We start from the raw sequence: 81,284 nt of genomic DNA on the forward strand, positions 1-81,284 counted from the left end.
TCGACGGGGTGTGCGATGCGGCGGCTCGGCGGTACGTCCGCCATCGGCCCGGAGGGACGCGGGCCTGGCTCAGCCTGCAACCGCCTCCGCACCGCCCTCCAACCCCGAGCGGCGGTCTCGAAGTCCTGCCGCGGCTGGTCGTCGACGCCCGCATTCCGCGCAGATTCTCCGGTGCTGAGCACACGTAGAATACGCTTTGCCTGCGCTTGAGGTGGCTTTACCAAGTCGCTAATGGGTCGCCGACTCCGGTCATGCGGTCGCGATGATCCTAAGAGTCGTAGCTCGCTGCACACCGGTTTCGCCCAGCAGCTCAACCAACGCCGCGTTGAAATTCTCAAGCCCGTCAGCCTCCAAGTGGGCGATGATCTCCCCTGGGGTGATCTTGTTCGCCAACACCTTGCAACCACCAAGGCTGTGATGCGTCAGGCGCTCGAGCGCGACGTCATCGCCAGCCGGCTCCACCTCAAACAGAACATACGCGCGTGCCACCATTTCCCGTCGCCTCACTTCGTTCCCGATGACTCGTTCGCCACATGGAGAAAATCGAAATTTCTGGGCAAATTAGCACTGTCGTTCTCCGGATTCCGTGAGGCGCGGTCGTGTCGCAGAGCGGTCGGGATCTGCATTCCGGCGTGCCCGTGCCGAAGCGGCGTGCTGCGGTGGGAGCAGAAGGCTCCGCTCACCCGCCTGCCCAGCCAGCATCGGCTGGCCTCATTGGTGTCGAGGCTCTCCGACAACAGGTACGGCGGCTGCGCGCGCCTGGAAGGCGGCGACCGCCAAGCCCGCGCTTGATGCCAAGGCTCGCCCGGCGGGACTGACAGTTCCGTGCCTACGCCCAGTATCCATCTCGACCCGCGCCAGGTTGGGGTTCACCGACGACGCCCGGATCCGCGACATCATCCAGGATCAGTCGCCGAAGTTGGCGGACCGTCTCTTCACGTCGGCGCTGCCGGTGCAGCCGAAGACCAATGAGGTCGGCCCTGAGTCCTTCTGCCATCCCGGCTTTCTCCTCATTCCCGCCCGGCGATGTTCCAGGGCGAGAAGGCGTTCTTCACTCCGGCCAGCGAGGTCCGTAGATCCGGGTGGTGCCGCAGCAGTACGGTCCCCATGGTGTTTTCGTCGATCCAGCGCAGTCCAGCCTTCGAGTAGACCTCGGGCGTGTAGTACTCGGTGAAGAACCGATCGCTGTTGAGCCGGCGCGAGGCCATGAGGATGAAGATGCGGAACGCGGTGTCGCTGAAGGCGAATCCGGCGGGGAGTTTCTCCGCGTACAGGCCTACGGTCAGGTCCACCTTCTCGATGTCGCCCCCGTAGACCCGCTTGATCTGCTCGGCCCAATCCCGGTTTTCGGTGAGCTCCTCGAAACTCGCGGCGGGCTTCAGGCGCAGCAGCCGGCGGAACTCGTTGTAGCGGGGGACACCGAGTTCCCTGCTGCGCAGGATGTCCGTGGCCGCGAGGTCCTGCAGGTGACCGTCCGGCCGCTCGAACTCTTGCAGGAACTTCGGGAAGTTGTGCAGGGTGACCAGGCCCGGGTGCAATGTGCCGAAGCTGTAGAGCAGGTCACGCATGGGGACGGTGTCCATGACTTTCAGGGCCTCGGCACCGGCGAGCTCGCGGAAGGTGGCCTCCCGCAGCGTCGAGTCGTCGGCCGCGGCCCGCAGATCCCAGTCGTCGCGGACCAGCGGGTGCATGCGGTAGACGGCGACGAACTCCTCGGTGAGCGTGTACGGAACGCCGTAGTGGTCGGTCTCGGCACCGGGGATGCCGCTGATCACCTCGGAGTTGCTGAGCCGTCCGAAGAGGTTGTGCACGCGCTCACCGGCGAGTCCCCACCAGTTGGTGCGCAGCGCGGTGACCGTGGTCGGGTGACTGATGACTGCCGGGGTCCACTCCACTGTGTGGATCTTGGCGAGGAGAGCGGCGTTGACCAGCCGGGCGCGCTGGAAGAGTTCCTCGTCGTCCCAGCCGGGGTACTGTGCATGGAGGTGGTCACAGATGGCGTTGTGCTCCTTGGTGAACAGCGTCTGCATCATCGCGAGCCCCAGCCAGAAGCCGGGCACCCGGGAGGGGTCGCGGTCCGGGTCGGACGGGAAGGGTGTCCCGTCGTCGCCCCACAGCCGCAGCTTGCCGTTTTCCCCGGTGCGCAGGACACGCTGCTCCTCCTCGCTCGACCCGTAGAGCTGGGAGGCGTCCCACCAGTGCGAGGAGACGTTGACGCGCGTGTCGGGGGTGCCGGCCGGGGCATGAGGGTCGCGTGTGGGGTCGTCGGGGGTGCGCATGATCTGCATGGGGCGCTCGGGCCAGGGGTCGTCGTCGCGCAGAGGGACGGTCCACGGCCGGTCCGCGGGGCTCGTGCCATGGCTGAACCAGTCGCGCACCATGAACTGCAGCCAAGCCGCCACGAGGGAGTTCACCGTCTCGGCGGGGATGAACTCTCCCCGGGTGAGCAGTTCGCGGCTGACCACGCGCGGGTTGGGTGAGGAGAGCACGTCTGCGGCTGAGACCGGCGGGATCTGCTTCAGCGGGATGTTGCGGCCGAAGCGGGTGCCGGCCATGCCCATGTGCGGCTGGTCGAGGTCGTTGTAACTGCCGTCGATCGTCCGGTTGACCAGGTATGCATTGCCGTTCTGTGGTGCCGGCTCAGGAACGTTCACCGCGGGGATCCGGTTGGTGTCGTACAGGTTCCCCTGCCGCAGCTTCACCCGAAGCCCGAGCAGGGTACCGAGTCCGAGCGGGACGGGCAGTTTGTCCCAGCCGATCCTGCGGTCCAGGACCTCGGCGACACCGGTGACGACGCGCCAGGGCAGTGTGCGTCGGTAGCCGGACCTCGCGTCCTCGGCGGACGGTCGCTGGTCAGTCATCGGATCCTCCTGGCGGATGGTTCGACGGTGGTCGGTTCGTTGGCTGGCATGGCTTCGGCGAGGATCACGTCACTGGCCTTCTCGCTGATCATGTAGATCGGAGTGGCGACGAAGAATCCGGGAATTCGGGGGAAGATGGAGGCGTCCACGACACGCAACCGCTGCACGCCGCAGACTCGGAACCGGTTGTCGACCACGGCGGCGGGATCGTCGGGGCGCCCCATCGGGCAGGTGCAGGACGCGTGGTGGCCCCAGGCCTCGTCCTGCACCCAGCGGCGGATCTGCTCACGGGTGCGGACACCCTCGCCGGGCCACAGCTCCTTCTTGATCACGTCTCCGGCGCGCCGGTTCATGCCGCGCACGAATTCGACGGCGTCGACCATCGCTTCGAGGTCCGCGCCGTCCTTGTCGGTGCCCTCCGTGAAGTAGTGGAAGTTCACCTGTGGCGTGTCCCGGGGATCAGCCGACCTCAGGCGCACCCGCCCTCCTGTGTTCCGTGTCCCGGCCTTGAGGGCCGCCCAGGTGAAACGGTCCTTGCGCAGCAGCCCCTCCTGGGAGTAGCCGGGGTAGTAGCCGCGGAAGTCGGCGGGCAGCCCGAAGACGAACAGGTCTGGTGCGTCCAGATCGGCACGAGACTTGCGGGTGATGCCGACGACGGCTCCGTTCGTGGTGTAGAGCCCCTTGCCGCGCTGCCAGTCGCGATAGCAGCGGTCGAGTGGTGTGCCGGGCTCGGGCGCGTGGAAGGAGCAGCCTTGGATGATCGGGAACTCCCGGGCCATCTCGCTGACCACGCCGACCTCGTAACGGTCCTGGAGGTTCCGGCCGACGCCCGGCCGGTCGACGCGCACCGTGATGCCATGCCGCTCCAGCTCGTCGCGCGGGCCGATCCCGGACAGCATCAGCAGCTGCGGTGTGTTGAAGGCACCAGCGGCCAAGATCACCTCCCGCCGGGCCAGCACCAGCTGCGGGGACGCGGGGTGGGGGTTCCCGTCGGCCGCGGGATCGGCTCGGTAGGCGTGCTTGCGGGCGAGGTACTCGACGCCGACCGCCGCCTGGTTCTCATCCAGCACGACTCGGGTCACCAGCACGTGCGGCCGTACGACGAGCCGGTCGGGGTACCTCTCGCGTACGGCTGCGACCCGCTCGCGTACGGCACTGCGCCGCCCGTCGGCAGTGATGGACATGGGAATCTGCCACAGGCCTTCGAGCGCATCGGTCTGCACGCGCCAGTCATTGGGGTCAACCAGCGCGCCCAGACCCTCCAGAGGCGACAGCGGCCGGCCGAGGAAGTCGGCGAGCTCGCCCTCCGCCGCGTTCAGTACGACCTTCAGCAGCTGCTTGTCCTGGATGATCAGCCCGGGGTCGGCGAGCCGTGTGGGCAGCCAGCCGTCGAAGCCGTGCCGCGACCTGTTGACGTACCGGCCTGAGACGAACGGCAACGCCCGCAGCAGCGCTGCCAGCAGCCGGTTGGACGGCAAAGTCCTGGGGCGCGGCCGGTACTCGCAACGCTCGAGCCGCTCGAAGTAGGCACGCATGGACGCGCTGCCCCAGGAGTCGTCGCCGGTCGCCCGGGCGATCCGGTCCCAGTCCGCGTTGTACGGGTAGACGGTGATCAGCGCGTGGTGGGCGGTGCAGCCACCGATCGCCCCGGCCCGCGGGTAGAGGATTCCCTTGTCGGGGACCGCCTTGGTGTCGCGTTGGTGCTGTGCCTCGTCCGCGTAGTGGCGCACGAAGTAGTCCCAGCGCTGTACGGGGTCCTCGGTGGCGTCGGGGTGGAAGGGGGGCACGAGGTAGTTGTCGTTGGTGTGTTCGCCACCCGCGTCGAGGAGCAGGACCCGCATGCCGGCCTCGGCGAGGCGGGCGGCGAGCGGGCCGCCGCCGGCCCCCGCCCCCACTACGACGTAGTCGAATCCTTCCGCGGCGGTCGCATTCACGTCTTCTCCTGGCCGCCGGTCAGGGCCCTGACGGCCAGCGCGGTGTTGACGGCGGAGATCAGGGTGGTCAGGGCGGCGGTGCGGGGCGCCAGATGGCCGCGCACGCCAAGCACTGCCGCAGTCACCGTGTCGCTGCCATGGATGAGCACACCCTCCCGCAGGTCCTGCCTGAGGCGCTCGCCGCGGCTGGTGAGCAGGTCGAGGCCGAGCAGGACGGTGCGGATACCGAAGAGCCTGAAGGCGTAGACGGCGGCGGGGTTGGGCTCGGAGTCCCGGTCGAGTCTGTTGATGAGGAGCGTGGGTGCGAGCAGGCCGGCGGCCCCGTTGAAGAGCCGGATGCCGGCCAGCCCGAGAACCGCCGCCGAGCGACCTCCGGCAACACGCTTTCCTATCATGGTGTCCTCCTTGAAAGGGACTGCGAGGCGGCGCAGCTCACCCAGGTAGTTGTCCCTGCCGGACGCGTCTCGACCCCCGCCACCCGCGAGAACCACCCGCTCGGCCCTCGGAGCGGCAACACGAAGTGACGCCGCTACGGATGGTTCGTTAAGGTCATCGGACAGGGCCCGGGCTGCGCCCTCCTGTAGGCCCAGTGCCCGAAGGAAGGCATCCGGCTATTCGGCCCGTTACGGCGCCTCCCCGCCCGGCTTCATCGTTGAGCGTGCGGCGGAGCGCGGGATGACGTCGCTCGCCCTGACCGACCGGGACACCTTCGCCGACGCCGTCCGCGTTCGTCGTACTGTGCGCTGAGAAGCGCGACGCACTCCGCGATGGAACCTGTCATGTGACGCGGGAAGAGCGGTGGGAGAGGGTGGGACGGGGATCCAGGAAGCGGCCGGAGGCGGAGAATGCGGCTGCGTTGAAGCCCTCTTCTCGCAATTCAACCGCCGGGAACTCCTTACAGGCGGTCTGCGGCTGGGCCGTGGACTCGCCGAACCGGCAGGCGACGCCGGTGAGCCTGATAGTGATGAAGTCCGCGATCTGCGATCCGAACTCGATGGGCCTCCCGCCGATGGTGATGTCCCCGACGGCAAAGCCCTTGTCCGCGGGCACCGCGTACACCGCGCGGACACGGTGCTCCGAGTCGCCTCTCAAGTACGTCCAGTATCCCTTGGGATCGGAGCCGTCCGGAGTCTCCCAGCCGTCCGTGGACAGGTCGTCGAAGTACAGACCCACTGGGTCGGCGAGGGTGATGTCGGCCTTCTGGCGGGCCAGGGCGTTGACTCCCGCACCGATGTGCGGATCGCTGTTGCGCTCCGCGGCACCGTACTTGCTGCAGGCAATGAGCTCCTGCTCGGTGGTCAGTTCCTCACCGTTGATGACGCGCCGGATGGTGGCCGCCGCGGCCAGTTCGATTTCCGCGCCCAAGGTGTTGTTCGGCTGAATCAAGTGCATGGCGCCGTGGCTCGTGGAGTTGTTCCACTTATTGCGCGGCTGGTATCGACCGCTGGGCGAGAACAGGTCCTCCTTGCGTACGTCCGGACTGATGAACTTTTGGTAGATCTCAACCGTCTTGTCCGGGTTCGTCTGCGCCAGGATCTCCCAGTACTCGGGGCCTTCACAGGTGAACGTGACCTTGTTGATCTTTCCTGTGCCGTCGCGGGAGACGCTCCACTCGCAGTACTCGTCCTGCACGTCACGGCTGGCGTCGGCGCGCTGCCATCGCTGGAGGTCGGAAATGGAGGTGATCTTGATGATGCGGGGGAACGCGGTCCATCTGATGGGGGCGCGCTGGAGGTCCGGGGCCGTGTCCGTGGCGGTCAGGTTGTAGAACTGCGGTCTTGGGCTGTCGTTCAGTACCTGATGCGGATCGGGGCCTTGAATGGCCTCGTCGACCGTGTCAGAGATGAACGTGTTCCAGGCCTTGCAACCGAAGTCGTCCAGATCGTCGAGGTTGCCGGGAGGTCCGTAGGCTTCCAGTTTGGCCATGGCGTTCTCCTAGTACGTGAGGGCGGAGCGGGAACGAACCGGTCGGCAGCGCCGCTGAGGGTGATGCCGGGGAGACGGGTGAGGGGCCGGGTCAGGTCAGCTTCGCGACGGTGGCGTCCTCACGCATCGCCAACGGCGGGGCGTCAGGGGGAATATTGGTGACCGGCAGGGTGAGTTCGAACTCGTTGAGCTTCATGCGGCGGAACTGCCGACGGCGCGACTCGGCCAGGTGGACATAGTCGTCGAAGCCGGATTCGGTGCGGATGCGCTCGGTGACCCGGCGCAGATATGCGTCCACCCGGTGTCCGAACACTGTCCGCCAGGCGTCGTCGGGTGCCTGCCAGTGCTCGGCGAAGCGGCCCTCGGGGCTGTCGGCGGGCAGGGTGCCCGCGGCGTCCAAGATGGCTTGGGCGACTTTGTCGCACAACTCCACCACCTTGGTCGGTGTGGTCGGCACGTACCGCATGAGGCGGCTGCGGGCAGGGCTGAAGACCGGATTCGGGAAGTCCACCATCAGCACACAGGCTGCGAACTTTGCCGGTACAAGCGCGTTGCGGACCATCTGCCGAACCACCTCGTTGTCCTCGTGGGCGGCCTCGGGCACAACGAACGCGAAGAACGTGTCGCCTGGCTGCGAGAACCCGCTGAACTTCTCCTCCAGCCGGAAGCCGAACCGGGTGAGGCCGGCCAGGTATCGGGCGGCCGGCGCTCCGGGCGGGGCGGCCTGTGTGGACAGGCGAAGGTCGTTGAACAGGACATCCTGGTTCAGCCAGAAACCCGTGGGCAGCGTCAGGTCGGGACTGTCCGCCGAGATGTTGCTGCTCTGTCTGTCGGTGCTGGCGAGGTTGACCGTGGTGCTGGTGAACAGATGGCGCAGCAGCCGATCGGGGTGGTCCACAACGCCGTTCGCGGTGACAGCGGCCAGGCGGGCGCCTGTCCACCGGGTGATGAGGGACCTGACAGTCAGTTCCAGCTGCTGGGCTCCGATGACCTGTTGGAACAGCTGGTCATGGTGCAGCGGGTCATCCTCGGCGAGCCGGATCGTGGCCCGCTCGGACTGCCAGTTGATCCAGGGAATCCTCAGCTCCTTCATCACGGCGCTGCCGTTGACGTGGCTGTCGAAGCAGCCCTTGCCACGCGAGTCGGGTTCCAGTGCGTCCCAGGAGTTGCCCGCCCAGACCCAGTTGGAGTCGAACCGAGCATAGAAGTTGAAGACCCTCGCTTCGGGATCCCATCCCGCGACCTGAAGGAATCCCTCCTGGGGGTCGCCACCAGCCTGGGTGCTGACCAGAAGGTCAACCTGACTGCCTCCCGCGGCAACCGTGATCGCGAACCGCATGTCGCGCCCGCCGATGGCATCCGGCCGGATCTGCCCGGCCTCGCTGACCAGATACACCTTCCGTGAGGCGGCGGCCGTCGCGGGGAGTCGGGACAGCAGGTCCTGCACGGTGGTGGGAAATACGCCGACGCGGAAGAACTCCGTCGCCATCGGGTCACCCAGCGACGTCAGTTCCTCTTCGCTGACGGGCCGTGCCCGGTCATCCCTCCCGCTGACCCTGCGGTACAGCCGCCCGGGTTCCAGCGCGGTGGAGCCGGGTCCGCAGCCGTCGACAGCGAGGTCATGGTCCGACGGGGGGTGGCCGGATGGCTCGTTCAAGGCACCCACGTCGCGGGCGGCGTCAACTTCCTCGACGGCAGTCGCTCTTGTCCAGGCGGTCGCACGCCGCAGCTGCGTGTGGTCTGGCATGACTACTCTGCTCCTAAAAAATGAGCATTCATCAGATTACGTAAAATATCCCTGTCTACAGGGATACCCGGTCACGAAAACCCATTTCAGGCGCGGTCGCGGATCCACTCCGATGGCCCACCTGCCTCAGCGCCGCTGTCTTCGGAGCTCCAATCACATTCCTCGGGAATGGCCTGCCTCTTCCCTCGTGGTGACGGGCCAAAGGGATGTTCAGCCGGCGAGGGCGACCGGCCTTGGAGCGGCTGCCGGCTGCGACGATTTCGCGGGCACCCCACCGTGGACGTGATCACCAGCTTGCTCAGGCCCACGTGTGTCCTGTGCGACCCCGCAGGCCACCTGGCCTTGCGCTCGTAGTGGCGGCGCAGGCGACGGCATCCGGCCAGCCAGGACATGTCCTTGCGGGCGATGCGGACGTGCCACACAGCTTTGACCATGTCACGGTGACAGAGCGATCGGCGGGCGCCTACCCGTATGTCTCCAGAAGAGCGCGTCTTCAACAGCCCGGCCTTCTGTTTCCAGGCGATGCCGGAATTCGCTGTCGCGCCCTACAGGAAGTACATCAGCCAGATCTGCCCGTCCGGGCCGAAGGAGAACTCGACCTCTCCTGCTCCTTGTGCAGGCTCGAGATTGACGAAGTTGACGACTTCATCCATGGTCGAGAAGGAGAGCGCGTGCCAGGTTTTCACATCGGACCTGAGCGCGTTCTTGAGCGCCTTGGCGTCAGCGGTGGTGACGGTCATGGAACTCCCTTTCCAGGTACAGTCTGGCGGCTTCGATTACGAGTATCAGCCGTAGTGATGGTCTTTGCGACTTCACCTTCGCTAAATGGCTCACGATGGTTGCCCATTTCAAGGACTCAGCTGTGGCGCTCGCTTCGTGTTCTGGAGTTGGACTCCTGAGATCGGTGGAGAGGCTTCGGGCTGAAGCCTTCATGCACGCGGCACACCGGGACCAGCCGTAGCTGCCTGCCGTACCGGGCGCCGGCCAAGGGACGCCGACGCACACGCGAGGCGAGTTCGATGTCGGCCGTCCCGAGCAGGCGCGGGCCAGGCCACAGCGCGACCGCTCCGACAGAGTCGACTACCAGGCCCTCTGCGTCAGCGCCTCAGCGCATGCCGGGTCCAGTGATTGAGCCGACCAGTATGCCGCCCGCGTGGTGCAGGTCGAAGGTCTGACCATCAGTCCCAGCCTGCAGAGGGTTGCCGCACGGCGAGCATCCGCCGACGCCCCGTCGTGCGGCTGCAGTGCGTCCTAGCGGTGCGGTCTGGGACTCGACGCGTGTCCCGTCGCTGTCGCGGGGCGATGGCGGGTAGGCAAAGGTGGAGGGAGCAGTGCAGGTTGCGAGCTGGGAGAAGGCGGTGGACATGTCGGTTCGTGTCATTGTCAAGCTTGTCCAGGACAGGGACTGGTCAGCTGTCGCCGATGGCCTGGAGGCAGTAGGAGCCGAGCGGGTGCAGGCTCCGCGTGAGTCGCTGCCAGACCGGGCGGTGGCGCTTTTTCCGGATGAGATGGGCGTATCGGAAGCCTTAGAGAGCGCTCGTGGCGTCGAGGGTGTCGCTGAGGCCGAGCCCGATGTGATGCGCTACACCAATGGTCCGGGCATGTGAAGAGCGGCTCGGGGCGGGATCGGCAACCGGTGGGAGGTTACCCACCGAGGTCGGCGCCTCGGCGGGCAGTTGAAGGCAGTGGTGTGGTTCCGGGGGCGGCGATCACACCAGGGCGAGCGCCGAATCGGCGTCGACGAGGCCGAAACCGAAATCGTCATTGGGTACTGGGTCGTTGGGACGTCGACGCAGTGGCTTTGCGGTGGTGCGAAGAATCTGGCGGACGTCCCGGGCGCTCAGCCCCGGACCGAGAGAGAGCAGCAGAGCCGCGACTCCGGCCACGTGTGGGCAGGCCATCGAAGTGCCGTCCGATGGGGAGAACGTGTCGTCCAGGAAGGTGCTGAGGATGTTGACCCCGGGCGCCGACACATCGATGTGTGGACCCGTGTTCGAGAAGCTCGCCTTGCGGTCCAGTGGGTCGGTCGCGCCCACGGCGACGACGTCGTCGAAGGCTGCCGGAAAGCTCTGTGTCCGTCGGCCGTCGTTGCCCATCGCAGCCACGACGACCACGTCATGGTTGATGGCGTGCGCGATGGCATCACGCTCGACCTCGGTCGCTTGAGGGCCGCCGAGGCTGAGATTGAGCACCCGGGCGCCATGGTCGACCGCCCACCGGATGCCTTCCGCGATGTCGGCCGCGCTGCCGGCGCCGCTGACGACGTTGTCGCTGAGCCGACGGATACGGGCCAGCACCCGTACCGGCATCAGGCGGCACTCCCACGTGACACCGGTCACTCCTTCACGATTGTTGGAGCGGCAGGCTATGGTTCCGGCGACGTGCGTGCCGTGCCCGACCTCGTCCTGCGGGAAATCGTCGGCTCCCAGGAAGTCGCCCTCGAAGACCCAGCCCGGCTCTGCGATCGGATTTGGCCCGAGATCGACGAAGTCCTTGCCTTGTTTCAGGAGCGGCGCCAGCTCGGGATGGTTCAGGTCGACTCCGGTGTCGATGATGGCGACGGTGACCGAGTCGCTGCCCCTGCTCCTGTCCCATGCCTCGGGGCACTTGATCCTCTTCAGTCCCCATTGCTGTGCGAAGAGCGGGTCGTTGGGAATCACGGATGCCTGCTCCCGCCAGCGGTTGGGCTCGGCGACAGAGACCTCCTCCAGGGCGTCGAGGCGCCGGACGGCACGGGAGACGTCCTGTGCCGGGTCGAAGCGAACGCGGTAGGCGACACTGAGTTCGGTCTGCTCCGCGACGGCCGTGATCCCGGCCGGGATGGGCGCAGGTGGTGGGTGCAAGCGAGTCACGGACCGGACTCCTATGTCCGTGAAGACTTGGTCAATCGGTTCGAGCCCCAGATGCGTGGCCGCAGCGAACGCCCCGCGCACAGGACCGGTCGGCACAGCTGCAGAGATCCCTTTCGCCGCCTCGGGTTGCACCTTGATGAGCACTTCGCCGGGTACCTGGTTGTCCTGATCGGGAGCGAAAACGCTTGAGCGCTCTTCGGTGCCTTCCGTATCCGGGTACTGGTCTTTGTCGGGCATGGTGCCTCCTTCAAGGGAAAAGCACTTGAAGTTGAGGTAGTCCCCTCTGACCACTATCACCCGATTGGCTCCATGGTGCACTTCAGTCACTGCTTTCGCAGCAACCACCACCTCGGCGGCGCGTGGAGGCGGTGCTCATCTGCTTGTTCCTCGTGCACGAAGTGGGGCGGCACTTGCAGCGACTCAGGTGAGCCGGGGGTTTCTGGCTGCGTCGGAAATGAAGTCCACCCGTGCAGTAGCGGGTCAGTCGATCTGCGAGCATGTGACCAGCGCCTCGCGCGCCTGTTCAACCCGCCATCGCTCGCCCGTACCCAGTGACCGACGAGCGAGTTGATGAAACGCGTAGAGCACGAAGCGGCCCACGGCGGCCTCGCATCCCGCGGCCACTCCCGGGAGGCCCCCGGGCCCGCCCGTCCGCGGTCACCCCACCCAGCCGTCCGTGATCTCCAGGGCGCTGAGCGCGAGTGCAAGCAACGCCGCCGGGGCTTCCCGGATGACCTGTTCGGTGTCGCTGGACGCTGGTGGGAACATGTTGTCGCACTCGATCGTGTAGCAGAGCACCTTCGTGGCGGCCGGGTTGGTGAAGTGGCGGCTGTGCGTAGTCGACGCTCGTCCGCGAGGCGGGTACAGAGCGTATGCCGCCTCAATCACGTAGTTGCCGTCGCGTGCCGCGTTGTCCAGCTGCTCCGCCAGTTCAAGCGCGATCTTCGGGCCGCATTCTGGAATGAACTCGCCGATGCCGTCGTCCGGCCGACTCAGCACCCGTCGAGATCAGGGTTGCGGAAATTGTCGCTTGGGGGAGTGGACTGATTCCGGTCGGATCCCCAGTTGTGCAGGATCACCGCAACCGCACTGTGGACGTCGACCATCCGCAGGATCCACGGGTTGCTGCCGAGCGCCCAGACAACGTTCCGGGTCCCCGACCAGGCAATGGCCGACCCGGTGAACCTGAAACCACGCCCCCGTCCTGACCAGCCAGTCAACCACTCCCACACAGCCGGCCGGGGGGAATCTCGCGGCATGCGCCGCCTGGACACGTGTGCTACGACTTAGCAAAACGCTGTACGACACGGGAACATGGGAGGATCAACATGGCAGATGCAGCTTTCGCCAAGCTTTTGTTCTTGGAGGCGAAAAGGGTTCAGGACCCGGATGGTGCGGACGAGGTGCTCGTCAGTAGAGGTGACGGCGGTACCTTTGAAAAGGTGCGAATGCGAGAAGGGGACGTGTTTGAGTTCGACGAGCGGTTCGTGCCGTTCGTCAACCAAGCGCCGATTGACGTTGTTCTGCACGAAGTGAATGAGGTGACTGACAAGGTCAGCTTCATTGGAGGGGCGAAGATCATCGCCTCCGAGGTAGGCCTTGGAGAACGAACGCAGGCAATCGGCGCGCTGTCCTTGTCACTGTACGAGCTGACATACAAAGTCCTTTGACGACCCGCCATCGGTCATTGCGCCTTTGCCATCCTCGGCTCGAGCAGGCCAGATGCAGGTGAGTACGGCCTGGACGAGCTTGGTGATCCAGGTGGTGGAGCAGCGCAGCTTGCGAAACGAGCCGCCAGGACTTGAGGGTGGCCACTGCCTGCTCGACGAGTGCACGGATCTTCACGTGGGATGGGTTGAACGCCCTCTCGCATGCTGGCCGATGCCCGTTCCAGGCCGGGGAAGATGCCGGTGAACTGGGCTCGTAAGCGATTGGTCGTCCGGGCGCTGTCGGCGGCAAGGTCCATGTGCCGACCCGCGAGATCTTGAGGTCGGTGACGGTGTCGTCGGCGTCGCGTAAGGGGTGCAGGTCGCGGCGGACGCGGGTCTGGTCGGCGAAGACGGCGTGGTCCTTGGCATCGGTTTCACCCTCGCCGCGGTAGCTCTCGGGGGCGCGGTGGATGGTCCGGCCCGAGATGCGTGGGGAGAAGCTCAGGGCCACAGTTGTGACGGCCGTCAGTTCGGCAGTCGGCAGCCTCGCCGATCAATGAACAGCGTCACCGTGCAGTTCCGCGGCCAGTCGCCGGGCTGCTGCAGATTGAAGTCGATCGCTTTCCGTCGGGGTCGACTTTCACTGATGAAGTGTCAAGCCACATGGCGGACAGATGCACTTCATTGCTGGCGCCCTGCAAGAAATCATCGGTTGACTCGTTCTCGTGGAATCCACGCAGTCGAAACTGAAGACGCAAGGGAATGTTGGTTTCAGTCTTGGCATATCTTTGTCCCTGCCGGAGGCGAGACGTCACACAGAGGCTCCCGTACATCGGGACCAGCAGCCGCCCGGCGCTCGCCCCGTCCTGGACGAGACCAAAGGAAATGCATGGCCCACGAGACGGACGTATGCTGAATGCGGCTGGGGGAACACGCTGCGAGGCGATCAGATCATACTGGAAGTTGAACCAGATACATTCTCTGGCATGTCCAACCCGCGAGGGCCTTGTCGCGAGACCAAGAGGGGGAGCTGACAGGCCGCCTCGAGGCGGATACGGGCCAACTGTCACCCGTTTTCCCCTCATAAGCCCTGAGACCGGGCCATCCCGGATTCATCATGTGCCGAGTTCCGGGGCGCGTGTCCGCACAGCCAGGCCGGGATGGTCTGTGGCCCACTGGCTCCTTGAAACAACGGCCAGCCGCATGGGTATCGATGGCGAACGGCTCGTGGTCGCCACGGAGAACCCTCCCTCCTGCCATCGCGAAAGCTGGCCGCTTCCGTGACGGTCGACGATCTTCGGGTGACCTCCACACCAGTCCGCGCTTCTACCGGGTCACCGCTTCAAGATCGACGCACGCCGACAGGAGACGGGAACGCAAATGACTGATGTAGTCAACTATCGGAGCGACGCGATCGTCGAGCTCATGCACATGCCCGCCGAGGAGCACGACGAGCGTTGGCTGAAGCAGGCGCTGCAGCAGGCCATCATGCTGGAGCTTGCCACGCTTCCCCCCTATTTGTGCGGGCTCTGGTCGATCGAGGAATCGGACCAGAATTCGGAAGTCTTTCAAACGCTCCACGCGATCATCTTCGATGAGATGTCGCACATGGGTCTGGCGTGCAACATGCTCACCACCATTGGTGGGGAACCGCGCATCGCCGACGAAAGCGTCGTTCCGAAGTATCCAGGCCCACTGCCCGGTGGTGTGCAGCCCGAGTTGTCGGTTTCGCTCATGCAGTTGAGCAAGCAGTCGCTCGACATGTACTCCTGCATCGAGAGGCCCGATGACCCCGTGGTTGAGGACATGGAAGTGCACACGTCCATCGGCGCCTTCTACACGGCGATCCTCGAAGCCTTCCGCTCACAACCAGAGTTGATCAAGGGCACGCGGCAACTCATCAAGGACATGTCGTCGTCGCACGGCGAGGGGAACGACATTGTCGCTCTCAACTCGCTCGATGATGTCGAGGCGGCCGTGAAGATTATCAAGGAGCAAGGCGAGGGAACTGCCGCGGCGCCAGACAACCCATTCCCCGGCGAGACCGGGGAACTGGCCCACTTCTACTCGTTCCGGGAGTTCTTCCACGGACGTGGGCTGGTCCGTGTTTCGGACGAACCGCCACTGTTCGACTTCCAGGGTGACGAGATTCCCATGCCCCGGACCTTCCCCATGGGCACGGTTCCGGCGGGCGGTTGGGCTCAAAGCGGGGTACCAGTGTCCAGTGACGTGCTCACGGAGCTCGACACCTTCAACCGTCACTACAGCTCAATGCTCCGGTTCCTGGAGCGTGCATGGAAGGCGGAGCAGCCGAGCACAGCCAAGCAGATGCTGAGCAAAGCGATCGTGCAGATGGTGCAGTTGCAGGAACCCGCTCAGAACCTCATGCGAACGCCATTGCCCGACGGGACCGGCAAGACCTACGGGCCGGAGTTCCGATACGTTCCGGACGAGCCGTGAGGTGACACAGCGCGTCGGCCCGCATGACCGTCAGGTGCCGTGTGTGTTGCGCCGGATGCCGGCAGAAATGGGAACGTGTGCGGGAGATGTTCACGGCGGTCTGGGCGGACGGTGGGGGCGCGGGCATCAAGGGTCGGCGGGTCGATGTCCACTGCACGAAGGCTTCCGTGACTGCGGCTGCTTCTACTGGGCGGCTTCGAAACCGGACGCCACCAGCAGCGCGGACGGCGCCGTACCGGAAGTCAATTTCCTACGCCGAGACCGGCGTACCCCACCCCCCCGATCTCCCCACCGACGACCGGGGCCAGCGTCGTGACCAGGAACTCACCTCCCCGGAGCTGACCAGCGACTGGAACGTCCTGCCCGTGGTCCTGGGCGACCGCGAACAGGCGGAGCCGAGTACCGCACTGCCGGTGCCGCTGCCCGCCACCGCGCCCAAGGACCTCATGAGCCCCGAGGAAGTCGCCGATGAGCTGACCACCCTGGCCGGGGTGGAACATGCGCTGTGTGTGGAATACCTGTAAGCGCACTACTCGCTGAACGCACCCCTGAGGCTGGCTCTCGGCGCGGACGAACTCACCCGGCGGACGTTCGCTGCAGGACAGGAGATCTTTTCCGTCGCGGTCGACGAGATGCGTCACCTGCGCCGGGTCAACGAAGCACTCGGCATGCTGGGCCGGCCACCCGTCCTCACCCGCACCAAGGTCATCAGGCGGCGTACCGATCACGAGGTACGGCTGGAGCGGCTCACCCCGGAGCGGCTGCAATGGTTCGTCGACGTGGAGGCCCGAGCCAGAGATCCGGCGCGAACCCGAACGACCCCGACCCCACCACCATCGACGGCACGTACGTTCAGTTGCACGCGTCCGTCGTCAACCAACCCGACCAGTTCCCCGAAGGCGACCGGCTCGCGCATCTGATCAAGCTCATCATCGACGAGGGAGGGGACCACTACCGCCGCTTCCGGGCGTCCAAAAGCACCTGGCGGGCCTAACCCAGGAGCAATACCTGCGTCCGCTGGACCGCAAACCCGACCCGCAGGACACGCAGTTGTTCGACCTCAGCGATCAGTACTACGCGATGTCATCGGCGCGCTCCAGACATCTTTGGAACGGCAGGACAAGGCCGACGGTGTGCTCATGGGACGGGCCCGGCAACTGGTGACCAGCATGCACGAGATCAACCACGTGCTCGCCAGCCGTGGGGTGGGTCCGCGCTTCACCCTGCCGCGCTCGGTCGAACGCGCCGAGGGCGTCGGCCGTGCGACGGCAGTCGCCAACGGGCAGCTGGTCCGCGAGGCCGGTGCGGCGGCCTCCCGGACCAGCGAAGCCATCGGCTCGCTCGGCAAACCGGCGGTGCGGTCGATGGTCATCCGGCATCAGGCTCAGGCCGCGGACCTGCTGGCTGCGCTCGGCTCACCGGCACGCCGACGGGCGGGCAGGGCGGCGGGTGAGCCTGGTCCGGATCGCCGGATCGCCGGATCGCCGGATCGCGGCTGGCGGAGCTGACCTGCCCCCGGCTGCTGGCCGCCCTCGGGCACCGGATCCAGCTGCCCCCAGCCCCCGCGGACACGGATTCCCGGCCACTGCTGCTGGCCGGGCCGGCCCTCGAACTGCTCGACTCGCTCTGGGGTGAGGAACTCCTCGCCGGCAGCTGGCCGTTGAGTCGTCGTCAAGTGCGATGGGGGACCGGGTCCCGGCCCATGCGGTTCGCGCAGCGGGCACGGCGGTGGATGGTGCCCAGCTGACCATCCGGATGCGGGAACGGCTGGCAACCCGCGGCCGGTCCACCGACACGCCAACATGGATAGTGACCGCGGCCGCCGTTGATGGCGCGGCCAGGTACCGGTAGGCCGGGCGACGTCGGCTGCTGACCGGCACCGCTCCGCTGCGGCGGGAGCACGGCGGGACCACCGCACGGTTGGACTGCACGGAGCCGGGCCGGCTCCACTTCACACCGCTCGGCCACGGCGACTGTCTGGTACAGGCCATGGTCCCGGGGCCGGCCGACGACCCGGCCGGACCGCTGGCGAAGATGCTGGCCCAGTGCCCCCTTGGATCCCGGCTGCGTCGCCCTCCGCGCACCGTCGTGGCCCTGCCGGCCGCGCCCAGAGTCCACCTCGCCCCGGCCGTACCTCCCATGGCGGGCGGCGGGCGTCTCACCGTCGGGACGGGTGCGCTGCGCTGTGACCCGCTCACCGGCACCGGCACCGCGCAGGCGCTCCGTACGGCGATTCTGGCCGCAGTGGTAGTCGACGCCCCGGCGGCCGGCACCTCGGCGGAGGCCCTGTGCGACCACTACACCAACCGCCTTCGCGTCGTTCTCCTCCAGCACCCGCGCACGTGCCTGGAGTTCTACGAACGAGCCTTCACGACGATCGCCTGGCGGGAAGAGATCGACGCGACGCAGCACGTGATGCGCGCGACGACACTGCCCCGCGCAGGGCGGGAGCGCGTCACAGCCTGATTGCCGACACGGTGCCGGCGAAGAGATTGGTCACGTACAAGGTGTGCCACGTACACCCGGTCCCCGTCGGGGCTCGCCGCAACGCTGTGCGGGCTCTGGCCAACCGGGATGGGTGGTGGCCCCTTCCGCGACCGGGCGTGACGTTGTCTGCTGCGGGACGGACGCGCGGCGATTACAGGCTGCGCAGGAACGGCAGAGAGGGCATGAAGAAGTACTCGCCACCCTTCATGGTCACGGCCTGCACAGGAGCGGGGACTTCCTGAGTCTCGTCGTTTCCCCAGGCCTTCGGCCATGTCTGCGGGGGCCGGTCGCCCTGACCGATCACCGCGTCTAGGCCGGGCTGGGGGGCGGCGCCGTGGTTGGGGAATCCAGAGTTGTTGGCCCACATCCGCTGCATGAACTCAAACTGCTGACCCAGCTCGGAGTTGAAGGCCATGAACAGCAGACCGACGCCGCTCTCGGGCTCGTCGCCCTCGGTGCGCTCTCCGTAGGTTTGCCCACGCCGCGCCAGCAGGTGCAGCCTCTCCTCATCCGGTGTTTCGAAGCCGCCGGACCCGCGGGGGTTGGTCTTGCGGATGTGCGCCTGGAACGGGCACTTATGGGCGACGGTGTCGCTGGCGTAGGTGAAGTCGTTCATCACCGGCTTGTCCGCTCCGGCCTCGGCCTGGAGGGTGAGCGGGGTTCCGTCCCGGAACCGGCCGACGAGCATGGCACCTGCGCGCTCGCGGTCGTTGTTGTCGAGCTTCAGCGCAGTGGCGAGCGCTTCCTCGGCTGCTTTGAAGGCGCGTACGTTCTGCTCCAGCTTGCGCAGCACGAAGTAGCTGCCGAAGTCCGTGCCGGGGTTGGGGGCAGCCAGGTCTGCGACCAGCAACCGTCCCAGCGGCAGGAACGGATTCCATACGGAGGTTCCGTCCAGCGTGTCACGCTCGGCTTCCAGGTCCTCGGTGAGGAACAGCGGCAGGCTCCGCCCGTCGACATAGCCGAAGTGCTCGATCGCGCGGCCTGCGGCGTCGTGCTGGGTCTTGCCGGTCTCTCTGGCGAGCACGGTGATCGAACCGGTCAGCAGCGCCTCGACCTCGGCGAGCCGGGCGTCGGCAGGAGGTGAGTCGGCGTCGCCGACCAGGACGACGGCGTGGATTTCCTGCTGGTAACCGGTCTCCCATTGTGTGGGATCAGGGTCTTTGAGACTGGTCACGGAATCGGGGTGTCGCATTCCCCGCTGGAAGACAGGGTCGGAGGGCACCGCACTCGTCAGGCCCAGCCTGCCGTAGCCCGCGTTTGTCAGTCCTACGCCGACATAGGGCGTGCCCTGCGAACCGTGCTGTTTGAAGGCTTCTACTTCTTCGAGTGCCGTCTTGGCCGACTTCATCAGCGGGACCAGTCCGGCCAGGAACGCCCGGGCCTCCGCGGCACCCTCTGGGCCCTCGGCGAATTGCAGGAGGAGGATGTGCAGACGGTCGCGGACATGGCCCTTCAGGATGTTGGCCTGCAGGTTCTGCAGCATGGTCTCGTTGTCGCCGGTGGCGATCTTCCACGACAGCGGCACTGTGTCATTGAGGTCGACGGGCATGTCAGCTCCCTTTGTCGAGTCCGGGATCCGCCGAGATTGCGGGAGCGGCCTTCAGGCCGGACGGTGCACGGACGCCGATTCAGTCCTGCTCAGGACGCTTTGCCAGCGCTGAGGCACCTGTTTCAGTCTGAGGGAGCCGGATGCGATGTGCGACTCGATCGAGCCCCTCGGGGTGCGCGGCTCTGTTGGTCACAGGGCGAGAAATTGAACGGTAAAAATCTCGGTTAACTGGAAAAGCAATGCGTTATGCGTTTGTCGAGCTCCCTTACGACGTGCGCCGCCTCAGAAGAGTTGACACGCTGTCAGAGATTCGCCACCGCCTTTTGGAATGCATCGAGGATGAGGCGGGAGAGGAATGGACGCCGACGTGGAGGATGCCCGCGACCTGTCCGTGCTGGGCGGCCAGCGTCCCTCACTTTCAGCGGGCCGCCCGACGGCGTTTCCCGTACACGACGGTCAGTACGGCCAGTAGCGGTCCCCAGAGGATCAGCGGCGTGCAGAAATAGAACCAGGCAGCTTCCCAGCCGCTGGCTCGGCCTGGGGAGTCGGCTGGCAGGTCGTCGCCTCGTATCGTCGTGTGCCTGATCTCGGAGACGATGAACTGGAGCGTGAGGATCGTGGCTCCGACGGCAGCCGGGATGACCGCCGCTGTCGTGGGGACCCGGCGGCCGTGCAGGAACGGAATCCAGCGCACAAACACCTCACCCCACCGGGCGATCAGCCCGATCGCGGTGAATGCGAGGGCCTCGGACAGGATCGACGGGAAGACGACGCATGTGCGCTCACCGAGTTCGATGCCGTCGTCGAACGCGGCCGGCAGCCGCCAGATGCTGGACGGCACGACGACGAACGGAACGGCGTGGGCGGCGAGTTGTATCCGCCGGGATACTCCGTCGGCGGGCTCGTGAGCTACCCGCCATACGGCGCGGAGTCGTCCGGGGCGGGAAGTGGGCTCTGCGGCGTGCAGAGGCGTCTGCATCTTCGATCCTCGGTTCTGTGGGCTGGTGACTTGCCCGTTCGGTGTGAAGATCCCAGACGCCGATCATGGTCCTGGCTGTACTAGGCCCGGTTCGCCCAGCTGGGCCAGCGCCGTGCGATGACTCGCTCCTCCGAAGGGAAGCCGGACTGGCGGACTGACTGTGTACACGTCCACGAGCAGCAGCGTTCGCGCACCGTACCGGCCGGTGCGGCATCGCAGCCCCTAGCGCATGGAGGAGGTCGCGGGTCACGCACCTTCGGGCCCTGCGCCCGGCTGACCAGCGGTCAGCCCCGGAAACACAGTGTGCGCTTCAGCAAACTGATCGACGCCTCCGCCCAGGCGAGGACCTCGAACCCCGAGGTCAGGTTGCCCGGAGGCTGGTTGATCAGGGTGTCGCGGCGGATGAGCCGATCGAAATCGACGAGGACCGGGTCCGGTCGTACCGTGCCGCCCGGATGGCGGAACTCGACGCGTGCCAGGCGCATGACGTTGACCAGTTCCTGGGCGATGATGCCGTATCCGACGGTGGTGGGGTGGACGCCGTCGAGGGAGAACAGGCCTCCGTCGGTGCGCCCGTTACCGTCGCTGGTGAGGAAGTGGGAGTTCGGCGGAATGGCGAGGGCCGCCAGCTGCGGCGGCAGGGGATAGGGCTGCCACCATATCGGCTGGGCATTGGGATCGTCGATGTAGCGCCTGGCGGCGACCCGGTCGAGCAGCCCGGCCGTATCCATGAGGTACCAGTCCCGGCCGGCGTGCCGCGCGCTGCTCACCTGGTCGGTGATGGCCTTGTTGTACAGGTCGATCGCCAGATCGATGTCCCTGGCCTGCTCGCCCGTCACGTGTGGGTGCACGGTGGGGTTGAAGTCCCGATCGCTGATCCATGGCCGGGTGTAGTACGGGTAGTACCGCGAGCCCGTGGTCATCTTGCGCCCGACCCCGCGCGCGATCGGCGCGATGGTGACGTGGGGCACGGTGCACCAGATGACATGCCGGGCCGCGATGCCGCGTACCTGGTCGACGAGTTCTCGCAGCTCTTCCTCGAAATGGTCGGGATGCCAGACCGTGTACGACTCCTTGCTCTTCAGGTCCTTGTAGTCCTGGCCGCTCCACTTCACCTTGAGCTTGGTCACCGTCTGCAGGGCGTTGTTGGCGCCGACGAAGACGATCAGCGTCTCGATGCCGTGTTTCTGGTCCTCGCTCCGGTCCTCACCGAGACGTTGTGCTGCCGCGAGCACGGTCATGTTCTCGTCGCCGTCGATGCCTGCGGAGGGCAGCACCCGCAGAGCCGCGCGGTCACCGTCGTTCTGCACGACCTGCTTCAGGAAGTCATCCTTTGGTTCGTCGATGGCGTTCCGGCAGATCTTCGCGGTTTTGGACAGCACATCGCGGACGTCCCAGCCGTACACCCCGAGGTTGTGGTTGATTCCGGTGCTCCGAGGCACGTCCTTCCCCGGCCCGCGTTCCCAGTAGTCTTCGGCCTTGTCCAGGAACCTCCGGGCGTGGAACAGTGCCAGAGGTGCCTCCCACCAGTCGAGGTTCTTCCCGAAGCGTTCCTCCAACTCCCGCAGCAGCAATTCGATGTTGAGTGGCAGACCCCCGTATCCGGGATACGAGGGACGGCGGAACCCTCCGCCCCAGCCCAGCTCATGTGCGATGACTGCCGGGAACGAGATGTCGGTGTTGAAGATCGCCCCACTCTGGAATCCGTGCGTGAGCGAATCGCCGATGGTGACGAGTCGATGCCGGGGTTCGGCCTCTCCTTCCCAGTCCCGGTCGACTTGGATGCCCAGTGTGGGGTCCTTGACCGGTTCACGAGCGGGCAGTTCTCTGGCTGCGACCACTTTCGCGGGAGCAGGAAGATTTGCGTGATCGGCCATTACTTCTCCTCGGTCCAGGCCTGGGTCCTGGATATGTCGGCTCATCGGTCCGCTTTTTTTGACGGCACGTTTTCCAGTTGCTCCGCCTCGTGCGTGTCGGGGTCGGCGGCCAGCAGCTTTTCCGTGCGTTTGTCGAGTGCGTGGGTGAAGGCGAGTTGCCCGACGCCGAAGGCAATCGCGTAGGCGATTACTTCTCGCCAACTGTCGGCGGGCTTCGCGAACGGGAGCCAGTCGGTATCGACGAGGACCAGGCCCGCCACAGCGGTCAGGGCGCCGGTCGGCAGCTTGATCATCTCTTGCCAGAACGGCAGGCTGTAGGGGTTCCAGCTGCCTCCCATCCGTTGCAGCCGGGCGATCATCGGCAGACCGGCGCCGAGCATGCCGAGTAGCATGACAACGCCGGTGTCCTGCCCGCTCGGGGCGTCTTTGCCGATGCAGTTGGTCGTTTCTTGCTCTCCGATTACATCGCACACGGGGATCGCACCGTCGACTGCGAAAGCGACGCCAACTACCACACCAAGAAGTATCGACAGCACCAACCCCGCTCGGATCAGCCGGTTACGGAAGTTCCGGCTACGGACACCCCGCTCCTCCTCGCCCCCGTATGCCGCTGCCATCAATGCGGCGAGTGCCGCCGGCAGGTCCTTCAGAGTCGACGTCTCTCTGGAAGGACTCGTCGGCGTCTCTCCGGAAGGCCTCAGAAATTGCTTGACCTGTGTCACCCGGCTGTCCCCACGGCAGACCGGCTTGGCCATCGCGAGCGCACTCGGAGCATGGCGAAGCGCCCGGTTGGGCTCGTACAGTCCCATGATGAGCACTTCGGCCTCATGCAGGCACTTGAGAGTCCCTTCGTAAAGCTCCCCGTTCCACCAACTATGGATCCGCTCCCGCAACCCTCGCTGACGACTCCCGGCACTGTCGATCGGCTTCTCCGCCCGAACGAGCAACCGCCGAGCCCCGTCACGCTGCTCGCTCCGCTTCACCCCGTCCGAGCAGTCGTCTTCCTTCTCCTCCGGACAGACAGAGGCGAGTTCGATCCGCAGAACGGACACACGGACCTTCGCGCGATGCTGCCAGGTATTGGGACGAGCGACCGGGGCGTTGAACGCGTGCCCATGGGATTCGCAGAGTGCTCGGCAGCATCCCTCGTCGTCCGGATTCTCCCAGGCATCTGAGGCGCGTCCCATTGTCTGCCTCCTCCGGTCGCGCTGGATCGGATGCGAGCCGACGGAGTTCCAGTGGAGAAGTAAATGAAGAAGCAGCAGCCTTGATCGACGAAATGCACGTTTTAGCGTGGAACCGACTCAATGCGCAAGCGGCCGCTTTTCACGTTAGACCCCGTCGCCGTCTGGCGCATCCGGACTCGCTCCGGCGCTGCGTTTGAATTCAATATTTGACGCTTCACCAGAAGTAGTTGACTGAGGGAGAATCTACCAAAAGGCAGAAGCGTTGGGTTCCAATGTCAACTTGCCTCATCGCGCCGCTCGACCATCATGGACGTGAGCGGCAAAACCGCCCTTCTCGGGTTCTTCAACTCCGGGAGGTGGTGGTCGGAATGGTTGACGTCTGATTCATATCGAAGCGCCAAGTGGTTCAGCTGCTGCAGGAGCTGGAACCTGATTTGGTCTTGTCCGCGGGTGTCGCACTCGGGAGCGCACCGGCCACAGATGGCGATGGACTGCCCGGGTGAACGCGGACTTCGCCTCGGGCTCGACGGAATCATCAAGGCAGTCGCGCCCGTCCAGGCCCTCGCAATGGTCGTGGCGATCTTCGTTTGACCACTGACGCTGCGGCCGAACACCCACCAATGACAGCCGGCGTTGGTGAGGGTCGCCGCCCGGACCGCTACTGCGCGCGGCGCGCCGACGCGCCGATGACTGCCGGGCTCCGGCAGCCCTCCTGCGTCGTCTCGCCCACGAAGGGATGTGTGCCCGCATGGCCGGCAGAACCACGAACACGAAGAAGACTGCCTCGAAGACTCCGCAACCGAAGCCCGCGTCGAAGGCGGTCTCGGCGAAGAACGGCTCGCCCACCGACGATGAACTCATTTCGTCGCTGCGGCAGTACATCCGCGTCCGGGGCCCGCACCTGCTGGAGGATCCGAACATCACCTCAGTGGGCGTCGGCCGCAAAATCACCGGCGATCAGCCGGGCGGTGAAGTGGCGTTGCAGTTCACCGTGGCGACCAAGGCTGAGCCGGAGGTGCTGGAGTCCCTGGGCACCGCGCTGATCCCGGCCACCTTCACCGTCGATGGCTTCGAGGTGCCCACCGATGTCATCGAGCGCACCTACAAGCCGAGCTTCCACATGGTGGCCGAGGTCGAGAGCCCGCTGCGCAAGAGCCGGCTGGATCCCATCCGGCCCGGGGCCAGCGTCGGCGCGGTGACGGTGTCGGCCGGCACCATCGGCTGCATCGTGTTCGACCGGGCGGACGGCACACCGTACGTGCTCAGCAACTGGCATGTGCTGCACGGGCCGTTCGGCGAGCTGGGGATCGAGGTCGTACAGCCCGGCACACGGGACGACAATCGCATCGACCGCAACCGGATGGGCGTGCTCAAGCGCTCCCACCTGGGTGTGGCCGGGGACTGCGCGGTGGCGACCATCGAGGACCGCGACTCCCTCCCGGAGATCCTCGAACTGGACGTCGCGCCCCGGACGCTGGGGGAGCCTGAGCTCGGCGACAAGGTGGTCAAGAGCGGCCGTTCCACCGGGGTCACCCATGGCATCGTCCGCCGTGTCGACACCATAGCGAAGATCAACTACGGCGGCGGAACGGGCCAGCGGACCATCGGATGCTTCGAGATCGGCCCGGACCCCGACCATCCGTCGGCGGACGGTGAGGTCAGCAGCGGCGGTGACTCCGGCGCGGTGTGGCTGTTCAAGGAGGGCGACGACCGGGTGAGCCCGGTGTTGGCCGGGTTGCACTTCGCCGGCGAGGGCACCGGTGATCCGGACGAGCACGCCCTTGCCTGCCTGTCGACATCGGTGTTCGAGAAGCTCGACATCACCCTCAGCCAGCCGGCGCCGGAGCAGCTGGAGATCATCGCCGGCTACGACGCCGACTTCCTCGGCGAGCGGGTCGAGGCCCCGGAACTGGACACCGACCTCGCGCGGGACGCCGCCCTCCTGGACGGCTCGCCGGTCATCCCGTACACGCATTTCTCCCTCACCCTGAACAAGAAGCGGCGCTTCCCGTTCTGGGTGGCCTGGAACGTCGACGGCGGCTCGCTGAAGAAGCTCAGCCGCAGCGGCATCCCCTTCGTCAAGGACCAGCGGCTGCCTGGCACGGCGCAGGTCGGCAACGAGCTGTACCAGGCCAACCGGCTTGACCGGGGGCACATCGCCCGCCGCGCCGACCTGCTCTGGGGCAGCCTGCCGGAGGCGCGCAAGGCAAACACCGACTCGTTCTTCTACACCAACATCACCCCGCAGATGGACGACTTCAACCAGAGCGCCAAGAACGGGGTGTGGGGCGCGCTGGAGGACGCCGTCTTCGCCGACGTCGACGTCGATGACCTGAGAATCAGCGTCTTCGGCGGGCCGGTCTTCCAGGACGACGACCGGGTCTACAGGGAGGTGCGCATACCCCGGGAGTTCTACAAGGTCATCGCATTCACCGAGAACGGCGAACTGAAGGCCAGAGCGTTTCTGCTCACCCAGAACCTGGACCAGCTCGAAGCGCTGGAACTGGACGAGTTCCGGGTCTTCCAGGTCACCCTCGGCGAGGTCGAGGACCGCACTCGGGTGCGCTTCCCGGCCGCCCTCCACAAGGGCGACACCCTGCATGTGCCCGAGTCCGTGGCGGACCGCCCGCCGCTGGAGACCACGGCTGACATCCAGTGGGGCTGAACCGGCCCCCCATCCAAAACCCAGATTCGCACATCACGAAGGACTGGTGCATCACCATGACCCAACCGGTTCATGAGAACGCACCCGAGTTCCTCCAGAACGCGGCGGAACCGGTACGTGACCACCTGCTCGGTGCAGCTTCTCTGCCCGACTTTCTGCACGGCGCCGGCCAGTTGTCCCTGGCGGACCGCCGACTCCTCGCCGAGCAGGCCCTGGTCCTGCTCGAGCAGAACTACGTCCATCTGCCGCTGAAGACCGCGATGCACGCCGTCAACCCGGTCCAGCGGCTGCGGTTGCTGCGCGGGCGCATGGAACGGCAGACACCGCAGACCATGCCGAGGGAGTGGCTGTTCCACGCAGAGATGTCGGAGATCTTCCACTCGGTGCGGGACCTGCACACCAACTACCTGCTGCCCGAACCCTTTAAGGGCAAGATCGCCTTCCTGCCCTTCCTGGTCGAGTCCTGCACGGAACAGGACCGCACCCGGTTCTTGGTCACCCATGTGGTGAGCGGCTTCTCGGCGCCGGGGTTCGAGCCGGGCGTCGAGATCACCCACTGGAGCGGCATCCCTATTCTGGACGCCGTCGACCTCAACGCGGCCCGGTTCGCCGGTAGTAACACAGCGGCCCGGCGCAGCCGGGGTGTGCAGTCGCTGACCGTGCGGCCGCTCGTCATCCATCTCCCGCCGCTGGAGGAGTGGGTGACGGTCAGCTACATCGACCTCGCTGGAACGGCCCGGGAAATCAGGCAGAGCTGGCAGATCGTGGAGAACCTGCCCTCGTTCGTCTCCGCCGACCGGGACACGGCCGTGTTCCAAGGCCTGGACCTCGACGGCGATGAGACCCAGCGGGCCAAGGTGCTGCTGTTCGCGCCCCGGGTCGTCGCCCAGGAGCGGGCCGCCGAGGCGGACGAACCCCTACCGGACCTCGGGGCTGGCGACATCGCCACCACCATGCCCAAGGTGTTCCGGGCCCGGGCCGTCACCACGCCGTCCGGAACGTTCGGCCACATCCGCATCTTCACGTTCAACGTCGACAGCCCCCGCACGTTCGTCGCCGAGTTCGTGCGGCTCATCCGGCAACTGCCGCAGAATGGTCTCATCGTGGACGTCCGGGACAACGGCGGAGGGCACATCCACGCCGCCGAGTTCACCCTGCAGACGCTGACGCCGCGCCGGATCAACCCCGAACCGGTGCAGTTCATCAACACCCCGCTCAATCTGCGGATCTGCCGACGGCTCCAGGGTGCTCCGGGACTGGATCTGGGCCCCTGGGTGCCGTCCATGGAACAGGCGGTCGAGACCGGCTCGGTCTACTCCGGCGCCTTCCCGATCAGCCCCGAGAACGGCGCCAACGCCATCGGGCAGCAGTACTTTGGGCCCGTCGTACTCATCACCAACGCCCGGTGCTACTCGGCCACGGACATCTTCGCGGCGGGCTTCCAGGACCACGACATCGGCCCCGTGCTCGGCACCGACGACAACACGGGCGCCGGCGGCGCCAACGTCTGGCAGCACGACCGGTTGACCGAGTTCCTGGCGGACGACCCGGGCACGCCCTACATGGCCCTGCCGAAGGGTGCCGGGATGCGGGTGTCGATACGCCGCACGCTGCGGGTCGGCCCGAACTCGGGCACGCCGGTGGAGGACCTGGGAGTCGTCCCCGACGAGCTGCATCGCATGACACGCCGCGACCTGCTGGAGAACAACACCGATCTCCTGGACCACGCGGGCCGGCTCCTGCAGGGTCTGACTCCGCACGCCGTGACGATCACTGAGGCCGCCGCCGCCGACGGCGCGCTCCATCTGAAGCTCACGGCGGAGAACGTCGATCGCGTCGACGTCTACCTCGACCAGCGCCCCCGCGCCTCCGTCGACCTCATCGGCGGGCAGGCCGACCTGCTGGTCCCTGGCGCCGCCTCGGCACACACCGCCCACCTGGAGGGTTTCGAGGTCGGCCGCCTTGTCGCGAGCACGACCAGGGGGCTGCCGTAGGCTCGTCTTCGAGGAGTTCCTTGCCGTCGACACGGAGGACGATCGGCTCCTCCTCACGAGTCATGCTGTCGGCGTGATGAAGTGAATCTTCGGCATCGCGTTCTCCCGTGGCGACGGCCGCCGTCTCCGGGGATGTTGTGGCGTGAACGATGTCGGCAGGCGTTGCTCTCGCAAGGGCGCTCTGGCGTTCATGCCGCGCAACTTACGACGGGTTGCGGCGACGCTTACGCGGCGCGGGCGTCAGGCCGGTACGCCGTCGTCGACGAGCCGATATCAACCGCGGGAACCGGGGATACGCGGTCCGTTCGATCGAACTCAACGCCGCCCGCCCTCACGATCGCCCCGTCAGAACGACGGGAAGCCATCGCAAGATCAACACATCGCCAGATCGGCTGGCCAACGCCGGGGCCGAGCCGCCCCGGCACGTCACCTGCGGCAAGTTCAACTCAAGATCACTGGTTGCCGGTTTCCAGCGTATCTTGGCCGCCCCTCCATATCGCGCCCGTCCACAGGTCTTGACAATTCCTCGACCAAGGAGAAGGCCAAGCTCTACGGCAAGGGGAAGCGTTACAAGGTCGCCGGCATCCCCGGTGTCCGTGCCCGCAGGTTCGCCAAGCTCACCGACGCCAAGCAGTGGCTCGCTCATGCTCAAACCGACGTGACGCGGCAGGAGTTCGTTGACCCGCGTGAAGGAACGATCCTGCTGTGCTCGTACGTGGAGGATCGATGGTGGCCGCCCCAGCGGTACGCCGCCACCACCCGAGATGCGGCGCGTCGACGAATATGGGGCCACGTTTTCCCGGCGCTCGGGTCGCTGCCCCTGAATGCCATCACTGCGCCGGCCCTACGGGAATGGGTTGCCCGGATGGAGGAGACTCTGTCGCCCGGGACGATCCGCCCCACCTGGGGGCATCTCTCTAGGATCCTCCAGGCCGCCGTCGAGGACGGCAGGCTGGTGAAGCATCCGATGAAGGGGAGCCGCACCGCCCGGCCGCCGGCCAAGCCTGCGCAGAAGGCGCGGGCGTGGTCGCGCGAGCAGGCGATGCGGGTGCGCGCTGGGCTCCCGGAGCAATACCGCCTCGCAGTCGACTTGAGGGTGGGGCTCGGCCTGCGCCAGGGCGAGGCATTCGGACTGTCCCCTGAGGGCCTCGACGCGGAGAACGGGGTCGTACATGTCCGGCGTCAGGCCGGCGTCAGGTCTACGGCCACCTCTTCTTTGCGCTCCCCATGGGCGGCAAGACGCGAGAAGTGGATGCGGCACCCGGCGTCCTGGCCGGCATCGAACAGCACGCGAAGCGCTGGCAGCCGGTCATGGTGAAACTCCCGTGGGAGAGCCCTCACGAACCTCAGAACGAACGGCAGCGCGTCGACTGGGCTCCGCGTGCTTACCCACTGTTCCTGGCTACCTGGCAGCGGCGCGCATGCAACCGCGACACGTGGAACAGGCATCTCTGGAAGCACGCGCTCGCCTCTGCGGGACTTATCGGCAAAGTGGACCCCGATTCCGGCGGCAGCAAGTGGGAGCCATCGCGCGAGCTCGGCTTCCATGCCCTGCGCCACACCTATGCCAGCGTCCAGCTCGAAGCTGGGGAGTCGGTCGTCTCCCTCGCTCGCTGGCTCGGGCACGCCGACCCTGGCTTTACTCTGCGTACATACACGCACTTCATGCCCGACGCAGGCACGCGAGGTCGCGCCGCCATGGATGCTTGGTTCAGCGGGGAGGCGAACTCCCTGGAAACCCTCTGACGGTCATGCGAGGGTGTGAGGGGCAAGAAACGTGCAGGTCATTGCGGGTATGGAGCGGAGTCCATGCGGTTGACGGTCTTCTGGCAGCGGATGGCGGAACACTTCGGTTCCGGGTACGCCGACACCTTCGCGCGCGACCACGTGATGGCGGAGCTCGGCGGACGCACGGTGCACGAGGCGCTGGAGTCCGGCTGGGAGGCCAAGGACGTGTGGCGTGTGGTGTGTGCCGTGATGAACGTTCCGGGGGAGAAGCGCTGACCGGTAACGAAGATCGGCGGACCGGGGCCGATTGTCGGTGGCGTGGGCGAGACTTGCTCCGTGGCACGCACTGACGAGACCGGGGAGATCACCCGGCACGGGTCCCCGTTCGGCACGACGCCGCCCGATCCGCCCCAGGGCGGGGGCGACGCCGGGGCGAACGCACGCATGCCGCGCTGGCTGCCGCGCGCTCTGGTGCTCGCTCTGGCGCTCGTCGGCGTGTTCCAGCTGGGCAGCTGGGCCTTTCACCAGCTCACCGGACTGCTGGTCAACATCCTCATCGCCTTCTTCCTGGCCCTCGCCATCGAGCCCGCGGTGAGCTGGATGGCCTCGCGCGGCCTGCGCCGGGGACTGGCCACCGCCCTTGTCTTCCTCGCCGTGATCATCGTGTCCGCCGGGTTCGTGACCTTGCTGGGGTCCATGCTCGCGGGCCAGATCATCAAGATTGTCGAGGATTTCCCGAACTATCTCGACTCCGTCATCAACTGGATCAACGCGCACTTCCACACCGAGCTGCGCCGCGTCGACGTCCAGGAGGGGCTGCTCAAGTCCGACTGGCTGCGCAACTACGTGCAGAACAGCGCCACCGGCGTCCTGGACGTGTCCGCCCAGGTCCTCGGCGGTCTCTTCCAACTGCTGACGATCACGCTGTTCTCGTTCTACTTCGCCGCCGACGGCCCCCGCCTGCGCCGCGCACTGTGCTCCGTACTGCCGCCCGCCCGGCAGGCAGAGGTGCTGCGGGCCTGGGAGATCGCCGTCATCAAGACCGGCGGCTATCTGTACTCGCGCGGTCTGATGGCGCTCATCTCCGGCATCGCCCACTACGTCCTGCTGGAGTTCCTGGATGTGCCGTACGCGCCCGTGCTCGCGGTGTGGGTCGGTCTGGTGTCGCAGTTCATCCCCACCATCGGCACGTATCTCGCGGGCGCCCTGCCGATGCTGATCGCGTTCACGGTCGACCCCTGGTACGCGCTGTGGGTGCTGATCTTCGTCGTGGTCTACCAGCAGTTCGAGAACTACGTCCTGCAGCCGAAGCTGACCGCCAGGACCGTCGACATCCACCCCGCGGTCGCGTTCGGCTCGGTCATCGCGGGCACCGCGCTCCTAGGAGCGGTGGGCGCGCTGATCGCCATCCCGGCCGTCGCCACGTTGCAGGCGTTCCTGGGGGCCTATGTGAAGCGCTACGACGTCACCGACGATCCCCGCGTCCACGGCCACCGGGAGCGGGGGCGGGGGTTGTTCGCACGCGCGCGTGAGCTGTGGATACGTCCGCCGGAACAGCCCGGGAAGACGCCCCCGGAGGGGACCCGGGGGTCCGGAATCTCGAGGGACGGGGCGGAGTGACCTCGGTCGGGCGGGCCTGCCGGGTGTGATGCGGGAGAGCGTCGTCCGAGTCATGAGGCAGAAGGCGTGCGTCCCAGGGCGGCGGCCAGGAGGAGCGCCGCGATGGCGGTGAGCGCCGTGCCCGGCCAGCCGACCGTGTCCAGCAGCGGCGCCGCGAGGGCCGTGCCGAGGGCGCCGACGGTGAAGTAGAGCACCAGATAGACGCTGCTGAGGCTGCCCGAGCGGTGGGGGTCGAGGGCGATGACGCGGCTCTGGTTGGCGGCCTGGGCGGCGAAGCAGCCGGCGTCGAACAGGGCGAGCCCGAGGGCCGTGGCCGGCGGGCTGTCCAGGCCCGTGGCGAGCAGGGCCGTGCCCGCGGCGGCGGTCAGCATGCAGGCGGTGATCACGGTCCGGGGCGTGTAGCGGTCGGTGAGGCGTCCGGTGATGGGGAGCGCGGCGAAACCGAGGAGTCCGGCCAGGCTGTACAGGCCGATCGCGGTGGGGTCCAAGGAGTGGGGCGGCCGGGCCAGCGTGAGGGCGAGGGCGACCCATATGAGGTTGAAGGCGAAGTACCACAGGCCACCGGTGACCACGGCACGACGCAGTTGCGGGTGGTGGCGCAGGAGCGGGGGAAGCGAGGCGAGGGCCGTGCGGTAGCCGCGGTCCGGCCGGGGCCGTCGCCCGGGCAGGAGGGTGAGAGCGGCGATCGCGCCGAGCAGGGCGATGGCGGCGAAGACGAGGAGCATCCGGCGCCATCCGACGATGTCGGCGAGTGCCCCTCCCGCGAGACGGCTGAGCAGGATGCCTGCCGACATGCCGGCGGCCACGGTGGCGACGCCCCTCCCACGGCGTCCGGGCGAGGCATGCCGGCCCGCGATGTTGCCGGCCTGCGCGGCGACGCCGGCGGAGGCGCCGATGAGCAGGTAGGCGGCCAGCAGCGGGACCGGGCCGGTCGCCGACGCGGCGAGGACCAGGGCGGCGGCCAGCGTGCCGAGCTGCGCGGTGACCAGGCGGCCCGGGGCGAAGCGGTCGGTGAGGGGCAGCAGGAAGGCGAAGCCGAACATGCAGCCGACCAGGGCGGCGGTGGGGACGAGGCCGATCACCGAGGCGGGGACGTCCAGGTCGGCGGCCACGGCGGTGAGCGCGGGCTGGATGGCGTAATTGTTCGCGATCGCCGTACCGGCTATGCAGGCGAGGAGGACCGTCCCGCCCCGGGGAAGCACCTGGCTCACGGCTGGGCGCCGCGGGTGAGGACTACGGCGTAGCGGCACGCGGTGTCGGTGGTGTTGGCGAAGACGCGGTCGCTGGGCTCCCCGAGCTCGATGGTGTCGCCCGCGTCGAGTTCGTGGACCGTGGCGCCGTCGTGGAAGGTCAGACGGCCCTCGAGGACCCAGACGACCTGCCGGACGAAGGCGAAGGCCGCCGCCGGATACGGGACGCGGGCGCCGGCGGGCAGGCGGATCTCGGCGATCTCCGCGGGGAAGTGGGCGCTGGTGATCTGGCGACGGCGGTAACCGGTGGCGGGGTCGCGCCACTCGGCCGCCTCGGCCCGGCGGCGCACCTCCCCGAGTCCCTCCGTCTCGTCGCGCGTTCCTTCGGCGAGGGCGAGCAGGGAGGAGACGCTGAGCTGGAAGGCGGCCGACAGCTTGCCGAGGACGACGGCGGTGGGGCTGCTCTCACCGCGCTCGATCCTGCTGATCATCGCCTGCGAGACACCGGAGGCATCCGCGAGCCGGGCCAGCGTCCAGCGGCGCCGCTCCCGTTCGGTGCGGATACGGGATGCGATCTGCCCCACCAGAGGATCTACTATGTTGGACATGGATCCAATATACGAGAGAGAGCGGGCGGTCGTGACAGTGCGTCCGGCCGACTCCGGCGACGTGGAGGTCATCCGCGCGATCCGCAATCACGCGATCGAGCACTCGACGGCCCTGTGGACCCAGACCCCGCAGTCCCCCGCCAGGCCGTGACCTGGCTGGCCGCCCACCTGGAGCGCGGCTCGGCCTTCGTGGCCGAGGCTCACGGTGAGGTGGCCGGTTTCGCGGTCTACGGGCCGTGGCGGGAACTGGAGGGCTATCGCCACACGGTGGAGGACTCGGTCTACGTCCGCGAGGGCCGGCACGGACTCGGTATCGGCTCCGCACTCCTCGCCGCGCTCATCGCCGCCGCGCGCGAGGCGGGCCACCATGTCGTCATCGCCGGCATCGAGTCGGAGAACGCCTCGTCGATCCGGCTGCACGAGCGATTCGGGTTCCAGTGCGTCGGCGTGATCCCGGAGGTGGGCACGAAGTTCGGCCGGTGGCTCGATCTGACGCTCATGAGGCTGGCGTTGAGCTGAGTCCGAGGCCGGCGTCGAGCTGAGTCGGCGGGCCCGTCGAGGCGTGCGCGAGGCCGGTCGGGGTGTCTCCGGGCTCGGTCGTGGTGTGTGTGAGCCCGGTCGCGGCGTGTGTCCACAGGTGCCGCGTGGTGCGCTTGACACGAAAATCGAACATCCATTCTCATGGAAGTGCCGGCGAGGCGCTCGGCGGGCATTTCGCCACGGTTTCGACGGGGAAGGGCCCGAGTTGTCCACAGGCCGGACGGGCGTCGGGGCGCATTGTCAGTGGCAGGCGTTAGCGTCTTTGACGTGAAGCGATCGACTCAAGCAAACCGGGTGGAACCCATGGCAGGAACCGACCGCGAGAAGGCCCTGGATGCCGCACTCGCACAGATTGAACGGCAATTCGGCAAGGGCGCGGTCATGCGCATGGGCGAGCGGTCGATGGAGCCCATCGAGGTCATCTCGACCGGGTCGACCGCGCTCGACGTGGCTCTCGGCGTCGGCGGCCTGCCGCGCGGCCGCGTCGTGGAGATCTACGGACCGGAGTCCTCCGGTAAGACCACGCTGACCCTGCACGCGGTGGCCAACGCCCAGAAGGCCGGCGGCCAGGTCGCGTTCGTGGACGCGGAGCACGCCCTCGACCCCGAGTACGCCAAGAAGCTCGGCGTCGACATCGACAACCTGATCCTCTCCCAGCCCGACAACGGCGAGCAGGCCCTGGAGATCGTGGACATGCTGGTCCGCTCCGGCGCCCTCGACCTCATCGTCATCGACTCCGTCGCCGCGCTCGTCCCGCGCGCGGAGATCGAGGGCGAGATGGGTGACAGCCACGTCGGTCTCCAGGCCCGTCTGATGAGCCAGGCGCTGCGGAAGATCACCAGTGCGCTCAACCAGTCCAAGACCACCGCGATCTTCATCAACCAGCTCCGCGAGAAGATCGGCGTGATGTTCGGCTCCCCGGAGACCACGACCGGTGGCCGGGCGCTGAAGTTCTACGCCTCGGTGCGTATCGACATCCGTCGCATCGAGACCCTGAAGGACGGCACGGAGGCGGTCGGTAACCGCACCCGCTGCAAGGTCGTCAAGAACAAGGTCGCGCCGCCCTTCAAGCAGGCCGAGTTCGACATCCTCTACGGCCAGGGCATCAGCCGCGAGGGCGGTCTGATCGACATGGGCGTGGAGCACGGCTTCGTGCGCAAGGCCGGCGCCTGGTACACGTACGAGGGCGACCAGCTCGGCCAGGGCAAGGAGAACGCGCGCAACTTCCTCAAGGACAACCCCGACCTGGCCAACGAGATCGAGAAGAAGATCAAGGAGAAGCTGGGCGTCGGGGTTCGGCCCGAGGAGCCGGCCGCCGAGCCGGGCGCGGACGCCGCGGTCTCCGCCACCTCGGGCGACACCGCGAAGACGGTGCCGGCGCCGGCTGCGACCAAGGCTGCCAAGACCAAGGCCGCGACCGCCAAGAGCTGATCAGTACTGTGTCCGATTCAAAGGCGTGGCGAACCGACTGGGCCGAGTACACCGCCTGTCCGAACCCCCCGCGGGGGCGGGGGAGAGGCGGCGACGAGGGCTCCTCCGGTACGGGCGGACACACCGCCGGAGGAGGCACGGCCCATGACGCGGACGGGGGGAACGACGGCACGGCGCCGTACGGCGCGAGTGGCTCTCACGGCACTGGCGATGCGTACGGCACGAGCGACTCGTATGGCGCGGGTGGCTCCTACGGGGGATACGGCGATCACGGCGACGAGTCGGGCCCGGCGTACGGCGCCGGTGCCTCCGGTGGCGGCTCGCGTCGTGGCCGTGGTGGGACTCGGGGCTCGGACGGCCCACGGGGGCGTCGTCGACGCGGTCGTACCGAGTCGTCCGGTGAGGACGGAGGTGCCTCTTCCTCGTCGAGGGCCGAGGAGAGGACGCCCCCAGCGGACCCGGTGGAGCAGGCGCGGGCGATCTGTCTGCGCCTGCTCACCGGGACCCCGCGCACGCGGAAGCAACTCGCGGACGCCCTGCGCAAGCGGGAGATCCCGGACGACGCCGCCGAGGAGGTGCTGTCGAGGTTCGAGGAGGTCGGCCTCATCAACGACAGCGCATTCGCGGACGCCTGGGTGGAATCCCGGCACCACGGCCGAGGGCTGGCGCGGCGCGCGCTCGCCCAGGAACTGCGCACCAAGGGCGTCGACTCCACACTGATCGACGCGGCCGTCTCCCAGCTCGACTCCGAGCAGGAAGAGGCGACCGCCCGCGAACTCGTCGACCGCAAGCTCCGCTCCACGCGGGGCCTCGACCGCGACAAACGCCTGCGCCGCCTCGCGGGGATGCTCGCCCGCAAGGGCTATCCCGAGGGCATGGCCCTGCGAGTGGTCCGGCAGGCACTGGAGGAAGAGGGTGAGGACACGGAGTTCCTGGGGGACGAGGGCTTCTGATCGTCACTCCCCGCCCGCCCGCTGACAGACCGACCGAGCCGCAGGATCCCGGTCCCGAGCACGGTGGACGCGCGGGGACGCCCATCGCGTTCCGGGCCGGGATCACATGTGGTGGTGTGCAGGTGTGACCGGCGGTACGGCGACCGGTCAGGGGTGAGCGATCTCGGGCTGAGCCAGTGGTCAAGAGGCGTGTACGGCTCGGGTCGATGGAGGCGGGCCCACTTCCGTCGTCACCGGCAGCCCCTCCGCCCGCCAGGCCTGGAATCCGCCGACCAGATCGGTGGCCCGGCGCAGCCCCAGCCGCCGTAGCGACTCGACCGCGAGGCTCGACGCGTATCCCTCGTTGCAGATCACCACGACTCGCAGGTCGTGACTCGTCGCCTCGGGGGCGCGATGGCTCCCCTGAGGGTCGAGCCGCCACTCCAGTTCGTTGCGTTCGACGACCAGGGCACCTGGGATGAGGCCGTCCCGCTCGCGCAGGGCCGCGTACCGGATGTCGACCAGCAGGGCCTCGCCGCCCTGGGCGGCCTCATACGCGTCCCGGGGCTTGATCCGTTCGTAGCCGGCGCGCACCCGCTCCAGGAACTCGTCGATGCCGACCGGCGGCTCAGCCGCGCCGGCGCCACTCACTGGCGATCGGAAGCTCCTGACGGCCTGCCGCTCGCCCTCACCGCTCACGTCGTCGCCCCTCAACTCCGACTCCCCAACGGGCCGTTCACCCACTCCATGCACCACAGACTCGCCTCCCGCCCCGCTCACTGCCAGTCCTCCGGACGTTCCACCTGCTCCAGGCGCAGGATCGGTCCGCTGCGGCTGAAGCGGCGCATCTGTGGCAGGGGCGGGTAGTAGGCGTGGACGGAGATCGCGTGCAGGTCGGTGGACTCGTTGAGGACCTCGTGCACATGGTGGCGACCGAAGGAACGGCCCTTGCCGGCCGGCAGACGGCGTGAGCGGTCCACGTCGTCGGCCAGTTCCAGGGTCTTCCAGCCGTCGGCCGGCAGGCGGACGGCGAGGGAGTGCTCCCTGAGCTCACCGGCCGCCGTCACGAAGGCCCCGACCGAGTCGGCGTGGTCGTGCCAGCCGGTGCCGGTCCCGGGCGGCCAGCCGATCAGCCAGGCTTCGCTGCCGCCCGGGCCTTCGAGCCGTACCCAGGTGCGGCCCTCGGGATCGAGCGGGAGCGAGGCGATCAGTTCGGCGTCTGCGGCGGTGCGTCGTACGAAGTCGAGGAGTTCTGCCTGCGTCGGGGAGGAGTGCGGGGCAGGGTTCGGGGTGGAGTGGGGAGCGCGATCCGAAGCGGAGTTCGGCGTGGCAACCGGCTCGTAAGCGCCGACGACGGCGGGAGAGACAGACACGGGCACCGTCCTGGAGAGAGTTCGCGAAGAGCCCGCTACGGCACCGGCCGAGGGCGCGGCACGTGCGGGAAGAAGAAGGGGGATGCGAATTCAGCAGGACGGGCGACACACGCAGCCCGCATAGCGGACGAGGTCCATATGGACCCTCCGCCACAGGCGCACACAAGTGTCGGTCACGATCCGGAGTACACCATGCCGGTGCGGGCCGGTCAACTCACTGTCACTATGCGGACCGCACAGTGACGGTGAGTGCCGTTTTCCGGCGTGATCGGTGCCGCGGGTGATCACCTGCTGCCCGGATGCCTACCTGATTCCGTTCGGTGGGTGGTGGGTGGTGGGTGGTGCGTGGCGGGTGGCGGGTGGCGGGCCGTGGGCGGCGGGCGGCGGTCTCCGGGCGATCGGCCGCGGGAGGCAGCACCTGGGCGACGATGGATCACGGAGGCAGCATGCAGGACGGCCGTGCCTGCGGACGGCCGTGCCTGCGGACGGCCGTGCCTGCGGACGGCCGTGCCTGCGGACGGTCAGGCCTGCCGGACGGCCAGGCCTCCGACGAGCGGGCCCGCGACCGACAAGCCTCGGACGGACAAGCCTCGGACGGACAAGCCTCGACCAGACGAGGCTCGGATGGAAAAGGCTCGGACGGACCGGCCTCGGGCAGTAGAACCCGGACGGTCGGGCCCCCGGACGACGGCCGGCCTCAGCGTGAGCCGGCCGCCGCGCTCGCCTCCTCCGCGCTCGCCTCCTCCGCGCCCGCCGTGATCGGTCCGCCCAGTGCTGTCTCGGCCGCCGTGTACAGGTCGGCGGGCCGTACGCCGCTCAGCGCCGTCACCAGATGACCGTCGGGCCGCACCAGCAGGACGGTGTGCGCGGCCGCGCCCGGATAGCTCTCGGCGACGAGCAGCTCGGCCGGATACGGCAGTGCCGTCACCGCGGCCGCCAGCCGGGGCATGATCCCGGCGGTCGCCCAGTGCTTGCGCTCCCACACCCCCGTGCCCGGCGCGATCAGCAGGACCAGCATGGCACCGCGCCCGAGCCGGTCCCGCAGCTGGACGAAGGAGCCGTCCTCCGCGGTGACCCGTACATCCGCGACCGGCGCACCGCGCGGCGTGTTGACCGGGACCTCGCCCTCCAGTTGCTCGGGCGCGAGCGGCGACTCGGCGTAGTTGCCGGGCGAACCGATCGCTCCCTGCCCCAGGTGGCCGTCCGTCAGCAGGGTGTCCAGGCCCCGGGCGGAGCCGCGGACGTACGAGCGCAGCCCGCTGCCCGAGCGCAGCAGCGGCAGCGCCTGGTCGGCGGCGCGCAGCCGGGCGGCGACGACCGCGCGCCGCTCGGTCTGGTAGCTGTCGAGCAGCGCCTCGCGCGGGCCGTGGTGCCAGGCCGACGCCAGCTTCCAGGCGAGGTTGTCGGCGTCACGCAGACCCTCGTCCAGGCCGTGTGTGCCGAGTGTGCCGAGGCAGTGCGCCGCGTCCCCGGCGATGAAGACGCGGCCCACGCGCCAGCGGCGTGCCAGGCGGTGGTGGACCGTGTGAACCCCGGTGTCGAGGAGCTCGTACGACGGTGTCGGTCCCTCGGACCAGCCGGCCAGCGTCTCGCGGACGTGCCCCACGAGCAGCTCGGGTGTGACCAGGTCCTTGCCCGGCGGCAGCAGCCAGTCCAGGCGCCACACCCCCTCCGGGAGCGGTCGTCCGGTGACCTCCCCGCCCGAGGCTCCGGACGTCCGCCACGGCGGCATCCGATGGAGCAACGCCTGGCCCTCCCAGGGAAGTTCCACGCGCAGCGCGGCCACGGCGTGTCGTTCAACCGCCGTACGGCCGGGAAAGCGGATGTCCATGAGTTTGCGGACGGTGGAGCGCGGGCCGTCGCAGCCGACCACGTAACTTCCGCGCCACCAGGTGCCCTTCGGGCCGCGCGTGTGGACCGTGACGCCCGAGGTCTCCTGCTCGATGGCGTCCAGGCGGCTTTCCACGGCGATCTTGACCAGCGGCTCGCTGGCGAGTGCCGTACGCAGGGCGCCGGTCAGGACGTGCTGGGCGATGTGCAGGGGAGCGGGGTTCGGGACGCCGAGGTTCTCGGGGTCTTCCGCGGCGTCGTCGAACGTGACCTCGCGCATCACCTGCTTGCGCCGCATCGACCGCCATCCGGCCCAGCGGGTCCCGGCCTCCCCGAGCGGCACGCCGGCCAGACGTTCGATGAGGGCGGTGGTGTCCTCGCGCAGCACGACAGAGCGAGCGAGGCGGGGTTCGTCCTTGCCGGGGCCCTCGTCGAGGACGACACAGGGCACTTCCTGGCGGGCCAGTGCCAGGGCGAGCGTGAGCCCGACGGGCCCCGCTCCGACGATGATCACCGGGTCCACGGCGCGGCGCCCCCTGCCCGCAGCGGTGTCCCCAGGAACGCGAGTGAACAGAAAGTTGGAGCAGGGTGCACGATCACAGAACGTATGCAACCCATTGCCGGTGCTTGCGTCAAGTGACGGAGGGCAGTGGCGATCATGCCACTGCCCTCCGTGTGCTCAAGCGATGTGACCAGGGGTCAGATCGACCCTCCGGCGCCGGTCCCGAAGCTGCCACCCGTTGCCGCCGGGTTCAGCTCCTCCATGTCCTCGGCGCTGAGCACCGCACCCGTGCCCCGCTTGCTGCGCCGCAGCCGCTTCTCCAGCCAGCTGGCGAAGCTGGTGAGGATGAAGTTGAGGACGATGTAGATGATCGCCACGACGACGAAGCTGGGGATGACGTTGGCGTAGAAGGCGGCCAGCGTCCCACGCGCGTTGAGCAACTCGGTGAACCCGATCATCACGCCGCCCAGCGCGGTGTCCTTCACGATGACCACGAGCTGGCTGACGATGGCCGGCAGCATGGCGGTGACGGCCTGCGGCAGCAGGATGCTCCGCATCGTCTGGCCCTTGCGCAGCCCGATCGCCATGGCGGCCTCCGACTGCCCCTTGGGCAGGGAGAGGATGCCGGCACGTACGACCTCGGCGAGAACGGACGCGTTGTAGAGCACCAGGCCGGTGACGACCGCGTACAGAGGCCGCTGCTCGCTGCTGACGTCCGTCCAGCGGTTGTAGAACTCGTTCGCGAACAGCATCAGCAGCAGGACGGGGATCGCCCGGAAGAACTCGACGACCCAGGCGGCCGGAAGCCGCACCCACCGGTGGTCGGACATGCGCGCGATACCGAAGAACGCGCCCAGGGGAAGAGCTATCACCATGGCCAGAGCCGCGGCTTTCAGCGTGTCGGCAAGGCCCGGCAGCAGATACGTCGTCCAGGCCTGCGACTCGGTGAACGGCTTCCACAGGGCCCACTCCAGCTGGCCCTTCTCGTCCATCTTGTCCCAGACGAACCACGCGAGCAGGGCGAGCAGTGCGAAGAAGACCACCGAGATGACCACATTGCGCCGCTTGGCGCGGGGGCCCGGGGAGTCGTAGAGAACGGAGCTCATCGCTTCACCGCCAGTCGCTTGCTCAGCCAGCCGAGGAAGAGGCCGGTGGGCAGGGTCAGCACCACGAAACCGAAGGCGAAGACCGCGCCGATGAGCACCGTCTCAGCCTCGTTCTCGATCATTGTCTTCATCAGGTAGGCGGCCTCGGCCACGCCGATCGCGGCCGCCACGGTGGTGTTCTTCGTCAGGGCGATCAACACATTGGCCAGCGGGCCGATGACCGAGCGGAGGGCCTGCGGCAGGATGATCAGCCGGAGGGTCTGACTGAAGGTCAGGCCGATGGCGCGGGCCGCCTCGGCCTGGCCCATCGGCACGGTGTTGATGCCGGAGCGGATCGCCTCGCAGACGAAGGCCGCGGTGTAGGCGACGAAACCGAGGATCGCCAGGCGGAAGCCCCGGACGCCGAAGTCGGAGGCGCCCATCGTCACACCGAAGATGTCGGCGAGACCGAGCGAGGTGAAGATGATGATGACCGTCAGGGGGATGTTCCGGACGATGTTCACATAGGCCGTGCCGAACCCGCGCATGAGCGGGACCGGGCTGACCCGCATCGCCGCCAGGAGAGTGCCAAGGATCATGGAGCCGATGGCGGAGAAGAACGTGAGCTTCACCGTCATCCAGAAGGCACCCAACAGGGTCGGGTCGTTGTAGTCAGAAAGAAAATCGAACACGATCTCCCGCGCTTCCGGGTGGGTGGCGTACGTGGATAGCGCGGCGCGCCGCCGCCCTGATCGCGGTGGACGGCGGCGCGCCGGTGGACCCTTGCGCTACTGGACGATGTTGCCGATCTTCGGCGCGGGCTCGTTCTTGTAGTTGGCCGGACCGAAGTTGTCCTGGACGGCCTTGTCCCAGGCGCCGTCCTTGACCATCTTCTCCAGGGCGGCGTTGACCTTGTCCACGGTCTCGGTGTCGCCCTTCTTCACTCCGATGCCGTAGTTCTCGTTGCTGAGCTTGAGGCCGGCGAGCTTGAACTTGCCCTTGTACTGCTCCTGCGCGGCGTAGCCGGCGAGGATCGAGTCGTCGGTGGTCAGGGCGTCCACGGAACCGCTCTGGAGGCCGGCGATGCACTCCGAGTAGCCGCCGGTCTCCTTCAGGTTGGCCTTCGGCGCGAAGTCGTTCTTGACGTTCTGCGCCGAGGTGGAACCGGTGACCGAGCACAGGTTCTTGCCGTTGAGGTCGGTGGCCTCGGTGATGTCCGAGTCGGTCTTGATCAGCAGGTCCTGGTGGGCCAGCAGGTACGGGCCGGCGAAGTCGACCTTCTCCTTGCGCTCGTCGGTGATCGAGTAGGTCGCCGCGATGAGCTTCACGTCGCCACGGGCGAGCGCGTTCTCGCGGTCGGCGCTCTTCGTCTCGATGAACTCGATCTGGTCGGGCTCGTAGCCGAGTTCCTTCGCCACGTACGTCGCCACGTCCACGTCGAAGCCGGAGAAGCCGTTCGGCTCCTTCAGCCCCAGACCCGGCTGGTCGTACTTGATGCCGATCTTGATCTTGTCGCCGCCACCGGAACCCGACCCGCCGTCGCTGTCGCCGTCGCCACCACAGGCCGTGGCGGTGATGGAGAGGACGAGGGCGGCGGCAGCCGCGGCGGAGACCTTGCGGAGCTTCATGGTGAACATCCTTTGTGTGGAGAAGAGATGCGTGCCGCCGGAAGCGGCGGGGTGACGCAGGTCGTCGGCTGTTAGACGCAGTCCGTCAGTGGTGACGCAGTCCGTCGGTGGTGACGCAGTCCGTCAGTGGTGACGCAGTCCGTCAGTGGTGCGGGTGCGCACTCCGTCGGTGGAGCGGGTGCGCACTCCGTCGGTGGAGCGGGTGCGCACTCCGTCGGTGGTGCGGGATCCCTCAGTGGTGAAGGATCTTGGACAGGAAGTCCTTCGCGCGGTCGCTGCGCGGATTGCTGAAGAACTGGTCCGGTACGGCTTCCTCGACGATCTTGCCGTCCGCCATGAAGACCACCCGGTTGGCGGCCGAACGGGCGAAGCCCATCTCGTGGGTGACGACGATCATGGTCATGCCATCGCGAGCGAGTTGCTGCATGACCTCCAGGACCTCATTGATCATCTCCGGGTCGAGAGCCGAGGTCGGCTCGTCGAAGAGCATGACCTTGGGGTCCATGGCCAGAGCCCGGGCGATGGCCACACGCTGCTGCTGGCCACCGGAGAGCTGTGCGGGGTATTTGTCCGCCTGGGTACCCACACCCACGCGGTCCAACAGGGCGCGGGCCTTCTCCTCGGCCTTCTTCTTGTCCGTCTTGCGGACCTTGATCTGCCCCAGCATCACGTTCTCGAGCACGGTCTTGTGCGCGAAGAGGTTGAAGGACTGGAAGACCATCCCGACGTCGGCACGCAGCCGGGCCAGCTCCTTGCCTTCCTGGGGAAGGGGCTTGCCGTCGATGGCGATCGCACCGGAGTCGATCGTCTCGAGGCGGTTGATGGTGCGGCACAGGGTGGACTTCCCGGACCCGGAGGGTCCGATGACCACGACCACCTCACCCCGGGCGATCGTCAGATCGATGTCCTGCAGCACGTGCAACGCGCCGAAGTGCTTGTTGACGTTCTTCAGGACGACCAGGTCGCCGGTCGCGGCCACATCTTCCTTGGCCACCGATACTTCGGTCATCGCTCTCAGGCTCCGTCCTCCTCGGTTTCGGAGGACCTTAATAACCGTATCCGACCTGCGTCATTAGTTCTGAGGGGAATCTGAGCATCACGATCCGATAGCAATCGGACACCTGTCGTAGCACTTGCCACCTGGGCGCGTACCGGCTGGATAACGGAAGCCGCCCGCAACCGGAACCCTCTTGACGGCGTCCTCGTCCATCAGCGTGACTCTCATGGTGCACGCGCGCGTGCACACGCACTGTGTATCTGTCCGAATCGTACGGCCGGTGAACCGAGGGAGGCCGGGATGAGACTCCTCCTCGTCGAGGACGACAACCATGTCGCTGCCGCGTTGTCCGCGGTGCTGGCACGGCACGGCTTCGACGTCACGCACGCGCGCAGCGGCGAGGAGGCCCTTCAGGCGCTCGTCCCGGAGGGGAACGGCTTCGGCGTCGTCCTCCTCGACCTCGGCCTGCCCGACCAGGACGGTTACGAGGTCTGCGGCAAGATCCGCAAGCGCACCAGCACGCCGGTGATCATGGTCACCGCGCGCTCCGACGTCCGCTCCCGCATCCACGGCCTCAACCTCGGGGCCGACGACTACGTGGTGAAGCCGTACGACACGGGGGAACTGCTCGCCAGGATCCACGCCGTCAGCCGGCGCACCGCGGCCGAGGACACCGGGCCGGGCGGCGAAGGCGTGCTGCGCCTGGGCGCCGTACACATCGAACTGCCCACCCGGCAGGTCAGCGTCGACGGTTCGGTCGTCCAGCTGACGCGCAAGGAGTTCGATCTGCTCGCCCTGCTGGCCCAGCGCCCCGGGGTGGTCTTCCGCCGGGAACAGATCATCAGTGAGGTGTGGCGCACGAGCTGGGAGGGGACCGGGCGCACTCTTGAGGTGCATGTGGCGTCCCTGCGCGCCAAGCTGCGCATGCCGGCACTGATCGAGACCGTACGCGGCGTCGGCTACCGGCTCGTCGCCCCGGCCTCGTAGCGGGCACGGTGCGCACTCGACTTCTTCCGCTGCTCATCGTTCTGATGGCGGCCGTGCTGCTCGCGCTCGGCGTGCCGCTCGGCATCAGCCTGGCCTCGGCACAGCAGCAGAACGTGGTCGTCGACCGGATCGACGACACCGCGTACTTCGCGGCCATCGCGCGGCCCGCCGCGGATGTCGCCACCGGATCCCGCGACGACCTGCGCATCCTGAGCCGGGAACTGGAGAGCTACTACGACGTCTACGGCATCCGGGTCGGCGTCTTCCTGCCGAACGACACGCCGCTCGCCAACGCACCGACGACCTGGTTCCTGCCCGAGACCGGCGAGGTGCGCGACGCCTTCGAGGAGTCCCTGCTCAGCCGCCGCAGCCACGACCCCGAGCAGGTGTGGCCCTGGCAGCGCGGGCGCCTCGTGGTCGCCTCGCCGGTGATCCGGGACGGCGACGTCGTCGCGGTCGTCGTCACCGACTCGCCCACCGGTGGGATGCGCTCGCGGGTCCTGAACGGATGGCTGATCATCGCCGGCGGTCTCACGGCCGCGATGCTGGTGGCCGTCGGCGCCGCCCTGCGGCTGACGGGCTGGGTGCTCAGACCGGTGCGCGTGCTGGACGTGACCACGCACGAGATCGCCAGCGGCCGGCTGAAGTCACGGGTGGCGGTGGCCAGCGGACCGCCGGAACTCCGACGGCTGGCCCGGTCGTTCAACGAGATGGCGGACAACGTCGAGGACGTGCTGGAGCAGCAGCGGGCCTTCGTCGCCGACGCCTCGCACCAGCTGCGCAACCCGCTCGCGGCGCTGCTGCTGCGCATCGAGCTGCTCGCCTTCGAACTGCCCGAGGGCAATGAGGAGATCGCCTCGGTGCAGGCCGAGGGCAAGCGTCTCGCGCAGGTCCTGGACGATCTGCTCGACCTCGCCCTGGCCGAGCACACCGCGGCCGACCTGCGGCTGACCGACGTCGGCGCGCTGGCCGCCGAGCGCGTCGCGGCGTGGGCGCCGACCGCCGAGGCCAAGGGGGTCCGGCTGGTCGGGAGCTGCCCGCCCACCACGGCGTGGGCCGACCCGGTCGCGCTGTCCAGCGCGCTGGACGCGGTGATCGACAACGCGGTGAAGTTCACGCCGCAGGACGAGAACGTCGAGGTGACCGTCACCTCCGTCGGCGCCATGTCGACGATCGAGGTGGCCGACAACGGCCCCGGTCTCACCGACGAGGAGATCGCCCGCATCGGCGACCGCTTCTGGCGCAGCGGCCGCCACCAGAACATCAAGGGCTCGGGCCTCGGCCTGTCGATCTCCCGGGCACTGCTCTCGGCGGGCGGCGGCACCCTCTCCTACGGCCATCACGAGCCGCGGGGGCTGCGGGTGACGGTGACGGTGCCGAGGTCGGGACCGTCCGCCTGACCAGCCGTTGTGCTCTGGCCGCCTGACCAGCCCTTCTGTGCCCGCTACGGCTTGACCGAGCGGTAGTAGCGCCGAGCCCCGTCGTGCAGCGTCAGCGGGTCGGTGTAGATCGCCGTGCGCAGGTCGACGAGCTGGGCGGAGTGGACGTGGGCGCCGATGCCGTCACGGCTCTTGATCACCGTGCGGGTGAGCCACTCGGTGAGGCGGGGGTCCATGTCCTTGCGGGTGATCAGCAGATTGGAGACGGCGATCGTCGCCACCGTGTCGCCGTTCTGCACGGTCGGATACGCCGACTCCGGCATGTTCGTCGCCCGGTAGAAGTGCGCCGTGTCGCCCTGCGCGTGCACCTTGGCGACCAGGTCGGCGTCGATCGGCACGAACCGGAACGCGGACGACTCGGCGATCTTCTCCAGCCCGTCCGTCGGTACGCCGCCCGACCAGAAGAAGGCGTCGAGCTCGTGCCCGAGCCGCTTGGGCCCGGTGTCGATGCCGTCCGACCTGGGCGTGATGTCCTTCTCCGGGTCGATGCCGGCGGCCTCCAGCACCCGGGTGGCGATCAGCCGTACGCCCGAGTTGGGCAGCCCTATGGCCACCCGCTTGCCCTTGAGGTCCGCGACGGAGCGGATGTCCGAGTCCGGCGGGACGACGAGCTGTACGTAGTCGTCGTACAGCCGGGCGACCCCGCGCAGCCGGTCGGTGACGGGCCTGCCCTGCATCTTGTACGTGTCCACCGCGTCGGCGGCGGCGATGGTGAAGTCGGCCTTGCCGGTCGCCACGCGCTCGACGTTCTCCTGCGAGCCGGCGCTCGTCAGCAGCTTCACCTTCAGCTGCGGCATGTCCTTGGCGAGTTCGTTGCGCAGGAGTTCGCCGTACTCGTGGTAGACCCCCGCGCGCGTGCCGGTGCTGACCGTGATCGTCCCGCTCGGCGGGTCCTCGCCCAGGGGCAGCAGCCACCACAGCAGCAACCCCAGGGCCACGACCCCGGCGACCGTGGCCTGCGCGGCCCGGCTCCTGCTGATGCGGTCGAGTGCCTTGGACATGGCGGCGATCCTGCCAGCCGGAACGCCGTGCTGACCAGGGCCGAGGTCACAGGGGCGCGCCGCGTCCGTGATCAGGACCGCGACCGGGACTGTCCGACCCGGTCGCTACAGTCGCCGCATGAGTTCCTCTCCTGCCGACCTGGTCCGTGAATTCCACCTCGCCTTCGGGCTGGCCGCGCGCAGTACGCCGACGGAGGTGTCCGTGAACCTCGCCGCCCACAGAGGGGAACTGCTCGCGGAGGAGGCCGCGGAGGTCGCCGAGGTGTCGGTGACCGGCCCGCTCGACAGGCTCGCGCACGAGCTGGCGGACGTCGTCTACGTCGCGTACGGCACGGCCCTCGTCCACGGCATCGACCTCGACGCCGTCCTGGCCGAGATCCACCGCTCCAACATGACCAAGCTGGGCCCCGACGGCCAGGTCGCCCGCCGGTCCGACGGCAAGGTCCTCAAGGGCGAGCACTACGAGGCACCGGACGTGTCGGGCGTGCTGCGCCGCCAGGGCTGGGCGACCGAAGGCGCATGACCCCGGCGGCGCCGGGCGGACCGGGGCGCAGAGCGCAGGGTGCTTGGCGGACCAAGGCGCGCAGCCGTCCGGCACCCGGCGGCCGAAGGCGCGTGAGTGTCCGGCGCCGGGCGGACCGGGGCGCAGGGTGCTTGGCGGACCAAGGCGCGCAGCCGTCCGGCACCCGGCGGCCGAAGGCGCGTGAATGTCCGGCGCCGGGCGAGCCCATGAACAGGGGAAAGTCGTGCTCGACCATGCCCTGGAGCGCTCCGTCGGCGACCTTCCAGTCGAAGGGGTTGAGCGCGGCGGCGTGCAGCCGGACCAGCAGCTCGCCCGGTCCCGGTTCCGGCACGGGCAGATCGGTGAGGAGCGGCTCGGCCCCGAAGCCGGTGATCGTGACGGCCTTCACGTGACAGTGCCCTTCTCTCGGACGCCGGGAGGGCGCGTCAGTCCTGTGCGGGGTTCTCCTGGTCAGTGGGCTCGTCCCAGACGACGATCAGTTCGTTGCGCCGGCCGAAGCGTTCGAGGTGGCTGGCGACGACGTCCCGGATTGTGGCCTGCGTGGAGGCGTCGGGCGCCGTGACGCGGATCAGCAGGTGCTCGGGCCGGGGTTCGAGGGCGACCTCGGTGTTCTGGAAGGCGAGGCGGTGGCCGCCGTCCGGCGTCTCCTCGACCGGGATCTTCCGGCCGAAGTGGGAGGCGAGCTGCTTGGCGTAGCGCGGGGCGGCGTCGGTGGCGACGCGGGCGAGGGAAGTGGGCATGGGAGTGCTCCCGGGTGACGGGGACGTTCCTGCCGGGCGGGGACGGTCAGCCGGCCAGCGCGGAGACCGTGCCCGGGCCGGCCTGCTCGGGCAGCGTGATGGTGTGGTGGGTCCGCTCGGCCTTGGCGTGCAGATAGCGGACGTTGCTGTCGGTGGCGAAGACGCCGGTCGGCCGGACGAAGCGCACAGGCACGCCCAGGTCGCGCAACTGCCGCGCCTTGTCGGGATTGTTGGTGAGCAGGTCGAGCTCGCCGATGCCGAGGGCGGTGAGCATCTGGGCCGCGGCGGTGTAGTCGCGGCCGTCCTCGGGCAGGCCCAGCGCGGTGTTGGCGTCGTAGGTGTCCAGACCGGCGTCCTGGAGGGCGTAGGCGTCGAGCTTGTTGTAGAGGCCGATGCCGCGGCCCTCCTGGCGCAGGTAGAGCAGGACGCCGCCGGTGGCCGCGATGCGCTCCACCGCCTCGCGCAGCTGCGGACCGCAGTCGCAGCGGGCCGAGCCGAAGACGTCCCCGGTCAGGCACTCCGAGTGCAGCCGCACCAGCGGCGCGGGCGCGGCCGTGGGATCGCCGAGGACCAGCGCCACATGCTCCTCGCCGTCCGCCAGGCCGTGGAAGGTCACCGCGTCGGCGGTGACCTCGTAGCCGTCGGGGAAGCGGAGCGGGATGGTCACGCGGGTGCGTATCGAGGCGACGGCGGAGGGGCCGGAGGAGCTGGTGTGACCTGCTGCGGGGGCGGCGTCCATGAGTGCTCCTTCGAGGGTCGGCAGGTTCAAATTTGAACCTCGATGGCTCGACCCTAGCGTGAAGTTTCAAATTTTGAGCAACCTGTTCGGTGTTGCACCGGTCACATCCGGCGGCCGTACCCGACCCCGGGGTTCGAATTTGAACCATCGCGCTAACGTGGACGCATGGCCGAACCCCAGTGGCTGGACGAGGAAGAGATGCGCGCCTGGCAGGCCTTCGTGGCCGCGGGGGCGCTCGTCAACCGCCGGCTGGACCAGCAGCTCAAGGACGACGTCGGGATCACGCACCTCCAGTACGAGATCCTGGTGCGCCTCGCCGCCGCCGAGAACCGCGAAATGCGCATGAGCGGCCTCGCCGACGCGCTCCTCAACACCAAGAGCGGCCTGACGTACCAGATCACGCAGCTGGAGAAGGCCGGCCTGGTCACCCGGCGCTCCTGTCCGAGCGACGTGCGCGCGGTCTACGCCGTCCTCGCCGACGCCGGCCGCAGGATGCTGGAGCGGGCCGCACCGGGCCATGTCGCCCTCGTGCGCAAGCTGCTCATCGACGTCCTGACGCCACGGCAGCTCGCCACCGTCGCCGACGGTCTCGGGGAGGTCGTGCAGCGCATGCAGGAGGGCGAGGCCGGGGCCGCTCGGCAGTGATCACGCGGTACCGGGCGCCGGACCGGAGTTCGGGACAAGGCGCCTCCGGTGACCGCCTACCCTTGAACGCATGACCAGCAGCAGTGACCGGAGCCCGGCAGTGGAAGCCCGCGGAATTCTCACCTATGAGGTGCGCACCTACGGGTGTCAGATGAACGTCCACGATTCCGAGCGATTGTCCGGCCTGCTCGAGGACGCCGGTTACGTGCGCGCGCCCGAGGGCTCCGACGGCGACGCCGACGTCGTCGTCTTCAACACCTGCGCGGTCCGCGAGAACGCCGACAACAAGCTGTACGGCAACCTCGGCCACCTCGCCCCCAAGAAGGCGAGCCGGCCCGGGATGCAGATCGCGGTCGGCGGCTGTCTCGCGCAGAAGGACCGCGACACCATCGTCAAGAAGGCGCCCTGGGTGGACGTCGTCTTCGGCACGCACAACATCGGCAAGCTGCCGGTCCTGCTGGAGCGCGCCCGCGTGGCCGAGGAGGCGCAGGTCGAGATCGCCGAGTCGCTGGAGGCGTTCCCCTCCACGCTGCCGACCCGGCGCGAGAGCGCCTACGCGGCCTGGGTGTCGATCTCCGTCGGCTGCAACAACACCTGCACCTTCTGCATCGTCCCGGCCCTGCGCGGCAAGGAGAAGGACCGTCGCACCGGCGACATCCTCGCCGAGATCGAGGCCCTGGTCGCCGAGGGCGTCTCCGAGATCACGCTGCTCGGTCAGAACGTCAACGCCTACGGCTCCGACATCGGCGATCGCGAGGCCTTCAGCAAGCTGCTGCGCGCCTGCGGCAAGATCGAGGGCCTGGAGCGCGTCCGCTTCACCTCGCCGCACCCGCGCGACTTCACGGACGACGTCATCGCCGCCATGGCCGAGACACCGAACGTCATGCCGCAGCTGCACATGCCGCTCCAGTCCGGCTCGGACACCGTCCTGAAGGCGATGCGCCGCTCCTACCGCCAGGAGCGCTACCTGGGGATCATCGAGAAGGTCCGCGCGGCCATCCCGCACGCGGCGATCACCACCGACATCATCGTCGGCTTCCCGGGCGAGACCGAGGAGGACTTCGAGCAGACGCTGGACGTCGTGCGCGAGGCCCGGTTCGCGCAGGCCTTCACCTTCCAGTACTCCAAGCGCCCCGGCACCCCGGCCGCGACCATGGACGACCAGATCCCCAAGCAGGTCGTCCAGGCGCGCTACGAGCGTCTCGTCGCCCTCCAGGAGCAGATCTCCTGGGACGAGAACAAGGCGCAGGTCGGCCGCACCATGGAGCTGATGGTCGCCGAGGGCGAGGGCCGCAAGGACGGCGCCACGCACCGCCTGTCCGGCCGCGCCCCCGACAACCGCCTGGTCCACTTCACCAAGCCCGACCAGGAGATCCGTCCCGGCGACGTCGTCACGGTCGAGATCACCTACGCCGCCCCGCACCACCTCCTCGCCGAGGGTGCCGTCCTCGACGTGCGCCGCACGCGCGCGGGCGACGCCTGGGAGAAGCGGAACACCGCCGAGGCCGCCGAGCCGGCCGGTGTCCTGCTCGGCCTCCCGAAGATCGGCGTCCCCGAGCCGCTGCCGGCGGCGACGGGCGGCTGCGCGGCACACTGAGAACACACGACTCGACCAGGGGTGGACGGGGAAAACCCGACCAGGGGCGGACAGGGAAAAGGGGGGCGGGACATGGCGCAGTGGGTTGTAGTGGTGCAGTCCGGTTACGGCGATCAGTACCAGTACGACGAGGCCGCCCGCTTCCAGGGCACCCGGGATCAGGCCCGCGCCCGCCTCTACGAGATCGCCTGCACCCACAAGCACCGCAGCGGGCTGCGGCAGAAGCACCGCGAGGTGTTCCGGGTCGGTGACGGGGACGCGTACTACGCGGTCGTCGAAGGCCTGATGACCACCCATCGTGTCCTGTTCCAGCTGGCCGAGCGGGTGTGGAGCACCGACCCGGAGCCGAAACCCTGGGAGTAGGCTCCCGATCATGCTCGTCGCCGCCGCAGTCTGCCCCTGCCCCCCGCTCCTGGTGCCCGGCGTCGCCGCGGGTGCCGCATCCGAGCTGGACTCCGCGCGTGCCGCCTGCACGGACGCGCTGGGCCTGCTCGCGGCCGCCCGGCCGGACCGGCTCGTGGTCGTGGGACCGGGCGACGAGAGCGAGCACGGCGCGTACGCGGAGGGGACGCGGGGCACCTTCGGCGGCTTCGGTGTGGACATCGACGTACGGCTGGGGCGGCCCGGGGCCGGCGACCCCGTGCTGTCGGAACGCCCGCTCCCGACCTCGCTGGCCGTCGCCGCCTGGCTGCTGGAGCGGACCGGCTGGGCGGATGCCCCGATCGAGGGACTCGTGGTGGGGGAACCTCTGACGCCCGAGCGGTGTATTGAAATCGGAAGGGACGTCGCCGTCCGGGCCGAGCGGGTGGCGCTGCTGGTGATGGGCGACGCCAGCGCCTGCCGCACGCTCAAGGCTCCCGGTTACCTGGACGAGCGGGCGGCACCTTTCGACGCGTCCGTCGCGCGTGCGCTGGGCAAGGCGGACCTGGCCGCGCTCAAGGCGCTCGACACCGAGCTCGCATACGAACTGAAGGTATCCGGCCGGGCTCCCTGGCAGGTCCTCACGGGCGCCGCCGAGGAAGCGGGACTGTCCGGCGCCCTGCTGTACGAGGACGCGCCGTACGGGGTCGGGTACCTGGTCGCGACCTGGTCGTAGGCCCGGGGCGACTCCACAGACGCAAACGGCGGACGGCCGGGAGCCGTGAAGCTCCGCGGCCGTCCGTCGATGTGCCGTTTCAGGTGGTCGGCGGGGGTGAGTCCGACGGGGGCGTGCTGCCGCCGGACGCCGGGTGGTCGCTCTTGTGAGTGATGCGGTCCATGGCGCCCTTGGCCTTGCCCGTGCCCGTGTGGATCTTCTCGCTGTACTTGCCCTTGGTCCGCTTGTCGACGGCCTGAGCGGCCCGGTCGAGACCGTGATGCACCTGCTCCTCGTGCCGGTGCGCGAAGTCGGTGACCTTGTCCTTGGCCGGTGCGAGTTTGGCTTTCAAATTGTCCATCAGACCCATCGTTCACCTTCCCGCGCGGGGCAGTTACGTGCGGGCGCCCTCACCGGCCTCGCTGTCGGCGGCCTCGTCGGCGGACTGCTGCTTGGGGATCTCGACCCCGTCGTCACCGTCCGCCTCGACGGACTCCGACGCAGTCGGCTGAGCCGCCTTCTCCACCTCGGCCCCTGCCGACCCCTTCGCCTCTGCCGTCTCCTCCGCCGCCTGCTCCGCCGTTGGTGTGTCGGCCTGAACCTCGACGGTTGACGCCTCTTCCGTGGACTTCGACCGCCGGAAAAGCCGTGCGAAAACGCCCATATCCACTCCATACGTTACTCGTGCGGGCGAAATCCCGCGTCGTCCGGTGCGCCCCATCGCGCCCCCGGTGGCCGCCTCCGTGAAACCGGCGGCGAAAACCTCGCAACACGCAACGACCTCGCGCGTGTGCCGTCACGTAACTCGTTCGAGGCCACCCCGTGAGGTTTGCGAGACTGGGGCGGTGAGCAGTGCACCCCCCGCCCCGCGCGTCATCGCCGTAGTCGGTCCCACAGCGGCCGGAAAGTCCGATCTGGGTGTTTTCCTGGCCCGGCAACTCGGCGGCGAAGTCGTCAACGCCGACTCCATGCAGCTCTACCGAGGGATGGACATCGGCACCGCCAAACTGACGCCCGAGGAGCGCGAGGGAGTCCCGCATCACCTCCTGGACATCTGGGACGTCACGGTCACGGCGTCCGTCGCCGAGTACCAGCGCCTCGCCCGGGAGCGCATCGACGCCCTGCTCGCCGAAGGGCGCTGGCCGATCCTGGTCGGCGGCTCGGGGCTCTACGTCCGCGGGGCCGTCGACAACCTGGAGTTCCCCGGCACCGACCCCGAGGTCAGGGCCCGCCTGGAGGAGGAGCTCGCGCTGCGCGGCTCCGGGGCGCTGCACGCCCGGCTGGCCGCCGCCGACCCCGAGGCCGCGCACGCGATCCTGCCCAGCAACGGCCGCCGCATCGTCCGGGCCCTCGAAGTGATCGAGATCACCGGCCGGCCCTTCACCGCCAACCTCCCCGGCCATGACTCGGTCTACGACACCGTCCAGATCGGCGTCGATGTGGCCCGCCCCGAGCTGGACGAGCGCATCGCGCGCCGGGTCGACCGGATGTGGGACGCCGGGCTCGTGGAGGAAGTGCGCGCACTGGAGGCGCAAGGGTTGCGAGAGGGGCGTACGGCCTCGCGCGCGCTCGGCTACCAGCAGGTGCTCGCCGCGTTCGCCGGTGAGGGCACCCTCGAAGGGGCGCGAGCCGAGACGGTCCGGGCCACCAAGCGCTTCGCGCGCCGCCAGGATTCATGGTTCAGGCGCGACCCGCGGGTGCACTGGCTCAGTGGGGCTGCGGCAGATCTCACAGAACTTCCGCATCTCGCACTGGCGTTGGTCGAACGACCGGTTACAGCCTGATCACGTGATGGCATCGGGACGCTCCGGCCGCCGTTCCGGCCTCCGGCGCCATGCCATCATCGAGCTTCGATCGACCAAGTGGAGTCCGAGTTGGGAGGGCGCGTGGCGATGGAGGCCGGCCCTCGCGACACCGCACAAAGCACCGAGAACGTCACCACTGACACGGGTGAGCGGGAACCGGACGGCGACCGTCTGAGCCCGGACGGGCCCGACGAGACCGAGGGTGGCGTCACCGACGACGGTCCCGAGCCCGAGGAGATGTACGCGAGCGGTCCCGAGGTCGAGGTCGAGCTGCGCCCGCAGCGCAGGCTGCGCATCTGGCAGCTCGCGCCCATCGTGGGCCTCGCCGCGGTCGGCTCCCTGATGTTCGCCTTCCCGCTGGCCTTCGACTTCGGCGACAGCGGGGCCGTGATCGCCATGCTGGGGCTCCTGATCTGCTCCTGTGCGGCCGGCTGGGGCATGATGGCCGCCCGCCGGGTCGGCTACACCTGGCCCGGACTGCCGCAGCGCGGCGCGGGGCGCAGGCCCGACTGGCGCGTGGTGCTGGCGTACATCCTGGTCGTCGCCGCGGTCGTGGTTCTCGCCGTGTGGCGCGTGGCAAGGCTCCGCTGAAGCGGCCCCGACGCAGGCGCGGAGCTGTGCCGATACGCGGCTCCACCGCGTGAGCGCTTCCGGCCGCCACCGGCCCACGGCAAGGAACCGCCTTCACTTACGATCGGTGCATGAGCACGCGTACGCCGATCGCCTTCCTCAAGGGTCACGGCACCGAGAACGACTTCGTGATCGTCCCGGACCCGGACAACGTCATCGAGCTGTCCCCGGCCGCCGTCGCCGCCCTGTGCGACCGCCGCGCCGGCATCGGCGGTGACGGACTCCTGCACGTGGTGCGGTCCGCGGCACACCCCGAGGCCAAGGGCATGGCGGCCGAGGCCGAGTGGTTCATGGACTACCGCAACGGCGACGGCTCGATCGCGGAGATGTGCGGCAACGGCGTGCGTGTCTTCGCCCGCTACCTCCAGCGCGCCGGTCACACCACCGAGGGCGACCTCGCGATCGCCACGCGCGGCGGCGTGAAGACCGTGCACATCGCCAAGGACGGCGACATCACCGTCGGCATGGGCAAGGCCCGGCTGCCTGAAGGGGACGTGACGGTGAGCGTCGGCGAGCGCAGCTGGCCCGCGCGCAACGTGAACATGGGCAACCCGCACGCGGTCGCCTTCGTGGACGACCTCACGCACGCCGGCGATCTGTACTCCCCGCCGCCCTTCAGCCCGGCCTCGGCCTACCCGGACGGGGTCAACGTCGAGTTCGTGGTCGACCGCGGACCCCGGCATGTCGCCCTGCGCGTGCACGAGCGCGGCTCCGGCGAGACCCGGTCCTGCGGCACGGGCGCGTGCGCCGTCGCCGTGGCCACCGCGCGCCGGGACGGCACCGACCCGGCGGTGACCGGCGCCCCCGCGACGTACACCGTCGACGTGCCCGGCGGCACCCTGGTGATCACCGAGCGGCCCGACGGCGAGATCGAGATGACCGGTCCCGCGGTGATCGTGGCCGAGGGCGAGCTCGAGGCGGACTGGCTGGAAACCATCGCTCGCTGAACCGCTCGGGCTCTGGGATGGCGGGCCGTGGAGTGCCTGCGGATGCGGAGTAGCGGTTCTGACGCCCCGAAAGGGTTGGAAAACGCGAAGCCCGGCTGGTCGCGTGGCGCAAAATCGTAAACCTGCAAACCCTCGCTCGAATGGGTGATCCGTTTCACGCTCGGCGAGAGGCGGTCAGTCGCACGTGGTGGGCTCGGTAGCATCAAGCACCGGCCCGGACGGGGGACAAGCCGCCATCCCCTGAGCCGTGTCCGCCATGGGGTACCCCGTCCGCCGGTTAACGCAGCCGGAGGTGCCCATGAGTGCGGAGGCAACGAATTCCGCGACGCCAGGCCCGGTAGCAGGCCCTGTCCCGCCTGCCGTGCCACGCAGGAAGGCCCGTGCCCGCCTCGACCTGCGCCGCCTCGGCCGGGCGGCGCTGCTCGGCCCCGCCTCACGCGACCGGCTGCCCGACGCGATCGGCCATGTCGTCGACGCCCACCGGGCACACCACACCGACGCGGACCTCGAACCGCTGCGCCGCGCCTATGTGCTGGCCGAGTCCTCGCACCGCGGCCAGATGCGCAAGAGCGGCGAGCCGTACATCACGCATCCCCTCGCAGTGACCCTGATCCTCGCCGAACTCGGAGCCGAGACCACCACCTTGACGGCCTCTCTGCTGCACGACACCGTCGAGGACACCGATGTGACCCTCGACCAGGTCGGCGAGGAGTTCGGCGCGGAGGTGCGCTTCCTGGTCGACGGCGTCACCAAGCTGGAGAAGGTCGACTACGGCGCCGCCGCCGAGCCCGAGACCTTCCGCAAGATGCTCGTCGCCACCGGCAACGACGTCCGCGTGATGTCGATCAAACTCGCCGACCGGCTGCACAACATGCGCACGCTCGGCGTCATGCGCCCCGAGAAACAGGCGCGCATCGCCAAGGTCACCCGTGACGTGCTCATCCCGCTCGCCGAGCGGCTCGGCGTCCAGGCGCTCAAGACGGAGCTGGAGGACCTCGTCTTCGCGATCCTGCATCCCGAGGAGTACGAGCACACAAGAGAGTTGATCGTCGAGAACGCCTCCCGCGAGGACGATCCGCTCGCGGAGACGGCCGAGCGGATGCGGGCCGTCCTGCGCGACGCCGACATCCAGGCGGAAGTCCTCATCCGGCCACGGCACTTCGTCTCCGTGCACCGGGTGTCCCGCAAGCGCGGTCGGCTGCGCGGCGCCGACTTCGGGCGGCTGCTGGTGCTGGTGAGCGAGGACGCCGACTGCTACGGCGTACTGGGCGAACTGCACACCTGTCTGACGCCCGTCGTCTCGGAGTTCAAGGACTTCATCGCGGTACCCAAGTTCAACCTGTACCAGTCGCTGCACACCGCAGTCGCCCGTGAGGACGGGCAGGTCACCGAAGTCCTCATCCGCACCCACCAGATGCACAAGGTCGCGGAGGCCGGCGTCGTCGCGCTCGGCAATCCCTACGCGCCCTCCGCGGAGGAGCAGGCCGTCGCCGGTGACGGTGAGCGCGCCGACCCGACACGGCCCGGCTGGCTGTCCAGGCTCCTCGACTGGCAGGAAGCGGCGCCGGATCCGGACACCTTCTGGTCCACGCTGCGCGAGGACCTCGCCCAGGACCGCGAGATCACCGTCTTCCGGCCCGACGGCGGCACCCTGGGGCTGCCCGAGGGCGCGACCTGCGTGGACGCCGCCTACGCCCAGTACGGCGAGGACGCGCACGCGTGCATCGGGGCCCGCGTCAACGGGCGACTGGCGACCCTCAGCACGGTGCTGCGCGACGGCGACACCGTTCAGCTGCTCATGGGGCAGGATCCGGCCTCGGAGCCCTCCAGGGAGTGGCTGGAGCACGCCCACACGCCCGCCGCGCGGATCGCCATCCAGCGGTGGCTGGCCGCGCATCCCGCGCACACGGCCGCGGAACCCAAGGATGCCGAGGTGGCCTTCCGGGGCGAGTCGGACGGGCCCGCGAGTGCGGCGTCCGCCGGGGAGGGCACGGTCGTGCGCCCGGCCGGCCGTTCCGCCGCCAACGTCACGGTCGACCGGCCCGGTGCGAGCGTGCGCCTCGCCGGCTGCTGTACGCCCGTGCCGCCCGACGAGGTCACCGCATTCTCCGTGCGCGGGGGAGCGGTGACGGTCCATCGCGTCGAGTGCGCCGCGGTGGCGCGCATGAAGAGCGCGGGGCGGGCGGAGATCGACGTGTACTGGGGAGAGACCGCGGAGTGTCGGGTCACCCTGGTCGCCGAATCGTTCGTTCGCCCGCATCTCCTGGCCGACCTCACCGAAGCGATGGCCCAGGAGGGCGCGGAAATCGTCTCGGCGACGGTCGAGCCTCCGTCGCAGCAGCGGGTGCGTCACACGTACACGGTCCAACTGCCCGACGCCGCACTGCTTCCGGGCCTCATGCGGGCCATGCGCAATGTGGGCGGTGTGTACGACGTCAGCAGGGCCCAGCCGCAGACGCAGGGGGCGTGAAGGCGCGCGACACGGCGTGCGGCGGGTCGATAGGCGCGTTCCAGGCGTGCACCCACCTGACCTACCCGTTCGAGTGTGGCGGTCGCGCGTCGTCGACGTCCTCTGCTGGTGCGCTGATAGCCCTGGTCCATGCTGCTCAACCCCCGCAACAAGGCTCAGCGCGCTGCCCGTCCACGCCGGCGTCTCAAGGTGCCCGCGATGCTCGCCGGCGCCGTCTCCCTCTGCCTGCTCGCCGCCGGTGCCCCCGCCACGCCCCTGGGCGTCGGTGACCGTCTCTACCCGTATCTGGGCAACCCCGGCTACGACGTGGCGTCGTACGACCTGTCCTTCACCTATCCCGGCACCAACGACAAGCCCCTCCAAGCCGTCACCACCATCGACGCCTGGACGACCGAGGACCTGGAGCGCGTCAATCTGGACTTCGCTCACGGCAAGGTCGACTCCGTCGAGGTCGACGGGGAGCCCGCGTCGTTCCGCAGCGCCGGTGAGGACCTCGTGGTCACGCCCGGGCAGCCGCTGCCCGACGGCAGCTGGATGCGGATCACCGTGCGGCACACCAGCGACCCCGTCTACGGCAAGGAGCGCGAGGGAGGCTGGGTGCGGACCGCGGACGGGCTGGCCATGGCCAACCAGGCCGACGCCGCGCACGTGGTGTTCCCGTGCAACGACCACCCCTCCGACAAGGCCCTGTTCACCATCCGGGTCACCGCTCCGAACGGCTACACCGCCGTCGCCAACGGCCTGCCGACCGACGTGGACCGCGCGGGCGGCTCGACGACGTGGACGTACCGGACCCGTCACCCCATGGCCACCGAGCTGGCCCAGGTCTCCATCGGCCGCTCCAAGGTCGTGCACCGCGAGGGACCGCACGGACTGCCCGTACGGGACGTGGTGGCCACCGAGGACCGCGAGCGCCTCGAACCCTGGCTGAAGAAGACCCCCGGCCACATCGCCTGGATGGAGAAGAAGGTCGGACGGTACCCGTTCGAGACGTACGGCCTGCTCATGGCCCACGCCACCACGGGCTTCGAGCTGGAGACGCAGACCCTGTCCCTGTTCGAGCGGGAACTCTTCACGCAGTCCGCGTTCCCGCAGTGGTACGTCGAGTCGATCATGGTGCATGAGCTGGCCCACCAGTGGTTCGGCGACAGCGTCAGCCCGCGGACCTGGTCCGACCTGTGGCTCAGCGAAGGGCACGCCACCTGGTACGAGGCCCTGTACGCGGCGGAGAAGGCGGACCGGCCGTTCGAGACCCGGATGAAGGCCGCGTACGCCGCGTCCGACCGCTGGCGCGCCGCCGGTGGACCGCCCGCGGCGCCCAAGGCGCCCGCGCCCGGCAAGAAGAACGGGATCTTCCGGCCCAACGTCTACGACGGCGCGGCCCTGGTGCTGTACGCCCTGCGCCAGGAGATCGGCGCACCGGCCTTCCAGAGGCTGGAACGCCTGTGGGTGAGCCGCTACCGCGACGCATCCGCCTCGACCGCGGACTTCGTCGCCCTCGCGGAGGAGGTCTCAGGACGCCGGCTCGACGGGTTCATGCACCCGTGGCTGTACGGCACGAAGACCCCGCCGATGCCCGGTGAGCCGGAGTGGAAGTCCGTGGACCCGGCGAAGGCGGTCAAGAAGACGCACAAGACGGCCGCGGGCAAGACGGCGGCGCACAAGACGGCCGGCAAGAGCGGCGGCAAGAGCGGCGGCAAGGCCGTCGGCAAGGGTGCCGCTAAGGCCGCCGGCAAGAACGCCGGCAGGGCGACCGGTAAGTAGGACCGGACTGGACTGGACGGACCGGACTGGACGGGACTGGACGGGGCCGGACTGGACGGGACGGGACTGGACGGGGCCGGACGGGGCCGGACCGGGATGCAGGGCCCGTACGGGGCCGGGAGGCAGGACCGGTCGGGGAATAAGGCGGTGACGAGACGGGCCGTGCCGTGCGACCATCATCGGGTCGGCGCGGCACGGCCCGCGGGAATCTCCCGGGGCGCTCGTGCGTTGTGAGCAGTGGCGGAACAGGTTCCAGGTGCCACGGATTCGTTCCGCGGCGCCGCTGCCACCGTCGCCGTAACCGGATTCCCGATCGACGTAAGGACCCAATGACCTCCTCTTCTTCCTTTTCCCAGGACACGCAGCGTTTCGCGCAGACCTATGCCGACGGCCGTCGGGCCGATGCCCTGATGGAAGAGGACGTCGCCTGGAGCCACGAGATCGACGGAGAGCGGGACGGCGATCAGTACGACCGCTCCGAGCGTGCGGCTCTGCGCCGTGTGGCGGGCCTCTCCACCGAGCTCGAGGACGTCACCGAGGTCGAGTACCGCCAGCTCCGACTGGAGCGGGTCGTGCTCGTCGGCGTCTGGACCTCGGGGACCGCGCAGGACGCGGAGAACTCGCTGACGGAGCTCGCCGCCCTCGCCGAGACCGCGGGTGCGCTCGTGCTCGACGGCGTGATCCAGCGTCGCGACAAGCCCGACGCGGCCACCTACATCGGCTCCGGCAAGGCCTACGAGCTCCGGGACATCGTGCTGGAGTCCGGCGCCGACACCGTCATCTGCGACGGTGAGCTCAGCCCGGGCCAGCTCATCCACCTCGAGGACGTCGTCAAGGTCAAGGTCATCGACCGCACGGCGCTGATCCTCGACATCTTCGCCCAGCACGCCAAGTCGCGAGAGGGCAAGGCGCAGGTCGCGCTCGCACAGATGCAGTACATGCTGCCGAGGCTCCGCGGCTGGGGTCAGTCGCTGTCCCGGCAGATGGGCGGCGGCAAGGGCGGCGGCCTCGCCACCCGTGGTCCCGGTGAGACCAAGATCGAGACGGACCGGCGACGGATCCGCGAGAAGATGGCGAAGATGCGCCGGGAGATCGCGGACATGAAGACCGGCCGCGAGATCAAGCGTCAGGAGCGCAAGCGCCACAAGGTGCCCTCGGTCGCCATCGCCGGCTACACCAACGCCGGCAAGTCGTCCCTGCTCAACCGCCTCACCGGCGCCGGCGTCCTGGTCGAGAACGCCCTGTTCGCGACCCTGGACCCGACCGTGCGCCGGGCCGAGACCCCGAGCGGCCGCCTGTACACGCTGGCCGACACGGTCGGTTTTGTACGGCATCTGCCGCACCACCTGGTCGAGGCGTTCCGCTCCACCATGGAGGAGGTCGGCGAGTCCGACCTGATCCTGCACGTGGTGGACGGCTCGCACCCGAACCCGGAGGAGCAGCTGGCCGCCGTGCGCGAGGTGATCAGGGACGTCGGCGCGATCGACGTACCCGAGATCGTCGTGATCAACAAGGCGGACGCGGCCGACCCGCTGACGCTCCAGCGCCTGATGCGGATCGAGACCCGCTCCATCGCGGTCTCGGCGCGCACGGGCAAGGGCATCGACGAACTGCTCGCCCTGATCGACAACGAGCTGCCGCGGCCGTCCGTCGAGATCGAGGCTCTGGTGCCGTACACGCACGGCAAGCTGGTCGCCCGTGCTCACACCGAGGGCGAGGTGATCTCCGAGGAGCACACCCCGGAGGGCACGCTGCTCAAGGTGCGGGTGCACGAGGAACTGGCTGCGGATCTCGCGCCGTACGTTCCGGCTCCGAGCGCCTGAGCCGACCGCAACAGCCAGAACAGACGAAGGCTCGCCCCCTGCCACAGGGGGCGGGCCTTCCGGCTGTGCTCAGTACTGCCTGCGGGTCACCGGCCGCCGTACGTCCTGCTCATGTTCTGGTACAGCGTCTCCGCTCCCCTACCGAGCTGTGGGCCGGCCAGCCAGGTGTTGTCCTCCGGGCCGATCGAGGTGTTCGACACCAGCCTGGTGTCGCCGTTGACGACCCGGAACCAGCCGCCGCCCGACGAGCCGCCGGTCATCGTGCAGCCGATCCGGTACATCGTCGGCAACGCCGGGCTCAGCGAGAGGCGGCCCGGACGGTCGACGCACTTGAACATCTTCAGGCCGCTGAACGGCCGTGCCGCCGGGTAACCCCAGGCCCCCATCGTGTCGACTTCCGTCGCGGACGGGGCGGTGAAGTCGACACCCAGGGCGCCGGTGGTCTCCTCCAGGGACTTCTCGCCGGACTCCGGCTGCACATGCAGCAGCGCGTAGTCGTACGTGGCACCCGCGCCGCCCGTCTCCGAGCCGCCCTGGATCCACTCATTGGACGTCGAGACCCAGTCGGCCCACCAGTTGCCGTAGGGGGCGATCTCCGTGGGCGTGGCATTGCCCAGCTCCGCCTCGGACTTGCCGAGGTCGTTGTACGCCGGGACGAAGGCGATGTTGCGGTACCAGCCGCCACCCTGGCCGGCGTGCACGCAGTGGCCCGCCGTCCAGACGAGGTTGGACTTGCCGGGGTGGTTGACGTCCTTGACGACGGTGCCGGAACAGACGGCCGGGCCGTCGGGGGTGTCGAAGAAGACCTTGCCGACGGGCGCGGCGTTCTCGTGGTACGGCGTCTTCTCGGCCGTGGCCTGGACGGGCGCCGGCTCCGGATCGCTCACGCCCTGGTCGGCGGCGGCGTCCTGCGTGGTGACCGTCTTGTTGGCCTCCTTCGCGGACTGCATGCGATCAGGCTTCCACAGGCCCTCGATGACCGGGTTGACGAAGTCCTCGGCCTCGCTGAGCCACTTGTCCTGGTCCCAGTCCTTCCAGGCGCCGTCCTTCCACCTGTCGACGTCGATCCCGTGCTCCTTGAGCTTGTCCGCGATCTCGGACGGGATCTGGATCTCGCCGTCGCCGGTGTTGCCGGAGTCACCGGCCCCGGCGGCCTGGGAGGCGGCTGCGTCGGCCTTGTCGCTCGCCGGGTCGTCGGCGGAGCCGCCGCAGGCGGTCGCGGCCAGCGCCAGCGCGGCGACGAGGCCGGTGGCGGCGAGAACGGAACGCCGCCTGCGATCTGGAACTGCGGGCGATGGTGCGGAACGCGTGGAACGCATGGTGCGGTAACCCCCCGTTGAAGCGTGGTCCCTGCGAATGGGCGCCGTGACGTCAGGTGCTTGCTCGCCCCTCTCAGGGGCCGACTGCCATCTCAGCGCGGCCCCCCGGACGCGACATTCCACTATGCCCGTGGAGTTGAGAGCGAACGGCGACGGGGCGGTGAAGGTTTCACCCTGGTGACGCTTCCTCCCCGGCACCGGGTTCCCCCTGCTATGGGGCCTCCGGCAATGGTTCTCTGGCAATGGTTCCAGGTGACGGTTCCCCTCACCGTGCCACCGCCGCCGTCGCTGTCAACTCCGTGCTTCGGCGTGCGTCACTGACCGGTGAACTTCTCGCTCACCCCGTCGAAGACGGACTTGGCCTCCTTGCCCAGCCGCGGACCCGCCAGCCAGCCCGCGTCCACCGGGCCGATCGAGGTGTTCGACACCAGCGCCGGCTTGCCGTTCGAGCCCGTCGCGATCCAGCCGCCACCGGACGAACCGCCGGTCATCGTGCAGCCGATGCGGTACATGGTCGGGTCGGACGCCCTGAGCGACAGCCGGCCCGGCTGGTCCTGGCACTGGTACAGCTTCTGACCGTCGAACGGCGCGGCAGCCGGGTAACCGACGGCCTTGATGCTGTCCACGTCGGGGACAGCCGGCGCGTTGAAGTTCACGGGAAGGGCCGAACCGACCGTCTCTTCCAGGGACCTGCCGTTGCCGCCCGCCTCCGGCTTCACATGCAGTACGGCGAAGTCGTACGGCGCGCCGTCCCCGCCCGTCGGACCGCCCTGAGCGATCCACTGGTCCGAGGTCTGCACCCAGTCCGCCCACCAGACGCCGTACGGGGCCGCCTGCTCCTTGGTGGCGTTCTCCATCGCGGCCGTACTCATGGCCTTGTCGTTGTACGACGGTACGAACGCGATGTTGCGGTACCAGCCGCCGCTCTTGCCGGCGTGCACGCAGTGGCCCGCCGTCCACACCATGTTGGACTTGCCGGGGTTGGCCGGGTCCTGTACGACCGTCGCCGAGCAGACCATCGTGCCTTCGGGGGAGTCGAAGAACACCTTGCCCGCCTCGGGGGCGTTGGCGTGGTACGTGGGCGACACGGCCTGCGCGTCCACGGGCTGTGGCGTCGGGTCGGTCACACCCTGGTCACCGGAGAGGTCGCTGTCGTCGACGCCCCGGTCCGGGTCCTCGGCGTCGCGCATACGATCCGGGTCCCACAGGCCCTCGATGATCGGGTTGATGTAGTCCTTGGCCTCGCGCAGCCAGTCGTCCCGGTCCCAGTTCTTCCAGGCGCCGTCCTTCCACTTGTCGAGATCGATCCCGTGTTCCTTGAGCTTGTCCTTGATGTCGTCCGGGATCGTGATCTTGCCCTCGCCGCCGGCCGCGGCGGACGCACCGGCCTCGCCACCCGCATCGGCGTCGCCCGACTCGCAGGCTGTGACGGTGAGCGTCAGCGCCGCGGCGAGCGCGACCAGGGGCAGCGGGGAGGTTCTGCGGCGCGCACTCCTCCCTCGACGGGCGGTGAACGACGGCCGTATCGATCGCATGATCTGTCTCCCCCTGAGGTGACGGTTCGTGGTGCCGCAGCCGTGAGGCTTTCGCCGATCGCTTGCCGATCCCTTGCTGATCGCTCGCTGATCCTGCGTGCTGTCACGGCGCGTTGGGACGGCCTCACACACTATGCGCTCGCTGTGGGTGAGTTCCGACGGAACGGCAACGGTTTCGCTACGGGCCGTCTGAACAGGCAACTTGTCGTGGGGGACGCCGATTTGAAGTATGCCTGGTCCGGTTTTGTCGGGCGTGGTCTTGTCGGGTGGGGGTGTCTTGTGAGGCGCATGCCACCGCGAGGTTCGTGACGGTGCGGTGGGCTGATGTGGTGGGTGACGGGTGACGGGTGACGGGTGACGGGTGACGGGTGGTGGTCGGCGTGCGGTGCGTGGACGGGGCGGCGCGCGGCGATGGTGCGGCGCGCGGCCGTGGGGCGGCGTGGGTACGTCAACTGCGAGCCGGAGGGAGTCCGGCGGCGACGAGCCCTTCAGCTGCGGGCAGAGGCATAGGCAGAGGCAGGGACAGAGGCAGGGACAGAGACAGAGGCCGGGACACGGGCAGGGCGCCCGGGGACCGGACAGCCAGGCCACCGTGCCTGTCGGACGCCGCCCCCTGTCGCAGGTGCGGCCCGCCGGCGACGGTTTCGTCTCGGCAAGGATCTTGAACCAACCCGTAACCCGGTGAACGGTCCACGGTTGGTAGCCGTGGGGGTCCGCCGCCTGTGAGCGGCCCCCTGTGCCCAGTTCCCCGGAGTTTCGAGTGGACGCTCGCGGGGCTTCGTATGTCGGGTCGGGCGAGGATGTGAAAGACCTGCTCGCCCCTGGACAGCGGGAGGACAGGGAGCCATGGCCGTGACCGAATCTGTGCGCGGGGATACGTCCGAGTCGGCGGAGGTCGGCGCCGTGCACGAGGGGATCCTGCGACGGCAGTCGGCGCGCGAGTCGGCGGCGCGGACCTACGCGCGCGCCCTGCCCATCGTGCCGGTGCGAGCACGTGGGCTGACCATCGAGGGCGCGGACGGCAGCCGCTACTTGGACTGCCTCTCCGGCGCCGGGACACTGGCGCTCGGACACAACCACCCCGTCGTCCTGGAAGCCATCCGCAAGGTCCTCGACTCGGGCGCCCCCCTCCACGTCCTCGACCTGGCGACCCCCGTCAAGGACGCCTTCATCACCGAGCTGTTCCGCACCCTGCCGCCCGGGCTCGCCGACAAGGCGCGCGTGCAGTTCTGCGGGCCCGCCGGCACCGACGCCGTGGAAGCCGCCTTCAAACTCGTCCGGGCCGCAACCGGACGCACCGGCATCCTCGCCTTCAGCGGCGCCTACCACGGCATGACCGCCGGCGCCCTTGAGGCATCCGGAGGCGCCTTCGACGTCCGGGTCGCACGCCTGCCTTACCCGCAGGACTACCGCTGCCCCTTCGGCGTCGGCGGCGAACACGGCGCCGAACTCGCCGCCCGCTGGACCGAGTCCGTCCTCGACGACCCCAAGTCGGGCGTCCGACACCCCGCCGGGATGATCCTCGAACCCGTCCAGGGCGAAGGCGGAGTGATCCCCGCCCCGGACGAGTGGATGCGCCGCATGCGCCAGATCACGGCCGACCGGTCCATCCCCCTGATCGCCGACGAGGTCCAGACGGGTGTCGGCCGAACCGGCTCCTTCTGGGCGGTGGAGCACAGCGGCGTCACCCCCGATGTGATGGTCCTCTCCAAGGCCATCGGAGGCAGCCTGCCACTGGCCGTCATCGTCTACCGTGACGACCTCGACGCCTGGCAACCCGGCGCCCACGCCGGCACCTTCCGCGGCAACCAACTCGCCATGGCCGCCGGCATGGCAACCCTCGCCTACGTCCGCGAGAACCGCCTCGCCGAGCGCGCGGCTGACCTGGGCAGCAGGATGCTGAACCAACTCTGCGGACTTGCAGCTGGGTTCGACTGCATCGGGGATGTGCGCGGCAGGGGTCTGATGATCGGGGTCGAGGTGGTGGAGCCGGAGGCTGAACCCTTGCGCGAGCTGGAGCGGTCGGCGGGCCAGGCGGGCGAGGGTGGAGTGCTGACTGATCCGGACTGGCGTGGGGTCGTGGGCGACCTGGCGATGCTGGGAGATTCGGCTGGCCCCGGGAAGCCTTGCGATGCCGACGATGCTGGAGGCGGAGCCGGCGGGCGTGCGCGCCTCGCCCCTGTCCGCACTGCGGGCCGTTCGCCGGCGGGCGTCGGCCCTGCCGACCGGGCGGCAGGAACGGCAGTGGCGGCGATGCAGAGCGGCCAGGACCGCCATCCTCGACCGGCAGCCCCCGCGCTTGCCGTCGCCATCCAGCGCGAGTGCCTGCGACGTGGCCTGATCGTCGAACTCGGCGGCCGCCACTCCAGCGTCGTCCGGCTCCTCCCGCCCCTGACCATCAGCGACGAGCAGGCGACCGCTGTGCTCGACCGACTCGCGGATGCGGTGGACGCGGTATCCCGCAGCCACCCCGGCCACGGCCGACTGCAACGCCCGCAACATGGACAGCAGCGTCGCGCCGACCGAGCCCAGGCTGCGGACCGCGACGATCGTGCAGACCGAGGCGACCGCGCCGATCACGTGGAGTAGCGCGGCAGTCAACAGCCGGGACGTGACGGTACGTTCCCCGATCCGTACCCCGGCCTCGTCGTCAGTCCGTCGCACCCACCCCAGCCGACGGCCCCTCCGCGTGCAAAGCATCCCGTCCCTCCGCAACCTCGCATCCAACTAACACACCCCCTCCATCTGCACCTTCCGAACGCCGCACGCCAGCCGCCCCCCACAGCGCAGTACGGCTGCAATCGCCGCATGAGCCGGAACCACCTCACGAGGACCAACCTTGAACAGCACCCCCACAACTGCCGGCCGTCGTCCCACCCCACCGGAGCAGGGAGACGCACCGCAGGAACCCGCCTCGGCAGCCAGGGCAGCTTCCGCGTCGGCCCACGCAGCGGACGCGGCGCGTGGACCGGTCGGCACACCGACCCAGGCAGACGTCCCGGACGCTGAACGGCTGCGGGGCGAAATCTCCGACCTGTTGGAACACCCCGATCCGCACACCGCAGCTCAGGCCGCCGCCGTGGAGAACCTGCTCCGCTGCTGGGTACGGGAGACCAACATCCCGGCACCTCACGACGGGATTCTCCGCATCCTGTTGCCCGCCACCGGCACAGCCCTGGTCGCCCCCGTCCACTACTGGTCCCCGACGGGATGGCACCGCTTCGGCCTTCCCTACCTGGCCGCCGCTACGGATCAGTCCTCGCTCATCGACTCCGTCACGCTTGCCGCACTACTCACCAGGGAGGCGCTGTACCGGACCCTCGATGCACCCGAGACACCCTCGGTACCGACGCCCGCACTCGTGGCGCTCACCGGGATGGCCGCCGCCACCGACCTCGTCGCCCGCGTCGCCGACTCCGCGCAACGAACCGTCACCTTCATCGGCGGGCGTCGGGAACATCCGGCCGACAGCCCTGACCTCTTCCTCGCGGCCGAGCAGGCGCTGCTCCTCGGACACCCGCACCACCCGACACCCAAGAGTCGCGAGAGCCTCTCCGAGACCGAGGCCCGGCTGTACTCACCTGAGTTGCGCGGCTCCTTCCCCTTGCACTGGCTGGCTGTCTCCCCTTCCGCACTCGCCACCGACTCGGCGTGGACCGAACGTGGCCGTGTCATCTCCGCGTCTCAGCTCACCGCCCGACTTGCCGGCCCTGAGCTGTCCCTGCCTGACGGCTACGCGGCCCTGCCCCTCCACCCCTGGCAAATGCGCGAAGTTCGGCACCGCGCCGCGACCGCCGCCCTCTTCGATGCCGGCCTGCTCATCGACCTCGGCGACCACGGCGAGCCATGGCATCCCACCTCCTCCGTACGCACCGTCTATCGATCCGGCGCTCCGGCCATGCTCAAGCTCTCGCTGGGCCTGCGTATCACCAACTCCCGCCGTGAGAACCTCCGCAAGGAACTGCACCGTGGCGTAGAGGTGCACCGACTCCTGCGCAGTGGACTCGCGACACAGTGGCAGGCCGCGCACCCAGAGTTCGACATCGTTCGCGACCCTGCCTGGCTCGCCGTCGACGGGCTGGACGGAATCCCCGTCCCGGGCCTCGACGTCATGATCCGGCACAATCCCTTCCGGCCTTCCGACGATGTGTCCTGCGTAGCCGGACTCCTGTCACCCCTTCCTCACTCACAATCCGGCAGCGCCGCAGCCCGACGCCGGCCGGACACGGAGCCGCTACGGTCCCGGCTGGCCGAGCTGATCATGCGTCTCGCCGCACGAACCGGTCGACCCCGGGGAGCCGTGGCCGCCGAGTGGTTCCTGCGTTACCTCGAACACGTGGTTCGCCCCGTGCTGTGGCTGGACTCCGAGGCCGGTGTCGCCCTAGAGGCGCACCAGCAGAACACGCTGCTCCTGCTGGACGACGAGGGCTGGCCCTCGGGCGGCCGGTACCGCGACAACCAGGGTTACTACTTCCGTGAGTCCCGGCGCGCGGAGCTGGATGCCCGACTGCCCGGCATCGGCGAGCACAGCGACACCTTCGTCTCGGACGAGGTCACTGACGAACGGTTCGCCTACTACCTCGCGATCAACAACGTCCTTGGTCTCATCGGCGCATTCGGCTCTCAACGTCTCGTCGACGAAGGGTTGTTGCTCGCCGCGTTCCGTCGCTTCCTCGGCGAGGTGGCCGCCGGTCCCACCCGGCTGCGCACGTCACTGCCGGCTCACCTGCTCGACTCGCCGGTCCTGCGCTGCAAGGCCAACCTGCTGACCCGAATCCACGGCCTCGACGAACTCGTAGGCCCGGTCGACACCCAGTCCGTCTACGTCACGATCGCCAACCCCCTCCATTCCTGAGAAACATGCCCTGTCCCGCTTCCTGAGAGGAGCGTCCCGTGCCTCCCACCGACGCGAGTGCCAACGCAGGCACCGCCCCGGTCACAGACACCGGCACCGGCACCGGCACCGGCACCACGAGTCCGACCGCTCATGAAAGCCGTATCGGTCCGGCTGGCGATGCGGGTGCAGACAGCGAGGACACGTTGGACCTGCATCTGCCCGACGAATTCGTCGCGCTCTTCGCGGAGGACGCCGGCGCCCATGCGAGACGAAGCCTTGGCGCAACCGCAGGTCCAGCACGCGCGTCAGCCACGAGCGCTGCCGCCGTCGCAGGCACAAGCACTGCCGCCATCGCAGGCGCAACCACGTGTGCGTCTGAGGCCCCGCCTGCTTCCCCCGTCCCGAACCCCGAAGATCTCCTCGGCGGCGTAGGCGGCTGGGGCCCGGTCAGCACCCCGGCAGGGGCACTGCACCTAGTACCCGTACGGATTGAGCGAGACCTCCCGATCATCAGCTGCTGGATGAACGACCCTGCCGTCACGGTGTTCTGGGGCCTCGCCGGACCGGAGAACGCCATCGAGGAGCACCTGCGGTCCCAGCTCCTCGGCGACGGACGCAGCGTCCCGTGCATGGGCCTGCTGGAAGGCACGCCGATGAGTTACTGGGAGATCTACCGAGCCGACCTCGACCCGCTGGCTCGCCACTACCCGACGAGGCCCCATGACACCGGAGTCCATCTCCTCATCGGTGGTGAGGGTGATCGAGGGCGCGGAGTCGGCGGAACCCTTCTCCGAGCCGTCGCCGACCTCGTACTCGACAAGCGGCCCGCCTGCGCTCGCGTCGTCGCCGAACCGGACATTCGCAACACCCCTTCCGTCGCTGCCTTCCTGACAGCCGGCTTCCGGTTCTCCGCCGAGATCGACCTGCCCGCCAAGCGGGCCGCCCTCATGATCAGAGACCGGAGCCTGCGTCACCTGCTGTGACGTCGCGTCGCAACGTCGTCACTTTTGGTACACCGCTCACGCCGATCCGGTTCCCGCTCCCGACGAACCGAATTCCGCCCGAGTCGATCTCCATCTGGACGCAGCGTGACTGCACCACCAACCGATCAGCTCTGCCAGAGCTCAAAGCCCCCAGCCCGATGACCGAACCACCCCGACGCGACTCCGAAATCACCCGGCCAAAGTCGACCGACCTTGATTGCGTCCGGCGCGCAACCGACCACCTGACCACTCCTGCGACCCACCTGAACCATCTCCGACCATGACCGAACGGACCTCGCACGCACTCGACCCGATTCCATCGCCACCCGAGCCGAGCCGATCCTCATCCGGCGATCACCCCGTCTTGATCCAGTCCTCCGGCCCGACCGTGAGCGCTCGTTTGTCAGTGCCGAGTCGTAGGGTGGTCGCTCTATGGAAAAGCCCTCACTCCCCGAACTCCTGCACGCCGCTGTCACCGCTGTCGGCGGCACGGAGCGCCCTGGCCAGGTGACGATGGCCGAATCCGTCGCGGAGGCGATCGACGGCGGCAGCCACCTGCTCGTCCAGGCCGGCACCGGCACCGGAAAGTCGCTCGGGTACCTCGTGCCCGCGCTCGCGCACGGGGAGCGCGTCGTCGTGGCGACGGCCACCCTGGCGCTGCAGCGCCAGCTCGTGGAGCGGGACCTGCCGCGCACCGTCGACGCCTTGCACCCGCTGCTGCGCCGGCGCCCGGAGTTCGCGATGCTCAAGGGCAGGTCGAACTACCTGTGTCTGCACCGCCTGCACGAGGGCGTCCCGCAGGACGAGGAGGAGGGTCTCTTCGACCAGTTCGAGGCAGCCGCACCCACCAGCAAGCTGGGCCAGGACCTGCTGCGGATGCGCGACTGGGCGGACGAGACGGAGACGGGCGACCGCGACGACCTGACGCCCGGCGTGTCCGACCGCGCCTGGGCACAGGTGTCGGTGTCGTCGCGGGAGTGCCTCGGCGCCACGAAGTGCGCCTACGGTGCGGAGTGCTTCGCCGAGATGGCCAGGGAGCGGGCCAAGCTCTCGGAGGTCGTCGTCACCAACCACGCGCTGCTCGCGATCGACGCCATCGAGGGCGCCCCGGTCCTCCCGCAGCACGAGGTCCTGATCGTCGACGAGGCGCACGAACTGGTCTCCCGCGTCACCGGAGTCGCCTCCGGCGAACTCACGCCCGGCCAGGTCAACCGCGCGGTGCGCCGCGCCGCGAAGCTCGTGAACGAGAAGGCCGCCGACCAGCTCCAGACAGCCGCTGAGGGCTTCGAACGGCTGATGGAGCTGGCGCTGCCCGGCCGTCTGGAGGAGATCCCGGAAGACCTCGCCTACGCGCTCATGGCGCTGCGCGATGCCTGCCGCACCGTGATCTCCGGCATCGGCGCGACTCGCGACAAGTCCGTGCAGGACGAGGACGCGGTCCGCAAGCAGGCGCTGGCCTCGGTCGAGTCGGTGCACGACGTGGCGGAGCGGATCACCAACGGCTCCGAGTGGGACGTCGTCTGGTACGAACGTCACGACCGTTTCGGTGCGTCTCTGCGCGTGGCGCCCATGTCGGTGTCTGGTCTGCTGAGGGAGAAGCTCTTCGCCGACCGTTCCGTCACCCTGACCTCCGCGACCTTGAAGCTGGGCGGCGACTTCAATGGCGTCGGCGCCTCACTGGGGCTCGCTCCGGAGGGCACGGAGGGCGACGACCTCCCGCAGTGGAAGGGCGTGGATGTCGGCTCACCGTTCGAGTACCGCAGGCAAGGCATCCTGTACGTCGCCAAGCACCTGTCGCGCCCCGCGCGGGACGGCGACCGCGTGGACATGCTCGATGAGCTGACCGAGCTGATCCAGGCGGCCGGCGGCCGCACGCTCGGCCTGTTTTCCTCGATGCGAGGAGCCCAGCTGGCGGCCGAGGAGCTCCGGTCCCGCATCCCCGAGTTCCCGATCCTCCTTCAGGGCGAGGAGACGCTCGGCGAGCTGATCAAGAACTTTGCCGCCGACCCGAAGACCTGCCTGTTCGGCACGCTCTCGCTCTGGCAGGGCGTGGATGTGCCAGGCCCCAGCTGCCAGCTGGTCGTCATGGACAAGATCCCGTTCCCGCGCCCCGACGACCCGCTGATGAGCGCTCGCCAGAAGGCGGTGGAGGACGCCGGCGGCAACGGCTTCATGGCGGTCGCCGCCACGCACGCCGCACTGCTCATGGCCCAGGGCGCCGGCCGCCTCGTACGGGCATCGGGGGACCGGGGTGTGGTGGCCGTACTGGACCAGCGGCTGGCGACAGCCCGGTACGGGAGCTATCTGAAGGCGTCACTCCCTGACTTCTGGTACACGACGGACCGTAATCAGGTCAGGAAGTCGCTCGCCGCCATCGACGCGTCGGCGACGCAGGCGGAGGCCGAAGCGGCGGCGAAGTAGCTGAGGGACACCGTGGTTAGCCTGTCGCGGCACCGCGACAGGCTAACCACTCGTCCAAAAGCCGCGGACGCCGGGTCTGGTCCGCGCAACGTCCGACCGCGACTACGCCGCCCACCAGCGCTGGCCGTGGCGGCCAGCCATACCGTCCAACGCGCCCTAGACAGCACAGGGCCCCGGAACCGGCGCAGGGGTCCCGGGGCCCGGTCAAGGGGCGACGCCTATCGCTTCGCCCGCCGCAGCCGTCACACGCGCCGCAGCACTGCCACCACCTTGCCCAGGATGGTCGCGTCATCCCCGGGGATCGGCTCGTACGAGGAGTTGTGCGGGAGGAGCCAGACGTGGCCGTCCTCGCGCTTGAAGCGCTTGACGGTGGCCTCGCCGTCGAGCATCGCGGCCACGATGTCGCCGTTCTCGGCGACCGGCTGGCGACGGACCGTGACCCAGTCGCCGTCGCAGATCGCGGCCTCGATCATGGAGTCACCGACGACCTTGAGCACGAACAGCTCGCCGTCGCCGACCAGCTGCCGGGGGAGGGGGAAGACGTCCTCGACCGACTCCTCGGCGAGGATGGGGCCACCGGCGGCGATGCGGCCGACCAGCGGGACGTACGACGCTGCGGGCTTGCCGGCGGTGTCCGTGGGCTGCACGGAGGCGGCCTGGTCGGAGCCGCGCACCTCGTAGGCGCGCGGGCGGTGCGGGTCCCGGCGGAGGAAGCCCTTGCGCTCCAGTGCCATCAGCTGGTGCGCCACCGAGGACGTGCTGGACAGGCCGACCGCCTGGCCGATCTCCCGCATCGACGGCGGGTAGCCACGACGCTGCACGGAATCCCTGATGACCTCGATCACGCGGCGCTGGCGGTCGGTGAGCCCTGAGCTGTCCGCCCGGATGCCGGGAGGTCGACCCGGAAGGGAGCGCTTTTGTCCCTCGGGATTCATGGCTTCGTTCATCGCATGCACCGGCTCGAGTCGGCCCTGGGAGCGGTCCTGGGCAGTGATGGTGGCACTGTCTGCGGTGGTGGTCACGTCGGCCCCTCTCGATGGTCTCCCTGCTGCACAACGGTAGTTGCTTTCGAAAGGTTGCGCCAAACACACGTTCGAGTGAAAAATCGCGAATCGGCTTACGTGATCGCGTGTCGGGGTGTATGGCTGACGAGCTGTCCGGCGGGCAAAAGGGCCCATTGTTGTACTCTTCACCGCCGGGCTGACGACCTCGTGGGTTGTTGCCCCAGTCTGCCATCCGGGATCAGCCAAGCCGGGAACCGACCCCCATCTGTGCGGGAGTCCCACGTCCCCTGCGTGTGGCGCTCACGGTATCTCCGTATGTGCCGCAGCGATACGGCTGTGCATCGGAGTGTCCGGCGGGCGGGGGTGGTCGTACGCCACCTGCTCATGTCTGTGCGACACGCGCATACGGCCTGGATGTATGAGCCAATCCCCACATCTAGTGGTTGGATTGCGGCAGCAGCCCAGAAGTTGTGGTCCCCCCGGTCTTCGGACTCTCGGAGATCGCCTATGCTTGGGGCTGCTTCGCGGGGCCCATGAGGTCCAGCGAGGCTATTGAGTCTGCTGTGAAGGAGGGTTGGAGTTATGCACTGCCCCTTCTGCAGGCACCCCGACAGCCGTGTCGTCGACAGCCGTACGACCGACGACGGCACGTCGATCCGCAGGCGCCGCCAGTGTCCTGACTGCTCCCGTCGTTTCACGACGGTGGAGACATGCTCGCTGATGGTGATCAAGCGGTCCGGAGTCACCGAACCGTTCAGCCGTACCAAGGTCATCAACGGCGTGCGCAAGGCATGCCAGGGACGACCTGTCACCGAGGACGCGCTCGCTCAGCTCGGCCAACGGGTCGAGGAGGCGGTGCGGGCCACCGGAAGCGCCGAGCTGACCACCCATGACGTGGGGCTGGCCATACTCGGCCCGTTGCAGGAACTCGACCTCGTCGCCTTTCTGCGATTCGCCTCCGTCTACCGGGCTTTCGACTCGCTCGAGGACTTCGAGGCCGCGATCGCAGAGCTGAGGGAGCCGACGGGAAGCCCCGCCGCGGACGAGGACGACCGCGAGGACGACGTGGGCGCAGTCACGGGGGGCCAGGAAGACCACCGCGGGTCCGGAGGGACTGCACAAGTCCCCGTGCCCGCCAACGCCGCCGACTAGGGCGGGCCGGATCCGGACGCCAGACCGGGATCCGGCCGAGAGAGCGGCGACAGAAGACCTGCTGCGGGCGGCGATCAGAGGGTGCTCGCAGCACCAGACACAACACGTGCCACGGGGAACATCGGGGCACTTCAGGGCGTTTTAGCCCGTACAGGGAGGCGGCATGACAGAGACGGCGAGCGGTCCGGCACGGAGTTCCCGCGCCAAGGGCACCAAGGCGACCAAGGGACTGCGTATCGAGCGCATCCACACCACCCCCGGCGTGCACCCGTACGACGAGGTGGCCTGGGAGCGCCGTGACGTCGTCATGACCAACTGGCGCGACGGCTCGGTCAACTTCGAGCAGCGCGGCGTCGAGTTCCCCGGCTTCTGGTCGGTGAACGCGGTCAACATCGTCACCAGCAAGTACTTCCGCGGTGCCGTCGGCACCCCGCAGCGCGAGGTGAGCCTCAAGCAGCTCATCGACCGCATCGTGAAGACGTATCGGAAGGCCGGCGAGGACTACAAGTACTTTGCCTCGCCCGCCGACGCCGAGATCTTCGAGCACGAGCTGGCGTACGCCCTCCTGCACCAGATCTTCAGCTTCAACAGCCCTGTCTGGTTCAACGTCGGCACGCCCCAGCCGCAGCAGGTCTCCGCCTGCTTCATCCTGTCCGTCGACGACTCCATGGAGTCGATCCTCGACTGGTACAAGGAAGAGGGCATGATCTTCAAGGGCGGCTCCGGCGCCGGCCTGAACCTCTCCCGGATCCGCTCCTCCAAGGAACTGCTGTCCTCCGGCGGCAACGCCTCGGGCCCGGTCTCCTTCATGCGCGGTGCCGACGCCTCCGCAGGAACGATCAAGTCGGGCGGCGCCACCCGTCGCGCGGCCAAGATGGTCATCCTCGACGTCGACCACCCCGACATCGAGGACTTCATCGAGACCAAGGTGAAGGAAGAGGAGAAGATCCGCGCTCTGCGTGACGCGGGCTTCGACATGGACCTGGGCGGCGACGACATCACGTCCGTCCAGTACCAGAACGCCAACAACTCGGTCCGCGTGAACGACACCTTCATGAAGGCGGTCGAGTCGGGCGGCAAGTTCGGCCTGACCTCCCGTATGACGGGCGAGGTCATCGAAGAGGTCGACGCCAAGGCCCTGTTCCGCAAGATGGCCGAGGCCGCCTGGGCCTGCGCCGACCCCGGCATCCAGTACGACGACACCATCAACCACTGGCACACGTGCCCGGAGTCCGGCCGCATCAACGGCTCGAACCCGTGCAGCGAGTACATGCACCTGGACAACACGTCCTGCAACCTCGCCTCGCTGAACCTGATGAAGTTCCTGAAGGACGACGGCAAGGGCAACCAGTCCTTCGACGTCGAGCGCTTCGCGAAGGTCGTCGAGCTCGTCATCACCGCGATGGACATCTCCATCTGCTTCGCGGACTTCCCGACGCAGAAGATCGGTGAGAACACGCGCGCGTTCCGCCAGCTCGGCATCGGCTACGCCAACCTCGGCGCCCTGCTGATGGCGACGGGCCACGCGTACGACTCCGACGGCGGCCGTGCCCTCGCCGGTGCCATCACCTCCCTGATGACCGGCACGTCGTACCGCCGTTCCGCCGAACTCGCCGCGGTCGTCGGCCCGTACGACGGCTACGCCCGCAACGCGACGCCGCACCTGCGCGTCATGAAGCAGCACGCCGACGCCAACGGCAAGGCCGTCCGCATGGACGACCTCGACACGCCGATCTGGGCCGCCGCCACGGAGGCCTGGCAGGACGTGCAGCGCCTGGGCGAGAAGAACGGTTTCCGTAACTCCCAGGCGTCCGTCATCGCCCCGACCGGCACCATCGGCCTGGCGATGTCCTGCGACACCACCGGTCTCGAGCCCGACCTCGCGCTGGTCAAGTTCAAGAAGCTGGTCGGCGGCGGCTCGATGCAGATCGTCAACGGCACCGTCCCGCAGGCCCTGCGCCGCCTGGGCTACCAGGAGGAGCAGATCGAGGCGATCGTCGCCCACATCGCCGACCACGGCAATGTCGTCGACGCCCCGGGGCTGAAGCACGAGCACTACGAGGTGTTCGACTGCGCCATGGGCGAGCGCTCCATCTCCGCGATGGGCCACGTCCGGATGATGGCCGCGATCCAGCCGTGGATCTCCGGCGCCCTGTCCAAGACGGTCAACATGCCGGAGTCGGCGACCGTCGAGGAGGTCGAGGAGATCTACTTCGAGGCCTGGAAGATGGGCGTCAAGGCGCTCGCGATCTACCGCGACAACTGCAAGGTCGGTCAGCCCCTCTCCGCGAAGACCAAGGAGAAGGAGAAGGCCGAGATCACGGAGAAGGCCGAGGCCGCCATCCGTGAGACGGTCGAGAAGGTCGTCGAGTACCGCCCGGTCCGCAAGCGTCTCCCGAAGGGCCGTCCCGGCATCACCACGTCCTTCACCGTCGGCGGCGCCGAGGGCTACATGACCGCCAACTCCTACCCGGACGACGGTCTCGGCGAGGTCTTCCTGAAGATGTCCAAGCAGGGCTCGACGCTCGCAGGCATGATGGACGCCTTCTCGATCGCGGTCTCCGTCGGCCTCCAGTACGGCGTGCCGCTGGAGACGTATGTCTCGAAGTTCACGAACATGCGCTTCGAGCCGGCCGGCATGACGGACGACCCGGACGTGCGGATGGCGCAGTCGATCGTCGACTACATCTTCCGTCGCCTGGCGCTGGACTTCCTGCCCTTCGAGACGCGCTCCGCGCTCGGCATCCACTCCGCCGAGGAGCGTCAGCGTCACCTCGAGACGGGCTCCTACGAGCCCAACGAGGACGAGGTCGACGTCGAGGGCCTGGCCCAGTCGGCGCCGCGCGCCCAGGAGCTGAAGGCGGTCGCCGCGCCGAAGGGCGAGGCCTCGGTGGTCAAGCCCGCTCCGCAGCAGGCCCACACCAGCGCCGAGCTGGTGGAGATGCAGCTGGGCATCCAGGCCGACGCCCCGCTCTGCTTCTCCTGCGGCACGAAGATGCAGCGCGCCGGCTCCTGCTACATCTGCGAGGGCTGCGGCTCGACCAGCGGTTGCAGCTGACACCGGCCGCGGCTGGACCCCGACCGTCGGACAGCCCTGAAGGGCTCTGACGGCAGGTAGCTCACAAAGAGGGGCGCCGACGACATGTCGGCGCCCCTCTTCGTTGTACCGCCCGCGCGTTGGCGACTACGTCCACGCGCGTGTGCGAGCGACTGTCAGGGCCGGCGATCCCTGCCCATGACCGCTGTGAACGTCGCCGGGTCGTCCTCGAAACCGCGGATGCCCGCGCGGAACTCCCATGTGCTCGATCCCTCGCGCACGAACTCCGCGACCGTCGCCGCCGTCGAGCCGAGCACGCCGCCGAAGTCGTCCTCGGCCATGACGGTGTAGCCCTCACGGATGCGCAGGGCCGGCTTGATGACACTGACGAAGGTGCGCTCCGCCGGGCGCTGCTGGATCACGACGCCGACCATCACGCGCGCGTACCGGCTGTCGAGCCGGTCGAGCTCCACGGTCAGCACCTCGTCCCAGCCGAAGCCCTTGCCGTCCTTGCTGTCCCGGTTGAGATAGATGGTGCCGTCGGGAGAGCGGCTGTCGAAGTGCACCACGTAGGCGGGATCGCCGTAAGGATCACTCGTCAGATAGGTCGCGGCCACTATGTCCAGATCGGTGGGCGGCTGCCCGGCCGGACTCGGATCCCACTTGAGCGAGATCTCGACTTTCCGGGCTCCCTTGTTGATGGCGTTCACCAGGCTTCCCCTTCCCCGTGATGCGAAATGCTCCCAGCCTGAACTGCCCTGCGGACAAGGCCGGTTGTCCATCCTGCCACGCGCGTGGGATCACGCGTGGGGGACCTGTGGCGCCGACGGTGACCAGCGCCACGCTGAGTGGCCTTACCATGGCGCGGTGCTGGTCAAGTGGATTCGCTGCACCGTGGTGGACCGCCGCGGCTTCGAGCGGGGGCAGCGAAAATGGGCGGGGCTTCTGGGGGAGCCGGGATTTCGGGGGCAGGGTGGTGGCTGGAGCCGGGGGCGGCAGGGGGTGGCGCACATCTTCTCGTTCTGGGAGAGCCGTTCCTTCTACGACTCCTTCATGGCCCGCTCCCATGACCGGCTGGCCGCGGCCCAGTCCGGCACCTTCAAGGACGTGCAGGTCAAACTGTTCGACTACCGCTTCGACGTGAAGACCGGCTTCGAGCCGCGCTTCACCGACGCCGACCTCGTCCGGGTGGCCCACTGCCGGGTCCACGAGGAACGTGCCGAGCACTTCACGCTCATGCAGGAGAAGGTCTGGAACCCCGCCATGGCCGGCTCCCCGGGCATGGTCCGCGGGCTGTTCGGTGAGGCGCCGGGCCATGAGTTCCTGGTGCTGTCGATGTGGCACTCGGCCGCCGAGCACGGCAAGTACCGGACCGAGCGCGTGGAGCGACTGGCGCTGCGCGCCCAGATCGAGGCGGATGTCGCGGCCCTTACGGGTGACATCGTGGAGCTCGAAGCAGCCTGGACGGTCTGAGATAGTTTGAAATCCAAACCCGCTGTGTGAGTGTCTTAATGTGGCCGGTGATACAGGAAATGTGTGACCTACGCCGTATGGAGCCCGTACGAGTGCTCGATCAGGTGTCAGCCGATCTAGGGTTTTGGCATGGCACGACCACGGCGCATCGTCCTTGTCCGACACGGGGAGTCAACGGGCAATGTTGATGACACCGTTTACGAGCGTGAGCCCGACCATGCGCTGGCCCTGACCGAGCGGGGCTGGCGACAGGCGGAGGAGACGGGCAAACGCCTGCGGGAGGTTTTCGGCCGCGAGCGCGTCAGCGTGTACGTCTCGCCCTACCGCCGTACCCACGAGACCCTGCGCGCCTTCCACCTGGACCCCGAGCTCATACGGGTGCGTGAGGAGCCCCGCCTGCGCGAGCAGGACTGGGGGAACTGGCAGGATCGCGACGATGTACGCCTCCAGAAGTCCTACCGGGACGCCTACGGCCACTTTTTCTACCGCTTCGCCCAGGGTGAGTCAGGTGCCGACGTGTACGACCGGGTCGGCAACTTCCTGGAGAGCCTGTACCGCAGCTTCGAGGCGCCCGATCATCCGCCGAACGTGCTGCTCGTGACCCATGGGCTGGCCATGCGGCTGTTCTGCATGCGCTGGTTCCACTGGACGGTCGCCGACTTCGAGTCGCTGTCGAACCCCGGGAACGCGGAGATGCGGATGCTCGTTCTCGGGGACGACGGCAAGTACACGCTTGACCGGCCGTTCGAACGCTGGCGTGACCCGGAACCGTACGGGATCACCGGATAGAGTGGCAGGGCGATGACCGCTGACTCCTCCCCCGAAGGGCGCCTGGACCGCGCCCTCACCAGCCTGCGCGGACTCGCGGTGGGGGATGCCCTCGGCTCGCAGTTCTTCGTGCCGGTGAACTATCCGCTGCTGAAGCGGCGCGAGCTCCCGTCCGGCCCCTGGCAGTGGACGGACGACACGGAGATGGCCTGCTCCGTGGTCGCCGTCCTGGCCGCCCACCAACGCATCGACCAGGACGCGCTGGCCAGCTCCTTCGCCGAGCACCACGACTTCGACCGCGGCTACGGGCCCGCGGTCAACCGGCTGCTGCGTCTGGTCAGGGAGGGCGGGGACTGGCGCGAGCTGTCGGCCGCGCTGTTCAACGGCCGGGGCTCCTGGGGCAACGGCGCCGCGATGCGGATCGCACCCCTCGGGGCCTGGTACGCGGACGACCCCGAGCAGGCGACCCACCAGGCCGAGATCTCCGCCTATCCCACCCATCAGCACCGCGAGGCCGTGGTCGGCGCCATGGCCGTCGCCGCGGCTGCCGCGCTGGCCGCTGCCCCTGGCGGTCCGCCCAGCCCGGAATCGCTCCTGGACGACGTCATCGCTCTGGTGCCGAAGAGCGCGGTGGGGGCAGGTCTGCGGCGTGCCCGGGACATGCTCGACTACGGCGACGGGGGCACCGTCGCGGCCGTCCTGGGCTGCGGACGGCGTACGACGGCCCATGACACGGTGCCCTTCGCTCTCTGGTCCGCCGCACGGGCCCTGGGCGACTACGAGCGGGCTTTCTGGACGACCGCGCAGGTCGGCGGTGACGTCGACACCACGTGCGCCATCGTGGGCGGTGTGATCGGCTCGGGGAAGGCCGGGGCGGTGCCGGCCGATTGGGCGGAGCGGACGGAGGCGCTGCCCGAGTGGGCGCCGACGGTGATGACC

The 81,284-nt window shown here is 68.5% G+C and carries 71 protein-coding genes and 2 pseudogenes; 40 read left to right on the forward strand and 33 right to left on the reverse strand.

Annotated elements, in window-relative coordinates; genetic code table 11:
• Positions 1-249 precede the first annotated feature (249 nt).
• The 7 genes from AC3ETA_RS34530 to AC3ETA_RS34560 form a co-directional block, all read right to left on the reverse strand.
• Positions 250-492, reverse strand: coding sequence for a hypothetical protein (locus AC3ETA_RS34530; RefSeq protein WP_432196838.1), 243 nt, complete (start codon positions 490-492; stop codon positions 250-252).
• A gap of 518 nt (positions 493-1,010) precedes the next feature.
• Positions 1,011-2,861 carry a peroxidase family protein gene (locus AC3ETA_RS34535; protein WP_432196839.1) on the reverse strand — a complete coding sequence of 617 codons (1,851 nt, stop codon included), beginning with the start codon at positions 2,859-2,861 and terminating at the stop codon, positions 1,011-1,013.
• Positions 2,858-4,795, reverse strand: a complete 1,938-nt coding sequence (locus tag AC3ETA_RS34540) for a GMC family oxidoreductase (RefSeq protein ID WP_432196840.1) — start codon at positions 4,793-4,795, stop codon at positions 2,858-2,860. Before AC3ETA_RS34540 ends, AC3ETA_RS34535 begins: the two co-directional genes overlap by 4 nt.
• Entirely contained in the window at positions 4,792-5,190 is a 399-nt protein-coding gene (locus tag AC3ETA_RS34545) for a hypothetical protein (RefSeq protein ID WP_432196841.1), read from the reverse strand. The genes AC3ETA_RS34540 and AC3ETA_RS34545 overlap by 4 nt, the downstream gene beginning before the upstream one ends.
• A gap of 382 nt (positions 5,191-5,572) precedes the next feature.
• Positions 5,573-6,721 (reverse strand): hypothetical protein, encoded by a 1,149-nt coding sequence (locus AC3ETA_RS34550; protein ID WP_432196842.1) that lies wholly within the window; start codon positions 6,719-6,721, stop codon positions 5,573-5,575.
• A 91-nt stretch (positions 6,722-6,812) separates the two neighbouring features.
• On the reverse strand, positions 6,813-8,468 hold the full coding sequence (locus AC3ETA_RS34555; protein WP_432196843.1) for a hypothetical protein: 1,656 nt from the start codon (positions 8,466-8,468) through the stop codon (positions 6,813-6,815).
• Between the two features lie 545 nt (positions 8,469-9,013).
• Positions 9,014-9,208, reverse strand: coding sequence for a hypothetical protein (locus AC3ETA_RS34560; RefSeq protein ID WP_432196844.1), 195 nt, complete (start codon positions 9,206-9,208; stop codon positions 9,014-9,016).
• 591 nt (positions 9,209-9,799) lie between these two features.
• Here AC3ETA_RS34560 and AC3ETA_RS34565 point away from each other — a divergent pair.
• Positions 9,800-10,075: a hypothetical protein gene (locus tag AC3ETA_RS34565; protein WP_432196845.1), complete on the forward strand. Its 276-nt coding sequence runs from the start codon at positions 9,800-9,802 to the stop codon at positions 10,073-10,075.
• 102 nt (positions 10,076-10,177) lie between these two features.
• Here the strand turns inward: AC3ETA_RS34565 and AC3ETA_RS34570 are convergent, their stop codons facing one another.
• Positions 10,178-11,557: a peptidase S8 gene (locus AC3ETA_RS34570; RefSeq protein ID WP_432196846.1), complete on the reverse strand. Its 1,380-nt coding sequence runs from the start codon at positions 11,555-11,557 to the stop codon at positions 10,178-10,180.
• Positions 11,558-11,977: 420 nt separating this feature from the next.
• The gene (locus AC3ETA_RS34575; protein WP_432196847.1) at positions 11,978-12,319 is read right to left on the reverse strand and encodes a M14 family metallopeptidase; all 342 of its coding nucleotides are present in this window, start codon (positions 12,317-12,319) and stop codon (positions 11,978-11,980) included.
• A 329-nt stretch (positions 12,320-12,648) separates the two neighbouring features.
• Here AC3ETA_RS34575 and AC3ETA_RS34580 point away from each other — a divergent pair, with 329 nt between their 5' ends.
• Entirely contained in the window at positions 12,649-12,990 is a 342-nt protein-coding gene (locus AC3ETA_RS34580) for a hypothetical protein (RefSeq protein WP_432196903.1), read from the forward strand.
• 34 nt (positions 12,991-13,024) lie between these two features.
• Here the strand turns inward: AC3ETA_RS34580 and AC3ETA_RS34585 are convergent.
• A pseudogene (locus tag AC3ETA_RS34585) lies at positions 13,025-13,183 on the reverse strand (IS5/IS1182 family transposase); the annotation flags it as partial.
• 1,166 nt (positions 13,184-14,349) lie between these two features.
• Between AC3ETA_RS34585 and AC3ETA_RS34590 the strand changes: the two are divergent.
• The 6 genes and pseudogenes from AC3ETA_RS34590 (at position 14,350) to AC3ETA_RS34615 (ending at position 17,895) form a co-directional block, all read left to right on the forward strand.
• On the forward strand, positions 14,350-15,429 hold the full coding sequence (locus AC3ETA_RS34590; RefSeq protein WP_432196848.1) for a ferritin-like domain-containing protein: 1,080 nt from the start codon (positions 14,350-14,352) through the stop codon (positions 15,427-15,429).
• Positions 15,430-15,596: 167 nt separating this feature from the next.
• Complete coding sequence (locus tag AC3ETA_RS34595) at positions 15,597-15,953, forward strand: hypothetical protein (RefSeq protein ID WP_432196849.1); 357 nt, start codon at positions 15,597-15,599, stop codon at positions 15,951-15,953.
• Between the two features lie 108 nt (positions 15,954-16,061).
• Positions 16,062-16,172, forward strand: a pseudogene (locus AC3ETA_RS34600) (hypothetical protein); the annotation flags it as partial.
• 23 nt (positions 16,173-16,195) lie between these two features.
• Entirely contained in the window at positions 16,196-16,423 is a 228-nt protein-coding gene (locus tag AC3ETA_RS34605; RefSeq protein WP_432196904.1) for a hypothetical protein, read from the forward strand.
• 145 nt (positions 16,424-16,568) lie between these two features.
• On the forward strand, positions 16,569-16,937 hold the full coding sequence (locus AC3ETA_RS34610) for a hypothetical protein (protein WP_432196850.1): 369 nt from the start codon (positions 16,569-16,571) through the stop codon (positions 16,935-16,937).
• Positions 16,938-17,349: 412 nt separating this feature from the next.
• Positions 17,350-17,895: a hypothetical protein gene (locus AC3ETA_RS34615; protein ID WP_432196851.1), complete on the forward strand. Its 546-nt coding sequence runs from the start codon at positions 17,350-17,352 to the stop codon at positions 17,893-17,895.
• A gap of 172 nt (positions 17,896-18,067) precedes the next feature.
• On the opposite strand, the gene AC3ETA_RS34620 is transcribed toward AC3ETA_RS34615, so the two are convergent.
• From AC3ETA_RS34620 to AC3ETA_RS34635, 4 genes are all read right to left on the reverse strand, one after another.
• Entirely contained in the window at positions 18,068-19,465 is a 1,398-nt protein-coding gene (locus AC3ETA_RS34620) for a Dyp-type peroxidase (protein WP_432196852.1), read from the reverse strand.
• A 418-nt stretch (positions 19,466-19,883) separates the two neighbouring features.
• The gene (locus AC3ETA_RS34625) at positions 19,884-20,444 is read right to left on the reverse strand and encodes a hypothetical protein (protein WP_432196853.1); all 561 of its coding nucleotides are present in this window, start codon (positions 20,442-20,444) and stop codon (positions 19,884-19,886) included.
• A gap of 284 nt (positions 20,445-20,728) precedes the next feature.
• Positions 20,729-22,321, reverse strand: coding sequence for a hypothetical protein (locus tag AC3ETA_RS34630; RefSeq protein WP_432196854.1), 1,593 nt, complete (start codon positions 22,319-22,321; stop codon positions 20,729-20,731).
• A 41-nt stretch (positions 22,322-22,362) separates the two neighbouring features.
• On the reverse strand, positions 22,363-23,508 hold the full coding sequence (locus tag AC3ETA_RS34635) for a hypothetical protein (RefSeq protein ID WP_432196855.1): 1,146 nt from the start codon (positions 23,506-23,508) through the stop codon (positions 22,363-22,365).
• A gap of 748 nt (positions 23,509-24,256) precedes the next feature.
• On the opposite strand from AC3ETA_RS34635, the gene AC3ETA_RS34640 reads away from it, so the two are divergent.
• The 6 genes from AC3ETA_RS34640 to AC3ETA_RS34665 all read left to right on the forward strand — a co-directional run bounded on the left by AC3ETA_RS34640 (position 24,257) and on the right by AC3ETA_RS34665 (position 31,515).
• Positions 24,257-26,173: a DNA/RNA non-specific endonuclease gene (locus tag AC3ETA_RS34640; protein ID WP_432196856.1), complete on the forward strand. Its 1,917-nt coding sequence runs from the start codon at positions 24,257-24,259 to the stop codon at positions 26,171-26,173.
• A gap of 56 nt (positions 26,174-26,229) precedes the next feature.
• Positions 26,230-28,167 carry a S41 family peptidase gene (locus AC3ETA_RS34645; RefSeq protein WP_432196857.1) on the forward strand — a complete coding sequence of 646 codons (1,938 nt, stop codon included), beginning with the start codon at positions 26,230-26,232 and terminating at the stop codon, positions 28,165-28,167.
• 190 nt (positions 28,168-28,357) lie between these two features.
• A complete protein-coding gene (locus AC3ETA_RS34650; protein WP_432196901.1) occupies positions 28,358-29,485 on the forward strand; it encodes a site-specific integrase in 1,128 nt (375 codons plus the stop codon).
• Positions 29,395-29,913 carry a site-specific integrase gene (locus AC3ETA_RS34655; RefSeq protein WP_432196858.1) on the forward strand — a complete coding sequence of 173 codons (519 nt, stop codon included), beginning with the start codon at positions 29,395-29,397 and terminating at the stop codon, positions 29,911-29,913. The genes AC3ETA_RS34650 and AC3ETA_RS34655 overlap by 91 nt, the downstream gene beginning before the upstream one ends.
• Positions 29,914-29,976: 63 nt before the next feature.
• Positions 29,977-30,171 (forward strand): DUF3046 domain-containing protein, encoded by a 195-nt coding sequence (locus AC3ETA_RS34660; RefSeq protein WP_030946683.1) that lies wholly within the window; start codon positions 29,977-29,979, stop codon positions 30,169-30,171.
• A gap of 60 nt (positions 30,172-30,231) precedes the next feature.
• Positions 30,232-31,515 (forward strand): AI-2E family transporter, encoded by a 1,284-nt coding sequence (locus AC3ETA_RS34665; protein WP_432196859.1) that lies wholly within the window; start codon positions 30,232-30,234, stop codon positions 31,513-31,515.
• Between the two features lie 50 nt (positions 31,516-31,565).
• Here AC3ETA_RS34665 and AC3ETA_RS34670 read toward each other — a convergent pair whose 3' ends face one another.
• Positions 31,566-32,726: an MFS transporter gene (locus tag AC3ETA_RS34670; protein ID WP_432196860.1), complete on the reverse strand. Its 1,161-nt coding sequence runs from the start codon at positions 32,724-32,726 to the stop codon at positions 31,566-31,568.
• Entirely contained in the window at positions 32,723-33,313 is a 591-nt protein-coding gene (locus tag AC3ETA_RS34675; RefSeq protein ID WP_432196861.1) for a helix-turn-helix domain-containing protein, read from the reverse strand. The genes AC3ETA_RS34670 and AC3ETA_RS34675 overlap by 4 nt, the downstream gene beginning before the upstream one ends.
• Between AC3ETA_RS34675 and AC3ETA_RS34680 the strand changes: the two genes are divergently transcribed.
• The 4 genes from AC3ETA_RS34680 (at position 33,312) to recX (ending at position 36,237) form a co-directional block, all read left to right on the forward strand.
• Complete coding sequence (locus AC3ETA_RS34680) at positions 33,312-33,464, forward strand: hypothetical protein (protein ID WP_432196862.1); 153 nt, start codon at positions 33,312-33,314, stop codon at positions 33,462-33,464. The genes AC3ETA_RS34675 and AC3ETA_RS34680 overlap by 2 nt on opposite strands.
• Positions 33,461-33,832 carry a GNAT family N-acetyltransferase gene (locus AC3ETA_RS34685; RefSeq protein ID WP_432196863.1) on the forward strand — a complete coding sequence of 124 codons (372 nt, stop codon included), beginning with the start codon at positions 33,461-33,463 and terminating at the stop codon, positions 33,830-33,832. Before AC3ETA_RS34680 ends, AC3ETA_RS34685 begins: the two co-directional genes overlap by 4 nt.
• 324 nt (positions 33,833-34,156) lie before the next feature.
• On the forward strand, positions 34,157-35,284 hold the full coding sequence (recA, locus tag AC3ETA_RS34690; protein ID WP_432196864.1) for a recombinase RecA: 1,128 nt from the start codon (positions 34,157-34,159) through the stop codon (positions 35,282-35,284).
• An 8-nt stretch (positions 35,285-35,292) separates the two neighbouring features.
• Positions 35,293-36,237 carry a recombination regulator RecX gene (recX, locus tag AC3ETA_RS34695; protein ID WP_432196865.1) on the forward strand — a complete coding sequence of 315 codons (945 nt, stop codon included), beginning with the start codon at positions 35,293-35,295 and terminating at the stop codon, positions 36,235-36,237.
• A 180-nt stretch (positions 36,238-36,417) separates the two neighbouring features.
• On the opposite strand, the gene AC3ETA_RS34700 is transcribed toward recX, so the two are convergent.
• From AC3ETA_RS34700 to AC3ETA_RS34735, 8 genes are all read right to left on the reverse strand, one after another.
• Positions 36,418-36,867 (reverse strand): rhodanese-like domain-containing protein, encoded by a 450-nt coding sequence (locus AC3ETA_RS34700; protein ID WP_432196866.1) that lies wholly within the window; start codon positions 36,865-36,867, stop codon positions 36,418-36,420.
• A gap of 125 nt (positions 36,868-36,992) precedes the next feature.
• On the reverse strand, positions 36,993-37,589 hold the full coding sequence (locus tag AC3ETA_RS34705; protein ID WP_432196867.1) for a cupin domain-containing protein: 597 nt from the start codon (positions 37,587-37,589) through the stop codon (positions 36,993-36,995).
• Positions 37,590-37,679: 90 nt separating this feature from the next.
• On the reverse strand, positions 37,680-37,877 hold the full coding sequence (locus AC3ETA_RS34710; protein ID WP_432196868.1) for a putative leader peptide: 198 nt from the start codon (positions 37,875-37,877) through the stop codon (positions 37,680-37,682).
• Positions 37,878-38,286: 409 nt separating this feature from the next.
• A complete protein-coding gene (locus AC3ETA_RS34715; RefSeq protein WP_432196869.1) occupies positions 38,287-39,942 on the reverse strand; it encodes an FAD-dependent monooxygenase in 1,656 nt (551 codons plus the stop codon).
• A gap of 176 nt (positions 39,943-40,118) precedes the next feature.
• On the reverse strand, positions 40,119-41,027 hold the full coding sequence (locus AC3ETA_RS34720) for an amino acid ABC transporter permease (protein ID WP_432196870.1): 909 nt from the start codon (positions 41,025-41,027) through the stop codon (positions 40,119-40,121).
• Positions 41,024-41,698 (reverse strand): amino acid ABC transporter permease, encoded by a 675-nt coding sequence (locus AC3ETA_RS34725; RefSeq protein ID WP_125528945.1) that lies wholly within the window; start codon positions 41,696-41,698, stop codon positions 41,024-41,026. The genes AC3ETA_RS34720 and AC3ETA_RS34725 overlap by 4 nt, the downstream gene beginning before the upstream one ends.
• A gap of 96 nt (positions 41,699-41,794) precedes the next feature.
• A complete protein-coding gene (locus tag AC3ETA_RS34730; protein ID WP_432196871.1) occupies positions 41,795-42,634 on the reverse strand; it encodes a glutamate ABC transporter substrate-binding protein in 840 nt (279 codons plus the stop codon).
• A gap of 232 nt (positions 42,635-42,866) precedes the next feature.
• Positions 42,867-43,643, reverse strand: a complete 777-nt coding sequence (locus tag AC3ETA_RS34735; protein WP_393521583.1) for an amino acid ABC transporter ATP-binding protein — start codon at positions 43,641-43,643, stop codon at positions 42,867-42,869.
• Positions 43,644-43,931: 288 nt separating this feature from the next.
• Between AC3ETA_RS34735 and AC3ETA_RS34740 the strand changes: the two genes are divergently transcribed.
• Entirely contained in the window at positions 43,932-44,618 is a 687-nt protein-coding gene (locus AC3ETA_RS34740; RefSeq protein WP_432196872.1) for a response regulator transcription factor, read from the forward strand.
• An 8-nt stretch (positions 44,619-44,626) separates the two neighbouring features.
• Entirely contained in the window at positions 44,627-46,018 is a 1,392-nt protein-coding gene (locus AC3ETA_RS34745; RefSeq protein ID WP_432196873.1) for a sensor histidine kinase, read from the forward strand.
• 44 nt (positions 46,019-46,062) lie between these two features.
• Here the strand turns inward: AC3ETA_RS34745 and AC3ETA_RS34750 are convergent, their stop codons facing one another.
• A complete protein-coding gene (locus tag AC3ETA_RS34750; RefSeq protein WP_432196874.1) occupies positions 46,063-47,058 on the reverse strand; it encodes a TAXI family TRAP transporter solute-binding subunit in 996 nt (331 codons plus the stop codon).
• A 118-nt stretch (positions 47,059-47,176) separates the two neighbouring features.
• Here AC3ETA_RS34750 and AC3ETA_RS34755 point away from each other — a divergent pair, with 118 nt between their 5' ends.
• On the forward strand, positions 47,177-47,581 hold the full coding sequence (locus AC3ETA_RS34755; protein ID WP_432196875.1) for a pyrophosphohydrolase domain-containing protein: 405 nt from the start codon (positions 47,177-47,179) through the stop codon (positions 47,579-47,581).
• 425 nt (positions 47,582-48,006) lie between these two features.
• Here the strand turns inward: AC3ETA_RS34755 and AC3ETA_RS34760 are convergent, their stop codons facing one another.
• Together AC3ETA_RS34760 and AC3ETA_RS34765 are read right to left on the reverse strand one after the other, a co-directional pair.
• Positions 48,007-48,321: a DUF2218 domain-containing protein gene (locus AC3ETA_RS34760; protein ID WP_432196876.1), complete on the reverse strand. Its 315-nt coding sequence runs from the start codon at positions 48,319-48,321 to the stop codon at positions 48,007-48,009.
• Between the two features lie 46 nt (positions 48,322-48,367).
• Positions 48,368-49,060, reverse strand: a complete 693-nt coding sequence (locus AC3ETA_RS34765; RefSeq protein WP_432196877.1) for a GTP cyclohydrolase II — start codon at positions 49,058-49,060, stop codon at positions 48,368-48,370.
• Positions 49,061-49,225: 165 nt separating this feature from the next.
• Between AC3ETA_RS34765 and AC3ETA_RS34770 the strand changes: the two genes are divergently transcribed.
• The 4 genes from AC3ETA_RS34770 to AC3ETA_RS34785 all read left to right on the forward strand — a co-directional run bounded on the left by AC3ETA_RS34770 (position 49,226) and on the right by AC3ETA_RS34785 (position 52,398).
• Positions 49,226-49,705: a MarR family winged helix-turn-helix transcriptional regulator gene (locus AC3ETA_RS34770; protein ID WP_432196878.1), complete on the forward strand. Its 480-nt coding sequence runs from the start codon at positions 49,226-49,228 to the stop codon at positions 49,703-49,705.
• 70 nt (positions 49,706-49,775) lie between these two features.
• Positions 49,776-51,302, forward strand: coding sequence for a tRNA (N6-isopentenyl adenosine(37)-C2)-methylthiotransferase MiaB (gene miaB, locus AC3ETA_RS34775; RefSeq protein ID WP_432196879.1), 1,527 nt, complete (start codon positions 49,776-49,778; stop codon positions 51,300-51,302).
• A gap of 72 nt (positions 51,303-51,374) precedes the next feature.
• A complete protein-coding gene (locus tag AC3ETA_RS34780) occupies positions 51,375-51,665 on the forward strand; it encodes a hypothetical protein (RefSeq protein WP_432196880.1) in 291 nt (96 codons plus the stop codon).
• 10 nt (positions 51,666-51,675) lie between these two features.
• Positions 51,676-52,398 carry a class III extradiol dioxygenase subunit B-like domain-containing protein gene (locus AC3ETA_RS34785; RefSeq protein WP_432196881.1) on the forward strand — a complete coding sequence of 241 codons (723 nt, stop codon included), beginning with the start codon at positions 51,676-51,678 and terminating at the stop codon, positions 52,396-52,398.
• 79 nt (positions 52,399-52,477) lie between these two features.
• Here AC3ETA_RS34785 and AC3ETA_RS34790 read toward each other — a convergent pair whose 3' ends face one another.
• Positions 52,478-52,747 (reverse strand): antitoxin, encoded by a 270-nt coding sequence (locus AC3ETA_RS34790; RefSeq protein WP_432196882.1) that lies wholly within the window; start codon positions 52,745-52,747, stop codon positions 52,478-52,480.
• Between the two features lie 24 nt (positions 52,748-52,771).
• Positions 52,772-53,041, reverse strand: a complete 270-nt coding sequence (locus AC3ETA_RS34795; RefSeq protein ID WP_432196883.1) for a hypothetical protein — start codon at positions 53,039-53,041, stop codon at positions 52,772-52,774.
• A gap of 181 nt (positions 53,042-53,222) precedes the next feature.
• On the opposite strand from AC3ETA_RS34795, the gene miaA reads away from it, so the two are divergent.
• From miaA to hflX, 6 genes are all read left to right on the forward strand, one after another.
• Positions 53,223-54,161 carry a tRNA (adenosine(37)-N6)-dimethylallyltransferase MiaA gene (miaA, locus tag AC3ETA_RS34800; protein ID WP_432196884.1) on the forward strand — a complete coding sequence of 313 codons (939 nt, stop codon included), beginning with the start codon at positions 53,223-53,225 and terminating at the stop codon, positions 54,159-54,161.
• A gap of 108 nt (positions 54,162-54,269) precedes the next feature.
• Positions 54,270-54,773, forward strand: a complete 504-nt coding sequence (locus AC3ETA_RS34805; protein ID WP_432196902.1) for a hypothetical protein — start codon at positions 54,270-54,272, stop codon at positions 54,771-54,773.
• A 110-nt stretch (positions 54,774-54,883) separates the two neighbouring features.
• Complete coding sequence (gene dapF, locus AC3ETA_RS34810) at positions 54,884-55,759, forward strand: diaminopimelate epimerase (RefSeq protein ID WP_432196885.1); 876 nt, start codon at positions 54,884-54,886, stop codon at positions 55,757-55,759.
• A 298-nt stretch (positions 55,760-56,057) separates the two neighbouring features.
• Positions 56,058-58,229: a RelA/SpoT family protein gene (locus tag AC3ETA_RS34815; RefSeq protein ID WP_432196886.1), complete on the forward strand. Its 2,172-nt coding sequence runs from the start codon at positions 56,058-56,060 to the stop codon at positions 58,227-58,229.
• A 129-nt stretch (positions 58,230-58,358) separates the two neighbouring features.
• Positions 58,359-59,993: a M1 family metallopeptidase gene (locus AC3ETA_RS34820; RefSeq protein ID WP_432196887.1), complete on the forward strand. Its 1,635-nt coding sequence runs from the start codon at positions 58,359-58,361 to the stop codon at positions 59,991-59,993.
• 329 nt (positions 59,994-60,322) lie between these two features.
• The gene (hflX, locus tag AC3ETA_RS34825) at positions 60,323-61,816 is read left to right on the forward strand and encodes a GTPase HflX (protein WP_432196888.1); all 1,494 of its coding nucleotides are present in this window, start codon (positions 60,323-60,325) and stop codon (positions 61,814-61,816) included.
• An 86-nt stretch (positions 61,817-61,902) separates the two neighbouring features.
• On the opposite strand, the gene AC3ETA_RS34830 is transcribed toward hflX, so the two are convergent.
• Entirely contained in the window at positions 61,903-63,135 is a 1,233-nt protein-coding gene (locus tag AC3ETA_RS34830) for a trypsin-like serine peptidase (RefSeq protein WP_432196889.1), read from the reverse strand.
• A 314-nt stretch (positions 63,136-63,449) separates the two neighbouring features.
• Entirely contained in the window at positions 63,450-64,670 is a 1,221-nt protein-coding gene (locus tag AC3ETA_RS34835) for a trypsin-like serine peptidase (protein WP_432196890.1), read from the reverse strand.
• 846 nt (positions 64,671-65,516) lie between these two features.
• On the opposite strand from AC3ETA_RS34835, the gene AC3ETA_RS34840 reads away from it, so the two are divergent.
• The 4 genes from AC3ETA_RS34840 (at position 65,517) to AC3ETA_RS34855 (ending at position 72,911) form a co-directional block, all read left to right on the forward strand.
• Positions 65,517-67,259, forward strand: a complete 1,743-nt coding sequence (locus AC3ETA_RS34840; RefSeq protein WP_432196891.1) for a diaminobutyrate--2-oxoglutarate transaminase family protein — start codon at positions 65,517-65,519, stop codon at positions 67,257-67,259.
• Positions 67,260-67,509: 250 nt separating this feature from the next.
• Entirely contained in the window at positions 67,510-69,525 is a 2,016-nt protein-coding gene (locus tag AC3ETA_RS34845; protein ID WP_432196892.1) for an IucA/IucC family protein, read from the forward strand.
• 38 nt (positions 69,526-69,563) lie between these two features.
• Positions 69,564-70,490: a GNAT family N-acetyltransferase gene (locus AC3ETA_RS34850; protein ID WP_432196893.1), complete on the forward strand. Its 927-nt coding sequence runs from the start codon at positions 69,564-69,566 to the stop codon at positions 70,488-70,490.
• A 432-nt stretch (positions 70,491-70,922) separates the two neighbouring features.
• Positions 70,923-72,911: an ATP-dependent DNA helicase gene (locus AC3ETA_RS34855; protein WP_432196894.1), complete on the forward strand. Its 1,989-nt coding sequence runs from the start codon at positions 70,923-70,925 to the stop codon at positions 72,909-72,911.
• Positions 72,912-73,153: 242 nt separating this feature from the next.
• On the opposite strand, the gene lexA is transcribed toward AC3ETA_RS34855, so the two are convergent.
• Complete coding sequence (lexA, locus tag AC3ETA_RS34860) at positions 73,154-73,933, reverse strand: transcriptional repressor LexA (protein WP_432196895.1); 780 nt, start codon at positions 73,931-73,933, stop codon at positions 73,154-73,156.
• A 564-nt stretch (positions 73,934-74,497) separates the two neighbouring features.
• On the opposite strand from lexA, the gene nrdR reads away from it, so the two are divergent.
• Both nrdR and AC3ETA_RS34870 read left to right on the forward strand, forming a co-directional pair.
• On the forward strand, positions 74,498-75,067 hold the full coding sequence (nrdR, locus tag AC3ETA_RS34865) for a transcriptional regulator NrdR (protein WP_432196896.1): 570 nt from the start codon (positions 74,498-74,500) through the stop codon (positions 75,065-75,067).
• 163 nt (positions 75,068-75,230) lie between these two features.
• On the forward strand, positions 75,231-78,125 hold the full coding sequence (locus AC3ETA_RS34870; RefSeq protein WP_432196897.1) for a vitamin B12-dependent ribonucleotide reductase: 2,895 nt from the start codon (positions 75,231-75,233) through the stop codon (positions 78,123-78,125).
• A 155-nt stretch (positions 78,126-78,280) separates the two neighbouring features.
• On the opposite strand, the gene AC3ETA_RS34875 is transcribed toward AC3ETA_RS34870, so the two are convergent.
• On the reverse strand, positions 78,281-78,814 hold the full coding sequence (locus AC3ETA_RS34875) for a TerD family protein (RefSeq protein ID WP_432196898.1): 534 nt from the start codon (positions 78,812-78,814) through the stop codon (positions 78,281-78,283).
• 157 nt (positions 78,815-78,971) lie between these two features.
• On the opposite strand from AC3ETA_RS34875, the gene AC3ETA_RS34880 reads away from it, so the two are divergent.
• The 3 genes from AC3ETA_RS34880 to AC3ETA_RS34890 all read left to right on the forward strand — a co-directional run.
• On the forward strand, positions 78,972-79,577 hold the full coding sequence (locus tag AC3ETA_RS34880; protein WP_432196899.1) for a YdbC family protein: 606 nt from the start codon (positions 78,972-78,974) through the stop codon (positions 79,575-79,577).
• A gap of 129 nt (positions 79,578-79,706) precedes the next feature.
• The gene (locus AC3ETA_RS34885) at positions 79,707-80,366 is read left to right on the forward strand and encodes a histidine phosphatase family protein (protein ID WP_030944720.1); all 660 of its coding nucleotides are present in this window, start codon (positions 79,707-79,709) and stop codon (positions 80,364-80,366) included.
• Positions 80,367-80,378: 12 nt separating this feature from the next.
• On the forward strand, positions 80,379-81,284 hold a 906-nt coding region (locus AC3ETA_RS34890), incomplete at its 3' end, for an ADP-ribosylglycohydrolase family protein (RefSeq protein WP_432196900.1).

The sequence above is a fragment of the Streptomyces sp. bgisy027 genome, assembly GCF_057710365.1.

Coding starts and splice junctions, on each gene's coding strand:
- AC3ETA_RS34530 (WP_432196838.1), bottom strand. CDS start 492: ATGGTGGCACGCGCGTATGTTCTGTTTGAGGTGGAGCCGGCTGGCGAT.
- AC3ETA_RS34535 (WP_432196839.1), bottom strand. CDS start 2,861: ATGACTGACCAGCGACCGTCCGCCGAGGACGCGAGGTCCGGCTACCGA.
- AC3ETA_RS34545 (WP_432196841.1), bottom strand. CDS start 5,190: ATGATAGGAAAGCGTGTTGCCGGAGGTCGCTCGGCGGCGGTTCTCGGG.
- AC3ETA_RS34550 (WP_432196842.1), bottom strand. CDS start 6,721: ATGGCCAAACTGGAAGCCTACGGACCTCCCGGCAACCTCGACGATCTG.
- AC3ETA_RS34555 (WP_432196843.1), bottom strand. CDS start 8,468: ATGCCAGACCACACGCAGCTGCGGCGTGCGACCGCCTGGACAAGAGCG.
- AC3ETA_RS34560 (WP_432196844.1), bottom strand. CDS start 9,208: ATGACCGTCACCACCGCTGACGCCAAGGCGCTCAAGAACGCGCTCAGG.
- AC3ETA_RS34570 (WP_432196846.1), bottom strand. CDS start 11,557: ATGCCCGACAAAGACCAGTACCCGGATACGGAAGGCACCGAAGAGCGC.
- AC3ETA_RS34580 (WP_432196903.1), top strand. CDS start 12,649: ATGGCAGATGCAGCTTTCGCCAAGCTTTTGTTCTTGGAGGCGAAAAGG.
- AC3ETA_RS34590 (WP_432196848.1), top strand. CDS start 14,350: ATGACTGATGTAGTCAACTATCGGAGCGACGCGATCGTCGAGCTCATG.
- AC3ETA_RS34605 (WP_432196904.1), top strand. CDS start 16,196: ATGGTTCGTCGACGTGGAGGCCCGAGCCAGAGATCCGGCGCGAACCCG.
- AC3ETA_RS34610 (WP_432196850.1), top strand. CDS start 16,569: ATGGGACGGGCCCGGCAACTGGTGACCAGCATGCACGAGATCAACCAC.
- AC3ETA_RS34620 (WP_432196852.1), bottom strand. CDS start 19,465: ATGCCCGTCGACCTCAATGACACAGTGCCGCTGTCGTGGAAGATCGCC.
- AC3ETA_RS34625 (WP_432196853.1), bottom strand. CDS start 20,444: ATGCAGACGCCTCTGCACGCCGCAGAGCCCACTTCCCGCCCCGGACGA.
- AC3ETA_RS34630 (WP_432196854.1), bottom strand. CDS start 22,321: ATGGCCGATCACGCAAATCTTCCTGCTCCCGCGAAAGTGGTCGCAGCC.
- AC3ETA_RS34635 (WP_432196855.1), bottom strand. CDS start 23,508: ATGGGACGCGCCTCAGATGCCTGGGAGAATCCGGACGACGAGGGATGC.
- AC3ETA_RS34640 (WP_432196856.1), top strand. CDS start 24,257: ATGGCCGGCAGAACCACGAACACGAAGAAGACTGCCTCGAAGACTCCG.
- AC3ETA_RS34645 (WP_432196857.1), top strand. CDS start 26,230: ATGACCCAACCGGTTCATGAGAACGCACCCGAGTTCCTCCAGAACGCG.
- AC3ETA_RS34650 (WP_432196901.1), top strand. CDS start 28,358: ATGCCGCGCAACTTACGACGGGTTGCGGCGACGCTTACGCGGCGCGGG.
- AC3ETA_RS34655 (WP_432196858.1), top strand. CDS start 29,395: ATGGGCGGCAAGACGCGAGAAGTGGATGCGGCACCCGGCGTCCTGGCC.
- AC3ETA_RS34660 (WP_030946683.1), top strand. CDS start 29,977: ATGCGGTTGACGGTCTTCTGGCAGCGGATGGCGGAACACTTCGGTTCC.
- AC3ETA_RS34680 (WP_432196862.1), top strand. CDS start 33,312: ATGGATCCAATATACGAGAGAGAGCGGGCGGTCGTGACAGTGCGTCCG.
- AC3ETA_RS34675 (WP_432196861.1), bottom strand. CDS start 33,313: ATGTCCAACATAGTAGATCCTCTGGTGGGGCAGATCGCATCCCGTATC.
- recA (WP_432196864.1), top strand. CDS start 34,157: ATGGCAGGAACCGACCGCGAGAAGGCCCTGGATGCCGCACTCGCACAG.
- AC3ETA_RS34720 (WP_432196870.1), bottom strand. CDS start 41,027: ATGAGCTCCGTTCTCTACGACTCCCCGGGCCCCCGCGCCAAGCGGCGC.
- AC3ETA_RS34730 (WP_432196871.1), bottom strand. CDS start 42,634: ATGAAGCTCCGCAAGGTCTCCGCCGCGGCTGCCGCCGCCCTCGTCCTC.
- AC3ETA_RS34735 (WP_393521583.1), bottom strand. CDS start 43,643: ATGACCGAAGTATCGGTGGCCAAGGAAGATGTGGCCGCGACCGGCGAC.
- AC3ETA_RS34740 (WP_432196872.1), top strand. CDS start 43,932: ATGAGACTCCTCCTCGTCGAGGACGACAACCATGTCGCTGCCGCGTTG.
- AC3ETA_RS34750 (WP_432196874.1), bottom strand. CDS start 47,058: ATGTCCAAGGCACTCGACCGCATCAGCAGGAGCCGGGCCGCGCAGGCC.
- AC3ETA_RS34755 (WP_432196875.1), top strand. CDS start 47,177: ATGAGTTCCTCTCCTGCCGACCTGGTCCGTGAATTCCACCTCGCCTTC.
- AC3ETA_RS34760 (WP_432196876.1), bottom strand. CDS start 48,321: ATGCCCACTTCCCTCGCCCGCGTCGCCACCGACGCCGCCCCGCGCTAC.
- AC3ETA_RS34765 (WP_432196877.1), bottom strand. CDS start 49,060: ATGGACGCCGCCCCCGCAGCAGGTCACACCAGCTCCTCCGGCCCCTCC.
- AC3ETA_RS34770 (WP_432196878.1), top strand. CDS start 49,226: ATGGCCGAACCCCAGTGGCTGGACGAGGAAGAGATGCGCGCCTGGCAG.
- miaB (WP_432196879.1), top strand. CDS start 49,776: ATGACCAGCAGCAGTGACCGGAGCCCGGCAGTGGAAGCCCGCGGAATT.
- AC3ETA_RS34780 (WP_432196880.1), top strand. CDS start 51,375: ATGGCGCAGTGGGTTGTAGTGGTGCAGTCCGGTTACGGCGATCAGTAC.
- AC3ETA_RS34785 (WP_432196881.1), top strand. CDS start 51,676: ATGCTCGTCGCCGCCGCAGTCTGCCCCTGCCCCCCGCTCCTGGTGCCC.
- AC3ETA_RS34790 (WP_432196882.1), bottom strand. CDS start 52,747: ATGGGTCTGATGGACAATTTGAAAGCCAAACTCGCACCGGCCAAGGAC.
- AC3ETA_RS34795 (WP_432196883.1), bottom strand. CDS start 53,041: ATGGGCGTTTTCGCACGGCTTTTCCGGCGGTCGAAGTCCACGGAAGAG.
- AC3ETA_RS34805 (WP_432196902.1), top strand. CDS start 54,270: ATGGAGGCCGGCCCTCGCGACACCGCACAAAGCACCGAGAACGTCACC.
- dapF (WP_432196885.1), top strand. CDS start 54,884: ATGAGCACGCGTACGCCGATCGCCTTCCTCAAGGGTCACGGCACCGAG.
- AC3ETA_RS34815 (WP_432196886.1), top strand. CDS start 56,058: ATGAGTGCGGAGGCAACGAATTCCGCGACGCCAGGCCCGGTAGCAGGC.
- AC3ETA_RS34820 (WP_432196887.1), top strand. CDS start 58,359: ATGCTGCTCAACCCCCGCAACAAGGCTCAGCGCGCTGCCCGTCCACGC.
- hflX (WP_432196888.1), top strand. CDS start 60,323: ATGACCTCCTCTTCTTCCTTTTCCCAGGACACGCAGCGTTTCGCGCAG.
- AC3ETA_RS34830 (WP_432196889.1), bottom strand. CDS start 63,135: ATGCGTTCCACGCGTTCCGCACCATCGCCCGCAGTTCCAGATCGCAGG.
- AC3ETA_RS34835 (WP_432196890.1), bottom strand. CDS start 64,670: ATGCGATCGATACGGCCGTCGTTCACCGCCCGTCGAGGGAGGAGTGCG.
- AC3ETA_RS34840 (WP_432196891.1), top strand. CDS start 65,517: ATGGCCGTGACCGAATCTGTGCGCGGGGATACGTCCGAGTCGGCGGAG.
- AC3ETA_RS34855 (WP_432196894.1), top strand. CDS start 70,923: ATGGAAAAGCCCTCACTCCCCGAACTCCTGCACGCCGCTGTCACCGCT.
- nrdR (WP_432196896.1), top strand. CDS start 74,498: ATGCACTGCCCCTTCTGCAGGCACCCCGACAGCCGTGTCGTCGACAGC.
- AC3ETA_RS34870 (WP_432196897.1), top strand. CDS start 75,231: ATGACAGAGACGGCGAGCGGTCCGGCACGGAGTTCCCGCGCCAAGGGC.
- AC3ETA_RS34885 (WP_030944720.1), top strand. CDS start 79,707: ATGGCACGACCACGGCGCATCGTCCTTGTCCGACACGGGGAGTCAACG.